A 113,760-nucleotide genomic window follows, 5' to 3' on the forward strand; every position below is an offset into this window, starting at 1 on the left:
CCTGGGTTTGCAAGTCGAACACCAGGCGGTCCTCCCGGCGGCCGGCGATCAGGTGCAGGCGAATGCGGATGTCCTTCAGTGCGCGTTCCTTTTGCGTCAGCTGCCGGGCTTCCGTGCTGGTAATCAGGCCGCGCTCGCCAAGCTTGCGCCAGGAATTGCCGAGTTCCGCCGCCTTCGACACCCACAGGATCACCTGCAGATCGCGCAGTCCGCCGGGGCTTTCCTTGCAGTTCGGCTCCAGGCTGTAGGGCGTATCCTCGTACTTGATGTGACGCTGGCGCAGCTCCAGAATCTTGGCCTGGAAGAAGGCGCGGGCATCCATGGCGGCCATGAAGCGCTTGCGCAGCTGGTTGAACAGGTCGCGGTTGCCGGCCAGCAGCCGGGCTTCGAGCAGACTGGTCTGAACGGTGATGTCGGCGGCGGATTCGGTCAGGCATTCATCGACGGTGCGTATGCTGTGGCCGATCTCCAGGCCGATGTCCCAGAACAGCTGGACCAGCTCTTCCAGCCTTTCCTTGCTCTCGCCCTCCGGCGCGCCGGGGAGCAGGATCAGAACGTCGACATCGGAGTAGGGGAACAGCTCCCCGCGGCCGTAGCCGCCCACCGCCACCAGTGCCGCTTCGGCCGGCAGGCCGATTTGCTCGGAAGCTTGCAGCAGGATGCCATCCACCGCATGGCACAGGCCGGAAAGCAGCTTTTCGGGACGGTTGTCCTCGCGGTAGGCATCGATGATCGCCTGACGCTCGGACTTCAGCTTTTCCTTGAGCGCGAGCGCAAGCGTTGCCATGCGGTGAAAGGCGCTCAGGCGGCGGCAGCCGGCGTAGCGGCGGTCTGCTGGATGAAGGCGGGCGGCGGCGGCATCTTCGGCGACACGGTGAGCACTTCGAAGCCGGTTTCGGTGACGAGAACGGTGTGCTCCCATTGCGCGGACAGGCTGCGATCCTTGGTCTTGATGGTCCAACCATCGCCCATTTCGCGGATTTCGCGGCGGCCGGCATTGATCATCGGCTCGACGGTGAAGATCATGCCGGCAGCCAGTTTGTCGAGCGTGCCGGGACGGCCGTAGTGCAGCACTTGGGGTTCTTCGTGGAACACCTTGCCGATGCCGTGGCCGCAAAACTCCCTCACCACGCTGTAGCCGGCCTTTTCCGCATGCTGCTGGATCACATAGCCGATATCGCCGAGGTGGGCGCCCGGCTTGATCTTGGCAATGCCGAGCCACATGCATTCATAAGTGATCTCGGAAAGGCGCTTGGCAAGGATCGAGGGCTCGCCGACGAAGAACATGCGGCTGGTGTCGCCGTGGTAGCCATTCTTGATGATGGTGATGTCGATGTTCACCACGTCGCCGTTCTTGAGCACCTTGTCGCCCGGGATGCCATGGCAGACCACGTCGTTGACCGACGTGCAGATGGCTTTCGGGAAAGGCGTGTATCCGGGCGGGCAGTAGTTCAGCGGCGCCGGAATCGAATCCTGTACTTTCACCATGTACTCATGGCAGAGACGATCCAGTTCGCCGGTGGTGACGCCAGGCTTGACGAAGGGCTCGATGTAGTCCAGCACCTCGGCCGCGAGGCGGCCGGCGATGCGCATGCCCTTGATGTCTTCTTCGGTTTTGATGGAAATGTTTGCCATGATGCAAGCCTGAACGCGTGATGGATTGATAACGGCAACGCTTTTCACAGAGCTTGCCGTAAAGGTTCAATTATAGTCGAGCCCGGCAAAGCGCGCCGCCGGAGGGGCCGCGCCGGCTTGATCAAATTGTCCGGAATCGAGTAGAATCATGGGTTAGCTTGAAACCGATTCAAGTGACTATTTTGTAAATCGCGAATCCGCTCGCCAAGGGTGCCGAAGCCGAGAGCTCGGTAGCCGAACGGATTCAAGACCTAACCCTGGAGAGAAACATGTCCGTAACCATGCGCGAAATGCTGGAAGCCGGTGTCCATTTCGGCCACCAGACCCGCTTCTGGAACCCCAAGATGGCCCCCTTCATTTTCGGCCATCGCAACAAGATCCATATCGTCAACCTGGAAAAGACGCTGTCGATGTACCAGGAGGCGATGAAGTATATCCGCCAACTGGCCGCCAACCGCGGCACCATCCTCTTCGTTGGCACCAAGCGCCAGGCTCGCGATCTGATCGCGGCTGAAGCCCAGCGCGCCGGCATGCCTTTCGTCGACCAGCGCTGGCTCGGCGGCATGCTCACAAACTTCAAGACCATCAAGACCTCGATCAAGCGCCTGAAGGATATGGAAGCCGCAATCGAGGAAGGCTCTCTGGAAAAGATGAGCAAAAAGGAAGCGCTGATGTTCCAGCGCGAGATCGAGAAGCTGCAGAAGTCCATCGGCGGCATCAAGGACATGGGCGGCATTCCGGACGCCATCTTCGTCATCGACGTCGGCTACCACAAGGGCGCCATCACCGAAGCCGCTAAGCTGGGCATCCCGGTCATCGGCGTGGTCGATACCAACCACTCCCCGGACGGCGTCACCTACGTCATCCCGGGCAATGACGACTCCTCCAAGGCCATCGCGCTGTACGCCCGCGGCGTCGCCGACGCGATCCTGGAAGGCCGCGCCAACGCCACTAACGACCTGGTCGAAGCCGTCAAGGGCGGTTCCGACGAGTTCGTCGAAGTCAGCGAGCAGGCTTAATCGCCGAGGCGCCTGATATTGAAGTCAGGCATCAAAAAGGGGCAACGTGTGTGGCCCCTTTTTTTTGACAGGCAAATACCGTTACCTTGATTTCCCCGTGGGGAAACTACTGAATTAGGAGAATGACATGGCGGCAATTACCGCAGCGATGGTAGGCGAACTGCGCGCGAAGACCGACGCGCCGATGATGGAGTGCAAGAAAGCCCTGACCGAGGCTGAAGGCGATATGGCTCGCGCTGAGGAGATCCTCCGTGTCAAGCTGGGCAGCAAGGCTTCCAAGGCCGCGTCCCGAATCGCGGCTGAAGGCGTGGTCGCGGCTTGCATTTCCGGCAATGTCGGCGCCCTGATCGAAGTCAACTGCGAAACCGACTTCGTCACCAAGAACGACGACTTCATCGGCTTGGCCAACACCTGCGCCCGTCTGGTCGCCGAGAACAACCCGGCTGACGTGGCTGCCCTGTCGGCCCTGCCGCTCGAAGACAAGACCGTGGATGAAGTTCGCTCCGCCCTGGTCGGCAAGATCGGCGAAAACATGTCGATCCGCCGCTTCAAGCGCTATGAAACCGCCGGCAAGCTGACTTCCTACGTGCACGGTTCCCGCATCGGCGTCATCGTCGAATACGAAGGCGCCGACGAGCAGGTCGCCAAGGACGTGGCGATGCACATCGCCGCGATGAAGCCGGTGGCATTGTCCGCCGCCGAAGTGCCGGCCGACCTCATCGAGAAGGAGCGTTCCATCGCTTCCCAGAAGGCTGCCGAATCCGGCAAGCCGGCCGACATCGTTGCCAAGATGGTCGAAGGCACCGTGCAGAAATACCTGAAAGAGGTATCGCTGTTCAACCAGCCTTTCGTCAAGAACGACAAGCAGACCGTGGAACAGATGCTCAAGGCTGCCAATACGACGGTGAAGTCCTTCACCATGTTCGTGGTGGGCGAAGGCATCGAGAAGAAGCAGGACGACTTCGCGGCCGAAGTAGCGGCGCAGGTCGCTGCCGCCAAGAAGCAGGCATAAGGCAGAAGCAAACAACGGGCCGCAAGGCCCGTTTCTTTACCCGCCGGCGTTTCGGCGGCGGCGAAGCGCAGCAAGCATGTCGCCTGCGCCTGGCGTTGCTGCCTACGCTTGTGCGTGTTCCGGGCCTTACGCTCCGTCAAGCGCAAAGCTCACCGCTCCTGTCCAAATTCATCTAATCTTCAGGCTGTATGAAAGCCTGCGACGATGAAGCTGGAATAGAATGTTCCTGTCTTGATACTTTAAGGATTTCAGCCTCATGACAAAACCGGCTTACAAGCGGGTTCTTCTGAAACTCTCCGGCGAAGCCCTGATGGGAGAAGACGCCTACGGCATCAACCGTTCGACCATCGAACGCATGGTGGCCGACGTGGCCGAAGTCGCCAATCTCGGCGTCGAACTGGCGATCGTCATCGGCGGCGGCAACATCTTCCGCGGCGTCGCCCCCGGCGCCCAGGGGATGGACCGGGCCACCGCCGACTACATGGGAATGCTGGCTACCGTCATGAATTCCCTCGCGTTGGCCGATGCCATGCGCCAGGTCGGCATCACCGCCCGGGTCATGTCCGCCATCGCCATCGAGCAGGTGGTGGAGCCCTACGTGCGGCCGAAGGCGCTGCAGTACCTGGAGGAGGGCAAGGTCGTGGTGTTCGCAGCCGGCACCGGCAACCCGTTCTTCACCACCGATACCGCCGCCGCGCTGCGCGGGGCAGAGATCGGCGCCGAAGTCGTGCTGAAGGCGACGAAGGTGGACGGCGTCTACAGCGCCGATCCGAACAAGGAACGCAATGCCGTGCGCTACTCCACCATTTCCTTCGATGAGGCCATTGCGAAGCATCTGCAGGTCATGGATGCGACCGCGTTCGCGCTGTGCCGCGACCAGAAACTCCCGATCAAGGTGTTCTCCATCGTCAAGCCAGGGGCCTTCAAGCGCCTGATCATGGGCGAGGACGAAGGCACCCTGGTACACGTCTGATTCATCCGAGACGAATTGAAGAAGAGAGGAAAACATGGCAGTTGGTGACGTCAAAAAGAATGCCGATCAAAAAATGGGCAAGTCGATCGAGACCCTGAAGGCCGATCTGGCCAAGGTCCGGACTGGTCGGGCCCATACCGGCATCCTGGATCACATCCAGGTCGACTATTACGGTACTCCGACCCACATCAACCAGGTGGCGAACGTCACTCTGATTGATGCCCGCACCATCGGCGTCCAGCCCTGGGAAAAGAAAATGGTGTCGGTGATCGAAAAGGCGATCCGCGAGTCGGACCTCGGCCTGAACCCGTCCACCCAGGGCGACATCATCCGCGTGCCGACCCCGCCGCTGACGGAAGAGCGCCGCCGCGAATTCGTCAAGCTGGTGAAGGGCGAGGGCGAGGATGCCAAGATCGCCGTGCGCAACATTCGCCGCGACGCGAACGAAGCCTTGAAGAAAATGCTCAAGGACAAGGAGTGCTCCGAGGATGACGAGCGCCGCGCCCAGGACGATGTGCAGAAGCTGACCGATCGCTATGTCGCCGAGATCGACAAGCTGATCGCGGAGAAGGAAAAAGAACTCCTCACCGTCTGACGTGCCTTTTCAACCTCACAAGCGGGCTTACATGACCCATCCGAGTTCTACCCTGACCATTCCCAGCGCCTCGGCCATGCCGCGGCATGTCGCCATCATCATGGATGGCAACGGCCGCTGGGCGACCAAGCGTTTCCTGCCGCGCGTGGCCGGGCATGGCAAGGGCGTCGAGTCGGTGCGCGACATCGTGGAAGCCTGCGTCGAGCGCGGCATCGAATATCTGACGCTGTTCGCCTTCAGTTCCGAAAACTGGCGGCGTCCGGCGGAAGAGGTATCGCTGCTGATGCGCCTGTTCATGACGGCGCTGGAGCGCGAAGTCTCCAAGATGCATGCCAACGGCATCCGGCTGCGGGTGGTGGGGGACCTCAGTCGCTTCGATGAGAAGCTGCGGCGCATGATCGCCACGGCTGAGCGCCGGACTGCCGGCAATACCGGCCTGACGCTGACGATCTGCGCCAATTACGGCGGACGCTGGGACATCATGCAGGCGGTCAACCGGCTCGTTCAGGAAAAGCCTGGCGCTGCTTCCTACACCGAGGAAGAGCTGGGGCCATATCTCGCCATGGCCTACGCCCCCGAGCCGGACCTGTTCATTCGAACTGGCGGCGAAGAGCGGATTTCCAACTTCCTGCTTTGGCAGCTTGCTTATACCGAGCTGTACTTCACCGATACCTTTTGGCCCGACTTCGACGCCACCGCCCTGGATCAGGCCATTCTTTCCTACCAGCAGCGCGAACGCCGCTTCGGCCGCACCAGCGAACAGATCGTCGAACAGAAGAAAGCATCGTAATGCTCAAGACGCGTATCATCACCGCGCTCATCCTGCTCGTCGTTTTAGTCTCAGTATTATCGTTAGGTAACTATCTGCTTTTCGCCCTGGTGGCCGCCGTGTTCTTCATGGCAGCCGCCTGGGAGAGTTTCCGCCTGTTCGGCAGCGTCCGGCCTCTCCTGGGGGCCGCCGTATGGACGGCGGCGTTTGCATTCTTGCTGTTTTCCGGCAGCCAGCAGGGCGGCACGCTCCTGTTTGGCGTATGCGCCGCGATATGGATCCTCCGCCTTGCGCCGTCGCTTGCGACCGGCTTGCCCGCCCGCGAGGGCTTGCCCAACCGGCTGCTCAACGCGATCTACGGCGTGGCGCTGCTCGGCTGCTTCATGGCCATCGTGGTCCTTTTCCGGCATTCGGCGGTCTATCTGTTGTCGGTCATGGCCATTGTCTGGGTCGCCGACATTGGCGCCTATTTCGCCGGCAAGGCATTCGGTAGGCACAAGCTGGCACCCTCCATTTCTCCCGGAAAGTCGTGGGAAGGCGCCATCGGCGGGCTGGTCGCGGTACTGGTCCTGAGTGGCGCCTCGGTCCTCCATCCTGCTTTTTCCGACACTTTTTCCGTGGCGCTGCAGCGCAAGTGGGGCTGGGCCGGACTCGTCGGCGTGATGATCCTGCTTACCGCCTTCAGCATCGTCGGCGATTTGTTCGAATCCCAGCTCAAGCGACGCGCCGGCATGAAGGACAGCAGCAATCTCCTGCCGGGCCATGGGGGCGTGTTGGATCGGATCGACGCCCTCATTCCCGTACTGCCGATTGCCGTATTATTCGATTCTTGGCTCTGATTTCCTAGCGGGATGCAAACAATCACAATTCTGGGTGCGACCGGCTCCATCGGCGCATCGACCCTCGACGTGGTGGCGCGCCACCCCGACCGATTCCGTGTTTACGCGCTCACCGCGCATTCCCAGGTCCGCAAGCTGGCAGAGCAGTGCCTGCGCTTTACGCCGCAGGTTGCGGTGGTAGGAAGCGCCGAGGCAGCAAAGGAACTGGAATCGCTGCTGCAGCAGGCGGGCAGCCGGACCGAGGTGCTGCATGGCGAGCAGGCGCTTTGCGCCGTCGCCAGCGCCCGGGACTGCGACACCGTGATGGCCGCCATCGTCGGCGCCGCAGGCCTGGCGCCAAGCCTGGCCGCGGCACGCGCCGGCAAGCGCGTCCTGCTTGCCAACAAGGAGGCGCTGGTGATGTCCGGCCAGCTGTTCATGGACGCAGTCGAGCAGAGTGGCGCCATCCTGCTGCCCATCGACAGCGAGCACAACGCGATCTTCCAGTGCCTGCCGCACACCTATGGCCGACGGCCCGACGGCCATGGCGTTTCCAAGATCCTGCTGACCGCCTCCGGCGGCCCTTTCCGTACCCGACCGCTCGACACCCTTGCATCCGTCACGCCGGAAGAGGCGGTGGCGCATCCGAATTGGGTAATGGGGCGGAAGATCTCGGTGGATTCCGCCACCATGATGAACAAGGGGCTGGAAGTCATCGAAGCCCATTGGCTGTTCGGTGCGCCGGCCGATCGCATCGAAGTGGTGATTCATCCGCAAAGCGTGATCCACTCGATGGTGTCCTACGACGACGGCTCGGTGCTGGCGCAACTCGGCAATCCCGACATGCGCACGCCCATCGCCCATGCCCTGGCTTTTCCGGAACGGATCGAATCGGGGGTCGGTCCGCTCGACCTGGCACGCATCGGCCGCCTGGACTTCGAAGCGCCCGACATGGCGCGCTTCCCCTGCCTCAGGCTGGCCTATGACGCCTTGTTGGCGGGGGGTACGGCGCCCGCTATACTGAATGCCGCCAATGAAATCGCGGTCGAAGCCTTTCTCGAGCGCAGGCTTGCGTTCCATTCCATACCGGCCGTGATCGAAGGCGTGCTGCAAAAGCTGCCCGCGCCTGACGTCGGCTCCATCGACGCGCTGCTCGAGCAGGACCGGACCGCGCGCCGTGTTGCGCTTTCCCTGATTTCCTGAAAGGGGCAATGCCATGATGCTGATCCAAACCCTGATCGCTTTTGCTGTGTGCCTGGGCGTGCTGATCATCGTGCACGAGCTGGGGCACTACTGGGTCGCGCGCTGGTGCGGCGTCAAAGTGCTGCGGTTCTCGGTCGGCATGGGCAAGATCGTGTTTTCACGCCGCTTGGGTCCGGACCAGACCGAATGGGCGATTTCGGCGCTTCCCTTCGGCGGTTACGTCAAGATGCTGGACGCGCGGGAGCAGGACGTGCGCAGCATTCCGCCGCAGGACTTGGCGCGGGAGTTTACCCGCCAGTCGGTCTGGAAGCGGATCGCCATCGTGGCCGCCGGCCCGCTCGCCAACTTCATTCTCGCCATTGCCGTCTTCGCCGGCCTCTATATGCATGGCATTCCGGAGCCGGCCGCTCGTCTAAGGGCCGTGCCGGAAAAATCCGCTGCCCATGCCGCCGGGCTTCGCGGCGGCGACCTGATTGCCGCGGTCAATGGCGAAGCGATCCAGGGCTGGACCGATCTGCGCTGGAAGATCCTGCAACTCGCCGTGGACCATGCGCCGGCCCGCCTCGAGGTGGAACGCCGGGTGGACGACCGGCGCGAACCGGTGCATGAACAGCTTGTGCTCAGCCTGTCTTCACTGTCCGCCTCCGAACTCGAAGGCGAGTTCCTGCAGAAGCTGGGACTCGACCTCGCTCGTCCGCAGGCGGTAATCGGCAAGGTGCTGCCCGACGGCGCGGCTGCCCGGGCCGGCCTGCAGGAAGGGGACCGTGTGCTCGAAGTGGACCGCAAGCCGATGATGGATGGCCTGGCTTTCGTTGAACTGGTGCGCTCCTCGCCGGGCAAAACCATGGAAGTGGTGGTCGAGCGCCAGGGCAGAGAAGTGCCGCTCAGCCTGATGCCGGAAGCGGTGCTCAAGAGCGAGCGGGTGTTCGGCCGCATCAAGGCGGAGGTTCCGCTGGCGCCGGAAATGATCAACGTCAGTCAGGCGCCATTGGCGGCGCTGGGCAAGGCGGTGCAGAGAACCTGGGACACGAGCGTGCTGTCGCTGCGCATGCTTGGTAAAATGCTAATCGGCGAGGTCTCGTGGAAGAACATCACCGGACCCATCACCATCGCCGATTACGCTGGCCAGACAGCCCGCATCGGCATGGTCAGCTACCTGACCTTCATCGCATTCATCAGCATCAGCCTCGGTGTTATGAATCTGCTTCCAATCCCGGTGTTGGATGGGGGGCTTTTACTGTATTATGCGCTGGAAGTTTTGACTGGGCGCGCCATTCCCGAACGGGTCGGCGAGATCGCGCAGCGCGCGGGCGTGGGCATATTGATGATGCTGATGGCTGTCGCGGTCTTCAACGACATATTACGGCTGGTATCGTAATGGTCCTTGGCGGCCCGGCGGTCCTTGTCCGCGTCCGACAAGGATATAGACAATAATTCGATCAATGAAATTACATTCCCAGCGTTTTTTCCCGACATCCTTCCCCCGCCGCCTCATCGCCATCGCCGTCTTCGCCGCCTGCGCCGGCCAGGCACTCGCCGTTGATCCCTTCACCGTCAAGGACATTCGGGTAGAAGGCATCCAGCGCACCGAAGCCGGAACCGTTTTCAGTTATCTTCCCGTTCGCGTCGGCGAGACTTACACCGATGAAAAGGGCGCGGCCGCCATCAAGGCGCTGTATGCGACCGGCTTCTTCAAGGATGTGCGCATCGAGGTGGAAGGCGACGTGCTGGTGGTGATGGTGGAAGAGCGCCCGGCCATCGCCGCAGTCGACTTTTCCGGCGTGAAGGAATTCGACAAGGACCAGTTGGTCAAGTCGCTGAAGGAAATCGGCCTGGGCGAATCGCGCATCTTCGACCGCGCGCTGGTGGACCGCGCCGAGCAGGAGCTCAAGCGGCAGTATCTGTCGCGCGGCCTGTATGGCGTGCAGGTGACGACGACCGTGACGCCGATCGAGCGCAACCGGGTGAACGTGAATTTTGCGGTGGACGAGGGCGATGTCGCCCGCATCCGTCAGATCAACATCGTCGGCAACAAAGCCTTCAGCGATTCGGATCTGCGCGGCGTGCTCAACCTGCGCACGCCGGGCTGGTTCACCTGGTACACCAAGGCCGACCAGTATTCGAAGCAGAAGCTCACTGGCGACATCGAGGCGCTGCGCTCCTTCTACCTGAACCGAGGCTATCTCGAGATGCAGGTGGAATCGACCCAAGTGTCGATCACGCCCGACAAAAAAGACATCTACATCACCATCAACATCAACGAGGGCGAGAAATTCACCGTCGGCGACGTGAAGCTCGAAGGCGAAATGTTCGGCCGCGAAGCCGAGTTGCGTTCGCTGCTTCAGTTGAAGCCGGGTGACGTGTATTCCGGCGAGAAGCTGGCCGATAGCGTCAAGAAGATTACCGAGCGCATGGGCAACTTCGGCTACGCCTTCGCCAACGTCAACGCCAACCCGGAGATCAACCGGGAGAAGCGCGAGGTCGGCTTCACCGTGCTGGTCGACCCTGGCAAGCGCGTCTATGTCCGCCGCATCAATATCGGCGGCAATACCAAGACCCGAGATGAAGTGATCCGCCGAGAATTCCGGCAGTTCGAGGATTCTTGGTACGACGGCGAGAAGATCCGCCTGTCGCGCGACCGCGTCGACCGCCTCGGCTATTTCAAGGAAGTGTCGATCGACACGCCCGAAGTTACCGGCACCACCGACCAGGTCGACGTCAACATGACGGTGGCGGAAAAGCCGACAGGCAATATCCTGCTCGGTGCCGGCTTCTCCAGCAGCGAGAAGGTGACCCTGACCGGCTCCATTCAGCAGGCCAATGCCTTCGGCAGCGGCAACACGGTCGGCGTCGATGTCAACACCAGCCGCCGCAACCGTACCATCGCCTTCAGCCAGGTAAACCCGTACTTCACCGACGACGGCATCAGCCGCAGCTTCGAACTGTTCCTGCGTACCTCGCGTCCGCCTATCGTCAACACCGGCGATTATGTGGTTCGAACCACCGGCGGCAATGTGAAGTTCGGCGTGCCGTTCTCCGAAGTCGATACCGTGTTCTTCGGCGTCGGCGTGGAGCGCACCCAGGTGGAAACCTATTTCGGCGTGCCCGGCTACAACGACAGTCCCGAGCTTTACCGCCGCTACGTCGCCCAGTTCGGCGACGGCAGCACCGCGACCACCACCAGCTTCCCGCTCACCACCGCCTGGCAGCGCGACAGTCGCGACAGCGCGCTGGTGCCGACCCGCGGCCGCTATCAGCGCGCCAACCTGGAGGTGGCGCCATTCAGCGACCTGAAGTACTACCGCGCCATCTACCAGCACCAGTACTTCCTGCCGATCGGCCGCACCGTTACCCTGGCGCTCAACGGCGAGTTCGACTACGGCAAGGGCCTCGGCGGCCGGCCTTACCCGATCTTCAAGAACTTCTACGCTGGCGGCATCGGCTCGGTGCGCGGCTTTGAGGGTTCCTCGCTCGGCCCGCGCGCCGCCAATGGCGACCCGCTCGGCGGCAGCACCCGTCTCATCTTCAATGCCGAATTGCAGTTCCCGTTCCCCGGCTCGGGCAACGACCGTACCCTGCGCTGGTTTACCTTCCTGGACGGCGGCAATGTCTTCGCCGAAGGCCAGAAACTCGAGACATCGGCCCTGCGCTACGGCGCAGGCCTCGGCATCAGCTGGGTATCGCCTATCGGCCCGCTCAAGCTGAGCGTCGGCAGCCCGCTCAACGCCAAGACGGGCGACCGGACGCAGCGCTTCCAGTTCCAGCTGGGAACAGGCTTTTGACCGGTAGTGGCATAATCCCTCTTTTGTATGTATTGCGGAGAACGACTTTGAAGTCCCTATCGAAATCCCTGATGGCCTGCAGCAGCGCGCTCGCGCTGGGTACGCTTATGCTCGCGTCGGGCGGCGTGCAGGCTCAGGAATCCAAGATCGGTTTCGTCAGCACCGAGCGGATCTTCCGCGAAGCTGCGCCCGCCAAGACCGCTCAGACCAAGATCGAGCAGGAATTCTCTCGCCGCGACAAGGAGCTGCAGGACATGGCAGCCCGCATCAAATCCATGTCCGACAAGCTGGACAAGGACGCCGCCGTTCTCTCCGAGTCGGATCGCGCCAAGCGCCAGCGCGAACTGGCCGAGCTCGACAAGGATTTCCAGCGCAAGCAGCGCGAGTTCCGCGAAGACCTGAATCAACGCCGCAACGAGGAACTGGCGATCGTGCTGGAGCGGACCAACAAGGTGATCAAGCAGATCGCGGAAACCGAAAAGTACGACATCGTGTTCCAGGAAGCCGTCTACGCCAGTCCGCGCATAGACATCACCGACAAAGTGCTCAAAGCGCTGAACAAGTAAGTCCAAGGCCATCATGAGCACTCGGCTGGGAAAATTGGTCGAACGCTTGGGAGGCCAGCTTGGCGGCGATGCGGAGGTCGAAGTCACCGGCATCGCGCCCATCGACAGCGCCGGCGCGTCGGAGGTCACCTTCCTCTCCAACCCTAAGCTGCGCGCCAAGGCGGCGGAATCTGGCGCCGCCGCGCTGATCCTGTCGCCCGCGGACGATGCCGCCATCGGCGCCCAGTTTCGCGGCGCCCGCATCGTCACCGACAATCCCTACGTTTATTTCGCCCGCGCGGCGCAATTCTTTGCCGACCTGAACGCCATTCCTCCCACGCTAGGCATTCATCCGTCGGCCTGGGTGGATCCGGCGGCCACCGTCGCACCCGGCGCCAGCGTCGGTCCCCATGCCACCATCGAGGCTGGCGCGGTCATCGGCGAAGGTGCCGTCATCGGCGCCAACTGCTTCGTGGGGCGCGATGCCCGCGTTGGCGCCCATACTCGCTTGAACGCCAATGTCAGCTTTCATGCCGGTTGCATCATCGGCGAGCGCGGCATCATCCACTCCGGCGCAGTTATCGGTGCCGACGGCTTCGGCTTCGCCCAGGAAAACCGTCAGTGGGTCAAAATTCCGCAGACGGGCAGGGTGGTGATTGCCGACGACGTGGAGATCGGCGCCAACACCACCGTCGATCGCGGCGCGCTGGCGGACACCGTGATCGAGGAAGGCGTCAAGCTCGACAACCAGATCCAAATCGGCCATAACTGCCGCATCGGCGCCCATACTGCCATGGCCGGCTGCGTCGGCGTGGCCGGCAGCGCCATCATCGGCAAGTACTGCACCTTCGGCGGCGCCGCCATGGTACTCGGCCACCTGACCATCGCCGACAACGTGCATATTTCCTCCGGCAGCATGGTGTCGCGCTCCATCCATGAATCGGGCCACTACACCGGCTTCTATCCGCTGGCCAAGAACAGCGACTGGGAAAAGTCCGCCGTCATCGTGCGCAACCTCGCCGGCATGCGGGAAAAGCTCCGCGAACTTGAAAAAACCATCAAACAGCTGACCGAAAGCAAGAATGAAGAGCCTGGACATTAACCAAATCAAACAGTACCTGCCGCATCGCTATCCCTTGCTGCTGGTCGACCGCGTCCTCGACTGGGAATCGGGCAAATCGATTACCGCCATCAAGAACGTCACCGTGAATGAAGAATTCTTCAACGGCCATTTTCCGCACAAGCCGGTGATGCCGGGTGTGCTGATGATCGAAGCGCTCGCCCAGACTGCTGCGCTGCTGTCCTTCCTCACCATGGGCACCAAGCCGGACGACAGCAGCGTGGTGTATTTCGTCGGTATCGACGGCGCCCGCTTCAAGCGCCCGGTTGAACCGGGCGACCAGCTGCGCATGGAGGTGGAAATCCTGCGCACCGCGCGCGGCATCTGGAAATACAAGGCGCAGGCAACGGTGGACGGCCAGCTGGCCGTGGAAGCCGAGCTGATGTGCACCATGCGCAGCGCACACGACGCAAGCCAGCCGGCGGGGCAGTAATGACGAAGATTCACCCGACGGCGATTGTCGATCCGAAGGCCCAGATCGATGCGTCGGTCGAGATCGGCGCCTATTCGGTGATCGGCCCGAACGTGGTCATCGGCGCCCGCACGGTGATCGGCCCGCACGTGGTGATCGACGGCCATACTACCATCGGCTGCGACAACCGATTTTTCCAGTTCTCGTCCATCGGCGGCGCACCGCAGGACAAGAAGTACGCCGGGGAACCAACCCGGCTGGAAATCGGCGATCGCAACCTGGTTCGCGAATTTTGCACGTTCAACGTCGGCACGGTGCAGGACGTCGGCGTGACTCGCCTCGGCAACGACAATTGGATCATGGCCTATGTCCATCTGGCGCACGACTGCCAGGTCGGCAACCACACCATCTTCGCCAACAACGCGCAGCTGGCGGGCCATGTGGAAGTCGGTGACTGGGTTATCCTCGGCGGCTTCTCCAACGTGCATCAGTTCTGCAAGATCGGCCCGCACGCCATGCTCGGCATGAGCACCAGCCTGACCCAGGACGTTCCTCCCTTCGTCATCCTGAACGGCAATCCGGCGGCGGCCCACGGCGTGAATACCGAGGGCTTGAAGCGCCGCGGCTTCAGCCGCGAGCACATCGGGACGATCCGCAATGCCTACAAGCTGATCTACAAATCCGGCCTGACGCTGGAAGAGGCGAAGCAGGCGCTGGCAGCGGAGGAGGGCAAGGTCGCTGACGGCGCAGACAGCTTGAAGCTGATGCGGGAATTCCTGGAAACCACCACTCGTGGCATCGTCCGCTGACCTGAAGATCGCCATGGTTGCCGGCGAATCGTCAGGCGACCTGCTGGCCAGCCGTCTGCTCTCCGGGCTGCGTCCACGGCTGCCGGAAGCCGAGTTCTATGGCATCGGCGGCGCGCGCATGGCGCAGTACGGGTTCAACAGCTTGTGGCCGATGGAAAAGCTGTCTGTGCGCGGCCTGTTCGAGGTACTCGCCCATTACCGGGAAATCAAGGGCATCCAGAACAGCCTGCGCGACCGCCTGCTGGCCGACCGTCCCGCTGCGTTTATCGGCGTGGATGCGCCGGACTTCAACTTCGGACTCGAAGCGCAACTGCGTCCGGCCGGCATTCCGACCATGCACTTCATCAGCCCCTCGATCTGGGCTTGGCGCGGCGGCCGCATCAAGAAGATTGCGAAAGCCGTTTCCCACATGCTGGTGGTGTTTCCCTTCGAGGAAGATATCTATCGCCAAGCAGGCATTCCGGTGACCTATGTCGGCTATCCGCTGGCCGAGGTGATTCCGATGGCGCCGGACGTGGCGGCGGCGCGGCAATCGCTCGGCCTTTCCGCCGAGGCCAAAATCCTGACGGTGATGCCGGGCAGCCGCATGTCGGAGTTGAAGTACAACAGCGTTGCCTTCGTTCAGGCGGCGCAGCTGCTTTTGCAGCGCGAGCCGGATCTGCATGTCATCATTGCGATGGCAGGCAGCCGCCAGCGTGCCTATTTCGAATCGCTGCTGAATGAGGCCGGCTTGAAGGATGTCCGCATCCAGATCATCGACGGCAATTCCCATACGGCTATCGCCGCCGCCGACGCGGTGCTGGTGGCGTCAGGCACGGCGACGCTGGAGGTGGCGCTGTTCAAGAAGCCGATGGTCATCGGCTACAAGATGATGCGGGCATCCTGGGCGGTGCTGCGCCACATGGGCTACCAGCCCTGGGTCGGCCTGCCGAATATACTTGCCCGGGAATTCCTGGTTCCGGAACTGTTGCAGGACGCCGCCACGCCGCAACGCCTGGCCCATGCCGTCTGGACGCAGCTGACGGATGAAAATCTGCGCCGCACGCTGCAACAACGCTTCACCGAGATGCATCAAAGCCTGTTGCGGGACACCGCCCGCGCCAGCGCCGAGGCGGTCCTGAAGCTGATAGGAAGAACATGAGCCGGAACCAGTCCCCGCTAATCTTCGCCGACCTGTCGCAGGAAACCGTCTGCGGCGTGGACGAAGCCGGGCGCGGTCCGCTGGCCGGTCCGGTGTTCGCCGCCGCGGTGATCCTCGATCCGAGCCGGCCGATAGAAGGGTTGCGGGACTCGAAGAAGCTGAGCGAGGCCAAGCGGGATTCGCTGGCCGGGCTGATCAAGGAGCGGGCCCTGGCCTGGGCCATCGCCCATGCAACGGAAAGCGAAATCGACGAACTCAACATCCTGCATGCCAGCATGCTGGCCATGCGCCGGGCGGTCGAAGGACTGCGCCTGCAGCCGACCCTGGCGCTGATCGACGGCAACCGCTGTCCCGTGATGTCGGTTCGGGCCGAAGCCATCGTCAAGGGGGACGATCTGGTGCCCGCCATTTCAGCGGCATCCATCCTGGCCAAGACCGCACGCGACGCGGTGCTGAAGCAGTTGCATACCGCCTATCCGCATTACGGCTTTGACCAGCACAAGGGCTATCCCACCGCGCTGCACCTGGAGCGGCTGCGCCTTCACGGCGTGTCGCCGGCGCATCGGCGCTCTTACGCACCGGTGCGAGCCGCGCTCGAGGCGGCCGGAGGGGCATTCGAACCGATTCACACCATCACCCCATGAAGCAGATCACCTCGCGCGACAATCCGCTCTACAAGGAGTTGAAGCAGCTCGCCGCCAGCTCGCAGGCCCGCCGCCGCGCCGGACGCACGCTGCTCGAAGGCATCCATTTATGCGAGGTGTACCTTCGCAACGCGGGCAAGCCGGTGGTGGCGGTGGCGAGCGAAAGCACGCTCGCTCATCCGGAAGCGGCGCCCTTGATCGCCGAATGCGAAGCGACCAACGCCCGCTGCGTGACCCTGCCGGATGCGCTGTTTGGCGCCCTCAGCCAAGTGGAAAACGGCATTGGCCTGATCTTCGTGATCGATACACCGCGCGAGACCGCGCCGGGCGTGCTGAACGAAAGCACGGTGCTACTGGATAACCTGCAGGATCCGGGCAACCTAGGCTCCATCCTGAGAAGCGCTGCGGCAGCGGGTATTCGTCGCGTCTGCTGCGGAAAGGGGACGGTGTTCGCCTGGTCGCCCAAGGTGCTGCGCTCCGCGATGGGGGCGCACTTCCTGCTGCACATCCACGAAAACCTCGATTTGCGAGAGATGGTACGGGAGGCCAAGGTGCCTGTTCTAGCCACCAGTTCCCATGCGGATGCGTCTATTTACGACGCCGACCTTGCTCAGCCGGTGGCTTGGCTGTTCGGCAATGAAGGCCAGGGAGTTTCGCCAGGCTTGCTGGAACTGGCCACCATGAAGGTGGCAATCCCTCAGGCAGGCGACATCGAATCGCTCAACGTGGCTGCCAGCGCTGCGGTCTGCTTTTTCGAGCAGAGCCGGCAATTATTGCAAAAAGCCTAGGCGGAAACCGGCTGCCGCTCGTACCGGACGTATACCAAACCCGGCGCGATGCAACGCTGATCGGCACGCAGGACGGCGCTTGGGCGGGCGGGGAGCACATGGTCGAACTGGTAACACTCGCCATTGATCACCGCGTATCGGTAGATCGGCGCGTCACCCAGAATGCCGATCTGCTCCTCCAGATCCGTCGCCTGAACGAAAGCAGGCGCTTCCGCCCAATTACTTCGCAGGTTTCTGCCAGCAGGGCCGGAAGCCTGTATCTCGGATTCTATCCTTCCCAAGCCATCCTTCATTGCCCACAGCAGCACCAGCATGGCTGCCCATAAAATCAGCTCGATCCACAACAAGTCCATGTCAACACTCCAGAATTGCCTTCTGACACCATGTCGGTGAAAGAATTCTCGGCGTAAGAATTCTGTAAGGTTGTAGCAAAATTTTTGCCACCGCATGCTGCATCTGCATGAGCGGGGCGGACTTGTGATCAGTACAGGATGATCAAGCAGTCATGAGCCTGCGGGAATGCGACTTTGTCAGCTGATGCGCGAGTTCAACCGGATTTCCTGGAGGATCATGGCTGCAATTTCTTCAATCGACTTTGTAGTCGAGGACAGCCAGCGGATGCCTTCGCGGCGCATCATCTTCTCCGCCTCGTTCACCTCATAGCGGCAATTCTCGATGGCGGCGTATTTGCTGCCGGGGCGGCGCTCGTTGCGAACTTCCGCCAGCCGGTCAGGCGCGATGGACAGGCCGAAGATCTTGCGGCGGAAGGGCAGCAGGCCGCTGGGCAGCTTGCCGCGCTCGAAATCCTCCGGAATCAGCGGATAGTTGGCGGCCTTGATGCCGTACTGCATTGCGAGATACAGGCTGGTCGGCGTCTTGCCGGAGCGGGATACGCCGACCAGGATGACATCTGCCGCTTCCAGATTCTGGTGCGACTGGCCATCGTCATGGGCCAGAGAGAAATTGATCGCCTCGATTCGGTTCTTGTAATCCTCGGAATCAGCGATGTTGTGGCTTCGGCCGATGGTATGGGTCGACTTCACGCCTAGTTCCTGTTCCAGCGGTTCGACGAAGGTCTGGATCAGGTCCATGTGCAGGCCGTCGGCCTGGCGGATGATCTGCGACAGCTCGCTCTTGACCAGGGTGGAGAACACGATCGGGCGATTGCCATCCTTGCGGCAGGCTTCGTTGATCTCCATCACCGCGTCGTGCGCTTTTTCCACGGTGTCGATGAAGGGCATCCGGATCTGCTTGAAACGCAGTTCGAATTGGCTCAGCAAGGAGTGGCCGAAGGTTTCCGCAGTTATGCCAGTGCCGTCCGAGACGAAGAAGACGGTGCGTTGAGCCACGGGAAAAGAATGCAGGGATAGGTCTGGCATAATGTGGATTAAATATAATGCAAGAAATTCACGGATGTTCAGCGCAAAGCCATTTTGCGCACTGTAAAATGCTTGGCAACAGATTACCAGACAAGATGCTGCCTGGACCCGCCTTCCCGGAGTCGCCGGCGCTCGTGGCCGATGCCATCATCGGTTTGAGCTCATGCAAGCTCGCGCGGCGCGATTCGTTAAAAATGGCTTGAGTCGACTCCGATTCGCCTGCCGGAAGCATAGCACCGACGGCGTCCTTGTCCGCGACAGATTTCTCATCATCAAACCAGGGGTAGTTATGTCCAACGAAGTAATCAATGCAGGATTCGACGGCACGACGTACGTCGCGTCCTTCGAAAAACTGCGCATGACGGATGTGGAGCTGGTAGGCGGCAAGAATGCGTCCCTCGGCGAAATGATCAGCCAGCTCGCCGGCGCCGGGGTGCGCGTGCCGGGCGGCTTCGCCACCACCGCCAAGGCCTTCCGCGATTTCCTTGAATATGCGCCTCCGGGCCATGCCACGCTGGCCCAGCGCATCCACGAGCGCCTGGAGTCGCTCAACGTGGATGACGTGCGCGCCCTCGCCGAAGCCGGCGCCGAAATCCGCAAATGGATCGTCGAAACGCCGTTCCAGCCGCGCCTGGAAGAGGAGATCCGCCAGTTCTACGATCACCTTGTGGCCGGCTCCGCCGCTGAAATGTCCTTCGCCGTCCGCTCCTCCGCAACCGCCGAAGACCTGCCGGACGCTTCCTTCGCCGGCCAGCAGGAAACCTTCCTCAACGTGGTCGGCATCGACAACGTGTTGGAAGCCATCAAACACGTGTTCGCTTCGCTCTACAACGACCGCGCTATCTCCTACCGCGTGCACAAGGGCTTCACCCACAGCGAAGTGGCGCTGTCGGCCGGCGTGCAGCGCATGGTGCGCTCCGACATCGGCGCCGCCGGCGTCATGTTCACGCTCGACACCGAATCGGGCTTCCAGGACGTGGTCTTCATCACCTCCAGCTACGGCCTCGGCGAGACGGTGGTGCAGGGCGCAGTCAACCCGGACGAGTTCTACGTTCACAAGCCGATGCTGGAGCAGGGCAAGCTGCCCATCATCCGCCGCAACATCGGTTCCAAGCTGATCAAGATGGAATTCACCGGCGAAGCGAAAGCCGGACGCTCGGTCAAGACCGTCGACGTGCCCATCGAACTGCGCAATCGCTATTCGCTCAACGACCAGGAAATCGTCGAACTCGCCCGCTACGCGATGATCATCGAAAAGCACTATGCGCGCCCGATGGACATCGAGTGGGGCAAGGATGGCCGTGACGGCCAGCTCTACATACTGCAGGCGCGTCCGGAAACGGTAAAGTCGCAGCAGAAGGGCACCGACGCCCAGCAGCGTTTCCGCCTGAAGGGCAGCGGCAATGTGCTGGCCTCCGGCCGCGCGATCGGCCAGAAGATCGGCGCCGGCCCGGTGCGGGTGATCCGCGATCCGGCCGAAATGGAGCGCGTGCAGCCCGGCGACGTGCTGGTGGCCGACATGACCGACCCCAACTGGGAGCCGGTGATGAAGCGCGCCGCCGCCATCGTCACCAACCGCGGCGGCCGCACCTGCCACGCGGCGATCATCGCGCGCGAACTCGGCGTGCCGGCGGTGGTCGGCTGCGGCAACGCCACCGACATGCTGAAGGACGGCACCCTGGTGACGGTCTCCTGCGCCGAGGGCGACGAAGGCAAGATCTACGACGGCCTGCTCGAAACCGAAGTGACCGAAGTGGCCAGCGGCGAACTGCCGAAGCTGCCGCTGAAGATCATGATGAACGTCGGCAATCCGCAGCTCGCCTTCGACTTCCAGTCGATCCCGAATGGCGGCGTCGGGCTGGCCCGCCTCGAGTTCATCATCAACAACAACATCGGGGTGCATCCCAAGGCCATCCTGGAGTACCCGAACATCGATCCGGACCTGAAGAAGGCGGTCGAGTCGGTGGCCCGCGGCCATGCCTCGCCGCGCGCTTTCTACGTCGACAAGCTGGCTGAAGGCGTTGCCACCATCGGCGCCGCCTTCTGGCCCAAGCCGGTGATCGTTCGCCTGTCCGACTTCAAGTCCAACGAGTACAAGAAGCTGATCGGCGGTTCCCGCTATGAGCCGGACGAAGAAAATCCGATGCTCGGCTTCCGCGGCGCCGCGCGCTACCTGGCGCCGGACTTCGCCGAGTCCTTTGAAATGGAGTGCCGCGCGATGAAGCGCGTGCGCGACGAGATGGGCCTCACCAACGTCGAAATCATGGTGCCGTTCGTCCGCACCCTGGGCCAGGCGAAGAAGGTGGTCGAGCTGCTGGCGAAATACGGCCTCAAGCGCGGCGAGAACGGCCTGCGCCTGATCATGATGTGCGAAGTGCCGTCCAACGCCATCTTGGCCGAGCAGTTCCTCGATTACTTCGACGGTTTCTCGATCGGCTCGAACGACCTGACCCAGCTAACGCTCGGACTGGATCGCGACTCCGGCATGGAGCTCCTGGCGGCAGACTTCGATGAGCGCGACGAGGCGGTGAGGGCACTGCTGTCGCGCGCCATCAAGGCTTGCGTCGGCAAGGGCAAGTACGTCGGCATCTGCGGCCAGGGGCCGTCCGACCATCCCGACTTCGCCGAGTGGCTGATGAAGGAGGGCATCGGTTCGATCTCCCTGAATCCCGACACGGTGATCGATACCTGGCAGAAGCTCGCTTCGGCCCAGTAAATCTGCTTGACGTTTGATGACATTCGGCTGCAGCGCCGGATGTCATCCGAATGGAAGCGTGAAGCGCTATAAGCGGTGTTGTAATGAGACACAAGCCACACGATACGCATTGATCAAGAGAAATTTTTCACTTAGACTTCAGGGCAGCTTGTAAGCACCCGACAATAAACAAAAACAGCAGTAAATTTTGCTTATTGAACCCCTGCTGCCTCCGGTAGCAGGGGTTTTTTCTTTTCCGGGCAGCTGGTCCGATACACGGCCCGCATGGGAGGCGTTATGGATGCATGGATGGTCTGGATCATCATGGCAGGCACCCTGATCCTCTTCGAACTTTTCACAGGCACCTTCTACCTGCTGATGATCGGGTTGGCTGCCGCTGCGGGCGGCATCGCAGCCTTTGCGGGCCTTTCTCCCAACATTCAATTCGGCATCGCCGCCGTGGTCGGCGTGATGGCCACCTACGCCTTGCGGCGAAGCCGATTCGGCCATCAACGCCGCATGGAGGCCAGCCGCAATCGCGACGTCAACCTCGACATCGGGCAGCCGCTCACCGTCCATCAATGGCAGGTGGAGGGCGGCCTGCATACCGCCCGCGCCATGTACCGCGGCGCCATGTGGGATGTGGAATTGCGGCATGGCGTCGCGCCGCGCGATGGCTCCTTCACTATCTGCGAAGTCAAGGGTAACCGTCTGGTCGTCGAATAATCGGAAAGGAGCTGCAATGGAACTGAACTTCGGAAGCGTCAGCCTCGTCATCTTCATCATTGCGGTCGCCTTCGTGGTGAAGTCGTTCGCGGTGGTGCCGCAGCAGCATGCATGGGTGGTCGAACGTCTCGGCCGCTATCACGGCACGCTGTCGCCAGGGCTTAATTTCGTGCTGCCCTTCATTGACCGCGTCGCCTACAAACATTCGTTGAAGGAGATCCCGCTCGACGTGCCGAGCCAGATATGCATCACCAAGGACAACACCCAGCTGCAGGTGGACGGCATTTTGTATTTCCAGGTGACCGACGCGATGCGCGCCTCCTATGGCTCTTCCAACTATATTGCCGCCATCACCCAACTGGCCCAGACCACGCTTAGATCGGTAATCGGCCGGATGGAACTGGACCGCACCTTCGAAGAACGCGACCACATCAACAAGACCATCGTCGCCGCCATCGACGAATCCGCCACCAACTGGGGCGTAAAGGTGCTGCGCTACGAGATCAAGGACTTGACGCCGCCGAAGGAAATCCTGCACGCGATGCAGGCGCAGATCACCGCCGAACGGGAGAAGCGGGCGCTGATCGCCGCTTCCGAAGGCCGCCGCCAGGAGCAAATCAATATCGCCAGCGGCGAGCGGGAAGCCTCCATCGCACGATCCGAAGGCGAGAAGCAGGCCGCCATCAACCGCGCCCAGGGCCAGGCGGCTGCCATCGTGGCCATCGCCGATGCGAGCGCCGAGGCGCTGCGCAAGACAGGCGCCGCCATCCGGGAGCCGGGCGGCAGCGATGCGGTCAATCTGAAGGTGGCGGAACAGTATGTGAATGCGTTTGCTCAACTCGCCCGGACCAACAATTCCATCATCGTGCCGGCCAATCTGAGCGACATCAGCGGCTTGATCGCCGGCGCCATGCAGGTCGTGAAAAGCCAGCGGCCAGGCTAAGCCGGCAAGCGCAGCGTTTGCTCGCCGCTGTCGACTTCCGAATGACGGCCGGGACCATCCGGCCTTCGGAAGGATATGGCATCTCAATCAAACGGACCGGTCGTCCGCGCGGAACACCGCCTTAACGGCGGTTCTGCTTCATGATGGATTGCTTCTCGCGCTGCCAGTCGCGCTGCTTCTCGGTCTCGCGCTTGTCATGCTGCTTCTTGCCCTTGGCAAGGCCGATCTCGCACTTGATCCGCCCTTTGGTGTAGTGGAGGTTGAGCGGCACCAGGGTATAGCCGGCGCGTTCCACCTTGCCGATCAGCTTGCTGATTTCGTCGCCATTAAGTAGCAGCTTGCGGGTGCGCACCGGATCCGGATGAATATGGGTGGAAGCCGTCGGCAGGGGGCTGATATGGGCGCCGAACAGGAACACTTCGCCCTTGCGCACGATGACGTAAGCCTCTTTAAGTTGCACCCGTCCGGCGCGAACCGATTTCACCTCCCAGCCCTCGAGCACCATGCCTGCTTCGAAGCGCTCCTCGATGAAGTAATCGAAGAAGGCCTTTTTATTGTCGACTATGCTCATGAGCTATATGAAGAATTCCGGGTCGGTTAGAATGCGGGGTTCACATTTTAACAAACGGTGTCTCTTCGATGGCGGTGGTGCACAAGACAGTTCTCCTGGGATACAGCGCAGAGCAGATGTTCACGCTGGTCGATCGGGTCGAGGATTATCCCAAGTTCCTGCCTTGGTGCGGCGGCGTCGATGTAAAGACCCGGGAAGCGAACCGCCTGGTGGCCACGCTGGCGATCAACTATCACGGCATCAAGCAAAGCTTCACCACCGAGAACACCAACACGCCACCGACGCAGATGAAGATGCGCTTGCTGGAGGGGCCGTTCAAGCACCTGGACGGCACCTGGAACTTCAAGCCGCTGCGCGAAGACGCCTGCAAGATCGAGTTCAATCTCCACTATGAATTTTCCAGCCGGCTCCTCGAAGGCATCATTGGTCCGGTCTTCAACATGATCGCCAACAGCTTTGTCGATTCCTTCTGCAAGCGTGCGGACGCGGTCTATGGCAAATCCGCCTGAGATCACCGTCGAGGTTTGCTACGCCCGGCCGGATGGCGTCTTCCTGAAGGAACTCCGCCTGCCGGAGGCGGGCACCCTGCAGCAGGCCATCATCGCCAGCGGTGTTCTGGGTGCACATCCGGAAATCGACCTGGAAAGTGCGAGGGTCGGCGTCTTCGGCAAGCTCAAGACGCTTGATGCGGTGCTGCGGGACCGGGATAGGGTAGAGATATACCGCCCGCTGCTGGCCGACCCCAAGGAGTCGCGACGGCAGCGTGCCGCCAAGCGGCATGCGGAGAAATGAGGCGTCGTCGGCGGCTTGGCGCCAGGGACGATTCGACAGCCGCTAGTTGGCGCAGCGTGCTGCCATGTCGCGGGTTTCACGCAGCTCCTGCTGCACCTGTTCCTCGCTGAGGTAATTCCTTTCGCCGTTCTTGTCCAGCCTGGCCACCCGGCCTCCAGCCTCCAAGGTTTTCTGATAGCCGCGAATGCGCTCGCAATTGCGGGCGCGGCTGGCGGCATCCGCTTCCTGCTCGCTCCGTTTCTTTTCCTGCTCCGCTGCCTCGATGCGCCGCTTCTGGAATTCGGCATTGCGCTCGGCGATGGTCTGTGGCTGCTTTTTCTTGTCTGCACCCTCGGCTGCAGCGTCGGTACCCGGCTTGACAGCATCCGCACTTGCCGTTTCGACGCCCGTCCGTGTCTCGTGCTGTTTCGCGCCGCCCGGCGCCTTGTGGATGCGCGAAGCCGACACATCGGGCGGGGGCGGACGGTCGGAATACTGACGCACCCCGCGTTCGTCGGTCCAGGCGTATTGCGCTGACGCGGAAAGGGAAGCGCTGAGCGCGAGCAGGGCGGTGCCTGAAAGCGCGATTTTCTGCAGAAGATTTTTCATAAAAAATTGCCCATGAGGAACGAAACGATTTCGCCATGCTTCGTCGCCCCTGTCAACGAAAGACGCTGTCAAAACCAGCCATATTGCCAAATTTCCGCGTGAAAACCACGAGCAACTAGCCTTTTCTGTATAATTCGCTTTTGCGCCAATAGGAATTGCTATGCGTCTTCTTCAAAAAGCACTCACATTCGATGACGTGCTGCTCGTGCCGGCACATTCGGACATCCTCCCCAAGGACACCTCCCTCAAGACCCGCCTGACCCGCAACATCACGCTGAACATTCCGCTGCTGTCGGCGGCAATGGACACCGTGACCGAGGCCCGGCTGGCGATCGCCATGGCACAAGAAGGCGGCATCGGCATTGTCCACAAGAACCTCACGCCAAAGGACCAGGCGCGGGAAGTGGCGAAGGTCAAGCGATTCGAGTCGGGCGTGGTGCGCGATCCGATCACGATTCCGCCGACGATGAAGGTGCGCGACGTCATCGCGCTTTCCCAGCAGCACGGCATCAGCGGCTTCCCGGTGGTGGAAGGACGCACCGTGGTTGGCATCATCACCAATCGCGACCTGCGCTTCGAGGAAGAGCTGGATGCGGAAGTGCGCGTGAAGATGACGCCGCGTGAGAAGCTGGTCGTCGTCAAGGACGGCGCCGAGCTGAACGACGCCAAGCGCCTGATGAACAAGCACCGCCTGGAGCGCGTCATCGTGGTCAACGACGACTTCGAGCTGCGCGGCCTGATCACGGTGAAGGACATTCAAAAATCCACCGAGCATCCGAACGCCTCGAAGGACGAGCATGGCAAGCTGCGCGTCGGCGCGGCGGTCGGCGTCGGCCCCGACAACGATGAGCGCATCGACCTGCTGGTAAAGGCCGGCGTCGACGTCGTCGTGGTCGATACCGCGCACGGCCACTCCAGGGGTGTGCTGGAGCGCGTGAAGTGGGTGAAGAAAAACTATCCTCAGGTGGAAGTCATCGGCGGCAACATCGCCACGGCGGCGGCCGCCAGGGCCTTGCTGGAGCATGGCGCGGACGGCGTCAAGGTCGGCATCGGCCCCGGCTCCATCTGCACTACCCGCATCGTCGCCGGCGTCGGCGTGCCTCAGATCACGGCCATCTCCAACGTTTCCGAAGCCCTAAAGGGCACCGGCGTTCCCTGCATCGCCGACGGCGGCATCCGCTTTTCCGGCGATATTTCCAAGGCGCTCGCCGCCGGCGCATCGAGCGTGATGATGGGTTCCATGTTCGCCGGCACCGAGGAAGCGCCGGGCGAAGTGATCCTGTTCCAGGGCCGCAGCTACAAGTCCTACCGCGGCATGGGCAGCCTGGGCGCGATGTCGGAAGGCTCCGCCGACCGCTACTTCCAGGATGCGGCCAACAATGCCGACAAGCTGGTGCCGGAAGGCATCGAAGGCCGGGTCCCCTACAAGGGCAGCGTGCTGGCCATCATCTACCAGCTGGTGGGCGGCGTCCGCTCCTCCATGGGCTACTGCGGCTGCGCCACCATCGATGAACTGCGCGAGAAGGCGGAGTTCGTCGAGATCACGTCGGCCGGCATGCGCGAATCGCACGTGCACGACGTGCAGATCACCAAGGAAGCGCCGAACTACCGCGCCGACTAAGCGTTCCCGCCGCGTCTCGCGTGCCCGATTGGTTCTCGTGGCCAATCGGGCATTTGCATTGATGCCGGCCTGCTTCTTTGGAAGGCCGGCGGCGAATTTTCAGCCTGCTGACAGCATGTCGGCAGGCGACCAAGATCTCAACATCATCCTAGCAATCCATGTCCAGCCATTCGAAAATCCTCATCCTCGATTTCGGTTCCCAGGTCACGCAGCTGATCGCGCGCCGCGTGCGCGAAGCCGGCGTCTTTTCCGAAGTCTTTCCCTATGACGTCAGCAACGAATTCGTGCGCGACTACGGCGCCGCCGGCATCATCCTGTCAGGCGGGCCGAATTCGGTGACCGAGGGCGACACGCCGCGCGCGCCGCAAGCGGTGTTCGAGCTGGGCGTGCCGGTGCTGGGCATCTGCTACGGCATGCAAACCATGGCGGCGCAGCTCGGCGGCAAGGTCGAGAACGGCAAGGTGCGCGAGTTCGGCTACGCGGAAGTGCGCGCCCGCGGCCATACCGCGCTGCTCAACGGCATTAGCGACTTCGTCACCGACGAGGGCCACGGCATGCTCAAGGTCTGGATGAGCCATGGCGACAAGGTCAACGAAATGCCGCCCGGCTTCAAGCTGATGGCCTCCACCGAGAGCTGCCCGATCGCCGGCATGGCAGACGAGGAGCGCCGCCTGTATGCGGTGCAGTTCCATCCGGAAGTCACCCATACCCAGCAGGGCAAGGCCATGATCAGCCGCTTCGTGCACGAGATCTGCGGCTGCAAGTCGGACTGGAACATGCCCGACTACATCGCCGAAGCGATGGAAGCCATCCGCGCCCAGGTGGGCGACGATGAAGTCATCCTCGGCCTGTCCGGCGGCGTCGACAGCAGCGTGGCGGCGGCGCTGATCCATCGCGCCATCGGCGACCAGCTGACCTGTGTCTTCGTCGACCACGGCCTGCTGCGCCTGGATGAAGGCACCATGGTGATGAACATGTTCGGCAAGAATCTCGGCGTGAAGGTCATCCACGTCGACGCCACCGAGCAGTTCATGGGCCATCTCGCCGGCGTGACCGATCCTGAAGCCAAGCGCAAGATCATCGGCCGCGAATTCGTCGAGGTGTTCCAGGCCCAGGCCGGCAAGCTCAAGAGCGCCAAGTGGCTGGCCCAGGGCACCATCTATCCCGACGTGATCGAGAGTGCCGGCAAGGGCAAGAAGACCGCCCACACCATCAAGAGCCACCACAATGTCGGCGGCCTGCCGGAAACCCTGAACCTGAAGCTGCTGGAACCGCTGCGCGAACTGTTCAAGGACGAGGTGCGGGAGCTCGGCGTGGCGCTCGGCCTGCCGCACGACATGGTGTACCGTCATCCCTTCCCGGGTCCGGGCCTGGGCGTGCGCATCCTCGGCGAAGTGAAGAAGGAGTATGCCGACCTGCTGCGCCGCGCCGACGCCATCTTCATCGAAGAGCTGCGCGCGGCGAAGGACGAGGAAGGCAAGTCCTGGTACGACAAGACCAGCCAGGCCTTCACCGTGTTCCTGCCGGTGAAGTCGGTCGGCGTGATGGGCGACGGCCGCACCTACGAATACGTGGTGGCGCTGCGCGCGGTGCAGACCCAAGATTTCATGACGGCGCATTGGGCGCACCTGCCGCACGAGCTGCTCGGCCGCGTCTCGAACCGCATCATCAACGAAGTGCGCGGCATCAACCGCGTGGTCTACGATATCTCCGGCAAGCCGCCGGCGACCATCGAGTGGGAATAACTTTTTAAGCAGGGCAATGCGTTGACTTACAGCGTCAAGGAAATGTTTTACACCCTGCAGGGCGAGGGCACGCATGCCGGGCGCCCCGCGGTGTTCTGCCGGTTTTCCGGCTGCAATCTGTGGAGCGGAAGGGAAGCCGACCGCGCCACGGCGGTGTGCCGCTTTTGCGATACCGATTTCGTCGGCACCGATGGCGAGGGCGGCGGGAAGTTCGCGGCGGCGGCGGATCTCGCCGAGCGCATCGATTCATTCTGGCCGGCCGCCTACCCGCAGCGCAAATTCGTCGTCTTCACCGGCGGCGAGCCACTGCTGCAACTCGATGCGCCGCTGCTGGAACAGGTGCATGCGCGCGGCTTCGAGGTGGCGATCGAATCCAACGGCACGCTGCCGGTGCCTGCCGGCGTTGACTGGGTATGCATCAGTCCCAAGATCGGCTCCGAGCTCGTGGTGACAAAGGGCGACGAGCTGAAGGTGGTGATCCCGCAGCTCGGCCAGGACATCAGCCGTTACGAGAACCTCGATTTCACCCATTTCTATCTGCAGGCCATGGATGGCCCCAAGGTCGAGGCCAACACCCGCCTCGCCATCGAAACCTGCAAGCAGCGCCCGCGCTGGAAGCTGAGCCTGCAAACCCATAAGCTGTTGCACATCCCCTGAACGCCGGCATGCTGACCATTACCCGAAAACTCGAATTCGATGCCGGCCATCGCATCCCCGACCACAAGAGCCAATGCCGCAATCTCCACGGCCATCGCTACGTGCTGGAAATCACACTGACGGGCGAGGTCGTTGACCAGGATGGCGAGTCCGACAACGGCATGATCATGGACTTTTCCGACGTCAAGACGCTGGCCAAGCAGCATCTGGTGGACGTCTGGGACCATGCCTTCCTGGTCTACGAAAAGGATGCCCCGGTGCGCGAGTTCCTTGCCAGCATGCCGGACCACAAGACGGTGGTGGTGCCGCGCGTGCCGACGGTGGAAAACCTCGCCGTGACTGCCTTCGACATTCTCAAGCCCGCCTTCGAGCAGCGCTTCGGCCGCGCGCTGCGCCTGAAGCGCGTCAAGCTCTACGAAACCCCGAACTGCTGGGCCGAGGCCACCGATGACTGACGAGCTGTTCATGCGGCAGGCGCTGGACCAGGCGCACAACGCATGGGCGCTCGGCGAAGTGCCGGTCGGCGCGGTGGTGGTAAAGGACGGGCAGGTGATCGCCACCGGCTTCAATCAGCCGATCGGCAACCATGATCCCACCGCCCACGCCGAAATCATGGCGCTGCGCGCGGCGGCGTCCATTCTCGGCAATTACCGGCTGCCGGGATGCGAGCTGTACGTCACCCTCGAGCCCTGCGCGATGTGCTCCGGGGCAATGATGCATGCCCGCCTGAACCGCGTCGTGTTCGGCGCCTCCGATCCCAAGACGGGCGTTTGCGGTTCGGTGCTGAACCTGTTCGAGCAATCGAAACTCAATCACCATACCGGGGTGGTAGGCGGCGTGCTCGGCGAAGAATGCGGTGCCTTGCTGAGGGAGTTCTTTGCCGAAAGGCGCCGGGCCGCGATGCTGCGCGGCAGGGTGGTTGACAGCGAGCACGGCGGCGAATGATGGCATGCCTATTGCCTTCAAATGGCAGGCGCGCGGCGAGCACCATTTTGCACCATGACACCGCATGCACAGCGGCATCCGCATTTCGCGCTGACTGACGAGGAAAACTTGCCAACTGTCCAAGCCAACGGCATCACCATCGCCTACGACACCATGGGCGATCCGCGCAACGAGACCATGCTCCTGATCGCCGGGCTCGGACTGCAGCTTATCTCCTGGCCGGATGCGTTTTGCCAGGCGCTGGTGGCCCAGGGTTATCATCTGGTCCGCTTCGATAATCGCGACAGCGGCCTGTCATCGAAGATGCGCGAAATGGGCAGGCCCAATCTCGCCATGGCCTTCGTCAGCTCCATGTTCCACATGCCGGTCAAGACGCCTTACACGCTCGACGACATGGCCGACGACGCGCTCGGCCTGCTCGACGCGCTCGGCATCGACAAGGCGCACATCATCGGCGTTTCCATGGGCGGCATGATCGGCCAGACCATCGCCGTCAAGGCGCCGCAGCGGGTGATTTCGCTGACTTCCATCATGTCCACCAGCGGCCGCCCGGGGCTCCCGGGGCCCACACTGGCAGCGAATGCAGCGCTGATGTCGCAGCCGAATAATCCACGCGATATCGACAGCGTCATCGACCACATGGTGCGCACCTATCAGGTGCTTTCCAGCCCCGGCTATCCCACGCCGCCGGCTAGGCTGCGCGAGCAGGTGGCGGCCGAGATCAGACGAAGCCTCTATCCCAGCGGCACCGGGCGGCAACTGATGGCGATCGCCGCCGCCGGGGACCGCTGGCGGCAACTGCGCCATATCCAGGCGCCCACTCTGGTGATACACGGCAGCGACGATCCGCTGGTTCCCCTCGTTGCCGGACGGGATGCGGCCTTGCTCATACCCGGCGCCAAGTTCCATGAAGTCAAGGGCATGGGCCATGACCTGCCGCCCGGTCTCGACGTGATTCTCGCCGGCCTGATCGCCGCGCACTGCCGCGCGGCCGGCGACCCGGAGAGGCGCAGGGCCTGAATGGCGGCGGACGGTTTCGACATCGCGCGCTGGCGCGGCGGACTGGATGGCCATGCCATAGGCATCGTGGCGCCGGGCGGCTACGCACCCGATCCGACGGCAGTAGCGGTAGCCGTGGATCGTCTGCGAGCGCTTGGCGCTCGCGTGAAACTCTTCTGCGCGCCCCACGAAAGAAATGAACGCTTCAGCGCGCCCGACGGAGCCCGGGCAAGGGCGCTCCACGATGCCTTCGCCGATCCGGATGTCAGCCTGGTGCTGGCCCTGCGCGGCGGCTATGGCGCCACCCGCCTGCTGCCGCTGCTCAATTTCGAACGGCTGCAGCAAAACCGGAAACTGTTGATCGGCCACAGCGACATCACCGCACTCCAACTGGCGTTGCTGGCCAAAGCCGGCATGCCCTCGCTTTCCGGTCCCATGATCTGCGACGACTTCACCCGCGACATGCCAAGCCGCTTCATGCTCGATCATTTTCTCGGCTTGCTGCGTGGCGGGCATGCGGTCGAATTCGCCGCGGCGGGCAGCGCGCCGATGGAAGCGGAAGGCATGCTCTGGGGAGGCAACCTCGCCATGCTGACCCATCTCGCCGGCACGCCATACTTCCCGCAGGTCGAGGGCGGCATCTTGTTCGTCGAAGATGTGAACGAGCATCCGTACCGGGTGGAACGCATGCTGCTGCAGCTGATGCATGCCGGTGTGCTGCAACGGCAGAAGGCGCTGCTGCTGGGCGACTTCTCGCTCTATCGCCTCAGCGATTACGACAATGGCTACGACTTCGACGCCATGCTGCGCCATCTGCGATCAAGCCTCGCCATCCCGGTGCTCACCGGCCTGCCTTTCGGCCACATCCGCGACAAAGCCAGCCTGCCGGTGGGTGTGAAGGCCCGCCTGGTCAGCGACCGTTCGAAGACGCGCCTGTCGTTTCCCGGATTCTCCGTGCCGGCCGCCTCAGCCGAGCGCTGATACGGCGAAGCGCGATTTCAATACAAACGTGTCGCCCTCGTTCAGGATGGCGAGGCCGGGCTGGCCCGGCATGTGAAAGGCATCGATAGGCTGGGTGATGGGTTCCAGGCAGAAGAAGGGCAGGTCGGGCGGGCGGTACATCAGGCTGTATCCGTTGCAGTCATCCATCGTCATGGTGATGCTGATGCCGCGGTCGGGATAGGAAATCACCGATTCCCCGATCCAGCCGGTGAAGCAGTTGTCGATCAGCGGGCCTTGCAGCGGCGCCGGCTGGTTGTAATCCCAAGTCGGCGGAAACTCGGTAGTGTGACTGACCGGGATCGGATCGTCGCCCGCCAGCCAGACGCCGTCGCAGGGGGATTGCAGCAGGGTGCGTTCATTGCGCACGAAGTAGGGATGCAGGCCGAGTCCATAAGGCAGCGGCTTCTCGCCATGATGGGTGACCGACAGCTCGATGCGCAGGGCATGCGGTTCCAGGATGAAGCGCTGGGTGCTGCGATAGTCGTAGGGATCGCCATCGAAGCGGTGCGATTCCAGCGCCAGGGTGATCGCACCATCGCCCTGGTCCTGCACCTGCCACGGCTGCATCCAGCCGTCGCCATGGATGGGATAGGCCTCGCCCGGCTTGTTCAGCTTCACCGGATGAAACACGCCGTCATGTTCGAAGCCGCCGCCGGTGATGCGGTTGGACCAGGGGACCAGCGGAAAGCAGGCGAACGAATAACGCTCCTCGGATTGTCCATCCCAGGGTCGGAAGAGCGGCGCCCATGCATCTCCGGCTTTCCAGTCCCATGCGGCGACGCTGCCGCCGAGCGAGGGAATCAGGCGCAGGCGCTGCTTGCCCGCTTCGAGCGTGATGATGTCGGCGGTCATGATGCTCCGGTGTCCGATGCGGTTGGCGGCCTCAGCCGCGGAAGGGATGGGGCGGCACGCCGGCGACGTCGAGCCCGATCGCGAACAGCCCGCCTGCCTGCGGCTCCTTCGCCAGCTGTTCCGGCGACAGGCCGACGGCGGCGGAGGTGATGTACAGCGTCTTCAAATCCGGGCCGCCGAAGGCGCAGCTGGTGATCTGGCTGCAGGGCAGCGCAATCGTCTGCAGCACCTTGCCCTGCGGATCGTGGCGCGTGATCCTGCTCGCGCCCCAGTGCGCGATCCAGAGGCCGCCCTCGGCGTCGGTGGTCATGCCGTCGGGCGAGCCGTCTTCCGGACCGAACTGCAGGAACAGGCGCTTGTTGCCGGCTTCGCCGGTGTCGGGATCGAAGTCGAAGGCGTAGACACGGCCGTTCACGCTGTCGTTGTGGTACATGGTGCGGCCGTCGCCTGACCAGGCCGGCCCGTTGGTGACCACATAGCCGCTGTCCACCTGCACATGGCCGTGCTCCTGCGTGTATCGGTAGAGGGAGCCGGTCGGTTCCTTGCCGTCGAAATGCATGGTGCCGGCCCAGAAGCGGCCGCGGCTGTCGCACTTGCCGTCGTTGAAGCGGTTGCCCGGCTGGTCGTGCTCCACTTGATGCAGCGGCGTCAGTTCGCCGCTGGCGGGATCGAAGCGGGCAAAGCCATGGCGCAGGGTCACCATCAGGCCGTTGCCGTCGGCGCGCTCGGCCAGCGTAGAAATGTTTTGCTCGAATTGCCAGGTGCGCCGCCCGTCGCGCGGGGAGAAGCGGTGCAGGCGATGGCCGAGGATGTCGACCCAGTACAGCGCCTGCTCGCGCACCGACCACATCGGCCCTTCGCCCAGCTGGGCATGGGCATCCCATACGCACTCCAGGCGGTTCATGTCGATCATGACGAACTCCTTGGGTCCGGATAATGCATGAACATGTCCCCGCGCTAGTGCGATTCGCGCGGCACGGGCGCGCCGCTGCTGCCGACCAGGAAATCGAGATCGGCGCCGAGATCAGCCCCGAGCACATGGTCGCAATAGAGCCGGGCGTAGCCGCGTTCCGGCTTCGGCGGTGGGACCCACTCGGCCTTGCGCCGCTGCAGTTCTTCGTCGCTCACTTCCAGGTTCAGGCGGCGCGTTTCAACGTCGAGTTCGATCATGTCGCCGTCCCGCACCAGCGCCAGGGGGCCGCCTGCCGCCGCCTCCGGCGAGGTATGCAGCACGACGGTGCCGTAGGCGGTGCCGCTCATGCGCGCGTCGGAAATCCGCACCATGTCGGTGATGCCCTTCTGCAGCACCTTGCGCGGCAGCGGCATGTTGCCGACCTCCGCCATGCCCGGATAGCCGCGGGGGCCGCAATTCTTCAGCACCATCACGCAGTTCTCGTCCACGTCCAGCGCCGGGTCGTCCACCCGCTCGCGGAAATGCTCGATGTTCTCGAACACCACCGCGCGGCCGCGGTGCTTGAGCAGGTGCGGCGAAGCGGCGGACGGCTTGATCACCGCGCCGTTCGGCGCCAGGTTGCCCTTGAGGATGGCGATGCCGGCCTTGTCCTTGAACGGCTGCTCAAGCGGCATGATGACGTCGCGGTTGTAGCAGGGCGCATCGGCGATGTTCTCGGCGATGGTCCTGCCGTTCACGGTGAGGGCATCGCCATGCAGCAGGTGCTGGATCTCGCGCATTACCGCCGGCACGCCGCCGGCATAGAAGAAGTCTTCCATCAGAAATTCGCCCGACGGCTGTAGGTTGACGAGGCAGGGCAGGTGGCTGCCGATGCGGTCGAAGTCTTCCAGCTTCAGGTCCACGCCGATGCGGCCGGCGATCGCCAGCAGGTGCACCACCGCATTGGTGGAGCCGCCGATGGCCGCGTTCACCCGGATCGCGTTCTCGAAGGCTTCGCGCGTCAGAATGCGGTCCATGGTGAGGTTTTCCTTCACCATTTCCACAATGCGGCGGCCGCTCAACTGAGCGATGCGGTTGCGGCGCGTATCCGGCGCTGGAATCGCGGCATTGCCGGGCAGCGACATCCCGAGCGCTTCCACCATGCTGGCCATGGTCGATGCCGTTCCCATGGTCATGCAGGTGCCGGCAGAGCGGTTCATGCATGCCTCGGCTTCGGTGAATTCCGCCTGCGTCATGGTGCCGGCCCGTACCATCTCCGACATCTGCCATACGCCGGTGCCGGAACCGATGTCCTTGCCGCGGAATTTGCCGTTGAGCATGGGCCCGCCGGAGACGCCGATGGTCGGCAGGCCGCAGCTGGCGGCGCCCATCATGAGCGACGGCGTGGTCTTGTCGCAGCCCATCAGCAGCACCACGCCATCGATCGGGTTGCCGCGGATCGACTCTTCCACGTCCATGCTGGCGAGATTGCGAAACAGCATGGCGGTCGGCCGCAGCTGGGTTTCGCCGAGCGACATCACCGGGAACTCGAGCGGGAAGCCGCCCGCCTCAAGCACTCCGCGCTTGACGAACTCGGCCAGCTCGCGGAAATGACTGTTGCAAGGCGTGAGTTCCGACCAGGTATTGCAGATGCCGATCACCGGCCGGCCATCGAATTCATCCTGCGGGTGTCCCGCCTTGGCGGTCCAGCTTCGGTGCACGAAGCCATCGCGGTCCTGGTGGCCGAACCAGGCGGTACTGCGGCGCTTGGGATTTTGATTGCTCATGGAAGGGAGTGGGTTCTTGTCGTGAAGAAGCGCGGTTACGATCCGGCATCAATAGTGGAGTGGCCGGAAGAATGAAAGTTCAGGCAAGCCTGCCAGCAGCCGTTACGGCTCATTCGGATACTAGGCGTTGAGCATCGTCCGGGTTTGAGCCATCGCAAGGCGCGGCCGCTGCAGCCGAAAGGCGGGAACGGGAAGAGGGCAATGCCATCCAAGCTGCAGGGAAATTCTTGCCTCCGCTTACGGAGTCCGCCATGACATCAGCCAACCGCCCCCTGCTCGGCATCGACTGGGGCACCAGCAACCGCCGCGCCTATCTGCTCGATGCGCAAGGCGGCATCGCCGCCGAGCATGCGGACCATGCCGGCATCCTGCAGGTCAACGGCGACTTCGAGGCGTCGCTGCAGCAGCTGCTGCAAGCCATGAAGCTGGAGCAGGGCGCCGACATCGTGATGTCGGGCATGGTGGGCAGCCGAAACGGCTGGGTGCAGGTTCCCTATCTGCCGGTGACGCAGCCGCTGTCCGCCCTGGCACAGGCCATGACGCCGGTGCCGACCGCGCTGCCGGGCGTGCGTTGCCGCATCGTGCCCGGCTATACCTATATCGACCCGCAGGGCGTGCCGGACGTGATGCGCGGCGAGGAAGCGCAGATCTTCGGCGCCATGCGCATGGGCGCGCCGGATGGCTGGTACCTGCTGCCAGGGACCCACAGCAAATGGGCCGAGTTGCGCGGCGGCCGGCTGCTGCGCTTCCTCACCTTCATGACCGGCGAGCTGTACGCGCTGCTGTGCGAGCACGGCACGCTGTCCAAGGTCATCAACAGCCGGGAGCCGGTTCCGCTGGCCTTCGAAGCGGGCCTGAAGGCCAGCGCCCATGGCGAGTTCACCCATGCCGCGTTCGGCTGCCGGGCGCTGGTGGTCACCGACATGATGCCGCCCGAGCACGCGGCCTCCTACCTCTCCGGCCTGCTCATCGGCAGCGAGATCCACGACATCCTGCGCCGCGCCGGCAGCATGGACGCGCCGGTGCAGATCGTCGGCAGCCCCAGCCTTGCCGCCCGCTACGGACGGGCTTTGGACATCCTCGGCATGACCAGCCGCGCCTGGGACCCGGATCAGGTCTACCTCGCCGCCCTGCATGCCTTCTTCAAGGAAAGCGATCAGTCATGAACTACAATCTTCCTTCGCCTTATCCGCTGGTCGCCATCCTGCGCGGCCTGACGCCGGCGGAAGCGCCGGAATTCGGCCGCATCCTGTTCGATGCCGGCTTCCGCCTGCTGGAGGTACCGCTGAACCGGCCCGGCGCGATCGAAGCGATGCGCGAACTGATCAGGATCGCGCCGGCCGACGCCATCATCGGCGGCGGCACCATGCTGACCCTGCAGCATGTGGAACAGGTGCATGAGGCCGGCGGCCGCCTGATGGTCTCGCCCAACTGCGAGCCGGAAGTGATCGCCTATGCGGTCGGCAAGGGCATGCTGGCGCTGCCCGGGGTGGCCACGCCGACCGAAGCCTACCGCGCCCTGCAGGCGGGAGCGCACGGCTTGAAGCTGTTCCCCGCCGAGATGCTGCCGCCCTCGGTGGTGAAGGCGATGGTGTCCATCCTGCCGCCGGACACGCCGGTCATGCCAGTGGGCGGCGTCAGCCCGGAAAACATGGCGGCCTTCGCCGCCGCCGGCGCCACCGGCTTCGGCATCGGCAGCGCCCTCTACAAGCCGGGTATCGATGCCGCCGGCCTGAAGAAGTCGGCGGAAGCGTTCATGCGCGCCCGGGCCGCCTTGCCGGCTCGATAAGCCAGCCTGGCAACTCGGCCTGCGCCGGCGGGGAGGTCGGCTGGAGCCGCATGGAATGCTAGAATAGCGGGTTAATCCGAATTCCACCGCAAAAGGCATTTCCGTGCTATCAACAGCCAACATCACCATGCAGTTCGGCGCCAAGCCGCTGTTCGAAAACATCTCCGTCAAGTTCGGCGAAGGCAACCGCTACGGCCTGATCGGCGCCAACGGCTGCGGCAAGTCGACCTTCATGAAGATCCTCGGCGGCGACCTGGAGCCGTCCTCCGGCACCGTCATGCTCGACCAGAACGAGCGTCTCGGCAAGCTGCGCCAGGACCAGTTCGCCTACGAGGAAATGCGGGTGCTGGACGTGGTGATGATGGGCCACACCGAGATGTGGGCGGCGATGAGCGAGCGCGACGCCATCTACGCCAACCCCGAGGCCACTGACGATGACTACATGCGCGCCGCCGACCTGGAAGCGAAGTTCGCCGAGTACGACGGCTACACCGCCGAAGCCCGCGCCGGCGAACTGCTGCTCGGCGTCGGCGTGCCGCTGGACCAGCACCAGGGCCCGATGAGCAACGTCGCTCCCGGCTGGAAGCTGCGGGTGCTGCTGGCGCAGGCGCTGTTCTCCAACCCGGACATCCTGCTGCTCGACGAGCCGACCAACAACCTCGACATCAACACCATCCGCTGGCTGGAAAACGTGCTCAACGAGCGCAATTCCACCATGATCATCATTTCCCACGACCGCCACTTCCTGAACCAGGTCTGCACCCACATGGCGGACATGGACTACGGCACGCTGAAGATCTACCCCGGAAACTACGACGACTACATGCTGGCCTCGTCGCAGGCGCGGGCCCAGGTCATGGCGGCCAATGCCAAGGCCAAGGAGCGGGTGGCGGAACTGCAGGAATTCGTGCGCCGCTTCTCGGCCAACAAGTCCAAGGCGCGCCAGGCCACGTCGCGCGCCAAGCAGATCGAGAAGATCAAGGTCGAAGACCTCAAGCCGTCCAGCCGGCAGAATCCCTTCGTACGCTTCGAAGGCGAAAAGAAGCTGCATCGCCAGGCGGTGGAAGTGGAAGGCCTGTCCAAGGCTTACGACCGCACGCTGTTCGCCAACTTCAACATGCTGGTGGAAGCCGGCGAGAAGATAGCCATTATCGGCGCCAACGGCGCCGGCAAGACCACGCTGCTGCGCTGCATTGGCGGGAACGTCTGCGGCATGGAGCCGGACCGCGGCGTATCGAAGTGGGCCGAGCATGCCAACATCGGCTACATGCCGCAGGACCCGACCGATGAATTCGCCGAGGACACCAACCTGACCGACTGGATGGGCCGCTGGACCAAGGAAGGCGACGACGACCAGGCGGTGCGCTCCATCCTCGGCCGGCTGCTGTTCTCCGGCGACGACGTGAGGAAGTCGGTCAAGGTGCTGTCTGGCGGCGAGAAGGGCCGCATGATGTACGGCAAGCTCATGCTCGGCCGCCACAACGTGCTGCTGCTCGACGAGCCGACCAACCACATGGACATGGAATCCATCGAGTCGCTCAACATCGCGCTGGAAAAATATGCCGGCACGCTGATCTTCGTCTCCCACGACCGGGAGTTCGTGTCCTCGCTCGCCACCCGCATCCTGGAGGTGAAGGATGGCCAGGTGATCGACTTCCAGGGCGGCTACGAAGACTATCTGAGCAGCCAGGGCATCGAATAAGCCCGTTGTCGTTTTTCCATTGAAATCCGCTGTTTCCCACGCACATAGCAGGTGCCGGCAAGCTGCCGGTGCCCAGGGGTGATGCCCGATTACTTCCGGATACCAGACCATGCAAATTCAACCGATCAAGACCGTCGAATTTGAACGCCCGCAGATGGAACAGGGCATCAGCTGCGTCGCCAACGCCTGGGCGCGCGTGCCGGCCGATGTGTCGCCCGCCGAAAGAGGGGCGATGAAGGACCGCATTCGCCACCTGCTGAAGGAAAAGCAGGCGGTGCTGGTGGCGCACTACTACGTCGATGCCGACCTGCAGGACCTGGCGGAGGAAACCGGCGGCTGCGTCTCCGACTCGCTGGAGATGGCCCGCTTCGGCCGCGACCATCCGGCCAAGACCCTGGTGGTGGCGGGCGTGCGCTTCATGGGCGAGACCGCCAAGATCCTGAGCCCGGAAAAGCGCATCCTGATGCCTGACCTGGACGCCACCTGCTCGCTCGATCTCGGCTGCCCGGCGGACGAGTTCAACGCCTTCTGCGATGCCCACCCGGACCGCACCGTGGTGGTCTACGCCAATACCAGCGCGGCGGTGAAGGCCCGCGCCGACTGGATGGTGACCTCGTCCATCGGACTGGAGATCGTGCAGCACCTGCATGCGCAGGGCAAGAAGATCCTGTGGGCGCCGGACAAGCACCTCGGCAGCTATATCCAGAAGAAGACCGGCGCCGACATGCTGCTGTGGCAGGGTTCCTGCCTGGTGCATGACGAGTTCAAGGGCGTGGAACTGGAACTGCTGAAGCGCGAGCATCCGAAGGCGAAGATCCTGGTGCATCCCGAGTCGCCGGAAGCGGTGGTGGCGCAGGCCGACGTGGTCGGCTCCACCTCGCAGCTGATCGCCGCGGCCCAGAATCTGGACGCGAAGGAGTTCATCGTCGCCACCGACAACGGCATCCTGCACAAGATGCGCATGGCCGCCCCGGGCAAGATCTTCATCGACGCGCCCACCGCCGGCAACAGCGCCACATGCAAGAGCTGCGCCCATTGCCCCTGGATGGCGATGAACGGCCTGCAGAACCTCATCGACGTGCTGGAAACCGGCCGCAACGAGATTCATGTCGATCCGGCCGTCGGCCGCCAGGCGAAGGTGTGCATCGACCGCATGCTGGACTTTGCGGCTGCGCGCAAGGCGAATGTGCGGCCGGGCAGCGATCTGGCGAAGGAGCAGAAGCTGTTTGCCGGGGTGGGGCCGGCTTGATTTAGCTTTGCACTCTCAAATTACAGAATAGCTACAACATGCAATGCCGTTCAGTGAAAAGCTGAACGGCATTCTTATTTTGTGAATTTTGAGCGGTGTTATCGTCGGTGAAGATACAAGCGTAAAAGTGCGATGGTTGGCGCCGATCTACCTCATCCGCTTCAACCACAACTTCGCCCACGAAGCGTTTGTCTATTTGACCCTGTAAATCGGTTCTGCAAATTCAATTGGTACAATTTGTGCAGTTGCGTCAGTGGCCGAGTTTCCAGTGAACGCCAATACCTTGAGCTCGCCATTCGCTAATCTGATGACTGTCCCAGAGTGTCCGCCACCAGAAAGAATCGCAATATCGCCAGGTTGAGCTTCTGAGGCCTTGACCACCGTACCATTCTTTTTGACATCGGCAACCATGGCGGGAATGTAGGAAGGCGGTGTTCCAACGGTCCTTAGTCCCGCGCGGACCCGAAGGTAATTCACCATGGCGGCACAGATTTGAGTGGCAGGAAGTGTGTACGGTAGCTTCAGTGCTTTCGAAATTGCTTGTAGTCGAGCCGCATCAAGATACACACTCTCGTACGTCCAACTATAGTGATTACTTTGCTGTGCTTTCTTTAACACCGAAAAAACTCCAAATTCATTTAGTAGTTTCTCTGCTTCTTGCTGAACTCGGGCCGTCTTACTTGATGTAGCTATTTGGTAGGGGATAATTGTTCCATCATTACCTGCTAAGTTACCGGCAACAAGTACAGGATTATTTGGTGAGGATTGAAGATTTTGATTCACATTCCTACTCTCGATGACTCTAAGTCCCATGGTTTCTCCTTTGTTGACAAGCTACGGCATCTATCAAGATCAATTAAAGGCTTGCACGCAGCAAGCCAGTGAATCAATCAATAAATCGAGCGTCACAACTTAAAAATCAAAAAATATTCGTTGACTATTTACTGAATCGAAAGATGCGCTTCACGCTCTCGATCCGTATGATTTGAACCACCACTTCATGTGTTAATTCGCCAGTGAATGCCAAGACCTTCAATTGTCCGTTCGGCAATCTGATCACTGTTCCCGAGTGAGTGTCATTTAAAAGTACTGCAATATCACCGGGCCGCGCTTGCGCTTTTCCCACTTCTATTGCGTCTTTCCTTGCTGCTTTAATCATGTCAGGGACATAGGAGGGGGTAATCCCAACAGGGTGCAAGCCCCCACTGACACGAATGAAATTTGTCATGGTTGCGCAAATCTGATTGGCTGGAACAGGACCAGGCAGTCCAATCGCCTTTGAAATTTGTGCTAAGCGAGCCGGAGTGATTTGTACCGTGACTTCGGTCCAATCTCTGGGATCGGACGATTTGTCGTCTTGGGCTTTATTCAGTATAGAAGAAGCGCCAAGTTGCTGTAGAAAACTTACCGCTGCTTGCTGGATTTTTGTCTCGGAATTCGCCGTGCCAAGTCGGTAAGGCAGCATTGTGCCGTCTGCACCCGGCATGCCCGCAACAAGTACAGGACTTGAGCTTGAAGTTATTGGATTTCGAATGATAGACGCGCTTTCGATCGCTCTTGTACTCATGTCTTATCCCGAATTAAGCAGAAAAAGTTTCTACCGAAGTCGAACCGGGACGAGCAAATTGCATGCCAGTTTATTTCTCGCAAGGAATGGATGCAGCTGCCGAATCCGCATTGATTGGCTGGGAGAGGAAGAGATTCTTGATCCCTTCACCAAGCATCTAATAAGGATGTAGTTGCTACGCCGGCAAATTAAACTTGAAAGTTAAAGGAGGCGCTGAGCCGATTGTGGATGCAAATGTTGCTGGCAGTTGTGCAAAGCAGCTTCAGCTTGGCAGACCTGCTCGATCAAAATGATTCGCTTCTCGATTTCGAAGTGATGCGAGGACTATAGTTTCGAAGAGGCGGCCACCTTACCCAGAAATGGAAATGGAATGATGTGGCGGCCGATGGACGCGGTAGTCGGACGACCAGCGAGCTAATCTGAAGCCAACTGGCCGAGCACCTGTTCGTTATATCCCGATGCTCTCCCGACTCGCCCGCCGCGCAGGCGTCAGCACCGTCGGCAGCGCCTTCGGCAAGGTATTAGGAAAATCCCGGCTGTAATGCAGCCCGCGGCTCTCCCGCCGCTGCAGCGCGCTGTCCACCATCAGCGTCGCCACGTCCACCAGATTGCGCAGTTCCAGCAGGTCGCGGGTGATGCGGAACTTGTCGTAGTACTCGTAGATTTCGTCGCGCAGCAGGCGCAGGCGGTGGTGCGCCCGTTCCAGTCGCTTGTTGGTGCGCACGATGCCGACGTAATTCCACATGAAGCGGCGCAGCTCGTCCCAGTTCTGGGTGATGACGACTTCCTCGTCCGCGTCGGTGACGCGGCTTTCGTCCCAGGCCGGCAGATCGGGCAGCGCGGAAACAGCATCAGCCTCGATATGCTGGGCAGCAGAACGACCGAGCACCACGCACTCCAGCAGCGAGTTGCTGGCGAGGCGGTTGGCGCCATGCAGTCCGGTATAGGCGGTTTCGCCGACGGCGTAGAGGCCGGGCAGGTCGGTGCGGCCGCTCATGTCGGTCACCACGCCGCCGCAGGTGTAGTGCGCCGCCGGCACCACCGGGATCGGCTGGCGGGTGATGTCGATGCCGAACTCCAGGCAGCGCGCATGGATGGTCGGGAAGTGCTCCTTGATGAATGCCGACGGCTGGTGGCTGATGTCGAGCTCGACGTAATCCAGGCCGCGCTTCTTCATCTCGTAATCGATGGTGCGGGCGACGATGTCGCGCGGCGCCAGTTCGGCGCGCTCGTCATGTTCCGGCATGAAGCGCTTGCCTGCAGCGGCGCCCGCCTGCGGCGGCAGCTTCAGGATGCCGCCTTCGCCGCGCACCGCCTCGCTGATGAGGAAGGACTTGGCGAAGGGATGGTAGAGGCAGGTCGGATGGAACTGCACGAACTCCATGTTCGCCACGCGGCAGCCGGCGCGCCAGGCCATAGCGATGCCGTCGCCGGTGGCGGTGTCCGGATTGGTGGTGTAGAGATAGACCTTGCCGGCGCCGCCGGTGGCCAGCACGGTATGCGGCGCGGCCAAGGTCTTCACCTCGCCGCTGTTGACGTCCTGCACGTAGAGGCCGACGCAGCGCGGCGTGCCGTCCGCGCCGGGCAGGCGGTCGGAACGGATCACGTCGATGGCGCAATGGTCTTCCAGCACGGTGATGTTCGGATGCTGGCGCACCTTCTGCTCCAGCGTCACCTGAACCGCATGGCCGGTGGCGTCGGCGGCATGGATGATGCGCCGCTGGCTGTGACCGCCTTCGCGGGTGAGGTGGTAGCCGAGCTCGGCGGCCGGATCGGGCGTGAAGGGCACGCCTTGCTCGATCAGCCAGTCGATCGCCTCGCGCCCATGCTCGACGATGTAGCGGGTGGCCGCCTCGTCGCACAGGCCGGCGCCGGCGATCAGCGTGTCCTGCACATGCTGCTCATGGCTGTCGCCGGAATCGAGCACCGCCGCGATGCCGCCCTGGGCCCAGTCGCTCGCGCCGTCCAGCATCTTGCGCTTCGAAATCACCACCACCTTGCGCGACTTCGCGAGGTGCAGCGCCACCGAGAGACCGGCCAGACCGGTGCCGATAATTGCCACGTCGAATTTCATAGAGTAGGGTACGAGCTTCGTTGCCATCGATTGAACAAGGGCGCCATCTTATCATCGGGAAAAAATGCCTGCGGCAGCCCCTACCAGAGAAGAGGACATGAGGAGAATACTGAAAAAGATCGGCCTTGGCGCGCTGCTGCTGGCGCTGATCGTCGTGGCATCCTCGGCGCTGGTGCTGGGCTGGTATGCCCGCGCCAGTCAGCCGCGCATCGACGGCACGCTGAAGCTCGACGGCCTGACCGCGCCGGTGGACATCGTGCGCGATGCACACGGCATCCCGCACATCTACGCCGCCGCCAGCGCCGACGCCTATTTCGCCCTCGGCTTCGTGCATGCCCAGGACCGGCTGTGGCAGATGGAAATGAACCGGCGCATTGCCGCCGGCCGGGTGGCCGAAATCCTCGGGCCGAACGCGCTCGACGCCGACCGCTTTCTGCGCACCCTGGGCGTGCGCCGCAATGCCGAGCAGATCTATGCCCGCCTCGCGCCGGATGCCCGCGCCGCCCTCGATGCCTATGCCCGCGGCGTCAATGCCTTCATCGACGGCCAGCAAAGGCCGCGTCCGCCGGAGTTCATCCTCACCGGCGCGCTGCCGCCGGAGCCGTGGCACCCGGCCGACTCCATCGCCTGGCAAACCATGATGGCCTGGGACCTGAGCGCGAACTGGGGGCAGGAAGTGCTGCGCATGCGCCTGGCGCAGCGGTTGACGCAGGAGCAGATCAACGCCTTCCTGCCGCCGTATCCCGGCGATGTGCCGCTGCAGACGCGCGATCTGCCCAGCCTTTACCGCCAGCTGGCGGCGCTGACGGATCAGATGGAAAAAGTGGTCGCGGCGGCGCCTGTCGGACTGCGCGAAGGCATGGGGTCGAACAACTGGGTAGTGTCGGGCGCACACACGGCTTCCGGCAAGCCGCTGCTCGCCAACGACCCGCATCTCGGCCTGTCGGCGCCGGCGCTCTGGTATTTCGCGCATCTGTCGGCGCCGGGCATGAACGTGATCGGCGCCACGCTGCCGGGCCTGCCGGCGGTGGTCCTCGGGCGCAATGACCGCATCGCCTGGGGCTTCACCAATACCGCGTCCGACGTGCAGGACCTCTACCTGGAGCGCATCAATCCGGACAACCCGAACCAGTACCGCACGCCCGACGGCTGGGCGGAATTCGCCACCCGCCAGGAAACGCTGCGCGTAAAGGGCGCTCCCGACGAAATCCTTACCGTGCGCGAGACCCGCCACGGTCCGGTGGTGAGTGGCGCGCTGCCCGTCATCGGCCGCGCAGGCCTTGATGTAAAAACCCATGCCGTGTCCTTTGCCTGGTCCGCGCTGCGGCCGGACGACCTCACCGTGCAGGCGGGCATACGCGTCGGCCTGGCGCGCAACTGGCAGGACTTCACGTCGGCGCTGAAAGCGTTCTCCTCGCCGCAGCAAAACATGGTGTATGCCGATGTCGACGGCAAAATCGGCTTCATTGCGCCCGGACGGGTGCCGCTGCGCAAGGCGGAGAACGACCTCATGGGGCTGGCGCCGGCGCCCGGTTGGGACGCCCGCTACGACTGGGATGGCTTCATTCCGTTCGAGGCGCTGCCGATAAGCGTCAACCCCGCCTCCGGCATGCGGGCGACCGCCAATGAAAAAATCGTTGCCGACGACTATCCGTATTACCTAACCAGTGAATGGGCGCTGCCGTATCGTGCCGAACGAATACATTCCTTGCTGGCCGCCAGAGGCAAGCATGACCTGGAAAGCTTCATCGCCATGCAGGCAGACGTGGTCTCGCTCGCTGCCCGGCAATTGCTTCCCTTCATGCGCAAGGCGCAGCCGCAGTCCGAGCGCGGGCGGCGCGCGCTGGAAATGCTTCGTGATTGGGATGGCACGATGGGAGCGGAACGCGCCGAGCCGCTGATTTTCAACGCCTGGCTGCGCGCTGCGACGCGCGACATGTTTGCCGACGTCCTGGGCGATGCGCTGATGCGGGACTATTGGGACCTGCGCAATGTCCATCAGCCCCTGCTGAATGCGCTCGCCGACCCGGCCGGCAAGGGACAATGGTGCCGCAAGCCGGAAAGGGCGGCGGCCACGCCGGAGCAGGCATGCCTGGATCTGGTGTCGCGCGCGCTGGAGACGGCACTGGAGGAAATGGAGAAGCGCCACGGCAAGGACATGGCGTCCTGGCGCTGGGGCGAGGCGCACCAGGCGCGTTCGGAGCATCGGCCCTTCGGCCGCGTGCCGCCGCTGGACCGGCTGTTCGATATCCGGGTGGCGTCGCCGGGCGATGCCTATACCGTCAACGTCGGCCGTTTCAGCATGCGCGACGACAAGGCGCCTTTCGTCAACCGGCATGCCGCCAGCCTGCGCGCAATTTATGACCTGTCGGACCCGGAGCGCTCGCTGTTCATGCATTCCACCGGCCAGTCCGGCAATGTGTTCTCGCCGCTGTACCGCAATTTCGTCCAGCCCTGGGCGGCGGTGCAGTATGTTCCGATGCAGACGCGGCGCGAGCAGGTGGAAAGGAACCGGCTCGGCCTGCTGCGCTTGACGCCCTGATCAATGGCCTTCTGGTTTCGCCCCGGTCAGGCCTTGACCGGGCGCACCAGCGAAGCCGCCTGCTTGGCCCGCTGGCGGGCGGTCTCGACATTCTCCGCCGCGGCCAGCGCCACGCCCATGCGGCGCCTTTCGAAGGATTCCGGCTTGCCGAACAGGCGGATGTCGGCGCCCGGCACGGCCAGCGCCTCGGCCACGCCTTCGAAGGCGATGCCCTTGGCTTCATGGCCGCCGTAGATGACGGCGGAGGCGCCCGGCGCGCGCAGGGCGGTGTTCACCGGCAGGCCGAGGATGGCCTTGGCATGCAATTCGAATTCGCTCTGCACCTGGCTGGCCATGGTGACCATGCCGGTGTCGTGCGGGCGCGGGCTGACTTCAGAGAACCAGACCATCTCGCCCTTGACGAAGAGCTCCACGCCGAAGATGCCGAGGCCGCCGAGATTGTCGGTGACCTTCTTCGCGATCTCCCGCGACTTGCGCAGCGCTTCCGGATGCATCGGATGCGGCTGCCACGACTCCACATAGTCGCCCTTGACCTGCACGTGGCCGATCGGCTCGCAGAAATGCGTCACCGGCAAGCCGCCCTCCAGGGCGCGCACCGTCAGCTGGGTGATTTCGTAATCGAAGTCGATGAAGCCCTCGACGATGACCCGGCCGGCATCGACGCGCCCGCCTGCAGCGGCGTAGTCCCAGGCGGCGTCAACCTCGTCCGGACCGTCCACCTTCGACTGCCCCTTGCCGGAGGAAGACATCACCGGCTTCACCACGCAGGGAAAGCCAACCTCGGCGCAGGCCGCCTTGAGCTCATCGAGGCTGTCGGCGAAGCGGTAGGGCGAGGTCGGCAGGCCGAGTTCCTCGGCGGCGAGGCGGCGTATGCCTTCGCGGTTCATGGTCAGCCAGGCGGCGCGGGCGGTGGGAATGACGGTGGCCTTGCCGGCCGTCTCCAGCTCCACCAGGGTCGGGGTGGCGATGGCTTCGATCTCCGGCACGATCAGGTCGGGCCGTTCCTGCTCGATCAGCGCAGCCAGCGCCTTGCCGTCGGTCATGTCGATCACATGGTAGCGGTGCGCGACCTGGTGTCCGGGCGCATTCGGATACCGGTCCACCGCGATGACTTCCACGCCCAGCCGCTGCAGCGAAATGATGACCTCCTTGCCGAGTTCGCCCGAGCCGAGCAGCATGACCTTGGTGGCGGAGGATGAAAGCGGAGTGCCGAGGCGGGAAGGAGTTTTCATGGGTCGTCGAAAGGAAAGAAGGGTGGAGAGGCACTTTGCCGTTTTGAAAGCGCGACGATAGCAAATTGCGGCGGATTTGGACAGCAAGGCTGCCGATCAGGGAAGAGCCGGTTCCGCAAAGAAAAAAGCCGCCGGCGAACCGGCGGCTTCGAGGGAAAGCCAGCGCTGCTTAGTCGTTGGCGTAGATGTTGCGGTCCTTGGTTTCGCGGATGAACAGCATGCCGATGACGAAGGTCGCCAGGGCGATGATGATCGGATACCACAGGCCGTAGTAGATGTCGCCCTTGTAGGCTACCAGCGCGAAGGCGGTGGTCGGCAGCAGACCGCCGAACCAGCCGTTGCCGATGTGGTAGGGCAGGGACATGGAGGTGTAGCGGATGCGGGTCGGGAACATCTCCACCAGCATCGCCGCGATCGGGCCGTACACCATGGTGACGTAGAGCACCAGGATCGTCAGCAGCAGCAGGACCATCGGCTTGTTCATCTGGGCCGGGTCGGCCTTGGACGGATAGCCGGCCGCCTTGATGGCGTCGCCGAGGTCCTTCTTGAAGGCCTTGTCCTTGGCAGCGGCTTCGTCCTTCGACAGGCCGGTGGCGTCGTAGCCCTGGATCACCTTGTCGCCGATCTTGATGGAGGCGATGGAGCCGGCCGGCGCGTCGACGGTGGTGTAGCTCACCGAGGATTGCGCCAGGACGGTGCGGGAAATGTCGCAGGAGGAGGTGAAGGTCTTGGTGCCGGTCGGGTTGAACAGGAACTGGCACTTGGCCGGGTCGGCGGTGACGACGACCGGGGAGTTCTTGATCGCGGTTTCCAGGGCCGGGTTGGCGTAGTGGGTCAGCGCGCTGAAGATCGGGAAATAGGTCAGCGCGGCCAGCAGGCAGCCGCCGAGGATGATGAGCTTGCGGCCGATGCGGTCGGACAGGGAACCGAAGACGATGAAGAACGGCGTGCCGATCACCAGAGAGGCGGCGATCAGCAGGTTGGCGGTGGAGCCGTCGACCTTCAGTGTCTGGGTCAGGAAGAACAGCGCGTAGAACTGGCCGGTGTACCAGACCACGGCCTGGCCGGCGGTCAGGCCGATGAGGGCCAGGATGACGATCTTCAGGTTGCCCCACTGGCCGAAGGCTTCGGAGAGCGGCGCCTTGGAGGTCCTGCCTTCAGCCTTCATCTTGGCGAAGGCGGGGGATTCGTTCATCGCCAGGCGAATCCAGACGGAAATCGCCAGCAGGAAGACCGAGATCAGGAACGGGACGCGCCAGCCCCATTCGGCGAAGGCGGTCTCGCCGACGGCGGTGCGGGTGCCGAGGATCACCATCAGCGACAGGAACAGGCCGAGGGTCGCGGTGGTCTGGATCCAGGCGGTGTAGGCGCCGCGCTTGCCGTCCGGCGCATGCTCGGCCACATACGTAGCCGCGCCGCCGTACTCGCCGCCGAGCGCCAGGCCCTGCAGGATGCGCAGCGAAATCAGGATGATCGGCGCGGCGATGCCGATCGAAGCGTAGGTGGGCAGCAGGCCGACGATGAAGGTCGACAGGCCCATGATCAGGATGGTGACCAGGAAGGTGTACTTCCGGCCAATCATGTCGCCCAGTCGGCCGAACACCAGGGCGCCGAAGGGACGGACGATGAAGCCCGCGGCGAAGGCCAGCAGGGCGAAAATGAAGGCGGTATTGGGATCGGTGCCGGCGAAGAACTGCTTCGCGATGATCGCGGCGAGCGAGCCGTAAAGATAGAAGTCGTACCATTCGAAAACGGTACCGAGCGAAGAAGCGAAAATTACTTTCCGTTCTTCGGCGGTCATTCCACGCGCAGCGGTAACTGTCGCCATGTGCATCTCCTCGTTGATTGAATTGGTGTGCGAAAGCGTGTCGGTCTACTTTGCCACCCATGCAGTCTGCGACGCGAAACTTACACGATGCTTTCTTCAAACTTACAGAAACTTACAAGGCGCGAGCGGGATCCGGGGTCACGAAAGCGCCTGCCGACACACCCGCCAAACCGGCTTCATGACCGTACCGCCTTGCTATACAATCTTTGCGAACGATCGTGCTAAAACTATGCTATTCTCGATTTCATCTTGCCCCTGCGGGCGGAGACAACCCCAGCAATAACAAAAGAAAGCGCAAGCCCGAACCGAGATTCGGCGGCAACGCTTCACCACCCAACATCCACAATTCAAGGAGCAAGCAATGACCGACGCCGTCATCGTATCCACCGCCCGCACGGGGCTGGCCAAGTCCTGGAAGGGCGCCTTCAACATGACCCACGGCGCCACGCTGGGCGGCCATGTCCTCAAGGCCGCCATCGAGCGCGCGAAGATCGACCCGGCCGAGGTGGAAGACGTGCTGATGGGCTGCGCCACGCCGGAAGGCGCCACCGGCAGCAACATCGCGCGCCAGATCGCGCTGCGGGCCGGCTGCCCGGTGAGCGTGCCCGGCATGACCATCAACCGCTTCTGTTCCTCCGGCCTGCAGACCATCGCGACCGCTGCCCAGCGCATCATCGCCGGCGAGGGCGACATCTACGCCGCCGGCGGGGTCGAATCCATTTCCTGCGTGCAGAACGAAGCCAACCGCCACATGATCGTGGACACCTGGCTCAAGCAGAACAAGCCGGAGGTCTACTGGCCGATGCTGCAGACCGCCGAAATGGTCGCCAAGCGCTACAACATCAGCAAGGAAGTGCAGGACGAATACGGCGTGCAAAGCCAGCAGCGGGCCGCCGCCGCCCAGGCCGCCGGCAAGTTCAACGACGAGATCGTGCCGATGACCACCATCATGGGCGTGGCCGACAAGGAATCCGGCATGCTGCTCACGCGTGAAGTCACTATCTCCGCGGACGAAGGCATCCGCGCCGACACCACTCTGGAAGGCGTATCCAAGATCCGCACCGCGCTGCCGGGCGGCGTCATTTCCGCCGGCAACGCAAGCCAGTTCTCGGATGGCGCCTCGGTCGCGATCGTAATGAACAGCAAGGTCGCCGAAGCCCGTGGCCTGCAGCCGCTCGGCATCTTCCGCGGCTTCGCCGTGGCCGGCTGCGAGCCGGACGAAATGGGCATCGGCCCGGTGTTCGCCATTCCCAAGCTGCTGAAGAAAACCGGCCTGACGGTCAACGACATCGATCTGTGGGAACTGAACGAAGCCTTCGCCGTGCAGGTGCTGTACTGCCGCGACAAGCTCGGCATCCCGGCCGACCGCCTCAACGTCAACGGCGGCGCCATCGCCGTCGGCCATCCCTATGGCGTCTCCGGCGCCCGACTGACCGGCCATGCGCTGATCGAAGGCAAGCGGCGCGGCGCCAAGTACGTCGTCGTCACCATGTGCATCGGCGGCGGCCAGGGCGCGGCCGGCCTGTTCGAAGTGGTCTGATCCGCTACACGTCGCCTTCCATCCGTCAAAGCGCCGTCCGCCGCCGTGCGGACGGCGGCAGCAGAGGCTTTCCATGCAATCCAAGATATTGTCCCGGCGCGACCTCGAATTCCTGTTGTATGAGTGGCTGGACGCCGAATCCCTGACCCGGCGCGAACGCTACGCCGACCACACCCTCGAAACCTTCAACGCCGCGCTCGACACCTGCGAGCGCATCGCCACCGACCTGTTCGCGCCGCACAACAAGAAGAGCGATCAGCAGGAGCCGCATTTCGACGGCGAGAAAGTGCACATCATTCCGGAAGTCAAGACGGCGCTGAAAGCCTTCTGCGAAGCCGGCCTGATGGCCGCCGGCCAGGATTACGACTTCGGCGGCATGCAGCTGCCGGTGCTGCTGGAGAAGGCCGGCTTCGCCTACTTCAAGGCGGCCAATGTCGGCACCTCGTCCTATCCCTTCCTCACCATCGGCAATGCCAACACGCTGCTCAAGTGCGGCACGCCGGAGCAGATCGAGACTTTCGTCAAGCCGATGCTGGAAGGCCGCTTCTTCGGCACCATGTGCCTGTCGGAGCCGCAGGCCGGCTCCTCCCTGTCGGACATCACCACCCGCGCCGAGCCGCAGCCGGACGGCACCTACCGCCTGCGCGGCAACAAGATGTGGATCTCCGCCGGGGAGCATGAGCTGTCGGAGAACATCGTGCATCTGGTGCTGGCGAAGGTGCCGGACGAGAACGGCAAGCTGATTCCCGGCGTGAAGGGCATCTCCCTGTTCATCGTGCCGAAGAAGCTGGTGAATGCGGACGGCACCCTGGGCGAGCGCAACGACGTGGTGCTGGCCGGACTGAATCACAAGATGGGTTACCGCGGCACGACGAACTGCCTGCTCAACTTCGGCGAAGGCAAGTACAAGCCGGGCGGACAGCCTGGCGCCGTCGGCTATCTTGTCGGAGAGGTCCACAAGGGCCTGGCCAACATGTTCCACATGATGAACGAGGCGCGCATCGGCGTCGGCCTCGGCGCGGTGGCGCTCGGCTACACCGGCTACCTGCATGCGCTGGAGTATGCGCGCGAACGGCCTCAGGGCCGGCATCCGCTGAACAAGGATGCGGCGCAGCCGCAGGTCCGCATCATCGAGCATACCGACGTCAAGCGCATGCTGCTGGCGCAGAAGGCCTATGTCGAGGGCGGCATGGCGCTGAACCTGTACTGCGCCCGGCTGGTGGACGAGGAGCGCACCGGCGAATCGGAAGAGGGCAGGCGGCAGGCATCGCTGCTGCTGGACATTCTCACGCCGATCGCCAAGTCCTGGCCCTCGCAGTGGTGCCTGGAAGCCAATGCCCTGGCCATCCAGGTCCACGGCGGCTACGGCTATACCCGCGAATACAACGTCGAGCAGTTCTATCGCGACAACCGCCTCAACCCCATCCACGAGGGCACGCACGGCATCCAGGGCCTGGATCTGCTCGGCCGCAAGGTGGTGATGCGCGACGGCGAGGCGTTCAAGGCGCTCGCCGCCGTGATGGAAAAGTCCATCACCCGCGCGCAGCAATCGCCAGAACTGGCCGCCCATGGCCGCGAACTCGGCGCCACCCTGCAGCGCGTCGCCAAGGTGACGCGGGCGCTGTACGCCGTCGGCGACCTGAACAAGACCCTGGCCAATGCCTCGGTTTACCTGGAAGCATTCGGCCACATGGTGGTGGCCTGGATCTGGCTAGAGCAGGCGCTTGCCGCCGAGGGCAAAGGCGGTCATGATGCCGACTTTTATCGCGGCAAGCTGCAGGCCTGCGCCTTCTTCTTCAAGTGGGAACTGCCGAAGGTGCATGCCCAGCTCGACCTGCTGCAATCCATCGACACCACCGCGCTCGACATGCGCGACGAATGGTTCTAACCGGAAAAGAAAGAAGCAAGATGCTGAAGCATATCGTGATGTGGAAACTGAAGGACGAAGCCGAGGGCGGCAACCGGGCGCGGAATGCGCAGCGCATGAAGGAGATGCTGGACGCCTGCGCGAACATCGTGCCGGGCATTCTGAAGTTCGAGGTGGCCCTGGCCCAGGAAGGGCTGGAAGCCACTTACGACGTGGTGCTGTATTCGGAGTTCGCTTCCCGGGCGGCGCTCGACGCTTACCAGGAGCATCCGCAGCATGTGGCGCTCAAGCCCTTCATTGGCGCGGTGCGCGAAGCGCGCCAGTGCATGGATTACGAAGTCTGACCAACACCAAGATCAATAACAGGAGACACGATGCGTACCATTCAACAATTGTTCGACCTCAGGGGCAAGACCGCGCTGGTGACCGGCGGTTCGCGCGGCCTCGGCCTGCAGATCGCCGAAGCGCTGGGCGAGCAGGGCGCGAAGATCGTGCTGTCGTCGCGCAAGCAGACCGACCTCGATGAAGCCGTGGCCCATCTTAAGGAGCGCGGCATCATCGCCGAAGCGATCGCCGCCGACGTGTCGCAGGAAAGCGCGATCCAGCCGCTGGTGGAAGAAGCCATGAAGCGGCTCGGCCGCATCGACATCCTGGTGAACAATGCCGGGGCCACCTGGGGAGCGCCGGCGGAAGACCATCCGACCGAGGCCTGGGACAAGGTGATGAACCTGAATATCCGCAGCATCTTCCTGTTGTCGCAGGCGGTGGGCAAGGCATCGATGATTCCGAACAAGTACGGCCGCATCATCAATGTCGCCTCCATCGCCGGCCTTGCCGGCAATGGCCCGGACTCGATGCAGACCATCGCCTACAACACTTCCAAGGGCGCAGTGGTGAACTTCACCCGCACCCTGGCCGGCGAATGGGGCAAGCATGGCATCACCGTCAACGCGCTGGCGCCGGGCTTCTTTCCGTCGAAGATGACCAAGGGCGTGCTGCAGAACTTGGGCGTCGACAATCTCTCCCGGCGCGCGCCGCTGCAGCGCATCGGCGACGATGAGGACCTGAAGGGCGCGGCGCTGCTGTTCGCCTCCGATGCCGGCAAGCACATCACCGGCCAGATCCTCGCGGTGGACGGCGGCGTGTCGGCGGTTCATTGATGGATTTCTCGCATTCCCAGCCTTTTCCGGTCGAGATACCTTTTCTCCATGACCTCGGGGTGGAATTCCTCGGCATGGGCGACGGCGAGGCCAGCGTGGCCCTGACGCTGCAGCCGCGCCACATGAACAGCTGGCACGTCACCCACGGCGGCGTTTCGATGACGCTGCTCGACGTGGTGATGTCCATGGCCGGCCGCTCGCTCGATCCGGACGCCCGCGGCGGCGTCACGGTGGAGATGAAGACCAGCTTTCTGCATCCGGCCGGCAAGCCCGGTGGACGCATCGTCGCCAAGGGCCGTGCCATCCACCGCTCCAGCTCCATCTGCTTTTGCGAGGGTGAGATCTGGAACGGCGACAAGCTGGTGGCGAAAGCCAGCGGCACCTTCAAGTACCTGAAGCGGCTGGATGCGGGCAAGCGCATGGAGAAGGAATAGTCCGAAAAGCACCGCCGCCGGATCAGAACAACACCTTACCGGAGACTTACCATGAATACCTACAAGCGCATCGTCCTGGCATCCCGCCCGCATGGCGAGGTGACGCCTGATAACTTCCGGCTGGAAGAGCAGCCCATGCCGCAGCTGCAGGAAGGCCAGCTCCTGGTCCGCAATCACTTCCTCTCGCTCGATCCCTACATGCGCGGCCGCATGGAGGAAACCAAGAGCTATGCCGCGCCGCAGCCGCTGAACGAAACCATGATCGGCGGCACGGTGGGCGAGGTGATCGAATCGCGCCATCCGAAGTTCGCCGTCGGCGACAAGGTGCAGGGCATGTTCGGCTGGTCCGAGATCGGCGTGTCGGACGGCGCGCTGCTGCGCAAGCTCGATACCAGCCGCATCCCGCTGTCGGCCTATCTCGGCGCGGTCGGCATGCCGGGCATGACCGCCTGGTACGGCCTGACCCAGATCATGAAGCCGAAGGCGGGCGAGACCATCGTCGTGTCCGCCGCCAGCGGGGCGGTCGGCAGCGTGGTCGGCCAGCTGGCGAAGGAGCGTGGCTGCCGCGCGGTCGGCATCGCCGGCGGCGCCGAGAAGTGCCGCTATGTGGTGGAAGAACTGGGTTTCGACGCCTGCGTCGACTACAAGGCGGGCAACCTGCAGGATGATCTCGCCAAGGCAACGCCGGACGGCATCGACGCGGTGTTCGAGAATGTCGGCGGCGGGGGATTCGATGCTTGCCTCGCGCGCATGAACCCGTTCGGCCGCATCGCGCTGTGCGGCCTGATCGCCGGCTACAACGGCGAGCCGATGGCGCTGCACAACGTGCGCGCATTCCTCACCATGCGCCTGACGCTGCAGGGCTTCATCGTTTCCGAGCACATGGACCTCTGGCCCCAGGGCTTGCAGGAGCTGGGCGGCCTGGTCGCAAGCGGCAAGCTGAAATTCCGCGAATCCGTCGCGCAGGGACTGGAGTCGGCGCCGGACGCCTTCATGGGCCTGCTCAAGGGCCGCAACTTCGGCAAGCAGCTGGTCAAGCTGGTCTGATCCCGGCCGCTGCTTTCACCGTCACGCCACCACCAGGAGACGACATGGCCGACCTCATCCTGCACCATTACCCGACGTCCCCGTTCGCCGAGAAGATCCGCACCATCCTCGGCTTCAAGCGCCTGGCATGGAAATCAGTGTTCATCCCACCCATCATGCCCAAGCCGGACCTGGTGGCGCTGACCGGCGGCTACCGCCGCACGCCGGTGCTGCAGATCGGCGCCGACATCTATTGCGACACTTCACTCATTTCCGATGTGCTGGAGCGCCTGCAGCCGTCGCCGTCGCTCTATCCGCCGGCGGTGGAGGGCGCCTCCCGCCTGCTGGCGCAATGGGCCGACACGGCGCTTTTCTGGACGGTGATTCCCTGCGCCTTCCAGCCGTCGACGGCCGGGGAGATTCTGGCCGGCATGACGCCGGAGCAGATGAAGGCCTTCGGCGCCGACCGGGCCGCCTTCCGCGGCAACGCGCCGCGCCTGTCGTCGGCGGATGCGATGGGCATGCTGCCGCTCTATCTCGACCGGCTGGCCGGCATGCTGGCGGGCGGCCAGCCATTCCTGTTCGGTGATGAAGCCAGCATCGCCGATTTTTCCGTCTATCACTGCCTCTGGTTCCTGCAGCGTGTGAAATCGCTCGCACCGCTGGTCGAGCAAAAGCCGGCGCTGGCAGGCTGGTACAAGCGCGTCGTCGCCTTCGGCCATCACGAATCCAGCGCCATGTCCTCCACCGAGGCGCTGGCGGTGGCGCGCGGCAGCCGCCCGGCGCCCGCCGGAGAGGGAGACTTCGTCGACCACCATGGGGTGTCGCTCGGCGACGAAGTGGCGGTGATGCCGACCGACTACGGCATCGACCCGGTGCAGGGCCGGCTGGTCGCGGCCACCGCCAGCGAGTTCGCCGTCGAGCGGAAATTCGAGACAGGAACCCTGGTGGTGCATTTTCCACGCATCGGTTTCCAGCTGAAAAAGGCGTAACGGGTCCGACGACACGAATAAGACATTACGAGGAGACAGCATGAAGGAATTCAAGGACAAGGTCGCCGTCATCACCGGCGGCGCCAGCGGCTTCGGCCGGGAATTCGCCAACATCGGGGCCAGGCTCGGCATGAAGCTGGTGCTGGCCGACGTGCAGCAGGATGCGCTGGACAAGGCGCGGCGCGAGCTGGAAGAGCAGGGCGCGCAGGTGCTGGCCCAGATCTGCGACGTGCGCAAGGCGGAGGCGGTGCAGGCGCTGGCGGAGGCCGCGATGCAGCGCTTCGGCGCGGTGCACCTGGTGTTCAACAATGCCGGCGTCGGCGCCGGCGGCCTGGTCTGGGAAAACTCGCTCGCCGACTGGGAGTGGGTGCTGGGCGTGAACCTGTGGGGCGTGATCCACGGCGTGCGCGCCTTCACCCCGCTGATGCTGGAATGCGCCAGGCGCGACCCGAGCTATGAAGGCCATATCGTCAATACCGCGTCCATGGCCGGCCTGCTGAATGCGCCCAACATGGGCATCTACAATGTCTCCAAGCATGCGGTGGTGTCGCTGTCCGAGACGCTGTACCACGACCTGAACCTGATCGGCGCGCCCATCGGCGCTTCGGTGCTCTGCCCTTACTTCGTGCCGACCGGCATCAGCCAGTCGCATCGCAACCGGCCCGACGAGCTGAAGGATGACGGCAAGGCGACGGTCAGCCAGATGGTGGCCCAGGCAGTGTCGGACAAGGCGGTTTCCTCGGGCAAGGTAACGGCGGCCGAGGTGTCGCAACGGACCTTCGACGCCATTCGCGACGGCGGCTTCTACATCTATTCCCATCCGCAGGCGCTGGGCAACGTGCAGACACGCATGGAAGACATCGTTAACCAGCGCAATCCGAGCGATCCCTTCGAGGCCGCGCCGCATATCCGCGAACTGCTGCAGTCCAAGCTCAAGGGCGGCTGATCAACCTACTGCGGAGTTTTCATGACGGCAACCATCACCACCGACCAGTATGCCGTGCTGCCCAATGGCACGCGGCTGCATTACGCCAGCGCCGGCAAGCCGGGGGCGCCGCTGCTGCTGTTCGTCCATGGCTTTCCTGAGTTCTGGTACGAGTGGGAAGCGGCGCTGCAGGAATTCGGCGGCGACTATTACGCCGTCGCGCCGGACCTGCGCGGCTTCAACCTGTCGGACATGCCGGCCGAGCCGACGGCCTACAAGCCGAAGCACATCGTCGACGACCTGCGCCTGCTCATCGCCCATCTCGGCTACCCGCGCTGCGCCATGGTGGCGCACGACTGGGGCGGCGCCATCGCCTGGAATCTCGCCATCGCGCTGCCGCAGCTCCTGGAGCGGCTGATCATCGTCAACTCCCCGCATCCCTATCTTTTCATGAAGGCCCTGGCGGAAGATCCGGCCCAGCAGGAAGCCAGCGCCTACATGAACTGGCTGCGCTCGCCGCATTCGGAAGAGGTGCTGGCCAAGCACGATTTCGCCATCCTGGAACGACTGCTGAGCGGCATGGGGCAATCGCCGACGCCCTGGTTCGCCGGCGAGGTGAGGCGGAAGTACCATGAATGCTGGTCGCGCGGCCTGGTGGGCGGCGTGAATTACTACCGGGCCACGCCGCTGCATCCGCCGACCGCCGAGAATCCCGGCCCGCAAGGTCTGGTGCTGAACCCCGACGATTTCCGGGTGAAGGTGCCAACCCGCGTGATCTGGGGCGAGCGCGACGTGGCGCTGCTGCCTTCGCTGCTGGATGGCCTGGGCGACTTCGTGCCCGATTTAAAAGTGGAGCGCATTCCCGAGGGCAGCCACTGGGTAGTGCATGAGCAGCCGGAGCGGGTGAACGCGCTGATCCGCCGCTTCCTGCAGGAATGAGCCTCCACCGCTAACGCATTCGATAGGACATTCGAACCATGGCAAGAGAGGATTTCAGCTTTTTCCATCAGCTGCGGGTCCGCTGGGCCGAAGTGGACATGCAGGCCATCGTCTTCAACGGCCACTACCTGACCTATTTCGACGTCGCCTTCACCGAATACTGGCGCGCCACCGGCCTGCCCGACGTCATGCAGCAGGCGCGCGAGGGCAGGGAGCTGTTCGCCCGCAAGGCAACCATCGAGTATCAGGGCCCGGCCCGCTTCGACGACCTGCTCGACATCGGCGTGCGCTGCGCGGCGCTCGGCCGCTCATCGGCCCGCTTCGTGCTCGAAATCTTCCGCGGCGAAGAACACCTGATCAGCGGCGAACTGGTCTATGTGTATGCCGACACGACGGCGCGCAAGGGCGTGCCGTTGCCGGACGCCTGGCGCGACACCATCAGCCGGCTGGAAACGCGCAAGCCCGAGGCGGCATGAGCATCCGCATCATCACCGGCGACTGGGAAGCGATGAAGGAGCGCGCCCGGCCCATCCGCCATGACGTGTTCGTCCGGGAGCAGCAGGTGCCGGTGGAGCTTGAGTGGGATGAGATGGATGCGCCTTCCCTGCATGCGCTGGCGCTGGATGCGGAGGGCAAGGCCATCGGCACGGCGCGCCTTCTGCCCGACGGGCATATCGGCCGAATGGCAGTGCTGAAGGAGGCACGCGGCCGTGGCGTGGGCAGCGCCTTGCTGGCGGCGCTGATGCAGGCGGCACGCCAGCAAGGCGTGAATGAAGTGGTGCTGAGCGCCCAGCGCCATGCGGAATCGTTTTACCGGCGCCATGGATTCGAACCGTACGGCGCAGAATACGCCGAGGCCGGCATACCGCACATCGAGATGCGCTGCCGGCTGGGCTGAAGTCGCCGCTGCGGTCAGCGCACCGGCTTCTCCACCAGCATGCCGCTGCCATCCCCGTGCAGGCAGACCAGGGTCGATACCCGGGTGCCGTAGGCGGGCGACTCGATGCAGACGGCGGACAGCATGCGTTCCCGCTCGAGTCCGACGCCGGTATGCGGCAGGTCATCGTCCGGCGCGAGCGATGTGTCTGCCAGCATCTCGAAATACGCCTCCTCGGGCGCGCCCTGGCAGATCAGGCTGGAGAACTGCGCCCGGCTCTTCATCACTTTCGGCCAGGCGGTGTCCAGCGCCGCGTTCGACAGGCCATAGACGCCCGGCGTCAGCGGCTGGCCATTGCGCGGATCATCGCTGCGCCCGTTGGTGAGCCAGATCAGCTCCTTGCCGTTGCCCACCACCAGATTGAAGCCGTTGTAGGCGCCGGCCTGCGAGCGCAAGCTCTCGACGTAGTCGCGCGGTTCAACTTCACCCGACAGGAAGTCGCTCACCAGCCGACCTCGGCTCGGCGCATCGCCGCGCCGTTCCGACGGCGCGCGGATATTGGTGATGGCGGCGAAGCGCCCGTCGCGGGTGATACCCATCCAGGTGCCGCCCGCTTCCAGGTCGCGGCCGGCATAGACCTGCGGTGAGTCCTCCCACCAGTGGGCGGCGGCGGCGGGACGGTCATAGAACTCGTCGCGGTTGGCGGCCGCCACCAGCGGCGTTCCCGGCACGACTTGCCAGGCGAAGACGATGAGGCACATCAGGCGATTTCCAGAAAGGTTTCGGTATGGCGCGGACCGGCGATCAGGCGACGCAAAGCATCGTCGGCGGCTGCTTCCTCGAGGATGGCATCGAATCCGGCGGGCACCGAGAGATAGACCTCCATCCAGGTATGCATGCCATCCTTGGCTTCCGGCCGCCGCTTCAGGCTGCAGGCAACGCCGTGCTCGCGTTGCAATGCCGCCTGCATGCCGCGGGCGGCATCGCGCAGGGCCTGGGCATCGTCCGCCTTGACGCGATAGTAGACATACAGGTCGATGCCGGCCGCGCCTCGTTCGATGGTCGCCATGGTTCAGGCCGGTTCGGTGACGGGATAGGGCACGGCCGCCAGGCGCACCTCGGGACCGGAAGCGGTGCCGAGACGGATGCCGGCTTCGGCCAGCGCCAGCTTGATCTCCACCAGGCAGTCGGCGCCGCCGCGGTCGTTGGGTTCGGCATTCACCACCATGCCGCAGGGCTGGTCCGGATCGGAGGCGGCAAAGATTTCCATGCCCGCCCGGACCTCGGCCGCGTCCACCTCCGCCCGCATCATGCGCCGCTTGAGCTTGCCGAGATACTGGCTGCGCGCCACGATTTCCTGCCCCGGATAGCAGCCTTTGCGGAAATTCACGCCGCCGACCAGCTCGAAATTGACCATCTGCGGCACGAACTGGTCCTGGGTGGCGGGCGTGATCTGCGGAATGCCGGCGGCGATCTGGCTGCGCCGCCAGAGGGACGGGGCGGCCGGTGGCACGGAAGCGCTGAGCGTCGGCCAGGCCTGCTGCGCCGTCTCCGGGCGGGTGATCCACAGGTAGCGCGGCACGTTGAATGCATCCGGCATGCGGATCAGGCTGCCGGCCGGCGCATCGACCTTCGCATAGTCGGCGGCGGGCAACTGGGGGAACAGATTGCCGAGCGCATCCTGCGCCTGCTGGCCGGCGAGTCCGATGGCAACGGCCTCGTCGACGGCGTCGGCGAGCTTGGCCTTGGCGCGCAGCACGAACATCTGCAGCCGTTTCTGGATCGCCGGCTGCAATGCCTTCGGCAGCTGCAGCATGATGCCGGCTTCGGCCTTCCACATCAGCAAGGTGGCCAGCAGCCGGCCCTTGGGCGAACAATAGCCGGCGAGACGCGCTTCGCCGGAGCCCAGATGCTCGACGTCGTTGGTCAACTGATTGTGCAGGAATTGCGCGCCTTCCTCGCCGCTGACGGCGATCAGGCCGAGATCGGTCAGCGGCGCCATGAAGGACGAGGGCGCCGCTGCCGCGCCGAACCCGGTCAGCTCGCCGCCGGCGGCTTCATCGAAGCCGGCGCCTTGGTCGGCCAGAAATTGCAACCATGTAGTCATAGAATCAGTCCTAGAACAGGAAAGCCAGCCGAACGCCCGGTACAATACCCGACGGCTGGCACGCAAGGTCATGCGGCGGCCCGCCCGAGCCGGTCGCCACTCGGGGTCGATTATAGAGGCCCCGCCGAAACCGCGTCTGGCGCGCGACAACCCTCATGGATTCATCTTCTTGAAGAAATTTTTCGTCTTCCTGCTCACCCTTGCCGTCGTCGTCGCCGGCACCGGCTATTTCTGGGCCACGCAGCCGATCATCACGGTTGACGAGGAGCCGATCGAATTTACCGTGCTGCCGGGCGGCGGCGTGCGCGGCAGCGCTGAGCAGATCGCCAAGGCAGGCGTGCCGATCCAGCCGCTGCTGTTCGAGGTTCTCGCCCGGCTGACTGGCAAGGGATCGAAGCTCAAGGCTGGCAGCTATGAGCTGAAACCGGGCACCACGCCGCTCGGCCTGGTCGACCAGCTGGCGCGCGGCCAGTTTGCCCAGGAGTCGCTCGCCATCATCGAAGGCTGGACCTTCCGCCAGATGCGGCAGGCGGTCGCCCAGCATCCCGGCCTGAAGCACGATACCGCCCAGATGAGCGACAAGGAACTGCTGGCCAAGGTGGCGCCGGGCTACAAGGCGGCGGAAGGCCTGTTCTTCCCGGATACCTACCTCTTCGCCAAGGGGTCGAGCGACATCCAGGTCTACCGCCAGGCGCATGCCCTGATGCAGAAGCGGCTCAGCGATGAATGGGCCAGGCGCGATCCCGCCGTGCCGTACAAGTCGCCCTACGAGGCGCTGATCATGGCGTCGATCGTGGAAAAGGAAACTGGCCAGCGTTCCGAGCGCGGCCTGATCGCCGCCGTCTTCGTCAATCGTCTGAAGCAGGGCATGCTGCTGCAGACCGATCCCACGGTGATCTACGGCATGGGCGACAAATTCCAGGGCAATATCCGCAAGCGCGACCTGGAAACCGATACGCCTTACAACACCTATACCCGTCCGGGCCTGCCGCCGACGCCGATCGCGCTGCCGGGCGCCGAATCGCTTGCGGCGGCACTGCGTCCGGCCCAGAGCGATGCCTTGTATTTCGTCGCCCGGGGCAACGGCACCAGTGAATTCTCCCGAACCCTCGCCGACCACAACCGCGCGGTGAACAAATACCAGCGATAATGGCGTTTTTCCTGCGTGAACGGTGACATGGCTGGCGGCAAATTCATTACCTTCGAAGGCATAGACGGCGCTGGCAAATCCAGCCACATCGATTTCGTGGCCAGCCTCCTGCGCCGTGCCGGCAGGACGGTCGTGCATACCCGGGAGCCGGGCGGCACCCCGCTCGGCGAGAAACTGCGCGAACTGGTACTCCATGAAAAGATGCACCTCGAAACCGAGGCGCTGCTGATGTTCGCCTCGCGCCGCGAACATATCGCTCAAGTCATCGGGCCGGCGCTGGAACGCGGTGACTGGGTCATTTCCGATCGCTTCACCGATGCCACTTTTGCTTACCAGGGCGGGGGACGCCACCTCGACCTGAAAAAGCTGGAGGCGCTGGAGCAATGGGTGCATCCCAAATTGCAGCCGGATCTCACGCTGCTGTTCGACGTTCCGCTGGAAGTGGCGCGTGCCCGGCTGGATGCAACACGAACCCTCGACCGCTTCGAGCAGGAAAAGGCTGACTTCTTTGCCGCCACCCGCAACGAGTATCTGCGCCGCGCCGACCAGTTTCCAAACCGCTTTCGGGTCATCGACTCAACCCGAAGCATGGAGCAAGTTCAGCAACAGCTTCAGGAAATCGTTGCAAATCTCTGATTTAGAATTGAAATTGCGTTTCGTGTGACAGTTTGCGTGTGACAGTCCACATTAAGCAGCTTCCTTAAGCCTTTGAAGTAAAGCATATTCATGCCTTCCCACCTTTTTCCATGGCAGGTCAGTGACTGGCAAAAACTCCAGTCTCTACGAGAGCGCCTGCCGCACGCCATCCTGCTCCATGGGCCGGAAGGCATCGGCAAAACCAATTTCGCGGAACGCTTTGCCCAATCGCTCCTGTGCCAGGCGCCTTTGGCGGATGGCCAAGCGTGCGATGCTTGCGACTCCTGCGGCTGGTTCGTCCAATACAGCCACCCGGATTACCGCAGGGTGCGGCCCGAGGCGCTCGACGAGGAGGCGGAACAGGAGGGTGGCGACGCGGAGGAGGAAGGCGAGAAGAAATCCGGAAAAGCCGCCAAGGCGCCGTCCAAGGAAATCAAGATCGCCCAGATCCGGGCCTTGGCCGACTTCGTCAACATTTCCACCCATCGCCAAGGCTTGCGCATCATTCTGCTTTATCCGGCGGAGACCCTGAACAGCATGGCCGCCAACGCACTTCTGAAAACACTTGAGGAACCCCCGCCAAATACTCTGTTTTTACTGGTTTCTCATGGCATCGATCGCTTGCTGCCCACCATACTCTCACGTTGCCGGAAGATCGCCTTGTCCACGCCTGCGCGTGAGGCTGCGCTTGCATGGCTGGAACAGGCCGGCGTGCCAGACGCCGAATCCAGTTTGGCGGAGCAGGGAGGCGCGCCGTTGCTCGCGCAGGCGTTCGCCGCCCAAGGCGGGCCGGAAGTGTTGCAGGAACTGCTGCAAGCCTTGTCAAGGCCGAGTGCAGACCAGGCGCTGAAGACCGCCGACCGCATGCAAAAGATACCGGTCCCGGATGTTGTATCCTGGCTGCAACGCTGGACTTATGACCTCTTGGCGTCGAAATTATCTGGCAGAATTCGCTATTACCCCCGTTACCACAAAGAAATTTTCTCGCTGGCAACTATGGCAAGCACAGATGGCCTGCTGGAATTGACCCAGCGCTTCAAGGATAGGCGGGCGATTGCGGAACACCCGCTCTCGGCGAAGCTGTTTCTCGAGGATACGCTGCTGGAATATGCCAGCGCATTCTCAAGCAGATAGCAACGTCATTAATCAAGGGAATACATGGCCGAGAATTCTCTAGCAACGGCAGCACCGCCTGCCGGCGGGACGGTGGTCGCGCCGCGCCCTTCGGTGCTGTCGCTTCCGATCCGGGAAAAAGCCGCTCTCTACGCGGCCTACATGCCTTTTCTCGCCAACGGCGGCATCTTCGTGCCCACCAGCAAACCCTACAAGCTGGGCGAGGAAATCTACCTGATCCTGACACTGCTGAGCGATCCCACCAAATACCCGGTAGCTGGGCGCATCGCCTGGATCACGCCTTCCGGCGCCAACAATGGCAAGGCGCAAGGCATTGGCGTGCATTTCTCCGCCGACGAAAGCGGCCACCGGGTGAAAATGCGGATTGAGGAAATCCTTGGCGCGGCACTGCGTTCCTCCCGCGCCACCCACACGCTCTGACGCCGTTCATGGGTTTTGCACATCGAATTGCCCGGCTGGAAGATCTGCCGCAGATCGTTGCAATCTATAACAGCACCATACCCTCGCGCCAGGTCACGGCGGACATTGAGCCGGTCAGCACGTCATCCCGCCATCCCTGGTTTGCCCAGCATGACCCGGCCCGCCGCCCGCTGTGGGTGGCAGAGGAGGCAGGGCAGATCATCGGATGGCTGTCATTTTCGGATTTCTATGGACGTCCGGCCTATGCCGGCACCAGCGAGCTCTCGATCTACATCGCCGGCTCGCATCGCCGGCGCGGCCTCGGCGCCTATTTCCTTCAGCAGGCAATCACAGCCGCACCGCGCTTGCGGGTTCATACCTTGCTGGGGTTCATTTTCGGCCATAACGCGCCAAGCCTGCGCCTGTTCGAACGCTTCAGCTTCCAGCGCTGGGGCTTGCTGCCTCGCGTGGCGACACTGGATGGCGTCGAGCGCGACCTGGCCATCCTGGGCCGACGCCTGGACTGAGCATCGGCAGCTACAAGAGCCTGTTCAGTATCTTTGTGGCATGTGCGCAGCCACGCGAACCGGTCGAATGCTAGGCGCGGCGACGCGACGTAGCGGGGCTACGGCAAGGAGCCGCAACGACCCAGGCGATCGGTTCCCGTGGCTGCCCGAAGGGTTCAAGCAGGAAGGGCGCATTGCGGCGTTGCGGCGCTTGCACAGGGGCCCACCCTGAGCGGCGCGCCGTGCCTTGCACTGCATCCCTTCCTGCTTGAACGCACATGCCACAAAGATACTGAACAGGCTCTGAGCTCCGCGGCGTAAAATGCGGCCCATGTTCATCGATTCCCACTGCCATATCGATTTTCCGGAACTGGCCGAGCGCCTCCCGGAAATTCTCGACCGCATGGCCGACAACAAGGTCACGCACGCCCTGTGCGTTTGCGTCGATCTGCCCGACTTTCCCAAAGTGCTCGCCGTCGCCGAGAACCATGACAACGTTTTCGCCTCGGTCGGCGTTCATCCCGACTATGAGGAAACGCCGGAGCCGGACGTCGACCAGCTGGTTTCCCTGTCGCAGCATCCCAAGGTGGTCGCCATCGGCGAGACCGGGCTGGATTACTACCGGCTCAGCGGCGACCTGGAATGGCAGCGGCAGCGCTTCCGCACCCATATCCGCGCGTCCCGCGCCAGCGGCAAGCCGCTGATCATCCATACCCGCTCGGCGTCGGAAGACACCATCCGCATCATGCGCGAAGAGGGCGCCGGCACCGCCGACGGCGGCGCGGGTGGCGTCATGCATTGCTTCACCGAGTCGATGGAAGTCGCCCAGGCGGCGATGGAGCTCGGCTTCTACATTTCCTTTTCCGGCATCGTCACCTTCAAGAGCGCCAAGGCGCTGCAGGAAGTGGCGCGGGCGGTGCCGCTGGAGCGCATGCTGATCGAGACCGATTCGCCTTATCTCGCGCCGGTGCCTTACCGCGGCAAGACCAATGAGCCCGGCTTCGTGCGCCATGTCGGCGAGTTCCTGGCCGATCTGAAGGGCGTGCCGCTGGAGCAGCTGGCGCGCCAGACCAGCGAGAATTTTTTCCGCCTGTTCCCGGCGGCGCAGGCGGTGGTCCATGGCTGACCGGCCTCGCCCGGACAAGGCGCGGCGGCGCCTGATTGGCGCGATCGCGGCTGGCGGCGTGTGCGCGCTGGCGCCGGACATTGCAGTCGGCGGCGCTTACGAGGATTACTTTCGTGCCGTCGCCACCGATGGCGCATCCACGGTTCGCTCCCTCCTACAGCGCGGCTTCGACGTCAATGCCACCGAGCCCCAGCGCGGCGATACCGGGCTGATCCTGGCGCTGCGGGAAGACTGCATGAAGGTGTTCGACGTCCTGCTCAATGCGCCGAACGTCAATCTGGAAGCCCGTTCCGGCAATGGCGATACCGCCCTCATGATCGCCGCCTACAAGACCAACCTGCCGGCCGTCAAGGCCCTGCTCGACAAGGGTGCGGAAGTGAACCGGCCCGGCTGGGCCGCGCTGCATTATGCCGCGGCCGCCGGCAGCAACGACATCGTCGCGCTGCTGCTGGAGCGCTATGCCTACATCGATGCCGAATCGCCCAACAAGACCACGCCCATCATGATGGCGGCGCGCGGCGGGCATATCCTGACGGTGAAGCTGCTGCTCGACGAAGGAGCCGACGTCACCCTCAAGAATGATCAGGGCATGACGGCAATAGACTTCGCCGAGAAATTCAACCACAAAGATATCGCCGAAGGCTTGACCTACCGCCTGCGGAAGATGGGCAAGCTGCCCTGATCGGCTAGCAGGGCAGGGTGAGGATCGCTTCCAGGCCGCCGTCGGCGCGGTTGCGCAGTTCGATCTTTCCGCCATGCTGCTCGGCGATGTTGCGCGCGATCGCCAGGCCGAGACCGGTGCCCCCGGTATCGCGGGACCGCGAGGTCTCCAGCCTGTAGAACGGATCGAACACTTTTTCCAGCTGGTCTTCCGGAATACCCGGCCCGTGGTCGCGCACGCTGACCAGCACGACGCCTGGTCCGCGCTGCACCGTGACATCGGCGCGCCGGCCGTATTTTGCGGCATTGTCCACGAGATTGGTCAGGCAACGCCGCAGCGCCAGCGGCCGGCCGGGTAGCGACATGCCGGTGCTGCCGGAGAAACTGACCGCCTGACCGGCATCGCTGGCATCGGTGCAGACGCTGTCGACCAGCGAGTCCAGGTCCAGCCGCTGCACGGGTTCGCTCGCATCCAGGCTGCGCGCCAGGTCGAGCCCTTCGCGCACCATGCCCTGCATGGCCGATAGGTCGCCCAGCAGCTTGCCGCGCAGTTCCTCGTCGCCGACCTTTTCCAGCCGCAGCCGCATGCGTGTCAGCGGCGTCTGCAAGTCATGAGTGATCGCCGCCAGCATGTGGGTTTGCTGCCGGATGTGGCGGCGGATGCGGGATTGCATGGCATTGAAGGCGGCTGCGGCCTGGCGGATTTCCGTCGCCCCGGCCTCGGGCAGCGGCGGCCGTTCCATGTCGCCGCCGAGCGCGGTCGCTGCCTGAGCCAGCCGTTTGACCGGCGCCGTCGCCATGCGCGCAATGAAAGCCGCAAGCACCCCAATGCTGAGGATGAAAAGGATGGCCTGCACCGTGAAGTCGGGGCGTGCCCGGGGCCGCATGCGGCCGGCAGGACGGGGCGGACGGGAGACGAGCAAAAGGCGGTCGCCGTCCGGCAACTGCACCAGAAGCGGCTCGCAGGGCAGTCGGCCGTCGCCGCGCCGTCCCTCGTCGAACGGCGGCGGGCAAAGCCCGGGACCGGGCTCCGCCGCCGCGACACGGAAACCGCCCGGCAGGCGCTGGTCGACCGCTGCGGCCAGCGATCCCTCGTCCGCCTCGCGTTCGCGCGCCTGCCCGGCAGGCCGGATATCGATGCCGACGCCGACCGCGGCCCGCGCCAGTTCGGGCCGCAATGCCGGCGAGACGCGCTCGAAGGAAAGCAGGAACTGGGATACCCGCTCGGCCGCTTGCGCGTAGCGGAAATCGCGAATCATTTCCTGGCGCTCGCTCATCGCGAAGCCGAGCGTCAGCGTTGCCGAGATGACGATGCCGCCCAGCAGGATCAGGAAGATCCGGCTGCTCATGCTTGAAAAAAGCCGCATCATTTCACGCGGCTCACCGTGGCGGCCAGCACATAGCCTTCGTTGCGCACCGTCTTGATGATCTGGGGCGAGCGCGCATCCTCGCCCAGCTTCTGGCGCAGGCGGCTGATCTGCAGATCGATGGAGCGGTCGAAGGGATCGGCATCGCGGCCCTGGGTGAGGTTGAGCAGCTGGTCGCGGCTCAGCACCCGGTTGGCGTGTTCGAGGAAGACCCGCAGCAGCCGGAACTCCGCCCCGGACAGGGCGATCACCACGCCATCGGGACTGACGAGGTGGCGTCCGGTGTAGTCCATGGTCCAGTCCTGGAAGCGGACCTGCTGGGCATCCGGCTGCTGCATCGCCGGCGGCAGCGCCTGGGTGCGGCGCAGCACGCTGCGGATGCGGGCGAAGAGTTCGCGCGGCTCGAAAGGTTTGGGGAGGTAATCGTCCGCCCCCATTTCAAGGCCGAGGATGCGATCCAGCGGCTCGCCGCGGGCGGTCAGCATGATGACCGGGATGGCGGAAACGGCGCGCAAGTTCCGGCATAGCGTCAAGCCATCCTCGCCGGGCAGGTTCAGGTCCAGCACGATGAGGTCGATGCGGGCGTCATCCAGCGCCTTCCACATGCCCTTGCCATCGGCGGCAGTGGCGGTGCGGTAGCCGTTTTTTTCCAGGTATTCGGCCAGCAGCGAGCTGATGTCCGAGTCGTCATCGACGATGAGAATGCGGGCGGAATTTTCCATGGCACGATTATCGCAAGCCGCAACGAGACCGGGCAGCAGATTTGTATCATGTTTTTTCGGTCCGATAACTTGATACAGGGCGCTACAAATCTCCCTGCCGACGACACGACTCGATACATGACGCTGCCGGGAAGACATTGAACCGATACATCGGCAAAGCAAACTTGATTCCGTCGCTCAAGCGGCTCGCATCCGCAACCGGGCCATCCATCCGGTAAGGCTGCGGCACTGCTGGCCGCATCGGCGAGGCTTGGGCAAGCCGAACCGGGCGACTGGTTCGAGGGAGCGAAACAACGCGGCCCGGCCTGCATTGGTACATCAACCCACGTTAGGACAGGAGCATGAAAATGGAAAAAAACATGATAAGGATCTTGACCGCCGGAGCCGTCGCCATGAGCGTTGCAGCCTGCGCCGGCGCGCAGTCGCAACAGAGCCAGATGGGCGGCCCCGGCATGCGGATGCAGCACCACATGGGCGAAGAACATGAGCAGCATCATGCCGAACACATGCGTGAAATGATGACGCGCCGACTGCAGCAATTACACGACAAGCTGCAGCTCAACGCGAGTCAGGAGACTGCCTGGAACAATTACGTTGCCCGGCTGCGCCAAGTGCCTGCGCAAAGGCCCGACCGCGCGGACATGGCAAAGCTCTCGGTGCCGGATCGCATGGAACGTCATCTCGCGATGATGCGGGAGGCTGAAAAGCGGATGACAGATCACCTCGCCGCGACCAGGGAGTTTTATGCGGTGCTGAGTCCGGAGCAGCAGAAAATTTTCAATGAGCAGTTTCCGGCGGGGCGCGGAAACATGCGTTCCGGAAGAATGCAGCGGGGAGAGGATGCCGGCAAGGATACGGGTTCAAGGCCTTAAACAAAGCCGAAACTTCCGGCCGAACCGATGTTGGCTGTTTTCCATGGACAACCGGATGAGCCCTCACTGATGTGCCGCCGGTTCGGCAATCGCGGCACGCCCAAGCGATCTGAAGCCGAATCGGAGCCGGTTTTCCTGATCTCAAGGCACCAGCATGCGCCCGGTCGGCGAATGGTGCTGCGAGCGACGCCTACTCTGGCGCTTCGCGGTGCCTATCCCGCTTCGGCAACGCCGACGCATGCGTCGACAACGCTAGGCGCGGCAGCGCCCTGGAAAATGATGTCTGAATCGCCGACCGGAGCCGGTCTTGTTTGCAGCGCCTCTGGCTGCCCTGCATCCCGCCCGGGTTGAGCAATTCCGAGCGCGGCGAAAGTCTGCTCATCGAGCTCTATCCAGCAGGCAAACACCGGTTTGCCGTCGATCATCGACGGCGGTCCGGCGCGGTGCGAATGCACGCCCATTCGATACAGCAGTCTCTCAACACCGAGCGGCGAAACGGTGATCAGCCGTTTGGCGCCGCGCGCGAAAGCGGCGCGTACGGCCGCCGCCAGCAAGCCGCGGGTGAGCTTCGCCTGATCCATGCCGCTGCCGCCCGATAGCGGCGCGGCGGCAAAGCGGGACAATTCCCATACCTCAGGACTGCGGGGGATCGGCATGCCCCACAGCAGGCCGGGGAACACCTCGCCAAGGAGGTAGGGACGGGTGGTGGGCAGCAAGCGGGCACAGCCGCTCAACGATCCATCCTTTTCCTGCGCCACGACATAAACCGTGTCCGGTCGATCGAACTGGTCTTCCTCTTCGCCTTCCTTCACCGGCAGCGACCAGCCGAGCCGTTCGATGAAGATGCGATAGCGGTATGCCGCAAGCGCCTTGTGCATGTCCGCGGAAAGGTCAGCGCTGGTACCAGAAAATGTCATGGTCATAATCTTGTCAGAGCGTTATTTGTCTGACACGATTACACCTGCTCGAAAGGGCCTTAGTAACTGCAAAAGTTGACAGTCGGAATTTCAGCGCTGGCCGCAACACCGCGAGTGCTCCAAGTGCTGCTCCTTACCTCCGACTGCCAGCTGAATATTCCAAGCCAGACACCGAACAGATTGGCAGTGCGCTCCGGCCCCAGGTCGTAGCCTTGTCGGTCGACCAGCATGACATTGGACCGGACGCCATCCGGCGCGAGCAGCATCTGGCCGGTGGGGCCGTGAATGAACCAGCCCCACGCGATGGAGACCGGCGGTGAGGTATCGCTGACCCATTCCGAATAGCCTGCAGAAGCGGCAGGGATGGCGAGCCTGTGGAGCTCGTCAAGGAAGTCCGCATCCTCGCTCGAATAAAGGTGGATGAACGGAAGCAGATGAAAGTGCGAAAGCGAAAGACGGATATAGCCGTCGAAGGAATGGGAAAGAAGCGGAAAGTCTGCCTGCCTGGTTTGAGCGCTGCCTTCGATTGACTTATTCAAGATCGGTTTCTCGCAGAGAATGAGTGTGATTCGCTCCATCGCGAACCGGCATCAGTCTACGTGCTGTCACTGAGTTGTGCGACTGTCAATTCTGACACTTGAGACATGGGCTTACACCGCATCCCGACGGCACGCAGCCACAGTTTCTCTACCCGTTGCAGGAGCAAGGATGGACCCGAACAGCTTCAACAGCTTCACCAGCTTCGAAAATCTGCTTCAGACCGCCTCGGAGGAAGAGCTCTTCGACCGCATCAAATCGATCGCCGCCAGCCTCGGCTTCGAATACTGCGCCTATGGCATAAAGATGCCCGTGCCGGTATCCCGTCCCCGGCTCGCTCTGTTCAGCAACTATCCGCGCCAGTGGCAGGAATGCTACGCGCAGCGCAACTACATCAGCGTTGATCCGACGGTGCACCATGGACTGAAGTCCAATTTGCCCATCGTGTGGTCTCCCGAAACGTTCCAGTCAGCGGAAGAGCTCTGGTCGGAAGCCCGGGCGTATGGCTTGCGTTTCGGGTGGGCGCAGGCATCGCGCGATCCTTCCGGCGCGGTGGGCATGCTGACCTTGGCGCGCGGCACCGAACAAATCGCTGATGCGGAGCTGATGCACAAGCAAAGCATGATGAGCTGGCTCACCCAAATCGCGCATGCCTCCATGACCCGGGTTCTGATGCCCAAGCTGGCGCCCGAGACCCAGGTGTCGATTACGCCGCGTGAAAGGGAAGTACTGCGCTGGACGGCGGAGGGCAAGACGGCCTCCGAGATAGCGCAAATCATTTCGGTGTCCGAGCGTACCGTCAATTTCCATGTTAACAACGTGGTCCTGAAGCTCGGCGCCTCAAACAAGACCCAAGCAGCCGTAAAGGCCGCTGCGCTCGGCATGCTCGCTTGATTGCGGCAGAGCCGGCAATCTTCAATCCACCGATTCACTTCCCATCCGCGGCAACGCCTCTTGCGGCCGCCATGCTGTTTGGGCGCGGGGCGCCTGCAGGCCTTCCTCGTGGCTTCCTCACAATCTATTATGGCGTGATGCGCACCGAACGCAGGATTTGTCCCGCTCGCGCGGGGAACGTTTGGTACGAGCCGTGCTCTGCGATGTAATGGATTCGCATCAAGAAATCATTACGGCGGAGCTTACCCCATGAGCATCAGAAACCTGAAGTTCCTGTTCCAGCCGCGGTCGGTTGCCATCATCGGCGCGACGGTGCAAGGCCAGCGCATCGGCGAAGTGCTGCAGCACAATCTCAGCCAAAGCGAATTCACGGGCAGCATCTGGCTGGTCAATCCCAACCACCAACAGCTCGGCGGCCAGCCGATGTACCCGGACGTCCCGGCGCTGCCCCAGGCGCCGGAGCTGGCGTTGATCTGCACGCCGGCGCATGCCATCCCCGCCATCGTGTCGGACCTCGGCAGGCTGGGAACCCGGGCGGCCATTGTGCTGACGCCGGATGTGGCCAGCGCCAGGATGCCGGATGGAAGGCCGGTTCGACAGGCCATGCTGGAAGCCGCCAAGCCGTGGCTGCTGCGGCTGCTTGGCCCGGATTCCGTTGGTCTGCTCATCCCGAGGCTGCACCTGAACGCCAGCTACGCGCATGCCGATGCACTGCCGGGCACAATCGCTTTCGTGTCGCAATCGGGCGCCATGGTGACGGCCGTACTGGACTGGGCCAAGTCGCGCGGCATCGGCTTTTCGAAGTTCGTATCGCTCGGCGAATGCGCCGACATCGACATCGGCGACGTGCTGGATTATCTCGCCACCGACGGCGAGACCCGCGCCATCCTGCTGTACGCCGAATCGATCGCCGATGCGCGCAAATTCATGTCCGCCGCGCGGGCGGCGGCCCGCAGCAAGCCGACCCTGATCATCAAGGCAGGCAGGGAAGCGCAATCCGCGCAGGCGGCGGCATCGCATACGGGCGCGCTGGCGGGCGCCGACTACGTATTCGATGCCGCCATTCGCCGCGCCGGCATGCTGCGCGTGGCGTCGACCGAAGACCTCTTCGACGCGGTGGAAACGCTGGCGCGCGGCAAGCCGGTGCGGGGCGGCCGTCTCGCCATCATCACCAATGGCGGCGGACCGGGCGTGATGGCGCTCGACAGCCTGCTGGCGGAAAAGGGACAGCTGGCACAACTGTCCAAGGAAACCGTCGCCGGCTTGAAAGCCATGCTGCCTGCGAACTGGAAGCCGGGCCACAGCATCGACCTGCAACGCGATGCCGACGCGGAACGCTACCTGAAAGCGATCGAAATCGTCCTCGCCGATGGCGGCGTGGATGCCGTGCTGGTGATCCATGCTCCGAATGCCATCGTGTCCAACGCCGAGATCGCCCGTGCCGTCGCGCCGGCGGCCCAGCGCGCCGCGCGCCAGGTGCTGGCCTGTTGGATGGGGCGGGATTCGGTGAGCGAAGCGAGGACCTGTTTTGCCGCCGCCGGCATTCCATCGTTCGACACGCCGGAGAAGGCGGTGCGCGGCTTCATGCAGATGGTTCAATACCAGCGCAACCAGCGGCTGCTGATGGAAGTGCCGACGATGCCGGAAAAGGCCGGCCGCGAGGACCGCCGGCGCGCCCGGGCCATGGTGCAGCAGGCGCTGGCGGACGGGCGCAGCATCCTGTCCGAACCCGAGGCCAAGCGGGTGCTGGCCGCCTACGGCATTCCGGTGGTGCAGACGCGCACTGCCGCCAGTGCCGAGGAAGCCGCTCGCCTGGCGCAGGAAATCGGCTTTCCGGTCGCGCTCAAGATCGTCTCGCCCGATGTCCCGCACAAATCCGATGTCGGCGGCGTCGCGCTCGATCTCGCCAGTCCGGCCGCCTTGCTCGAAGCAGCAGGCCAGATGCAGCGGCGGCTGCATGCCATCCGGCCGGAAGCGAGGCTGAACGGCTGGTCGGTGCAGGCCATGGCCCGCAAGCCGGAGGGCGTGGAGATCATCATCGGCATCAGCACCGATCCGGTATTCGGCCCGGTCGTGCTGTTCGGCCAGGGCGGCATCGCGGTGGAAGTGACCCACGACCATGCCATCGGCCTGCCGCCGCTCAACACCATCCTGGCGCGCGAAATGATTTCCCGCACCCGCGTGGCGGCCCTGCTGGCCGGCTACCGCCATCGACGGCCGGCCGATATCGACGCCATCTGCGCCACGCTAATACAGGTGAGCGACATGGTCATCGGCATCCCGGAGATTGCGGAGATGGACATCAATCCGCTGCTGGTGGATGCGGACGGCCTCGTCGCGCTCGATGCCCGCATCCAGCTGCGCCGGGTCAGCGCCGATGGCGTCAGCAGGCTGGCCATCCGGCCTTATCCCGTCGAGCTCGAGGAGCATCACCAGTGGCAAGGCGGGGATCTGCTGCTGCGGCCGATCCGACCGGAGGACGGCGCGGAACATGTCCGCTTTTTCAATCAGCTGCACCCCGACGACGTCCGCTACCGCATCTTCAGCCGCATGCGCGAGCTGCAGCCGCACCATGTGGCGCGGCTGACGCAGATCGACTATGACCGGGAGATGGCTTTCATCGCCAGCTGGCAGGGCGCCGGCGGCCGGCCGGAAACGGTCGGCGTGGTGCGGGCGATCTCCGATCCGGAAAAGGTGAGCGCCGAATTCGCCATCATCGTCCGCTCCGACATGAAGGGCAGGGGATTGGGCAGCCTGCTCATGGCCAAGCTGGTGGCTTACTGCCGCGCCATCGGGCTCAAGGAAATCATCGGCGAGACCCTGTCCGACAACAAGGGATTGATCCACCTGGCGCGCCGCTTCGGCTTCAGCACGCGGCCAGGGGAAGAGGGCGTCACCGCGCTGCGGCTGGTCCTGGCGTCGCCGGCCTGACCTTGCCCGCTTCTGGTACAGTCGCGCCATGGCAAAAATCACCCTTGACCGCATGCTGCAATCCCAGGGCTTCGGTTCGCGCAAATGGTGCCGCGAGCTGGTGGCGGACGGCGAAGTCAGCATAGGCGGCGAAACCCCGACCGATTACAAGCAGGCAGTGGAAACCGATGGACTCGTGTTCACCGTCTTCGGCGAAGACTGGACCTATCGCGAGCATGTCTACATCGTGCTCAACAAGCCGGCCGGCTATGAATGTTCGCGCAAGCCGAGCAACCATCCCGGCGTGCTGACGCTCCTGCCGGAACAGTTCACCTGGCGCGAGGTGCAGCCGGTGGGCCGGCTCGATCACGACACCACAGGACTGCTGCTGCTGTCCGACGATGGCGCCTTCATCCACGCCCAATCCTCGCCGCGCCGTCACGTGCCCAAGCGCTACGTCGCCACCACGCATGAACCGGTGACCGATGCGCTGGTGGCCCAGCTGCTCGGCGGCGTCCAGCTGCACGACGAGCCGGCGCCGCTGCATGCCGTTTCCTGCCAGCGGCTGGGCGAGCATCAAATCGAAATCGTGCTGGAGCAGGGCAAGTACCACCAGGTCAAGCGCATGCTGGCGGCCGCAGGCAACCACTGCGATGCCTTGCGCCGCATCGCCATCGGCGGATTGACGCTGGATGCGCTGGCGCTGGACGAGGGCGAATGGCTCTATCTGGAAGCGGCAGACCTGACGCTGCTCGCCGGCGGCACGGACAAGGGATAGCGCGTCCTCACGCCGGTTCGTCTCTCAGCCGACGCTGCTTTCTCCGTGCCAACACCGTTGCACTGGGATGATGCAAAAAATATAAAGCCAGGGTGAACCTGTTTCTCCACGCCAGTCTAATGGTGTAACTCTGTCATTTCGCCAGAGTAAAGACCCATATTCCCATTCAATATCTGGATACTGGAGGCAGCATGAAAAAACTCACTCTTGCAGTGCTTCTCTCGATGCTGGGACTCGCCGGCGCCGCGTATGCCCAAACCGGCAGCGCAACCAGCAGCACCGACGCAACCAGCAGCGGCACGACCTCGGCTGCGCCGAGCACCACCACGACCACCAAGAAGAAGCGGACCAAGCGCATGAAGCATGCGCGCAAGTCCCATGACCCTTCCGGTGGCCGCGCCGATGCCGCCGCCATGGGCAGCAATCCCGGACCCGGCGGCGCCGGCACGCAGATGGGCTCGCGTCCCGGTTACGACATGAACAGCTCGTCGAGCGGCGCCGGGACCACCCGCGGCACGGGCGCCGCCGGCAGCTCCGGCAGCATGGGATCGGGCGCCGGCGCGACCGGATCCACCAGCGGCACTTCCGGCATGGGGAGCTCCAGCGGCACCGGCTCAAGTAGCGGATCTTCCGCCGCAACGGTGGACAAGTCGGGTACGAATAGCGGCATCCCGGGCACTGGCGGCCCGACCGGCACCACCAGCGGTCCGGCCGGCGTCGGCACCGGCACCAGCACCAACAATGGGGCCGGCTCCCGCTAAAAGCCCGAATCGCGCCGCCTCGACGGCGCGTTGATCATCGGCGTTCTGTTCATCGGCATCCGCCGGCTTCCAATCAGCCGGCGGATGCCTTTTCTCGCCGTCTCCTTGTGACGCAGCCGGCCTTCGATACGCCGTACGCAACGAACCTTCCTATACGCAATTTCCCTGCGCTTCATCAAGCGAAGATGCACTGACGGAACCCTGTTTTGCCGGCACAATCAGACAAGAATGAAAACAAGTTGAACGGAGTATGTATGCAGGAGCTTGATTGCAGGGTAGGGCCATGGCACGCGCATGCTCAAGTGCGGGAAGTCGACCATGGGAAGATGATGGCCGTGATTTCGGTCACCGGAGAATATGACGTCGCCGAGCAGCGGCATACCGTCGTCTACGATCACGACGACAGCATCGATGCGATCGAAGAGACGCGCGATCTGGTCGAGCAGCTGCTTCAATCCAAATACGGCATGTGATGCCTCCACGCGGCGGCCGGCGTTGCCCGCCGGTGCCGCATTTCACGCACACCGTCACTCCTCATCCGCGCGACACGAACGACTCGCGACGCAGTCGATTTCGCACAACACGATCGCCGTCGGCCATGGTTCAATGATGCGATTCCAAGAGTCGCTGATGAAGCAGAACCCACCGAAGTCTCCTATCGACCGCATTTACGCCGGTGCCTGCAAGCGCATGGCGCTGCGCTGTCTCCTCAGCCTGGCGGCCTGCCTGCCGCTTACGGCGATGGCCGAGTCCGACAACCGTTTCGACGTACAGATCGAAGGCGCCGGGGACTACCGGAAGCTGCTGGAAGATTACCTCGAGATCCGCCGCCATCAGACCGATGATGCGCTCAGCGAGGAGGAGTTGCAGCGCCTGGTGAACATCACGCCGGCGCAGATTCGCGAACTGCTGGCGACGGAAGGGTTCTTCAGCCCGACGATACGCCATGAGCTGCTGCGGGATGGCGGTCGTCCGGTGGCTCGCTTCATCGTCGAGCCCGGCGAGCCGACGCGGGTCGGGAACGTCGACATCCGCTTCAGCGGCGACATCGCCGGCGGACGCCACGCGCAGCGCATGGCGGCGCTGCGGCGGCAATGGAGCCTCGATGCCGGCGACGTGTTCAAGCAGTCGGCGTGGTCCGGCGCGAAGGGCAATCTGCTGAAGAATCTGCTCAACCGCGACTATCCGTCGGCCGCCATCAAGGAGAGCGAGGCGCGAGTCGATCCGGAAAGGCGCATCGCCGACCTCAGCGTCGAAGTCGACTCCGGACCGGCCTTCACTTTCGGCACCTTGCAGGTGCAGGGCTTGCAGCGCTATTCGCGCGAGATGATCGATGAACTCAACCCGATCCGTCCCGGCGAGCCTTATTCCCAGGACAAGCTGAACGAATTGCAGGCCCGCCTGCAGGACAGCGGCTATTTCAAGTCGGCCTTCGCCAGCACCGAGGTCGATCCCGATCATCCGAACGACGTCCCGGTGCGGGTCGACGTGAGCGAGAACGAACGGCGCCGGCTGGCGCTCGGCCTCGGCTTTTCCACCGATGCCGGCGCCCGCGTGGAAGCGCGCTGGCTGGACCGCCGCTTCCTCGACCGGAACTGGCGCCTGGAATCGCAGCTGCTGTTCGACCGCGATACCCGGCGCCTCGCCGGCACCGTGTTCTTTCCCACTTGGCGCAATGGCTGGCACCCGAATCTGGATGCCCGCTACGAACGCACCAACATCTCCGGCGAGCTGAACGACAAGATCCGCGTCGGAGGCCGCCTCACCAAGCCGATCCAGACCGACGAGCGCATCCTCGGCGTGACGTATTACGCCGACCGCCAGCGCGTGGGCGACACCTTCATCAACAACCGCCAGGCGCTGCTCGCCAATGCCGGCTATACCTGGCGCCGGGTCGACAACCTGCTGTCGCCGCGCCGAGGCTATCTCGCGTCGGTCGACGTGGGCGCCGGTCCGGCGGGCGTGATCAATCAAGCCAACATCGGCCGCGTCCTCGCCAGCGGCGTGTGGATGACCATGCTCAACCGGACATGGCAACCCATCCTGCGCGCCCAGGTCGGGCAGGTTTTCGGCGCCAGCCGTTTCGACGTGCCGGCGGACCTGCTGTTCCGCGCCGGCGGCGACCAGAGCGTCCGCGGCTATGCGCTCAACACATTAGGCGTACCGCAGGATGGCGCCATCGTCGGTGGCCGGGTGCTTGCCGTGGCCAGCGCCGAACTGGTCTACTGGTTCAAGCCGGACTGGGGCGCCGCCGTATTCACCGATGTCGGCGGCGCCGCCGACTCCTGGCGCGACTTCTCCGCAGGACACGGCACCGGCATTGGCGGCCGCTGGCGCAGCCCGATCGGCCCGGTCAGCGTCGATGTGGCTTACAACCACGAGACGCGCCAGCCGCGCCTGCATTTCACGGTGGGCTATGGCTTCTGAGGCCCAAGCGCCCGCTCCCAAGCCGCCGTCGCGCCGGCATGGATGGCGAACGATCGGTCTGCTGCTGCTCGGTTTGTTGCTGGCGATCGCGATTGCCGTCGCCTGGATGCTTGGCACCGAGCATGGCGCCGGCACGGCGCTCGGCTTGGCGCAGCGCCTCTCGAACGGTGCGGTGCGCGCTGAAGGCGTGCATGGCGCCCTGACCAGTCCGCTGCGCATCGACCGCATCACCATCGACACCCAGGCCCAAACCCTGGTGCTGCAGGACGTGCGGCTCGACTGGTTTCCGCGCGCGCTGCTGCAGCGCGAGCTTCATGTGCAGTCCCTGCATGCCGGCCGGCTGGACGTGACCGCCAAGGCGGAGGCGCCGAAGGAAGAGACTAAGCTGCCGGATGCCATCGGATTGCCATTCGATCTGAAGCTGGACGAGGCGCGCATCGACAGCGGCAGCATGAAACCGACGGAAGGCGAGCCGCTGCTGTTCGGTCCGGCCGTTCTCGGCCTGACTTACACGGATCGGGCTTACCGGCTGCAGCTTCGTCAGCTGGCGCTGAAGGGGGATGCCGGCGGCAATGCGTTCGGCGCGTCGCTCCAGGGCGATCTGAGGCTTGCCGCCATCAAGCCCTATGCGCTGCAGGGCGCGTTCAACGGCAATGGCACCCTTGCCTTGTCGGAGCAGGACTTTGCCGGCAACGGCCGCGTGACCCTCGGCGGCTCGCTGGAAGATACCCGCATTGATGCCGACCTCGCCGCGGCAGGCGCCATCGTGAAAGGCGAGGCGACGCTGCATCCCTTTGCGGAGAGCAAGCTCGGCGCCGCGCGTCTGGCGGCAAGCGGCATCGATCTGTCGCGCTTCAAGCCGGACCTGCCGGGCAGCGACATCGCGCTGCGCCTGGAGAGCAATGCCGCAGGCAGCGGCACGCTTTCATTGGACAACCCGGCCGCCGGCCCCTATGACCGCAAGCGGCTTCCGCTGTCGCGCCTGGAACTTGCCTTCACCCAGCAGCAAGATGGTTTTCTGTTCGACCGCATCGATGCCCTCATGGGGGCGCCGGCCCAGCCGGCGGGATCGCTGCGCGGCTCGGGCAGCTACCGCCAGGGAAAACTGGCGCTCAAGCTAGCCACCGAGGCGCTGGATCTGAAGCGGCTCGACAGTCGCATGCAAACGACCCGCCTCGCCGGCAACGCCAGCCTGAGCAGCGGCAAGGATGGCCAGGAGTTCGCGCTTGACCTGTCCGAACCTCTGGATCGGCAGCGGATCGGCTTGAGCGCGCATGGCGTTCTGGCCGCCAAGCGCCTCGACCTCGACCGGGTGCGCATCCAGGCCGGCAGCGGCACGCTGGAAGCCCGGGCCCGAGCGGATCTCGAGGGCAAGGGCAGCTTCGCCGCCAGCGGCCGCCTGAACCGTTTCCGGCCCCGGGACCTGGGACGTTTGGCGCAATTGCCGGAGATGCTGCTCAACGGCGAATTTTCCGTCGAAGGCGAGCGCCAGCCCGCGCTGCTGGCCGATGCGAATTTCAGCCTGAAGGACAGCCAGCTCGCCGGCCAGCCGCTGCGCGGCCAGGGCCGAGTGCGGCTGCAGGCGGACAGCCTGCGCATCGACGATCTGGCGCTGCTGGCCGGCGCCAACCGGCTGCAGGCAAAGGGCGCGCTCGATGCCGAAGGCGGCAAGATCGATTTCAACCTGGATGCGCCGCGCCTGGAGCAGTTCGGCCGCGACTTCGCCGGCAGCCTGCGCCTGGACGGGCAAGCCGCCGGCAGCTTCCGGCGGCCCCAGGTGCAAGCCCGCTTCGGCGCCGGCCAGCTGCGCCTGCCGGGCGGCGTGCGCATCGACAGCGCCGACGGCAGCGGCAGCGCCAGCATCGACCGCGCCAACCCGCTGCTGCTGAGCGCCGCCGATGTCAGCGTGGCGGCGCGGGGCCTGCTGCAAGGCGCCAACCGGCTGCAGCAGGTCGATCTTCAGGCGCGCTTCGCGCCGCAACCCGAAGCGCCGCTGCACATCGCGCTCGCCGGACGCCAGGCCAGCGTCGGCGGCGTGCGTCTCGACAGCCTCAACCTGCAGGCCGACGGCACCACCGGCAATCACCAGATCAACGCCATCGTCAACGAACCCGGCCAGGTCTGGCGTCTGGCCGCGCATGGCGGGTTGAGCGGGCTCGCCGCCAAGCCGAAGCCGCAGCCTGCCTGGCAGGGGACGATAGAGCGCTTCGAGGCCGACGGCCGCCTCGTCGCCCGCTCGACCGGACCGGCGCCGCTGCTGCTGTCGGCCGATTCCGCGCGGCTGGAAAATCTGGCGCTGGACGGCAACACCGGCCGCATCACCATCGAACGGTTCCAGCGGGACGCTGCGGGCATCGCCACCCGCGGCAGCATCCGGCAACTGCGGACCGGCCAGATTCTCAAGCTCATCGGCTCGCCGTCCATCCTCGGCAGCGACCTGATGCTCAGCGGCGACTGGAACATCGACCTCGGCAAGAATCCTTCCGGAAGCGCTAGCCTGCGCCGGGACGGCGGCGACGTGGTGGTCCAGGGCAGCGTGCCGGTCGCCCTCGGACTGCGCCAGCTGGAGGCCGCCGCCAATCTCGAAGGCGGGCGGATTGCCGTGCAATTGCGTGCGGAGGGAGAGCGCCTCGGCCGCATCGCCGCCAGCGGCAGCAGCCTCATGGAGTCCGGCACGCCGCCGCATCTGGCGCCGAACGCGCCGCTGTCAGGCAAGGTCGAACTGGATCTGCCGTCGATAGGCTGGGCGGCGGCACTGCTGTCGCCCACCATGCTGACCGAGGGCCGGCTGCAGGGCCGGATCGACATCGGCGGCACCCTGGACAAGCCGCTGCTGGCGGGCAAGCTGACCGGCAACGGCTTGCACTTCCTGATGGCCGATACCGGCATCGATTTCCGCGGCGGCACCCTCGATGCCGACTTTGACGATTCCCGCCTGCGCCTGAACTCGCTGCGATTTGCCGGACCCGCCGGCAAGGGCGGGCCGCTGGTGGCAAGCGGCACGGTGGATTTCGCCAGCGGCGCGCCGGCGGCACGCATCGATCTGCGCGCGGAGCGCTTCGCCTTGCTCGACCGCTCCGACCGGCGCCTGAGCATCAGCGGTTCGAGCCAGCTCGGCTGGAGTGGCGGCGCAGGCAATATCACTGGCGCCTTCACCGTGGATTCCGGCTACTTCGACATCGGCAACATCAGCATGCCGAAACTGTCGGACGACGTGGTCATCGTCGGCCGCGACCAGGACAAGGGCAAGACCGGGGAGCGGCGCGGCCTGCCGGCTGCCATCGACGTCAGCGTCGGCATCGGCTCCTTCATCCAGCTGAAGGGCAGGGGGCTGGACGGCCAGCTGGCGGGCGACCTGCGCTTCGCCAGCCAGCCGGGCGAGCCGCTGACGGCGCGGGGCATCCTGCGCATCGTCAAGGGCACCTTCTCCGCTTACGGGCGGGAACTGGCGATCGAGCGCGGACTTCTGCGCTTCTCCGGTCCGCTCGACAATCCCGGCCTCGACATCCTGGCCATGCGGCGCGGGCAGCAGGTGGAAGCCGGGGTGTCGGTCGGCGGCACGGTGCTGTCGCCGCGCGTCACCCTGGTATCGGAGCCCACCGTCCCGGATGCGGAGAAGCTGTCCTGGCTGGTGCTGGGACGCGGACTGGCAAGCGCGGGACAGGGCGACGTCGGCGCGCTGCAGAGCGCCGCCGGGGCGCTGCTGTCGCAGGGCGCGGCCGCCGGGGTCGGCTCCCAACTCGCCAATGCCTTCGGCCTGGATGAGGTGAACATCGGCCGCAGCGCCGACAGCGCCACCGTTCAGGAGCGCATCGTCACCCTCGGCAAGCAGCTTTCATCGCGTCTGTTCGTCAGCTTCCGCCGCGGACTGGAAACCGCCAATACGGTGCTCCATCTGCGCTATGTGCTGAGTCCGCGGCTGACCCTGGAAGGCGAGACCGGCTCGCGCAGCGCGCTTTCCCTGTTCTACAACTTCGCCTTTGACTGAAGCATTGCGGTCGTCGCATCTGACTGTCCGCAAATGGCAAGTGATTAAGCTTGCCCGCGTGTGCCGCGGGCACTATGCTTTCTTGCAGGAACTTACCCTGTCGCACCCAGTCAGACCCGAACCCATCATTTACCGGCGCCGGCATGAACCGCGTGGCGCTCGACTGACAACGAGGCAACATGATCCAAAGCGCAATCCACACGCTACCCGTCGAATGGCAAGCCTGGATACAGGAAAACCTGGCGCGCGGCTGCACGCCGGACAGCATGGCCATGGTCATGGTCCGGGATGGCAAGTTCGATCCGGCGCTGGCCGAGGCGGCCATCCGCGAGGCCGGCGGCGTGCAACGCGTCACCAAGCCCCGCCCCGACATCGACACCAGCAGCAATACCATCCAGACGCCGGACCGCATGGTGCATGTGCTGCTGTCGCTGGCCGCGCCGCGCATCGTCCTGCTCGGCAACGTGCTGAGCGACGAGGAGTGCGACCAGCTCTGCGATTATGTTTCCGGCAAGCTGAGCCGTTCCACCGTGGTGACCGACGATGGCGCGCAAGTGCAGGCCCATGCCGGGCGCACCAGCCGCGGCGCCATGCTGATGCGCGGCGAGACCGACCTTATCGCGCGCGTCGACGCCCGTCTCGCGGCATTGGCGAAGTGGCCGGTGGAAAACGGCGAGGGCTTGCAGGTGCAGTGGTACGACATCGGCAACGAATACCGCGCGCACTTCGACTGGTTCGATCCCACGCAGGCGGGACCGCGCAAGCATATGGAGCACGGCGGCCAGCGCGTCGGCACCTTCGTGCTCTATCTGAACGATGTGCCGCAGGGCGGCGGCACCGGCTTTCCTGGCCTCGGCCTGGAAGTCCAGCCGCGTAAGGGCAACGCGGTCTTCTTCGCCAATACCGACATGTTCGGCACGCCGGACCGCAACACGCTGCACTCCGGCATGCCGGTGGTGAGCGGCGTGAAGGTGATTGCCAACAAGTGGCTGCGCGAACGGCCTTATTGATCCGGCCCGGAGCCGGTTGAGCTCGCCGGCGAGACCGATTCCCTGAAGAAAGGCGATGCATTCCGTATGCATCGCCTTTTTTATTGACTCTTTCTTACTCCTGTTCCACATCATGGCCGGGTTGCCAAGCGTGGCTAAGATGGTGACGCCGGAGGCAAGACCGCTCCCGCTTGTGCCGCAATGCCGTGCACCGGCATTTCGGGTCGGCAAGGTCGTTCCCCGCGCGGGAGGCGGCCTGCCTGCGTGCCGAATCCTTCTCATGAAATGAACCTTCGTGCTTGCCATGCTGACAAATGAACAAGCGGACGATCTCTGAAAGCGGCACATCCGCCCACGGCGGATGCCGTGCCGCCCGCGAGGACATCCCATGCCACTCAGATCGATAGGTCTTTCGCTCCGGTTCGTGCTGCCGCTGGCCCTGGTGCTGGCGCTGTTCGCCTATGCGATCGTGCCGGTGATCGACGGCCTCACCATGCGCTGGTTCGTGCGCGAACTGGACACGCGCTCGCAGCTGCTGTCGAACGCTCTGCAGGATCCGCTGATCGACTACGTGCCGCAGAACGCCGACCGCAAGATCAACCAGCTGTTCGACCGGGCCATCAAGGATGACCGGCTGTACGCGCTTGCCTTCTGCGACAACGCCGGCAAGCTGCTCTACCGCACCGTCACCTTTCCGGAAGCGCTGGGCTGCCGCAGCCCGGAAGCGCCGAATGGCATCCGCCACACCGTCGTCAATCTCGCCAACGCCAATCTGCACGTGACCGAAAGCCCGGTCAACACGGATGCCGGGCCGCTGGGCAAGCTCATCCTGGTGCAGGACATGAGCTTCATCGAGCGCCGCAGCGCCGATACCCGCAAGTACGTCATCGTGCTGTTCGCGGCGCTGGCCATCATCATTTCCCTCATCGCAGCCCTGGTGGCCCATCTCAGCTGGCGCGGCTGGATGTCATCCGTCAAGAACCTGCTGCGCGGTGCCCTGGTGCCCGCCGGCCATGCGAACATGGTCCCGGCGAACAGGCGCCGGGAGGAGCCGCCGCCGGAGATGAAGCCGCTGGAGGGCGACCTGCGCAACCTCCTGTACGAAATCAACCGGGAGCGGCGCAGCCAGGACGATACCGCCTATCTCTGGACGCCGGAAAAGCTGCGGGCGCTGCTGCATGAGGAGCTGGCCGGCGATGAGGTGCTGGTGATTTCGAATCGCGAACCCTACAGCCATGTGCACGGCAGGCAGGGCATCGATGTCAAGCGCCCGGCGAGCGGGCTGGTGACGGCGGTGGAGCCGGTGATGCGGGCCTGCTCCGGCACCTGGATCGCCCATGGCAGCGGCGATGCCGATCGGGAGACGGTGGACCGCGACGACCGCGTTCCGGTCCCGCCGGCCAACCCGAGCTATACCCTGCGCCGGGTCTGGATGACGCAGGAAGAAGAGCAGGGGTACTACTACGGCTTCGCCAACGAAGGCCTGTGGCCGCTGTGCCATATCGCCCACGTGCGGCCGGTGTTCCGCTCTTCCGACTGGGATGCCTACGTCGCCATCAACCAGCGCTTCGCCGATGCCGTCGTCAAGGAAGCCCGCACCGACGACCCGGTGGTGCTGGTGCAGGACTATCATTTCGCGCTGCTGCCGCGCATGGTGCGCGACGCGCTGCCAAAGGCGACCATCATCACCTTCTGGCACATTCCCTGGCCCAACCCCGAATCCTTCGGCATCTGCCCGTGGCGCGAGGAATTGCTGGAAGGCCTGCTCGGCAGCACCATCCTCGGCTTCCACACGCAGTTCCACTGCAAGAATTTCCTCGAGACGGTGGACCGCTATCTCGAGTCGCGCATCGAGCATGAGGTATCTACCATCTCCTATGGCGGCCAGCTGACCAAGGTGGAGGACTATCCGATTTCAATCGCCTGGCCCGACAATGCCAGCCTGCCGCCGGTGGCTGAATGCCGTGCCTCGGTGCGCGCCGAACTCGGCCTGCCGCCCAACCAGCTGATCGGCATCGGCGTCGACCGCCTCGACTACACCAAGGGCATCATCGAGCGCTTCCAGGCGGTGGAAAAAATGCTGGAACTGCATCCCGACGTGATCGGCCGCTTCACCATGGTCCAGATCGCTGCGCCGACCCGTTCAACGCTGGATGAATACCAGAACTTCGAGACACGGGTGAAGGCGCTGGTGGAGCGCATCAACAAGCGCTTCGGCAAGCCAGGCTACCAGCCCATCCTGCTCAAGGCGGAGCACCATGGCAGCGACGAGGTGAATCGCTATTACCGCGCTGCCGACGTCTGCCTCGTGACCAGCCTGCACGACGGCATGAACCTGGTGGCGAAGGAATTCATCGCCGCCCGGGACGACGACCGCGGCGTGCTCATCCTGAGCCAGTTCACCGGCGCCGCGCGCGAGCTGCACGAGGCGCTGATCGTCAACCCCTACCACATCGAGCAGGCGGCGGAAGCCGTCCACCGCGCCGTCACCATGCCGGAGATCGAGCAATGCGAACGCATGCGCAGCATGCGGGACCGGGTGAAGGACCGCAACATCTACCGCTGGGCCGGCCACATGCTGCTGGATGCGGCGCGGCTGCGCCAGCGCGAACGGACCATGTCGAAGATTCGTTCACATAGCCGCAAGTCGCTGCGCAGGGTGGTGTGACATGACCGATTTCTTCACCGAGGCCGGCCTCGCGCGGCTGGCGCATAGCGTGCCACGGCGCCTGCTGTGCGCTTTCGATTTCGACGGCACGCTCGCGCCCATCGTCAGCGAACCGGATGCGGCGGCCTTGCCGCCGGCGGTGCAGGCATTGCTGCAGCGCCTGCTCGAACTGGCGCCGGTGGCGGTGATCACCGGCCGCTCGCTGCAGGATATCGATGCCAGGCTCGGCTTCGATCCGGATTTCGTCATCGGCAACCACGGCATCGAAGGCACGCCCAACTGGCAGGAAAGCGCCGCCATGTTCCGGCGCGCCGCGCAGAACTGGCGCGAGCAGCTGTCCACGCTGCTCGAACAAGGGCCGCTGCCAGGCTGCCGCCTGGAAGACAAGGCGTACTCGCTCTCGGTGCATTACCGCGAGGCGCCGGATGCCGTGGCCGCCGAGCGGACCCTGCGCGCGCTGTTCGCTCGGCTGGACCCGCCGCCGCGGGTGGTGGCCGGCAAGTTCGTCTTCAACCTGGTGCATGACGACGCCCCGCACAAGGGCGACGCGCTGGAAAGGCTGATCGAATTGACCGGCGCCGAAGCCGCGCTGTATGTGGGCGATGACGTCACCGACGAGGATGTGTTCCGGCTGCAGCGGCCAGACATCCTTTCCATTCGCGTCGAGCCGCATGCGGACACTGCCGCCCATGCCTGGATCGCCAGCCAGCGCGACATCGCACGCCTGCTGGCGCAGGTGATCTCGCTGCTGGAGCGGCAGGGCGCGCGAAACTGGCTGCGCCATGCCGGCAAACACCCCGAATAGCGATGGCAGCCATCCGGCATACCCGGGATAATCGAAGTCATCAAGACTGAATACGGAGTCGTCATGCAATCCGAATATCTGGGCGCGCTCGACATTGGCGGCACCAAGATCGTCGCCAGCATCGCCGGCCGCGACGGGCCGCTGGCGCGGGTGACGGCGCCCACGCCCAAGAGCGGGCCGCGGCGGGCGCTGGGGGATCAGTGCCTCGCGCTGCTGGAGCAGGCTTGCAGGCAATGCGGCATTCAGCCGGGCGATCTCGCCCGAGTCGGCGTCGCTTCCTGCGGTCCGTTCCTGCATGTGGACGGCGACATCGAGCTGGTGGCGCCCAATATCTGCGGCGGGCAGGGCGGCGCGGCCGATCTCCCGAACGATTGGACCAGCGTGCCGCTGCAGTCGGTGCTGCGCGAGCGGCATGCCGACGCGGTCATCGAGAACGATTGCGTTTCTGCCCTGATTGCGGAGAGGGCGCTGGGCGCGGTGCAGGATGAGCCCAACTGCGTCTATGTCACCTGGAGCACCGGCGTCGGCTTCGGCCTGTGCGTGGACGGGCGCGTCCTGCACGGCAAAAACGGCAATGCCGGCCATGCCGGTCATCTGCTGATGAGCGAATCCTCCGACGCGCTATGCGGCTGCGGCAACCGCGGCGACCTGGAAGGCCTGATCTCCGGCCGCAACATCGCCGCCATCGGTGGCCGTCCGGCGCCGGAACTCTTCGATGCGGCCCGCCGCGGCGAGGAACCGGCGCGTTCGATCGCCGCCGGCGCCGCGCGCTGGTTCGGCCGGGCGCTGTACAACCTCACCGCCGCGCTCGATGTTTCCGTTTTCGTTGCCGGCGGCAGCGTCTGGGCCAATCATGGCGACTGGCTCGGCCCGCTGGCGCAGCGGGAAATCGCCTCCCGCTTTCCGGCGCTCACCGAAGGCGTCACCATCGTTCCGGCGGGTCTGGAGAAATGGGTGGCCGACATCGGCGCCTTCTGCCTGGTGATGCCGGACGACTGGATCGCCCACTGGCGTGAAACCCAGCCCTGGCTCAAAGCGTGACCGGGATCCCGCAATTACGAACGACCGTTCTAAAAAGTTCTGCGCCGGCGGGGAATCTGCCTTAGTATTGAGGTCATCCGCTCCATAGAAAGCGGCATGCCCTCAACCAGACACCAAGCACGCCATGCAAGACCAATCGCCCCGCCTGGACGACCTGCTCGACCGGGATTTCCTGCCGCTGCCCGAACTCATCCGCTTCCACGCCACCATTGATGGCCGACACACCGCCTTGATCCAGGACGAAAAGCGCCTGGACTACGCCGCGCTCGACGCCCTGATGGACCGGATCGCCGCCTCCCTGCAGCGCGACGGCCTGGGTTCGGGCGACGCCATCGCCATCTGCGGCCTGAATTCGATTCCCTATGCCGCCGTCTTCCTCGGCGCGCTGCGCGCCGGCGTGGCGGTGGCGCCGCTGGCGCCATCCTCCTCGCCCGAGAGCCTGGCCGGCATGCTGAAAGATGCATCGGCGCGCCTCCTGTTCGCCGATGCCGCGACCCGCTCAGCCCTGGCAGCTGCAGGCGTCGAACCGGGCATCCCGGTAGTGGCCATCGACGGCAGCGGCAACCTGCCGTTCGAGCGCTGGCTGGCGGCGGAAGGGGCCAAGCCGGCGCCTGTCGACATCTCGCCCGACCAGGCCTTCAACATCATCTATTCTTCCGGCACCACCGGCGCGCCCAAGGGCATCGTGCAGCCGTTCTCGATGCGCTGGACCCATGTGCAGCGCGGCCGCATCAACGGCTACGGCGCCGACGCGGTGACCCTGATCTCGACGCCGCTGTACTCCAACACCACGCTGGTCAGCTTCTTTCCCACCATCGGCCTCGGCGGCACGTTGGTGCTGATGGCGAAGTTCGATGCCGGCGCCTATCTGCAGCTGGCGCAGCGCCACCGCGTCACCCACACCATGCTGGTGCCGGTGCAGTACCAGCGCATCATGGACCGGCCCGATTTCGCCGACCACGACCTGTCCGCCTTCCGCATGAAGTTCTGCACCAGCGCGCCGTTTTCCGCCGCACTGAAAGCGGATATCCTGCGGCGCTGGCCGGGCGGCCTGATCGAGTACTACGGCATGACGGAAGGCGGCGGCACCTGCGTGCTGGCAGCGCACGAGCATCCGCACAAGCTGCATACCGTCGGCCTGCCGGCGCCCGGCCACGACATCCGTCTGATCGACGATGCCGGCCGCGAAGTCGGGCCGGGCGAGGCAGGGGAGGTGGTCGGCCATTCGCCGGCCATGATGAAGGGCTACCACAACCAGCCGGAGAAGAGCGCCGAGGCCGAATGGCACGATCCGAGCGGCAAGCGCTTCATCCGCACCGGCGACGTCGGCCGCTTCGACGCCGACGGCTTCCTGATCCTGCTGGACCGCAAGAAGGACATGATCATTTCCGGCGGCTTCAACATTTACCCGAGCGACCTGGAGGCGGTGCTGCGCCAGCATCCGGCGGTGCATGAAGCGGCGGTGGTCGGCGTGCCATCCGTGCGCTGGGGTGAAACGCCGGTCGCCTTCGTCGTGGCGAGGGAAGACGCAACGGACGGCGCCGACGCCATCCGCGACTGGGCCAATGCCCGCCTCGGCAAGACCCAGCGCCTGGCCGACCTGGTGCTGACCGACAGCCTGCCGCGCAGCCCGATCGGGAAGGTGCTGAAGCGGGAACTGCGGGATGCTTACGTCCCGCGCGGCCCAATCTGAACCCGAACTTTTTATCCATTCGAACAAGCGCGACCATGAGCGACGACTCCCTCTACAACACCGAAGAGATCCTGAAGCTGCTGCGGCTGGAGCAGACCGGCGAGGACCGCTACCGCGGCCTGAGCCACTTCATGGGCAGCCCGAACGTGTTCGGCGGCCAGGTGCTTGGCCAATCCCTGTATGCCGCCTCGGTCACGGTGGACGGCCGGCGGCCGCATTCCCTGCATTCGCTGTTCATCCTGCCAGGCAACCTGAAGCTGCCGATCGATTTCGAAGTGGAACGCGTGCGCGACGGCGGCAGCTTCAGCACCCGGCGCGTGGTAGCCTTGCAGGAGGGACGGCGCATCTTCGTCATGTCCGCCTCCTTCCAGACGCCGGAAGAAGGCCTGTCGCACCAGGACCCGGCGCCGGCATGCGCGGATCCGGAGACGCTCGAATCCAGCCTGCCGCGCTGGAAGCAGAGCGCCGGCTCGGTCCGCCCCTACCAGCCGGTGCCGGTGGACTTCCGCTTCAATCATGACGGCGACATCCTCGCGGCGCCGGGCGGCGAGCCGCGCAAGCAGGTCTGGACCCGCACGCCGATTGCCCTGGGCGACGACCCGGTGGTGCACGAAACGCTGTTCGCCTACGTCTCCGACTACGGCCTGCTGTCGACCTCACTGCAGCCGCACGGCGTAAAGCTCGGCGACAAGCGCCTGCAGATCGCCAGCCTCGATCACACCATCTGGTTCCACCGGCCGTTCCGCATGGACGAGTGGCTGCTGTTCTCGATGGAAAGCCCGAATGCATCAGGCGGGCGCGGCCTGTGCTTCGGCCATGTCTACAACCGGGAAGGCCTGATGGTGGCCTCCATGGCCCAGGAGGGCCTGATCCGGATCAGGCAATAAGGCTGGCCAAGTCGCGTCAGCGCCGTTGCCCGCAGGGGCACTCCCGCCCTGGCCGTTCGGATCGATCGACCGGCCAGGAGCCGGCATTTACCTTTCACCGCGTCGTTGACCGGTATCTTGATCTCCCTGGCTGCACCGCCACGGGCTGCGGCAGCCTGCGCTGCGCAGACGCCAACGCGGCGACCCCGGTATCGCTCCCAAACCGGCACTGCCCCTCGGGATCTGGCAATTCGCAAGTCGCGGCGCCCGGCCGCCAAAAATGCATCTTGTTAAGAAACCAACCAGCGCCGGAGGCGTCGAAAGGAAAACCTGCTTTCTTCCACGGCAACCCATGCAGCAATCGTCAATACCAGCCAACCGCAAAGAAATCCTGCAGCCCGGCCGCAATTGCTGGCGCATCGCCCGCGCCGAACGGTTCAGCATGCTGGTGGATGCCGAGGCCTACTTCAAGGCGGTGCGGGAAGCGATACGCAATGCCCGCCGCAGCATCTTCATCCTGAGCTGGGATATCGACAGCCGCACCTGGCTGGTGCCTGGCGGGGCCAACGACGGCTTTCCGGAACCCCTCGGCGAATTCCTGCATGAAGTCGTGGCTTCCCGGCCCGGGCTACACGCCTACGTGCTGAACTGGGATTTCGCCATGCTGTATGCGCTGGAGCGCGAATGGCTGCCGGCCTACAAACTGGGCTGGACTACCCACCAGCGCCTGAACTTCCACATGGATGGCCGCCATCCGGTCGGCGCCTCGCATCATCAGAAAGTGGTGGTGATCGACGATTGCCTCGCCTTCGTCGGCGGCCTCGACCTCACCCGTTGCCGCTGGGACACGCCGGACCATGCCTGCGGCGATCCGCTTCGCTGCGACCCCGAAGGCAAGCCGCACGATCCCTTCCATGACGTGCAGGCGATGGTGGACGGAGAATGCGCGCAGGCGCTCGGCGAACTGGCGCGGGAGCGCTGGCGCCGCGCCACCGGCCACCAGGCGCTGCGCCACGACCCCTTGCCGTCCGATATCTGGCCGGCAGGCGTGGAAGCCGACATCGCTGGCATCGACGTCGGCATCTCCCGCACCGAACCCGCCTATGACGGCGATCCTGGCGTGTATGAAATCAGGCAATTGCACCTCGACGCCATCGCCTGCGCCCGCGAGCGGCTGTTCTTCGAGAACCAGTACTTCACCTCGGACCTGATCTGCAACGCGCTCTCAGCCCGCCTGGCGGACGAGGACGCCCCCGAGATCATGATCATCTCCCCCGCAAGCCAGAGCGGCTGGCTGGAGCAATCGACCATGGGCGTGCTGCGCGCCCGGGTGCACAGGCGCCTGCAGCATGCGGACCGCCATGGCCGCTACCGCCTGTACTCGCCGCACATCGCCGCGCTGCAGGACAAATGCCTGAACGTGCACAGCAAGGTGCTGGCCGCGGATGAGCGCCTGTTTTCCATCGGCTCGGCCAATCTCAGCAACCGCTCCATGGCCTTCGATACCGAATGCAACCTGGTGATCGAGGCCGGCGATAACGAAGAAGGCCGCCGCATCGCTGGCGCCATCGCCGCCATGCGCAACCGCCTGCTGGCGGAGCACCTCGACTGCGCGCCGGAGCAGATAGATAGATCGCTGGCGGTGGATGGCAGCCTGCACCGCACCGTCGACCGGCTGTACAAATCCGAGCGGACGCTGCGAAGGCTGGACCCTGAAACCACGCCGGAGCTGGATGCCCTGATTCCCGACCGCGCGGTATTCGATCCCGAACGGCCGATCGATCCGGATGAACTGGTGGCGCAGCTGGTTCCCAAGGATGCGCGCAAGCCGGTGCCGCGCCGCCTGGTCGGCATCGGCGCGCTGGCGATCGCGCTGGCGCTGCTGGCCATCGCCTGGCGCGCCACGCCGCTGCGCGAGTACGTCAACCTCGCCTCGATGGTGAATGTGGCGCAGCACCTGGACGACCTGCCGTTCACGCCGCTGGCCATCATGGGCTGCTATGTGCTGGCCGGGATGGCGATGGTGCCGGTGATGCTGCTGATCGCGGTAACCGGCATCGTCTTCGGTCCGCTGGCAGGCGCCGGCTATGCCATCGGCGGCACCATGCTCAGCGCGGTAGCCGCCTACGGCATCGGCGCCTGGCTCGGGCGCGAGACGGTGCGCAATCTGCTCGGGCCGCGCATCAACCGCCTCAGCCGGCGCATCGCCAAGCGCGGCATCCTGGCGATGATGGTGATCCGCATGCTGCCGGTGGCGCCGTTCACCGTCGTCAATGTCGTCGCCGGCGCGAGCCACATCCGCTTCCGCGACTACCTGGTCGGCACGCTGCTCGGCATGACGCCGGGCATTCTGCTCACCGTCACCTTCGTGCACCACCTGGCCGAAGCGATACGCAATCCCACGCCCGGCACGGTGATGGTGCTGGTGCTGGTCGCGGCATTGCTGATCGGCTCCGCGCTGGGGCTGCAACGCCTGCTCGACCGCAAGGAGAATCCATCGACACGATGAATTTCACCGCCGATCCTTCCGCCGGCCTGACGCTGGAGCCGGCCGACCTGAATCCCTGGCCGCTCACCATCTGCACCTACAACATCCATGGCGCGGTCGGCACCGACGGCCGTTTCGCGCCGCGCCGCATTGCCGACGTACTGCTCGAAATACGCGCCGACATCGTGGCCTTGCAGGAAGTGCCGCTCGGCGGCGGCGGCATGGCCAATGTGCTCGACCTGCTGGCCGAAGCCACCGGCTTTCACGCAGTGGAAGGGCCGACCCGGGCCAAGGATGGCCGCCGCTACGGCAACGCGGTGCTGAGCCGCTATCCGATCATGGCCACCCGCACCGTCGACCTCAGCTTCGGCAGCCATGAGCCGCGCGGCGCGCTGGATGCCGACGTCGATTGCCATGGCCATCCGCTGCGCGTGATCGCCACCCACCTCGGCCTGCGCTTCGCCGAGCGGCGCGACCAGATCAGGCGCCTGCTGCAGGTGTTCGATACCGACCGCATGCCGGTGATCCTGCTGGGCGACGTCAATGAATGGTTCGTCTGGGGGCGCTCGCTGAAATGGCTGGTGTCCCATTTTGAAGCGGTGCCGGCGCCGCGCACCTTTCCCTCACGCTGGCCGATCTTCGCACTGGACCGGATCTGGATCAGCCCGCGCCGGCGCCTGGTGCATGTCGAAGCGCATTCGACGCCGCTGTCCCGCGTGGCTTCCGACCACCTGCCACTGATCGCCCACATCGATGGCTGAGGCGGGCTCCGAAGCGGCAGGAGAGGGCTTGCGCTATAGTGGTGCCGCACTTGCAAGAGAGACCATGCGAACAACAACCAAATCTTCACTGCTCGCCGCGCTGGCGCTGCTTTGCGCCTCAGCCTTCGGCGCGGGTGGCGCGACGGCCGACGGCAGCAATCCCTTCGCCGCCAAGGTGGCGCCCTGCATGTCCTGCCATGGCAAGGAGGGCAGGGCGGCGGCCGACGGCTACTATCCGCGCATCGCCGGCAAGCCGGCCGGCTATCTCTACAACCAGCTGATCAATTTCCGCGAAGGCCGGCGCCAGCAGTATCCGCTCATGACCTACATGGTGCAGCATCTGTCGGACGACTACCTGAAAGCGATGGCCCAGCATTTCGCCGACCAGCATGTGCCTTATCCGCCGCCGCAGCCCTCCGATGTTACGGCCGCCGTGCTGGAACGCGGCCGGCAGCTGGTGGTGGCGGGAGACCCGTCGCGCAAGATTCCCGCCTGCGCCGCCTGCCATGGCGAAGCGCTCACCGGCGTCAATCCCGGCATCCCGGGCCTGCTCGGCCTGCCGCGCGATTACATCAACGGCCAGTTCGGCGCCTGGCGCGAAAATGCCCGCAAGGCCGCCATGCCCGACTGCATGGGCGAGATCGCTCGCCACCTGAGCGTGGAAGACATCAGCGCCGCCTCCGCGTGGCTGTCGTCCCGCCCGGTGCCCGCCGACGCTTCGCCGGCGGCGCCCACCAAGGTGAAGCTGCCGCTGGCTTGCGGCAGCTATCCGCAAAATCCATGAGGCGGCGATGAAGCGCATTCTGATTCTGTTGGCCGCCATCCTGGTGATCGGCGTTGGCGTGCTGTTCTACCTCGGGCATCGGGAAGACGACACCGGTTCGACCGCTTCCTCGGCCCCGATACAGGGCGACGCCTTCGCCCGCGGCGCCTATCTGGTCCGCGCCGGCAATTGCATGGGCTGCCATACCGCGCGCGGCGGGGGCAGCTATGCCGGCGGCCGGGCGGTCCAGACGCCGTTCGGCGCGGTGTACTCGACCAACCTGACGCCCGATGCCCAGACCGGCCTCGGCAACTGGACGCCCGACGACTTCTGGCGCGCCCTGCACAACGGCAAATCCAGGGACGGCCGGCTGCTGTATCCCGCCTTTCCCTATCCGAACTACACCCGCGTCAGCCGCGAGGATGCGGATGCGATGTTCGCCTTCCTGCGCTCGATTGAGCCGGTGAAGCAGGAGAACCGCCAGCCCGACCTGCGCTTTCCCTACAATCAGCGGCCGCTGCTGGCGGTTTGGCGGGCGCTGTATTTCCAGCCCGGCGTCTACCAGCCGGACACCGCGCAGAATGCGGAATGGAACCGCGGCGCCTACCTGGTCCAGGGGCTGGGCCATTGCAATGCCTGTCATTCGCCGCGCAGCGCGCTCGGCGGCACGCGCCAGAAAACCGACCTCGCCGGCGCGCTGCTGCCGGCCCAGGACTGGTATGCGCCGTCGCTGCTGTCGCCTGCGGAGGCGGGCATGGCGGACTGGCCGGTGCAGGAGATCGCGTCGCTGCTGCACAGCGGCATCGCGCCGCGCGCCGTCACCTCGGGACCGATGGCGGACGTGGTACGCGGCAGCCTGCAATACCTGGATGACAAGGACATCCGGGCGATGAGCGTCTATCTGAAGGCGCTGCCGCAGGCAGCATCGGCGCCGTCTCGCAAGGCCGATACCGGCGGACCGGAAAACGCGGCCATCCTCGCCAATGGCGCCGCGTTGTATGAAAAGCATTGCGCCGAATGCCATGGCGCCAATGGCGCCGGCAAGCCGCCCGGCATCCCGGCGCTGGCCGGCAACCGTTCGGTGGTGCAGGAACCGGCGGTCAACGCCATCCGCGCCGTGCTGCATGGCGGCTACCCGCCCAGCACCAAGGACAACCCCCAGCCCTTCGGCATGCCGCCGTTCGGCAACTTCCTCAGCGACATCGAAGTGGCGGCGGCGGTGTCCTACATCCGCACGTCGTGGGGCAATAGCGGCGATCTGGTTTCGGCGCCGGAGGTGGCGAGGCATCGGGCGGTGAATCTGGACTAATGCTTGAATATACGGTCTCCTGCGTTGCGCTATACAACGTGATCTAGGTCATATGTGCGCGCCGCTGGGTGCTGATTATCCTGCCAGTGATTGCTAAATCCTGGACAGGAGCCGCCTTGCTTCAACTCGTCATCCGTACTTCCATCGTGCTCGCCGCCGCTGGCCTAGCCCAGTTCGATACCTCCGGTAAAGGCTTATTCATGGTCATGTGGGCCGGCACGATCGGATATGTTGTCGGGCATCGTGCTTACGAAAGCTTGAAGAGCATGTTTAAGTCAACGACGAACTCCCGGAGTCGTATCACCGGGGCGCTATCCAAGCCATCCATACGCCATCGCCTTATGGTGATACTTCTCCGGACCGCTTTACTCACCGGAGCGAATCTGTTCGTAAGGTTTCAGCTCGATAGCGTTTCATTCACATATGGGCAGGTCATAATCAGTTTTACCATCGTCATGCTGGTGTTGCTTGCTGCAGAAGATTGGAATTTTTTCAAGCAGGAAGCGGAAGCGAACCCTTCGCGGTAGATGATGAGAACCTTGATTGACTGATTTCCTGTAAATGCGCCCGCTGCGTCCTGAACAGGGTGACTTAAATCATGTTCATTCGCTGCACGATGGTGTTTATCCTGCCAGTGACATGCCCCGGTCTGGACAGGAGTCACCATGCTGCAGCTCATCATCCGTGTTTCCATCATGCTCGTCGTTGGCGGCCTTGCCCTGACCGATGGATCAGGCAATGGACTGTTCATGGGCATGTGGGCCAGCGCAATCTGTTATGTGATTGGGCTTCAGGCCTGCCGATGCTCCAGGAGTCTGTTCAGTGCATCCGCAACTTCCGAGTGGCGAACCGCCATGGAATCGACCAGGCTGCCCCTGTTCTGGCATTTGACGACAATAGCCACTCGGGCTGTTTTACTGACCATAACGGGCTTGGTTGTACGGTTTCAGACCGAAGGCGTTTCATTTACCCTGAGCGAGGTGCTGACCAGCCTGGCCATCGTCATGCTAGCCATTCTTGCCATGGAAAATCTGCCCCCGGCGAGGGATTACGCAACGGCAGATTCGGCCCATTAAGTTGCGGGAACCTAAGCGTGTTCGATATGTCGAAGCGGGAATTGTCTGTTGGAAATCCCTACCGATCCGCTTCAACTATCTCGCCATTTCATGTCATCCCGCGTCACCTCGGTCGGCCTGGTCACCGCGCCGCGCCTCTCGACCGGCTATTGCTATCCCGATCACATCGATAGCGACAGCATCGCCGCCTTGCCTTCCAAGCCGGGCATCTACATCTTCCGCGACGCGCTGGAGCGGCCTCTCTACATCGGCAAGAGCGTCAACATCCGCACCCGGGTGCTGTCGCACCTGCGCACGCCGGCGGAAGCCCGCATGCTGGAGCAGACGCGCCGCGTCGACTTCCAGCGCACGGCCGGCGACATCGGCGCGCTGCTGCTGGAGTCGCGGCTGATCAAGGAAATGCAGCCGCTCTACAACGTCAAGCTGCGCAATACCCGCGAGATGTGCGCGCTGCGCTTCGATCCGGACAGCGGCACGCCGGCGCCGCAGGTGGTGTACGAGCGCGACCATGACTTCGCCCGAACCCAGGGCCTCTATGGGCTGTTCGCCAGCAAGCGGGCGGCACAGGACAAGCTGCGAGAGATCGTCGAGAACCACCGCCTGTGCCATGCCCGCACCGGGCTGGAGAGCGCCATCCGCGGCCGCGCCTGCTTCGCCCGCCAGCTGCGCCATTGCCTGGGCGCCTGCACCGGCGATGAAGCCTCGGAAGCCCATGACGCCCGCCTGCTGGCCGCGCTGGAAGAGCTGCGGGTGGTGGTGTGGCCCTATCCCGGGCCCATGGGCATCGTGGAAGAGTGCGACGGCTGGCGCCAGACCCATATCGTCGACCACTGGTTCTATCTCGGCTCCATCGAACGGCGCAAGGGACGGCGGCCAGTGCGGCGGCCGGCGCGGCGGCGCTTCGACGTCGACACCTACAAGATCCTGGTCAAGCCGATGCTGCGCGGCGACCTGCTGCTGACGCCGATCGAGGTCTGAGCCTTCACGAAGAGCGCTCAGGCCTGCTTGCCCGGATGTCGATAGAAGTGGATCGTGCCGCGGCCGCTGTGCTTGGCCTGGTACATCGCATCGTCGGCATAGCGGATGAGGATCTTCTCATCCACCGCGTCGTCCGGGAAAAAAGCCACGCCGATGCTGGCCGAGATATGAAATTCATGTCCCGCAATCAGAAACGGCCGGTTCAGTTCCTGCAGCACCTTGTGCGCCACCACCGCCACGCCCTGATTGCTTTCCGCCCGCGGCAACAGCAGCACGAATTCATCGCCACCGAGCCGGGCCGCCGTATCCGATTCGCGCATGCTGTGCTGCAGGCGGCTGGCGACTTCCTTGAGCAGCAGGTCGCCGATCGCATGGCCGTAATTGTCGTTGACCGGCTTGAAGCGGTCGAGGTCGATGAACATCAGCGCAACGCGGCCGCGCTCGCGCCGCGCCGCGGCGATCGACTGCCCGAGCCGTTCCATCATCAGCTTGCGGTTGGGCAGGCCGGTCAGCACGTCGTACAGCGCCAGGCGCATTGCCTGCTCGCTGGCGCGCAGCGCGCGGGTGCGGTCGTCGAGCAGCAGCCAGGTCAGCAGCGCCAGCAGCAACGCGATGCTGATGCCGCCCCGCAGAATCAGCTCCGCCTTGCCGGTATCGGCGCTGGCGGCAAAGCCGGGCAGGGCGGCGTTGACGACGATCCAGGAATGGCCGGCGATCTCCAGTCGCTGGATGCTGGTGAGCGGATTGCTGAATACCGCCGCCCGCGATTCCTGGAGCGTGTCGAACATGCGCGACTGATCGGACATTTGATTGCCGTCGTAGACCTCCACGTCCAGCTCGACCGGGCGGTCGCCCTGCAGTTCGTTCATCAGGTCTGTCATGCGGAAGGCGGCATAAACCCAGCCGCTCAGGCTGTCCCGTCTTGCGTCGGCAGAGTCCGGCGAAGCGCCGTCGCGGTAGATGGGCATGTACATCAGAAAGCCGATCTGCATGTCCCTATCGGTTTCCTGGACCAGGGTGACCTTGCCCGACACCGCCGCCTTGCCAGTATCGCGGGCTTGTTCCATCGCCGCTCGCCGCACCGGATCGGTCAGCATGTCGAAGCCGAAGGCCCGCAGGTTCCGGCCTTCGAACGGCTCGATGTACTGGACCGGACCGTACCACTCGCGGCTGCCGGCGGGCCAGGCCTGATAATCCGGGAAGCCTTCGGCCCGCATGGCATCGACGAAACGCGCGATTTCCGACGCCGGCACCTGGGCGGAAAAGCCTAACGCCTGAATGCCGGGATAGTTCTCCTTCAGGCGCAGGGTGGATGCGTATCGGTGGAACTCCTGGCGCGTCACTTGCGAAGACGCCGCGAACAACCCGGCCACGCCGCGCAGCACCTGTTCATAGGTCAGCATGCGCTGTTCGATGCGCCGGTTGGATTCGCGAACCCGGAAATCGAAACGGGTTTGCAATTCCTGCCGCGCGCTGTCGCGCGCATCCTGCCAGAGCTGACGGGTGACCCCCAGGCACAGCAGCAGCACCAGGGCCGGGAGGATGACGCCATGCCGCGTCCAGTTCGACAGTCGCTCAGACCGGGGCGCCTCGCCATGACCTGTGCCGCCGGAGTCGGGATCGAGGGGGTTGGGCGGGTGGGTGGCCATCTGGCGGTTGAACGGCGGCAATGTCTGCTTGAAGAAAGGAAACGCAAAATCGCGCGGCGCGGATGCGGCTCATGGACTGCGTGCTGCCGGTCCGTTCATTTTTGCATTGGAATAAGAAAGCGAACTCAAGTTCGCGCTTTCCGCCGCGGCCTTGATGCAGCTGCCGTGCGCCGGCCTGCGTGCCTGCCCCTCGATGCAGCGCCGAACCCGTTGCGGACAGCTCGGCTAAAATAGGCAATCGATCAACAGGCAAGGCCGGACGGGCAGACGCTCCGGACGCACCTGCCTTCATCTCTTTCCCGGACCGGTCATGAATTCACGCTCACTGTTCTCTTCATCCTTTTCTGCAGCGAGGCTGGATGCGCTTACCCACAAACTCTCCGACGACATCAAGGCCGGCCGCATACCGGGCGCGGTCATGCTGCTGGAGCGGCACGGCGAAATCGCCTACGAGGTAGCGCTGGGCGCCCAGGATCCCGCGAGCGGCGCGCCGATGACCACCGACAGCATTTTCCGCATCTATTCGATGACCAAGCCCATCGTGTCGGTGGCGGCCATGATGCTGGTGGAAGAGGGCAGGCTGCTGCTGACCGACCCGATCTCGGACTACCTGCCGGAATTCGTCCGGCCCAGGGTGGGCGTGGAGTCGCGCGATGCCTCCGGTGCGCCGAAGCTGGATCTGGTCGAAGTGGAGCGCCCGATCACCGTGCATGACCTGCTGCGCCATACTTCCGGCCTGACCTACGGGCTGTTCGGCAGCTCGATGGTGAAGTCCGCCTACCAGAAGGCCGGCATCGGCGTCACCCGGATGCCGAGCGACGAATACATCCGCACGCTGGCCTCGCTGCCGCTGTTCTGCCAGCCGGGCACCATCTGGGAGTACAGCCACTCCACCGACGTGCTCGGCGTGCTGCTCGAGCGGATCACCGGCCAATCGCTCGAGGCGCTGCTGAAGGAAAGAATCCTGGACCCGCTCGGCATGCGCGACAGCGGCTTCTGGGTCGAGGAAGAGCAGCTGCACCGGCTGGCGCAGGCCTTCGACAAGGACCCGGTCACCGGCGCCGACGTGAAGCTGAACTATGTCGGCAAGCGGCCGGTGTTCTTTTCCGGCGGCGGCGGCATGGTCTCCACCGCCCGCGACTACCTGCAGTTCGCGCGCATGCTGCTCAACGGCGGCGAGCTGGACGGCGAGCGCCTCCTGTCGCGCTCCACCCTGAACTTCATGACCAGCGACCATCTCGGCGATTTGCCGCTGGCGCGGACCGGCCCGAGCTATCTGCCGGGACCGGGCTATGGCTTCGGACTCGGCTTCGCGGTGCGGACCTCGGCAGGCAATGCCGTCATTCCCGGATCCGTCGGCGACTACACCTGGAGCGGGCTGGCCGGCACCTACTTCTGGATCGACCCGCTGGAAGACATCGCCGCCATCTTCCTGATGCAGGCGCCGGAACAGCGCCAGCACTACCGCCAGCTGTTCCGCAACATGGTCTACGCCGCCCTGGAGTAGGACGGCCCGGCATGCCGGTGGCGTCGCGATCCACCGGCCATCCGCCATGCGGCAGGTGAAGAAACCGTACCGGCGGTGATTCACCGCGGAAGGCTCTTCCGCTCCACCATCTTCAACAGTGCATACAGCGACGCCAACCTCGGCGCCGGCACGCCTTCGCGCTGCGCAGCCCGCACCACATTGCCGATGATGGCTTCGGTTTCCATCGGCCGGCCGTTCTCGTAATCCAGCGCCATGCTGGTCTTGTAGGCCGGCCCCTTGCGGGTGGCGTCGATGAATTGCTCAGCCAGTTCCGGCGCCAGCGGATGGCCGGTCGCCGCCGCGATCGCTTCCACTTCCCGCATCGCTTCCAGCACGAAGGCGGAGCCTTCCGCCGTGGCCAGGATCTGCGCCGTATCCAGCGCGCCGCCCAGTACCGATATCGGATTGAACACCGTGTTCCACAGCGCCTTCTGCCAGCGCGCGGCGGCCACCTTGTCTGTCAGCGGACAGCGTATGCCGCCCGCTTCCAGCAGCGCAGCCAGCCGGCGCGCCCGCTCGGACACCCCGGAAGGATAATTGCCGAAATTGAGGTCGCCGAAGGCGAAATGGCGAATCCGCCCGGGCCCGGTACGGCTGACCTGGACGAAGGCGAGGGCGCTGATCACTTCGTTGTCCGGGAAGGCGGCGGCGATTTCGGCCTCGATCTCGACGCCGTTCTCGATCAGCACGATCACGGTATGCGGCCCTACGGCCGGGCGCATCAACGCCACCCGATCCAGGCCTTCCACCACCTTCAGCGTGACGATCAGGTAATCCGGCGCGCCGCCCTGATAGTCGCCAGCGCTGCGAAGCACCTGTGCCGGCCGGAAGCTGCGGTTCCCCAGCCGGTCGCTTGCCAGTTCATAGCCGCGCTCCCGGACCGCGTCGAATTCGCCTCGGCATACCACCGACACCTCCGCGCCCGCGCCATGCAGCAGCGCGCCATAGAAGCCGCCGATCGCGCCAGCGCCCACCACCAGCGCCCGGATCGGGGCCTGTTCCGCTTCCTTCATGTCTCCTCCTGGTCGTTTTCATCCGGCATGCGGCGCCGGCGTGCCGCCGATTATGCGCGAAACCGGCTTACCCGGCAGGACACGGCTTCTCCAAATTGCTACCCCTTCAAGACGTGTCCGCAACATTCCAAAAATAATTTCTTCTTCGACTTAAAAATCTGAAACCTTGCACCAGGGTTACGCGTTATGATTATTTCTCGTCATAAACATTTCCTATTGGTGCCATATGTTCAAAAAAGCGCTGCTTGCGGCCATGTTGAGCTGCTCGCTGACAGCATGGGCGGTACCATTCAGTTCGCAGCATGCGCTGGTTTTCGACGAGGAAACCGGGCAGGTGCTGCTTGAGAAAGATGCCCACGCTGTCGTTCCCATCGCTTCCCTGACCAAACTGATGACCGCCATGGTCGTGCTTGATGCCAAGCAGGACATGGACGAGCTCATTGCGATCGACGAAAGCGATGTCGACACCCTGAAAAACAGCTCTTCCCGCGTACCGGTCGGCGCCGTGCTGCCGCGCCACACGGTACTGCAGTTGGCGCTGATGTCTTCCGACAACCGCGCCGCCGCGGCGCTCGGCCGCACCTACCCGGGCGGCCATATCGCCTTTCTCGACGCAGTCCGGAGCAAGCTGCAGGCGCTCGGCATGACTGACACCTCGATCCAGGAGCCCACCGGCCTGTCGCCGCACAACCGATCCACCGCAGCAGACCTGCTGAAGATGGCCACCGCTGCTTCCTACTATCCCGAGATCTCGCGCCTCACCACCGAAACGGCGGAACTGGTCGATATCAACGGCAAGCCGGTCCAGTACCGCAATACCAACGGGCTGGTCGGGAAGAAGGGATGGGACATCCTGCTCTCCAAGACCGGATTCACCCGCGAGGCCGGACGCTGCCTGATCATGCGCATGCAGGCGGCGGGGCGCCATGTCATCCTGGTGCTGCTCAACGCCAAGGAAACCGCCTACCGGGTGCTGGATGCCGAGAACGTTCAGCGCTACCTGTCGGGCCAACCGCCGCTCGAGGCCAGGGCCTTGTTCGCCCATCACGGCGTGAAGCAGGTCGCGGCACGCAAGCATGGCAAGTCGAAGTCGGGCGTCGTGCTGGTAAAAGCCAAGGCTGCGGTAAAGGCCTCGCGCAAGGGCCGCACCGTCTAACCTTCCGATTCCGCCAATCAACTCCCAGTTCAACATCCCGCGTTGCCCTTTATCAAAGGACAACGCGGGATTTTCAATTACTTTACCCACTAGATCGACTACAATTGCGAAGCATGGTTTGCACGTCTCACAGGTCCTGAATACCGTCGGTTGTCATATCCATATCCGATGGGTTTGAGGGATGCACAGGGGTGAAAGACGACGGTGAACAGGCCACCGGCATGCAGCAGCGCGGTTCAGGCTTGAAATACGAGGGATTTGCGTCGGATGCCGCCATTCGACTTTCTGGAGCAAGAGTGAATAACACTACCAACAACAATAAAGACGTGGTTCTGCCGGAGTTCAAGATGCGCGTGCTCGTCATCGAAGACAACCAGGACCTGGCACGCTTGTTCTGCGACCTGCTCGAAGTCATGGGCTGCGAAACGGAAGTCGCCTTCAATGTGCGCGCCGGTCTGCAGAGCACCCTCAAGAATTCCCCTGACATCATCTTTTGCGACCTGCGCCTGCCGGGCGAGAAGAACGGTTTCGATTTCGCCCGCGAACTCCGCGCCAATGCAGACTACGCCGACCTGCCGCTGATCGCGGTGACCGGCTATGGCGACGTCGAGGCGCAGCAGCGCGCGCTGGAAGCGGGTTTCAACCGTGTGTTCGCCAAGCCGATCAAGTTCGCCGAAATCCAGGACGTCCTCAAACAGTATCAGAAGCGGGCCTGACGCCGCCGGCGTGGACGGCCTCGTTACGCCTTCAAAGGGATAGCAGGATGTCGCATCCGCCGGTTTCCCGCCTGTCGAATGCCCCCTTCGGACTGAATTTCGTTTTGCTGCGCCGCCCATGGGCGGCGTTGCTGTTTGTGCTGGCCCTTTTCGCAGCGGGCCATCCCGTCGAGGGCCGCTGCGCGGACAACGACGCATTGTGGACGGCGCTGCGTCAGGGCGGCCATGCCATCTTCATCCGCCATGCGTCCACCACGCCGGGCATAGGCGATCCCCCCGGCTTCATCCTCGACCGCTGCGATACCCAACGCAATCTATCGCCGCAGGGACGCGCTGAGGCTGCCCGTATCGGCGAGACCCTGCGCCGTCGGCAGGTGCCCATCGCCGAGGTCTACAGCAGCCGCTGGTGCCGCTGCCTCGATACCGCAAAGCTCGCGCTCGGCAAAGTGACGCCGGCTCCGATGCTGGACTCGATGTTCAACGATCCGGGCAAGCGCAGCGACGAAGAAAAGACGCGCGAAGTGCTTGCCACAGTTGCCCGCATTCCCGCCGCCGCCAACGTGGTGTTCGTTACCCATGCGCAGAACATCCAGCACATGCTCGATGTATCGCCGGCTCCGGGCGAGATGGTGCTGGCCAAACCCGTGGCGGGCACACTGCGCGTCGTCGGGCGCATCGCGCTCGAATAGGCCCGCCATAATGGTTGGCAACCCCGTGCCGGCTTTCCGAGTAAAATGGCCGCTTCGGCTCGGCCGCGTCATTCCTGACTGTGGCTGATTCCGGGACGGGAACGTCTGCGGCCGCATTCCCGGCTCAACCTTCAGGCCCAAGTGCCATTCACGATGCCAGCAAGACCCGCCCTGGAAGCGCTGCGCGCGGCCACCCGCCAAGCGCATGATGATCTCGAAACTCACCTCGCGATAGCGCGTCCGGGTGCCGGCGCAGCCGAATATCATGCCTACCTGAAAGCCCTGTGGGGATGGATGGCGCCATTCGAGGAGCGTCTCTGGACGGCGCCGTGGCCGGCGACGATCGAGGCGCCGGCGCGCAACGGCAAGCGGCACTGGATCGCCGAAGACCTGCGGCGTTTCGATATCGACGAACGCGAGCTGACAGCGCTGCCAGGCGGCGCCTTCACGCCCGATCTCACGTCAGCCGCGGCCCGTTTCGGCCTGGCCTACGTAATCGAGGGTTCGCAGCTCGGCACCCAGGTGATACGCAAGAACCTGGAGCCGGCACTGGCGCCCTGGAACCCCCGGTGGCTGCAGGGATATGGACCGGAAACCGGACGCCGCTGGCGCGACTTCACCGACGCGATCGAGATGCACCTCGATGATGACGAAGCGCGCCGCATTGCCGCCGAGGCGGCGAAGGCGGCCTTCCGCTCGCTGGCAGAGTGGTTCAGAACCTGACAGCTTTCATGACTTCGACCCGAACCAACAGTATGGAAAGCCAACACGAAGCGATTGACCTGACCGTATGCGAACAGGAAGCGATCCGCATTCCCGGCAGCGTTCAGCCGCACGGTTTTCTCGCCGCGGTGCGCGAGGAAGACATGGCGATCGTCCAGGTCAGCGACAACACGGCTTCCTTCACCGGGCTGGCTGCATCGGCGCTGCTCGGACAGCCGGCAACCGTTCTCATCGGCGCAGCCCCCTGCCTGCGGCTCCGGGATGTGCTGAGGGAAGAGGGCAACATCGCCAAACCCATCCATTTCGATGCGGTGACCCTGCCGGGCGGCGGCGTGATGAATCTGCTGGTTCACCAGGCCGACGGCTTGCTCATGCTGGAGTTCGAGCCGACCGCTTCGACCCTGCCGGGCCGCTCGCGCCATCTGGCCTCGCTGATCTCCGACTTCCTGTCACACTTGACCGATACCGATTCGGTGGAAGCGATGAGCGCTCTGGCGGCGCGCGAAATCAAGACGCTGACCGGCTTCGGCCGCGTGCTGGTCTACCGCTTCGACCACGAGGGCCACGGCCATGTCATCGCCGAGGCCAGGAATCCGGCTTATCACTCTTATCTGCACCAGCGCTTTCCGGCGTCCGACGTGCCGCGGCAGGCGCGCGATCTTTATCTCGCCAACCGGGTCCGGCTGATTCCCGATGCCGGCTATGAGCCGGCAAGCCTGCTGCCGCCCCGCAATCCAGTCACCGGCGAGCCGACCGACCTCTCCTTTGCCACGCTGCGCAGCGTCTCGCCAGTGCACAAGCGCTACATGCAGAACATGGGCACGCTGGCCTCGATGTCGGTGTCTCTCGTGGTCCAGGGCAAGCTCTGGGGTTTGATCTCCTGCCACAACGCGGAACCCGCCTTCGTCGATTTCGACGCCCGCGCCGTATGCGAGCAGCTCGGACAGATTCTTGCGCTGCGCATCGAATCCCGCGAAGAGCGGGACGAGTACACCTACCGGCTGGAGCTGCGGCGCATCCTGGTATCGATGCTGTCGGCGCTCAGCCAGAGCACCGACTTCGTCACCAACATGGCGTCGGTCTCGCATGAGCTGCTGCGCTTTGCCAACGCGTCCGGCGCAGCGATTTGCTTCGAAGGCAAATTGTCCTGCTTCGGCCTGACGCCGGACGCGCCCCAGATCCTCGACTTGGTTGAGTGGCTCAGCGCCCGTTCCCACAACGACCTGTTCCACACCGACGACCTGAGCGGCGCCTATGCGCCGGCCAGTGAATTCAAGGACTGCGCCAGCGGCATCATGGCATTGCCGATCTCGCAAATCCACCGGCATTACCTGGTCTGGTTCCGTCCGGAAGTCATCCGCACCATCGACTGGGCCGGCAACCCCCATCTCAAGGAAAACGTCGGCGACGGCATCGCCGCGGCGCTTACGCCGCGCAGCAGCTTCGCCACGTGGCGCGAAACCGTCCACGGCCGCTCCCTCCCTTGGCGCAAGAGCGAGATCGAAACGGCGCTCGAGTTTCGCACCGCGCTGCTCGGCATCGTCCTCGAGCGGGCGGAGCAGATGGCGGAACTCGCGGAAGGCTTGGGCCGCGCCAACAAGGAACTGGAATCGTTTTCCTATTCGGTTTCCCACGACCTGCGGGCGCCCTTGCGCCATATTGCGGGCTTCACCGACCTGCTGATGGAATTCGAGGGCAGCCAATTGAGCGAACGCGGGCTGCGCTTCCTTCGCAACATCAAGGATTCGGCCCGTTTCGCCGGCAAGCTGGTTGACGATTTGCTCAGTTTTTCCCAGATGGGCCGCGCCGCGCTGCGCATCGACAAGGTCGACATGAACGAATTGGTCACGAATGCGCTGACCAAGATTGCCAATGACGACGAGGGCAGGGTGGTCAACTGGAAAATCGCCAGCCTGCCGATGATCGAAGGCGATCCGGCCTTCCTGCAATTGGCCCTTTACAACCTGTTGGCGAATGCGGTGAAATACACCCGCACGCGCGAAGTGGCAGAAATCGAGGTCAGCTCGGAGAGCACCAACGACGAAATCATCTTCCATGTGCGCGACAATGGCGTCGGCTTCAGCATGGAGTATGTCCACAAGCTGTTCGGCGTTTTCCAGCGCCTGCATCGCATGGAAGACTTCGAGGGTACCGGCATCGGCCTGGCCAACGTCCGCCGCATCGTGGAGCGCCACGGCGGGCGGGTCTGGGCCGAGGGCAGGCCGGACGAAGGCGCCATGTTCTCCTTTTCAATCCCCGTGCACCTGAGCGTGCCTGAACAATCCAGCACTACCCATGTTAAAGCCAATTCTTCTCGTTGAAGACAATCCCAACGACCTCGAACTTACCCTGATCGCACTGGAGAAGAGCCAGCTGGCCAATGATGTCGTGGTGGTGCGCGACGGCGCCGAGGCCATGGATTATCTGAATGCGGAAGGCGATTTCGCCGGACGCGCCACCGGCAACCCCGCTGTCATCCTGCTGGACCTCAAGCTGCCCAAGATCGACGGGCTGGAAGTGCTGCGCATGATCCGCACCAATGCGGGATTGAAGAGCATTCCGGTCGTGATGCTGACTTCGTCGCGCGAAGAGCAGGATCTGCTGCGCAGCTATGAACTCGGCGTCAACGCCTATGTCGTCAAGCCGGTCGATTTCAAGGAATTCATCCGCGCCATCGCCGACCTCGGCATTTTCTGGGCGGTGCTGAACGAGCCGCCGCCCGGCTCCATGCGCTACGTGCGCCGCAGCTGACGGCGCAGGCGGGAAGCGTCAGGCATCTAGCATATGCCGGATCTGGCGCGCCAGCGTCAGGCCTGAATAGGGCTTGCTGAGCAGGCAAAAGCCTGGCTCCAGCTTGCCGTCGTGGACCAGCGTGCCTTCGGCATAGCCGGAGGCGAAGAGGATGCGCGCCGCCGGCGCCAGCTTCCTGATTTCCCGCGCCAGCTCGACGCCGCGCAATTTGCCCGGCATGACCACGTCGCTGAACACCAGGTCCACCTCGGTTCCGTCCGTCAGCAGCCGCAACGCGGCCGCGCCATCTTCCGCCTGCAGGATGCGGTAGCCGTAGCGGCCGAGCAGCTCGCAGGTGGTGCGCCTTACCTGTTCCTCGTCCTCGATCACCAGCACCGTCTCGGTTCCGCCGGCGATCGCCGGTTCCACATCAGCTGCCCCGACCGGCAGCAGTTGCCGCGTGCGCGGAAGAACGATGCGCAGGGTGGTGCCGTGACCGAACCGGCTGTCGATGTCGATATGGCCGCCGCTCTGTTTCACGAAGCCGTAGGCCATGCTGAGTCCCAGGCCGGTGCCCTGGCCGTCCGGCTTGGTGGTGAAAAAAGGCTCGAAGGCGCGGTCCAGCACATCCGGCGGCATGCCCATGCCGGTGTCGGACACGGTGATTCGCACATATTCGCCGCTATCCAAGCCGGGCTGCGCAGTTTCCACCCGAAGATTGTCGGTTGCTATCAGCAGCCTGCCGCGGCTGCCCATGGCGTCGCGCGCGTTCAGGACGAGATTGAGGATCACGCTTTCCAGCTGGTTCGGATCGACCAGGGTGTTCCACTGATCATCGGCGACCCGGATATCCAATTCCGGCCCATCGCCGAGCGCCCGTTTCAGCAGTTCCGTCATGCCATGGAGCAGATCGCCGGGATGGATCACCGCAGGCTGCAGCGGATGGCGACGGGCAAAGGCCAGCAACTGGGAAGCCAGCTTGGCGCCGCGGCCGACGCCATCGAGCGCGGCGGTGATGCGGTCCCGCATGACGGGGCTATCCGCCGCATCCAGCATGAGCAGCTGCAGGTGTCCGCTGATGATCTGCAACACGTTGTTGAAGTCATGGGCCACGCCGCCGGTGAGCTTGCCGACTGCTTCCATCTTCTGCGCATGGTGCAGCGCTGCATGGCTCTGCGCCAGTTCCCGCGTCCGGGCCAGCAGTTCCTGCTGGCTGCGATGCAGGGACAGATAGGCATCGTCGCGCTCGCGGTGGGCGATATGGGCGCTGGAGTGGTAGCGCAAGCGGGCCACCAATTCCAGCTTGTTTGGCCACTTCACCAGGTAATCGTTGGCGCCGACGGAAAATCCCTGCACCTTGTTCTCGGGGCTTTCCTCGGAGGAGAGCAGAATGATCGGCAGCTGGCGGGTTTCCGGATGATTCCGAAACAGCCGGATCAGGCCGAAGCCGTCGATGGCCGGCATCTTGAGGTCGACGAGGACGACCGTGGGCTTGAAGAGCAGGGCATTGTCGAGCGCCTGCTTGGCATCGGGAACGTAATCGAGGCTGAAGTCGGGCTGGCCGTGCAGCATGTCGCTGATCATCTCGGCGACGATGACCTGGTCGTCGATCAGAAGGACTTTGGTTTGCTGCTGCCCCAGGACGCAGTGCATGTTCGATTCGTTTCCCAACCCGTTCTCCGAAATGGCCGCCTTGAGGTCATCTGACCGCACCCAATACAGCGATGGATCGGCGGAATCGAACCAAAGCATGGCTGTCGCAAAATTGTATGAAAATACAGCTTTCCTTTCCAGAACTTTTGAGCAAGCTCAACCAAGCAGGATTAATCACAGTTCAGGCATCGGTTAAGCTTGGCCAGGCAGAACGCTGGCACGTACAAGCCGAAAACGCCGGGCATAACACGGAGGAGACGATACCCATGACGGAAAACCCGAAGGCGCTATGGACGCCGGATGAAGCGCGCCTGAACCATAGCCGGCTCGCCGACTACCAGCACTGGCTGGAAATGAATCACGGCTTGCGCTTCGCCGATTATCCGGCGCTGTGGACCTGGTCGGTGGACCGGCTCGCCGACTTCTGGGAGAGCATCTGGCGCTACTTCGACATCCGCCATAGCATGCCGTACACGGCGGTGCTGGACGCCGAGCGCATGCCCGGCGCCCGCTGGTTCGAAGGCGCCCGGCTGAACTATGCAGAACAAGTGTTCCGCCATCACCTCGACGAGCCGGATCGTCCTGCCATCATTTCGCGCTCCGAACTGCGGCCGACGGCAGAACTGTCCTGGTCCGAATTCCGGCGCCAGGTGGCCGCCATGGCCGCCAGTCTCAAGCGCATGGGTGTGATGCCGGGAGACCGCGTCGCCGCGTATCTGCCCAACCTGCCGGAAACCGCCGTCGCCTTTCATGCCTGCGCCGCCATCGGCGCCGTCTGGTCCAGCTGTTCGCCCGACATGGGCAGTGCCAGCGTGGTCGACCGATTCAGCCAGATCGAGCCCACGGTGCTGCTCGCCGTCGACGGCTACCGTTACGGCGGCAAGGATTTCGACCGGCTCGACGTAGTGCGCTCGCTGCGGCGATCGCTGCCCTCGGTGCGCCATCTGGTGCTGCTGCCTTATCTCGATGCGCAGGCAAGCCTGGAAGACGCCGCCGAATGGAAAGCGCTGATTGCCAACGACGCCGAGCCGGCATTCGAGCAGCTTCCCTTCGACCATCCGCTCTGGATCGTCTACTCCTCCGGCACCACCGGCATGCCCAAGCCCATCGTTCACGGCCACGGCGGCGTCCTGATCGAAAGCCTGAAGGCGCATGGACTGCACGGCAACCTGCAGGCGGACGATCGCTTCATGTGGTACTCCACCACAGGCTGGATCATGTGGAATTCGCAGATGATGGGCCTGCTGCTCGGCGCCACCCTTTGCATCTATGACGGCAACCCCGGCCATCCCGATCTGGGCGTGCTGTGGCGCTTTGCCGAGGAAGCCGGCATCACCTTTTTCGGCGCCGGCGCCGCCTATTACGCCGGCTGCATGAAGGCCGGGCTGAAGCCGCGCGAACTGGCCGACCTGAGCCGGGTGCATAGCCTCGGCACCACCGGCTCGCCGCTGCCGCCGGAAGCCTATGACTGGATCTACCGCGAATTCGGCCCCGGCGTGCTGCTGGTCGGGATCAGCGGCGGCACCGATGTCGCCGCTTCCTTTGTCTGCGGCTGCCCGACGCTGCCGCTGTACGCCGGCGAAATGCAATGCCGCGCGCTCGGCGTGGCGGTGTACGCCATGGATGAGCAGGGCAGGCCGCTGGAGGATGAAGTCGGGGAGCTGGTGGTGACCAAGCCGATGCCATCGATGCCGCTCTATTTCTGGAACGACCCGGGCGGCAAGCGCTACCACGACAGTTACTTCGACACCTATCCCGGCTGGTGGCGGCACGGCGACTGGCTGCGCATCACGCCGCGCGGCGGCGCCATCATCTACGGCCGTTCCGACACCACCATCAATCGCCACGGCATCCGCATGGGCACCAGCGAGATCTACCGCGTGGTGGAAGCGCTGGACGAGGTGCAGGACAGCCTGGTGGTGGATCTCGAGTACCTCGGCCGCGAATCCTGGATGCCGCTGTTCGTGGTGCTGGCGCCGGGCGCGGTGCTCGACGACGCGCTGAAGCAGCGCATCAACCGCCATATCCGGGAAGCGCTTTCGGCCCGTCATGTGCCCAACGAGATCATCGCCATCGGCGCGGTCCCGCGCACGCTGAGCGGGAAGAAGATGGAATTGCCGGTGAAGAAAATCCTGCTCGGCATGCAGGCGGATCAGGCCGCCAGCCGGGACGCCATGGCCAATCCGGAGAGCCTCGACGTCTTCATCGACCTGGCACGGCAACGGCAGGCAGCGGCCGCCTGATCAGTCGGAACGGCGCTGCGCCGCCCAGATGCTGCGCAGCGCCACGCCGGCTCCGAACGCCACATAGGCCAGTCCGACCGACGGGGCGGTCAGGCGGCGGTCGTATCCCGGCTCCAGACGGTCGGGCGTGAGGCGGTAATCGGTGAAGCAGGCCATGCCGGCGACCGCCATCCCGGCAGCCAGCGCCGGCCCCGGCCCGCTGCGGCGGGCCACCTCCCCGAACCAGCGCTCGTAGACTACCGCCCAGAGGGTCGATGAGGCATGGTGGATGCCATAGCCGAGCAGGGTATGGCGCAGGCTCGGCTCGTCATGCGCCACGGCCCGTTCGCCCCAGACCCAACGGCTGATGGCATTCACCGGCGCGCACAGCGATCCGCTCTCCATCGCGCCCCGGACGCTCAGCGCCGCGGTCGAGGTCAAACTGGAAATCGCGCCGGAAACGAGTCCATCGCGCAAGGTTTGCGCCCAGCTGTGGCTGCGTCTTTTCATGGGGATCATCCGTGTGCCGATATCGATGCGGGTTTGTCTGAACGGTAAATGAACTCAGCTTGGCGCTGCCCGGTCGTAAGATGGTCGATCGTTAACATTGTTGCAATGCCACTTATAGATTTCGCCGCGCAGCAACGGTTCCCTTCCAGGAAAGGATGAGAAATTGCAGGTATTGCTCACCGGTGCCAGCGGCTTCATCGGCCGGCAGATCGCCGAGGCGCTGCTGCAGGCGCGCCATGAAGTCACGTGTGCCGTGCGTGATCCGGCCCGGCAAGCCGATCCCCGCATGCGCTACGTCGCAGCCGACTTCACCCGCGACCTCGACCGCGCCGCCTGGGCGCCGCGTCTGCAGAGCGTCGAGGCGGTGATCAATGCGGTCGGCATCATCCGGGAGCAGGGCGCCCAGACCTTTTCCGCCATCCATGAAAGCGCGCCCAAGGCGCTCTTCGCCGCCTGCGCCGAAGCCGGCGTGCCCCTGGTGATCCAGATCTCCGCCCTCGGCGCGGACGAACACGCCGCCAGCCGCTACCACCTGAGCAAGCGCGCCGCCGACGATTACCTCGCCAGCCTGCCGCTGCATTCGCTCATCGTCCAGCCCTCGCTGGTCTACGGCCCCGGCGGCGCCAGCGCCCGCCTGTTCG

The 113,760-nt window shown here is 64.1% G+C and carries 105 protein-coding genes and 1 pseudogene (2 of these 106 running past the window's edge); 80 read left to right on the forward strand and 26 right to left on the reverse strand.

What is annotated here, in order from left to right; all coding sequences use genetic code 11:
* Both CHB88_RS11565 and map read right to left on the reverse strand, forming a co-directional pair.
* Nucleotides 1-787: the start of a [protein-PII] uridylyltransferase gene (locus tag CHB88_RS11565; protein ID WP_089399480.1), read on the reverse strand. 1,766 nt of this gene lie to the left of the window's left edge; the window shows 787 of its 2,553 coding nt (coding positions 1-787); it begins with the start codon at nucleotides 785-787; the stop codon falls past the left edge of the window.
* Between the two features lie 14 nt (nucleotides 788-801).
* Nucleotides 802-1,635 carry a type I methionyl aminopeptidase gene (gene map / locus CHB88_RS11570; RefSeq protein WP_089399481.1) on the reverse strand — a complete coding sequence of 278 codons (834 nt, stop codon included), beginning with the start codon at nucleotides 1,633-1,635 and terminating at the stop codon, nucleotides 802-804.
* A 269-nt stretch (nucleotides 1,636-1,904) separates the two neighbouring features.
* Here map and rpsB point away from each other — a divergent pair, with 269 nt between their 5' ends.
* The 16 genes from rpsB (at nucleotide 1,905) to CHB88_RS11650 (ending at nucleotide 17,265) form a co-directional block, all read left to right on the forward strand.
* A complete protein-coding gene (rpsB, locus tag CHB88_RS11575; RefSeq protein WP_089399482.1) occupies nucleotides 1,905-2,654 on the forward strand; it encodes a 30S ribosomal protein S2 in 750 nt (249 codons plus the stop codon).
* Between the two features lie 127 nt (nucleotides 2,655-2,781).
* Entirely contained in the window at nucleotides 2,782-3,666 is an 885-nt protein-coding gene (gene tsf / locus CHB88_RS11580) for a translation elongation factor Ts (RefSeq protein ID WP_089399483.1), read from the forward strand.
* A 256-nt stretch (nucleotides 3,667-3,922) separates the two neighbouring features.
* Nucleotides 3,923-4,639: a UMP kinase gene (gene pyrH / locus CHB88_RS11585; protein WP_089399484.1), complete on the forward strand. Its 717-nt coding sequence runs from the start codon at nucleotides 3,923-3,925 to the stop codon at nucleotides 4,637-4,639.
* A 34-nt stretch (nucleotides 4,640-4,673) separates the two neighbouring features.
* Nucleotides 4,674-5,234, forward strand: coding sequence for a ribosome recycling factor (gene frr, locus CHB88_RS11590; RefSeq protein WP_089399485.1), 561 nt, complete (start codon nucleotides 4,674-4,676; stop codon nucleotides 5,232-5,234).
* Nucleotides 5,235-5,265: 31 nt separating this feature from the next.
* Nucleotides 5,266-6,024, forward strand: a complete 759-nt coding sequence (gene uppS, locus CHB88_RS11595) for a polyprenyl diphosphate synthase (RefSeq protein WP_089399486.1) — start codon at nucleotides 5,266-5,268, stop codon at nucleotides 6,022-6,024.
* Nucleotides 6,024-6,842 (forward strand): phosphatidate cytidylyltransferase, encoded by an 819-nt coding sequence (locus tag CHB88_RS11600; protein WP_089399487.1) that lies wholly within the window; start codon nucleotides 6,024-6,026, stop codon nucleotides 6,840-6,842. The genes uppS and CHB88_RS11600 overlap by 1 nt, the downstream gene beginning before the upstream one ends.
* A gap of 12 nt (nucleotides 6,843-6,854) precedes the next feature.
* Nucleotides 6,855-8,024 (forward strand): 1-deoxy-D-xylulose-5-phosphate reductoisomerase, encoded by a 1,170-nt coding sequence (ispC, locus tag CHB88_RS11605; RefSeq protein WP_089399488.1) that lies wholly within the window; start codon nucleotides 6,855-6,857, stop codon nucleotides 8,022-8,024.
* Nucleotides 8,025-8,037: 13 nt separating this feature from the next.
* On the forward strand, nucleotides 8,038-9,402 hold the full coding sequence (gene rseP / locus CHB88_RS11610) for an RIP metalloprotease RseP (RefSeq protein WP_089399489.1): 1,365 nt from the start codon (nucleotides 8,038-8,040) through the stop codon (nucleotides 9,400-9,402).
* A gap of 64 nt (nucleotides 9,403-9,466) precedes the next feature.
* Nucleotides 9,467-11,806 (forward strand): outer membrane protein assembly factor BamA, encoded by a 2,340-nt coding sequence (gene bamA / locus CHB88_RS11615; protein WP_089399490.1) that lies wholly within the window; start codon nucleotides 9,467-9,469, stop codon nucleotides 11,804-11,806.
* A 71-nt stretch (nucleotides 11,807-11,877) separates the two neighbouring features.
* Nucleotides 11,878-12,372 (forward strand): OmpH/Skp family outer membrane protein, encoded by a 495-nt coding sequence (locus CHB88_RS11620; protein ID WP_176442431.1) that lies wholly within the window; start codon nucleotides 11,878-11,880, stop codon nucleotides 12,370-12,372.
* Nucleotides 12,373-12,385: 13 nt separating this feature from the next.
* Nucleotides 12,386-13,453, forward strand: coding sequence for a UDP-3-O-(3-hydroxymyristoyl)glucosamine N-acyltransferase (gene lpxD, locus CHB88_RS11625; RefSeq protein WP_089399492.1), 1,068 nt, complete (start codon nucleotides 12,386-12,388; stop codon nucleotides 13,451-13,453).
* Nucleotides 13,434-13,904, forward strand: coding sequence for a 3-hydroxyacyl-ACP dehydratase FabZ (gene fabZ / locus CHB88_RS11630; protein WP_089399493.1), 471 nt, complete (start codon nucleotides 13,434-13,436; stop codon nucleotides 13,902-13,904). Before lpxD ends, fabZ begins: the two co-directional genes overlap by 20 nt.
* Nucleotides 13,904-14,692: an acyl-ACP--UDP-N-acetylglucosamine O-acyltransferase gene (lpxA, locus tag CHB88_RS11635; RefSeq protein WP_089399494.1), complete on the forward strand. Its 789-nt coding sequence runs from the start codon at nucleotides 13,904-13,906 to the stop codon at nucleotides 14,690-14,692. The genes fabZ and lpxA overlap by 1 nt, the downstream gene beginning before the upstream one ends.
* Nucleotides 14,693-14,705: 13 nt before the next feature.
* Nucleotides 14,706-15,833 carry a lipid-A-disaccharide synthase gene (gene lpxB / locus CHB88_RS11640; RefSeq protein WP_089399591.1) on the forward strand — a complete coding sequence of 376 codons (1,128 nt, stop codon included), beginning with the start codon at nucleotides 14,706-14,708 and terminating at the stop codon, nucleotides 15,831-15,833.
* Nucleotides 15,830-16,477: a ribonuclease HII gene (gene rnhB / locus CHB88_RS11645; RefSeq protein ID WP_089399495.1), complete on the forward strand. Its 648-nt coding sequence runs from the start codon at nucleotides 15,830-15,832 to the stop codon at nucleotides 16,475-16,477. Before lpxB ends, rnhB begins: the two co-directional genes overlap by 4 nt.
* Nucleotides 16,474-17,265, forward strand: a complete 792-nt coding sequence (locus CHB88_RS11650; RefSeq protein ID WP_089399496.1) for a TrmH family RNA methyltransferase — start codon at nucleotides 16,474-16,476, stop codon at nucleotides 17,263-17,265. Before rnhB ends, CHB88_RS11650 begins: the two co-directional genes overlap by 4 nt.
* Here CHB88_RS11650 and CHB88_RS11655 read toward each other — a convergent pair.
* Nucleotides 17,262-17,618, reverse strand: a complete 357-nt coding sequence (locus tag CHB88_RS11655) for a hypothetical protein (RefSeq protein WP_089399497.1) — start codon at nucleotides 17,616-17,618, stop codon at nucleotides 17,262-17,264. The genes CHB88_RS11650 and CHB88_RS11655 overlap by 4 nt on opposite strands.
* 177 nt (nucleotides 17,619-17,795) lie before the next feature.
* Nucleotides 17,796-18,644: a posphoenolpyruvate synthetase regulatory kinase/phosphorylase PpsR gene (gene ppsR / locus CHB88_RS11660; RefSeq protein ID WP_089399498.1), complete on the reverse strand. Its 849-nt coding sequence runs from the start codon at nucleotides 18,642-18,644 to the stop codon at nucleotides 17,796-17,798.
* A 289-nt stretch (nucleotides 18,645-18,933) separates the two neighbouring features.
* Here ppsR and ppsA point away from each other — a divergent pair, with 289 nt between their 5' ends.
* The 3 genes from ppsA (at nucleotide 18,934) to CHB88_RS11675 (ending at nucleotide 23,008) form a co-directional block, all read left to right on the forward strand.
* Complete coding sequence (ppsA, locus tag CHB88_RS11665) at nucleotides 18,934-21,360, forward strand: phosphoenolpyruvate synthase (protein WP_089399499.1); 2,427 nt, start codon at nucleotides 18,934-18,936, stop codon at nucleotides 21,358-21,360.
* A 276-nt stretch (nucleotides 21,361-21,636) separates the two neighbouring features.
* Complete coding sequence (locus CHB88_RS11670) at nucleotides 21,637-22,065, forward strand: NfeD family protein (protein ID WP_089399500.1); 429 nt, start codon at nucleotides 21,637-21,639, stop codon at nucleotides 22,063-22,065.
* A gap of 16 nt (nucleotides 22,066-22,081) precedes the next feature.
* On the forward strand, nucleotides 22,082-23,008 hold the full coding sequence (locus CHB88_RS11675; RefSeq protein WP_089399501.1) for an SPFH domain-containing protein: 927 nt from the start codon (nucleotides 22,082-22,084) through the stop codon (nucleotides 23,006-23,008).
* Between the two features lie 121 nt (nucleotides 23,009-23,129).
* Here the strand turns inward: CHB88_RS11675 and smpB are convergent, their stop codons facing one another.
* Complete coding sequence (smpB, locus tag CHB88_RS11680; protein ID WP_089399502.1) at nucleotides 23,130-23,579, reverse strand: SsrA-binding protein SmpB; 450 nt, start codon at nucleotides 23,577-23,579, stop codon at nucleotides 23,130-23,132.
* Nucleotides 23,580-23,647: 68 nt separating this feature from the next.
* Between smpB and CHB88_RS11685 the strand changes: the two genes are divergently transcribed.
* Both CHB88_RS11685 and CHB88_RS11690 read left to right on the forward strand, forming a co-directional pair.
* Nucleotides 23,648-24,088, forward strand: coding sequence for a type II toxin-antitoxin system RatA family toxin (locus CHB88_RS11685; RefSeq protein WP_089399503.1), 441 nt, complete (start codon nucleotides 23,648-23,650; stop codon nucleotides 24,086-24,088).
* Entirely contained in the window at nucleotides 24,072-24,371 is a 300-nt protein-coding gene (locus CHB88_RS11690) for an RnfH family protein (protein ID WP_089399504.1), read from the forward strand. Before CHB88_RS11685 ends, CHB88_RS11690 begins: the two co-directional genes overlap by 17 nt.
* Before the next feature lie 42 nt (nucleotides 24,372-24,413).
* On the opposite strand, the gene CHB88_RS11695 is transcribed toward CHB88_RS11690, so the two are convergent.
* On the reverse strand, nucleotides 24,414-25,049 hold the full coding sequence (locus CHB88_RS11695; RefSeq protein WP_245844926.1) for a DUF4124 domain-containing protein: 636 nt from the start codon (nucleotides 25,047-25,049) through the stop codon (nucleotides 24,414-24,416).
* A 70-nt stretch (nucleotides 25,050-25,119) separates the two neighbouring features.
* Between CHB88_RS11695 and guaB the strand changes: the two genes are divergently transcribed.
* The 7 genes from guaB (at nucleotide 25,120) to CHB88_RS11730 (ending at nucleotide 31,907) form a co-directional block, all read left to right on the forward strand.
* A complete protein-coding gene (gene guaB / locus CHB88_RS11700) occupies nucleotides 25,120-26,580 on the forward strand; it encodes an IMP dehydrogenase (protein ID WP_089399506.1) in 1,461 nt (486 codons plus the stop codon).
* A 158-nt stretch (nucleotides 26,581-26,738) separates the two neighbouring features.
* Nucleotides 26,739-28,325 (forward strand): glutamine-hydrolyzing GMP synthase, encoded by a 1,587-nt coding sequence (guaA, locus tag CHB88_RS11705; RefSeq protein WP_089399507.1) that lies wholly within the window; start codon nucleotides 26,739-26,741, stop codon nucleotides 28,323-28,325.
* A gap of 21 nt (nucleotides 28,326-28,346) precedes the next feature.
* Nucleotides 28,347-28,982 carry a 7-carboxy-7-deazaguanine synthase gene (gene queE / locus CHB88_RS11710; protein ID WP_089399508.1) on the forward strand — a complete coding sequence of 212 codons (636 nt, stop codon included), beginning with the start codon at nucleotides 28,347-28,349 and terminating at the stop codon, nucleotides 28,980-28,982.
* A gap of 8 nt (nucleotides 28,983-28,990) precedes the next feature.
* Nucleotides 28,991-29,437 (forward strand): 6-carboxytetrahydropterin synthase QueD, encoded by a 447-nt coding sequence (gene queD / locus CHB88_RS11715; RefSeq protein ID WP_089399509.1) that lies wholly within the window; start codon nucleotides 28,991-28,993, stop codon nucleotides 29,435-29,437.
* Nucleotides 29,430-29,927, forward strand: coding sequence for a tRNA adenosine(34) deaminase TadA (tadA, locus tag CHB88_RS11720; RefSeq protein ID WP_089399510.1), 498 nt, complete (start codon nucleotides 29,430-29,432; stop codon nucleotides 29,925-29,927). Before queD ends, tadA begins: the two co-directional genes overlap by 8 nt.
* 108 nt (nucleotides 29,928-30,035) lie before the next feature.
* The gene (locus CHB88_RS11725) at nucleotides 30,036-30,947 is read left to right on the forward strand and encodes an alpha/beta fold hydrolase (RefSeq protein ID WP_089399592.1); all 912 of its coding nucleotides are present in this window, start codon (nucleotides 30,036-30,038) and stop codon (nucleotides 30,945-30,947) included.
* A complete protein-coding gene (locus tag CHB88_RS11730) occupies nucleotides 30,948-31,907 on the forward strand; it encodes an LD-carboxypeptidase (protein WP_089399511.1) in 960 nt (319 codons plus the stop codon).
* Here the strand turns inward: CHB88_RS11730 and CHB88_RS11735 are convergent.
* From CHB88_RS11735 to araD, 3 genes are read right to left on the reverse strand one after another with little or no spacing between them, the layout of a single operon-like run.
* Complete coding sequence (locus CHB88_RS11735; RefSeq protein WP_089399512.1) at nucleotides 31,893-32,780, reverse strand: aldose 1-epimerase; 888 nt, start codon at nucleotides 32,778-32,780, stop codon at nucleotides 31,893-31,895. The two genes, CHB88_RS11730 and CHB88_RS11735, sit on opposite strands and share 15 nt — an antisense overlap.
* A gap of 31 nt (nucleotides 32,781-32,811) precedes the next feature.
* Complete coding sequence (locus CHB88_RS11740; RefSeq protein ID WP_089399513.1) at nucleotides 32,812-33,693, reverse strand: SMP-30/gluconolactonase/LRE family protein; 882 nt, start codon at nucleotides 33,691-33,693, stop codon at nucleotides 32,812-32,814.
* Nucleotides 33,694-33,737: 44 nt separating this feature from the next.
* The gene (araD, locus tag CHB88_RS11745) at nucleotides 33,738-35,459 is read right to left on the reverse strand and encodes an L-arabinonate dehydratase (protein ID WP_089399514.1); all 1,722 of its coding nucleotides are present in this window, start codon (nucleotides 35,457-35,459) and stop codon (nucleotides 33,738-33,740) included.
* A 251-nt stretch (nucleotides 35,460-35,710) separates the two neighbouring features.
* Between araD and CHB88_RS11750 the strand changes: the two genes are divergently transcribed.
* The 4 genes from CHB88_RS11750 to nadA all read left to right on the forward strand — a co-directional run bounded on the left by CHB88_RS11750 (nucleotide 35,711) and on the right by nadA (nucleotide 40,199).
* Nucleotides 35,711-36,625 (forward strand): 2-dehydro-3-deoxygalactonokinase, encoded by a 915-nt coding sequence (locus tag CHB88_RS11750; protein ID WP_089399515.1) that lies wholly within the window; start codon nucleotides 35,711-35,713, stop codon nucleotides 36,623-36,625.
* The gene (locus CHB88_RS11755; protein WP_089399516.1) at nucleotides 36,622-37,248 is read left to right on the forward strand and encodes a 2-dehydro-3-deoxy-6-phosphogalactonate aldolase; all 627 of its coding nucleotides are present in this window, start codon (nucleotides 36,622-36,624) and stop codon (nucleotides 37,246-37,248) included. The genes CHB88_RS11750 and CHB88_RS11755 overlap by 4 nt, the downstream gene beginning before the upstream one ends.
* A 103-nt stretch (nucleotides 37,249-37,351) precedes the next feature.
* Nucleotides 37,352-38,950 (forward strand): ABC-F family ATPase, encoded by a 1,599-nt coding sequence (locus tag CHB88_RS11760; RefSeq protein ID WP_089399517.1) that lies wholly within the window; start codon nucleotides 37,352-37,354, stop codon nucleotides 38,948-38,950.
* A 109-nt stretch (nucleotides 38,951-39,059) separates the two neighbouring features.
* Nucleotides 39,060-40,199, forward strand: a complete 1,140-nt coding sequence (nadA, locus tag CHB88_RS11765; protein WP_089399518.1) for a quinolinate synthase NadA — start codon at nucleotides 39,060-39,062, stop codon at nucleotides 40,197-40,199.
* A 192-nt stretch (nucleotides 40,200-40,391) separates the two neighbouring features.
* Here the strand turns inward: nadA and CHB88_RS24425 are convergent, their stop codons facing one another.
* The 3 genes from CHB88_RS24425 to nadB form a co-directional block, all read right to left on the reverse strand.
* Nucleotides 40,392-41,012, reverse strand: a complete 621-nt coding sequence (locus tag CHB88_RS24425) for a hypothetical protein (RefSeq protein WP_143131223.1) — start codon at nucleotides 41,010-41,012, stop codon at nucleotides 40,392-40,394.
* A gap of 124 nt (nucleotides 41,013-41,136) precedes the next feature.
* The gene (locus tag CHB88_RS24430; protein WP_143131224.1) at nucleotides 41,137-41,766 is read right to left on the reverse strand and encodes a hypothetical protein; all 630 of its coding nucleotides are present in this window, start codon (nucleotides 41,764-41,766) and stop codon (nucleotides 41,137-41,139) included.
* 448 nt (nucleotides 41,767-42,214) lie between these two features.
* The gene (gene nadB / locus CHB88_RS11770; protein WP_089399519.1) at nucleotides 42,215-43,840 is read right to left on the reverse strand and encodes an L-aspartate oxidase; all 1,626 of its coding nucleotides are present in this window, start codon (nucleotides 43,838-43,840) and stop codon (nucleotides 42,215-42,217) included.
* A gap of 97 nt (nucleotides 43,841-43,937) precedes the next feature.
* Here nadB and CHB88_RS11775 point away from each other — a divergent pair, with 97 nt between their 5' ends.
* Nucleotides 43,938-46,382, forward strand: a complete 2,445-nt coding sequence (locus CHB88_RS11775) for a penicillin acylase family protein (protein WP_089399520.1) — start codon at nucleotides 43,938-43,940, stop codon at nucleotides 46,380-46,382.
* 26 nt (nucleotides 46,383-46,408) lie between these two features.
* Here the strand turns inward: CHB88_RS11775 and purT are convergent, their stop codons facing one another.
* Entirely contained in the window at nucleotides 46,409-47,614 is a 1,206-nt protein-coding gene (gene purT / locus CHB88_RS11780) for a formate-dependent phosphoribosylglycinamide formyltransferase (RefSeq protein WP_089399521.1), read from the reverse strand.
* Nucleotides 47,615-47,783: 169 nt separating this feature from the next.
* A complete protein-coding gene (locus tag CHB88_RS11785) occupies nucleotides 47,784-49,442 on the reverse strand; it encodes an MFS transporter (protein WP_425436099.1) in 1,659 nt (552 codons plus the stop codon).
* Nucleotides 49,443-49,803: 361 nt separating this feature from the next.
* Between CHB88_RS11785 and CHB88_RS11790 the strand changes: the two genes are divergently transcribed.
* The 11 genes from CHB88_RS11790 to CHB88_RS11840 all read left to right on the forward strand — a co-directional run bounded on the left by CHB88_RS11790 (nucleotide 49,804) and on the right by CHB88_RS11840 (nucleotide 59,223).
* A complete protein-coding gene (locus tag CHB88_RS11790) occupies nucleotides 49,804-50,982 on the forward strand; it encodes an acetyl-CoA C-acyltransferase (protein ID WP_089399523.1) in 1,179 nt (392 codons plus the stop codon).
* Nucleotides 50,983-51,055: 73 nt separating this feature from the next.
* Nucleotides 51,056-52,870 carry an acyl-CoA dehydrogenase gene (locus CHB88_RS11795; protein ID WP_089399524.1) on the forward strand — a complete coding sequence of 605 codons (1,815 nt, stop codon included), beginning with the start codon at nucleotides 51,056-51,058 and terminating at the stop codon, nucleotides 52,868-52,870.
* Between the two features lie 20 nt (nucleotides 52,871-52,890).
* Entirely contained in the window at nucleotides 52,891-53,193 is a 303-nt protein-coding gene (locus CHB88_RS11800) for a Dabb family protein (RefSeq protein ID WP_089399525.1), read from the forward strand.
* A 30-nt stretch (nucleotides 53,194-53,223) separates the two neighbouring features.
* The gene (locus tag CHB88_RS11805) at nucleotides 53,224-54,009 is read left to right on the forward strand and encodes an SDR family oxidoreductase (RefSeq protein ID WP_089399526.1); all 786 of its coding nucleotides are present in this window, start codon (nucleotides 53,224-53,226) and stop codon (nucleotides 54,007-54,009) included.
* Entirely contained in the window at nucleotides 54,009-54,443 is a 435-nt protein-coding gene (locus CHB88_RS11810) for a PaaI family thioesterase (RefSeq protein WP_089399527.1), read from the forward strand. Before CHB88_RS11805 ends, CHB88_RS11810 begins: the two co-directional genes overlap by 1 nt.
* Nucleotides 54,444-54,494: 51 nt before the next feature.
* The gene (locus tag CHB88_RS11815; RefSeq protein WP_089399528.1) at nucleotides 54,495-55,490 is read left to right on the forward strand and encodes an NADP-dependent oxidoreductase; all 996 of its coding nucleotides are present in this window, start codon (nucleotides 54,495-54,497) and stop codon (nucleotides 55,488-55,490) included.
* Nucleotides 55,491-55,534: 44 nt separating this feature from the next.
* Complete coding sequence (locus CHB88_RS11820; protein ID WP_089399529.1) at nucleotides 55,535-56,461, forward strand: glutathione S-transferase family protein; 927 nt, start codon at nucleotides 55,535-55,537, stop codon at nucleotides 56,459-56,461.
* A 40-nt stretch (nucleotides 56,462-56,501) separates the two neighbouring features.
* Nucleotides 56,502-57,407 (forward strand): SDR family oxidoreductase, encoded by a 906-nt coding sequence (locus CHB88_RS11825; protein WP_089399530.1) that lies wholly within the window; start codon nucleotides 56,502-56,504, stop codon nucleotides 57,405-57,407.
* A gap of 21 nt (nucleotides 57,408-57,428) precedes the next feature.
* Nucleotides 57,429-58,325 (forward strand): alpha/beta fold hydrolase, encoded by an 897-nt coding sequence (locus CHB88_RS11830; protein WP_089399531.1) that lies wholly within the window; start codon nucleotides 57,429-57,431, stop codon nucleotides 58,323-58,325.
* Between the two features lie 38 nt (nucleotides 58,326-58,363).
* Entirely contained in the window at nucleotides 58,364-58,801 is a 438-nt protein-coding gene (locus CHB88_RS11835; protein ID WP_089399532.1) for an acyl-CoA thioesterase, read from the forward strand.
* On the forward strand, nucleotides 58,798-59,223 hold the full coding sequence (locus CHB88_RS11840; RefSeq protein ID WP_089399533.1) for a GNAT family N-acetyltransferase: 426 nt from the start codon (nucleotides 58,798-58,800) through the stop codon (nucleotides 59,221-59,223). Before CHB88_RS11835 ends, CHB88_RS11840 begins: the two co-directional genes overlap by 4 nt.
* Nucleotides 59,224-59,237: 14 nt before the next feature.
* Here the strand turns inward: CHB88_RS11840 and CHB88_RS11845 are convergent, their stop codons facing one another.
* Genes CHB88_RS11845 through ygfZ form a run of 3 tightly spaced genes read right to left on the reverse strand, consistent with a single transcriptional unit; the run spans nucleotide 59,238 to nucleotide 61,309 of the window.
* Entirely contained in the window at nucleotides 59,238-59,963 is a 726-nt protein-coding gene (locus CHB88_RS11845; RefSeq protein WP_089399534.1) for an NRDE family protein, read from the reverse strand.
* Entirely contained in the window at nucleotides 59,963-60,271 is a 309-nt protein-coding gene (locus tag CHB88_RS11850; protein WP_245844927.1) for a DUF4936 family protein, read from the reverse strand. The genes CHB88_RS11845 and CHB88_RS11850 overlap by 1 nt, the downstream gene beginning before the upstream one ends.
* 3 nt (nucleotides 60,272-60,274) lie before the next feature.
* The gene (gene ygfZ, locus CHB88_RS11855) at nucleotides 60,275-61,309 is read right to left on the reverse strand and encodes a CAF17-like 4Fe-4S cluster assembly/insertion protein YgfZ (RefSeq protein ID WP_089399535.1); all 1,035 of its coding nucleotides are present in this window, start codon (nucleotides 61,307-61,309) and stop codon (nucleotides 60,275-60,277) included.
* 169 nt (nucleotides 61,310-61,478) lie between these two features.
* Here ygfZ and mltG point away from each other — a divergent pair, with 169 nt between their 5' ends.
* From mltG to CHB88_RS11890, 7 genes are all read left to right on the forward strand, one after another.
* Nucleotides 61,479-62,459 (forward strand): endolytic transglycosylase MltG, encoded by a 981-nt coding sequence (mltG, locus tag CHB88_RS11860; RefSeq protein WP_089399536.1) that lies wholly within the window; start codon nucleotides 61,479-61,481, stop codon nucleotides 62,457-62,459.
* Between the two features lie 27 nt (nucleotides 62,460-62,486).
* Nucleotides 62,487-63,095, forward strand: coding sequence for a dTMP kinase (gene tmk / locus CHB88_RS11865; protein ID WP_089399537.1), 609 nt, complete (start codon nucleotides 62,487-62,489; stop codon nucleotides 63,093-63,095).
* Nucleotides 63,096-63,185: 90 nt separating this feature from the next.
* Nucleotides 63,186-64,229, forward strand: a complete 1,044-nt coding sequence (locus CHB88_RS11870) for a DNA polymerase III subunit delta' (protein ID WP_089399538.1) — start codon at nucleotides 63,186-63,188, stop codon at nucleotides 64,227-64,229.
* A 24-nt stretch (nucleotides 64,230-64,253) separates the two neighbouring features.
* Complete coding sequence (locus tag CHB88_RS11875) at nucleotides 64,254-64,649, forward strand: PilZ domain-containing protein (protein ID WP_089399539.1); 396 nt, start codon at nucleotides 64,254-64,256, stop codon at nucleotides 64,647-64,649.
* 8 nt (nucleotides 64,650-64,657) lie between these two features.
* The gene (locus tag CHB88_RS11880; protein ID WP_089399540.1) at nucleotides 64,658-65,155 is read left to right on the forward strand and encodes a GNAT family N-acetyltransferase; all 498 of its coding nucleotides are present in this window, start codon (nucleotides 64,658-64,660) and stop codon (nucleotides 65,153-65,155) included.
* Nucleotides 65,156-65,465: 310 nt separating this feature from the next.
* Nucleotides 65,466-66,260 (forward strand): TatD family hydrolase, encoded by a 795-nt coding sequence (locus CHB88_RS11885; RefSeq protein WP_089399541.1) that lies wholly within the window; start codon nucleotides 65,466-65,468, stop codon nucleotides 66,258-66,260.
* Nucleotides 66,253-66,942, forward strand: a complete 690-nt coding sequence (locus tag CHB88_RS11890; protein ID WP_089399542.1) for an ankyrin repeat domain-containing protein — start codon at nucleotides 66,253-66,255, stop codon at nucleotides 66,940-66,942. The genes CHB88_RS11885 and CHB88_RS11890 overlap by 8 nt, the downstream gene beginning before the upstream one ends.
* A gap of 4 nt (nucleotides 66,943-66,946) precedes the next feature.
* Here CHB88_RS11890 and CHB88_RS11895 read toward each other — a convergent pair whose 3' ends face one another.
* Both CHB88_RS11895 and CHB88_RS11900 read right to left on the reverse strand, forming a co-directional pair.
* On the reverse strand, nucleotides 66,947-68,269 hold the full coding sequence (locus CHB88_RS11895) for an ATP-binding protein (protein WP_245844928.1): 1,323 nt from the start codon (nucleotides 68,267-68,269) through the stop codon (nucleotides 66,947-66,949).
* Nucleotides 68,270-68,286: 17 nt separating this feature from the next.
* Nucleotides 68,287-69,009 (reverse strand): response regulator, encoded by a 723-nt coding sequence (locus CHB88_RS11900; RefSeq protein ID WP_089399544.1) that lies wholly within the window; start codon nucleotides 69,007-69,009, stop codon nucleotides 68,287-68,289.
* A gap of 341 nt (nucleotides 69,010-69,350) precedes the next feature.
* Here CHB88_RS11900 and CHB88_RS11905 point away from each other — a divergent pair, with 341 nt between their 5' ends.
* Complete coding sequence (locus CHB88_RS11905) at nucleotides 69,351-69,881, forward strand: Spy/CpxP family protein refolding chaperone (RefSeq protein ID WP_089399545.1); 531 nt, start codon at nucleotides 69,351-69,353, stop codon at nucleotides 69,879-69,881.
* A gap of 323 nt (nucleotides 69,882-70,204) precedes the next feature.
* On the opposite strand, the pseudogene CHB88_RS11910 reads toward CHB88_RS11905, so the two are convergent.
* Both CHB88_RS11910 and CHB88_RS11915 read right to left on the reverse strand, forming a co-directional pair.
* Nucleotides 70,205-70,804 (reverse strand): annotated as a pseudogene (locus CHB88_RS11910) (acyl-homoserine-lactone synthase); the annotation flags it as partial.
* Between the two features lie 53 nt (nucleotides 70,805-70,857).
* Complete coding sequence (locus tag CHB88_RS11915) at nucleotides 70,858-71,337, reverse strand: DUF4902 domain-containing protein (protein WP_176442424.1); 480 nt, start codon at nucleotides 71,335-71,337, stop codon at nucleotides 70,858-70,860.
* 169 nt (nucleotides 71,338-71,506) lie between these two features.
* On the opposite strand from CHB88_RS11915, the gene CHB88_RS11920 reads away from it, so the two are divergent.
* The 17 genes from CHB88_RS11920 (at nucleotide 71,507) to CHB88_RS11995 (ending at nucleotide 96,476) form a co-directional block, all read left to right on the forward strand.
* Nucleotides 71,507-72,229, forward strand: a complete 723-nt coding sequence (locus CHB88_RS11920) for an autoinducer binding domain-containing protein (protein WP_089399548.1) — start codon at nucleotides 71,507-71,509, stop codon at nucleotides 72,227-72,229.
* A gap of 249 nt (nucleotides 72,230-72,478) precedes the next feature.
* Nucleotides 72,479-75,160, forward strand: a complete 2,682-nt coding sequence (locus CHB88_RS11925; protein ID WP_089399549.1) for a bifunctional acetate--CoA ligase family protein/GNAT family N-acetyltransferase — start codon at nucleotides 72,479-72,481, stop codon at nucleotides 75,158-75,160.
* 28 nt (nucleotides 75,161-75,188) lie between these two features.
* Nucleotides 75,189-75,917 carry a pseudouridine synthase gene (locus tag CHB88_RS11930; protein ID WP_089399550.1) on the forward strand — a complete coding sequence of 243 codons (729 nt, stop codon included), beginning with the start codon at nucleotides 75,189-75,191 and terminating at the stop codon, nucleotides 75,915-75,917.
* 191 nt (nucleotides 75,918-76,108) lie between these two features.
* Nucleotides 76,109-76,678, forward strand: a complete 570-nt coding sequence (locus CHB88_RS11935) for a hypothetical protein (RefSeq protein ID WP_143131225.1) — start codon at nucleotides 76,109-76,111, stop codon at nucleotides 76,676-76,678.
* 254 nt (nucleotides 76,679-76,932) lie between these two features.
* A complete protein-coding gene (locus CHB88_RS25145; RefSeq protein ID WP_176442425.1) occupies nucleotides 76,933-77,151 on the forward strand; it encodes a hypothetical protein in 219 nt (72 codons plus the stop codon).
* Nucleotides 77,152-77,308: 157 nt separating this feature from the next.
* Nucleotides 77,309-79,105: an autotransporter assembly complex protein TamA gene (locus CHB88_RS11940; protein WP_176442426.1), complete on the forward strand. Its 1,797-nt coding sequence runs from the start codon at nucleotides 77,309-77,311 to the stop codon at nucleotides 79,103-79,105.
* Nucleotides 79,095-83,093, forward strand: a complete 3,999-nt coding sequence (locus CHB88_RS11945; protein WP_143131226.1) for a translocation/assembly module TamB domain-containing protein — start codon at nucleotides 79,095-79,097, stop codon at nucleotides 83,091-83,093. The genes CHB88_RS11940 and CHB88_RS11945 overlap by 11 nt, the downstream gene beginning before the upstream one ends.
* Nucleotides 83,094-83,272: 179 nt before the next feature.
* Nucleotides 83,273-84,103: a 2OG-Fe(II) oxygenase gene (locus CHB88_RS11950; protein WP_089399554.1), complete on the forward strand. Its 831-nt coding sequence runs from the start codon at nucleotides 83,273-83,275 to the stop codon at nucleotides 84,101-84,103.
* A gap of 367 nt (nucleotides 84,104-84,470) precedes the next feature.
* On the forward strand, nucleotides 84,471-86,750 hold the full coding sequence (locus CHB88_RS11955) for an alpha,alpha-trehalose-phosphate synthase (UDP-forming) (protein WP_089399555.1): 2,280 nt from the start codon (nucleotides 84,471-84,473) through the stop codon (nucleotides 86,748-86,750).
* A gap of 1 nt (nucleotide 86,751) precedes the next feature.
* Nucleotides 86,752-87,555 (forward strand): trehalose-phosphatase, encoded by an 804-nt coding sequence (otsB, locus tag CHB88_RS11960; protein ID WP_176442427.1) that lies wholly within the window; start codon nucleotides 86,752-86,754, stop codon nucleotides 87,553-87,555.
* 63 nt (nucleotides 87,556-87,618) lie between these two features.
* A complete protein-coding gene (locus CHB88_RS11965) occupies nucleotides 87,619-88,596 on the forward strand; it encodes an ROK family protein (protein ID WP_089399556.1) in 978 nt (325 codons plus the stop codon).
* Nucleotides 88,597-88,720: 124 nt separating this feature from the next.
* Complete coding sequence (locus tag CHB88_RS11970) at nucleotides 88,721-90,289, forward strand: class I adenylate-forming enzyme family protein (protein WP_089399557.1); 1,569 nt, start codon at nucleotides 88,721-88,723, stop codon at nucleotides 90,287-90,289.
* 35 nt (nucleotides 90,290-90,324) lie between these two features.
* On the forward strand, nucleotides 90,325-91,176 hold the full coding sequence (locus tag CHB88_RS11975) for an acyl-CoA thioesterase (protein ID WP_089399558.1): 852 nt from the start codon (nucleotides 90,325-90,327) through the stop codon (nucleotides 91,174-91,176).
* Between the two features lie 331 nt (nucleotides 91,177-91,507).
* Nucleotides 91,508-93,664, forward strand: coding sequence for a VTT domain-containing protein (locus tag CHB88_RS11980; protein WP_089399559.1), 2,157 nt, complete (start codon nucleotides 91,508-91,510; stop codon nucleotides 93,662-93,664).
* Nucleotides 93,661-94,404 (forward strand): endonuclease/exonuclease/phosphatase family protein, encoded by a 744-nt coding sequence (locus CHB88_RS11985; RefSeq protein WP_089399560.1) that lies wholly within the window; start codon nucleotides 93,661-93,663, stop codon nucleotides 94,402-94,404. The genes CHB88_RS11980 and CHB88_RS11985 overlap by 4 nt, the downstream gene beginning before the upstream one ends.
* A gap of 64 nt (nucleotides 94,405-94,468) precedes the next feature.
* Entirely contained in the window at nucleotides 94,469-95,188 is a 720-nt protein-coding gene (locus CHB88_RS11990; RefSeq protein WP_143131227.1) for a c-type cytochrome, read from the forward strand.
* 7 nt (nucleotides 95,189-95,195) lie between these two features.
* Nucleotides 95,196-96,476: a cytochrome c gene (locus CHB88_RS11995; RefSeq protein WP_089399561.1), complete on the forward strand. Its 1,281-nt coding sequence runs from the start codon at nucleotides 95,196-95,198 to the stop codon at nucleotides 96,474-96,476.
* A 397-nt stretch (nucleotides 96,477-96,873) separates the two neighbouring features.
* On the opposite strand, the gene CHB88_RS24435 is transcribed toward CHB88_RS11995, so the two are convergent.
* Nucleotides 96,874-97,143, reverse strand: coding sequence for a hypothetical protein (locus CHB88_RS24435; RefSeq protein ID WP_143131228.1), 270 nt, complete (start codon nucleotides 97,141-97,143; stop codon nucleotides 96,874-96,876).
* On the opposite strand from CHB88_RS24435, the gene CHB88_RS12005 reads away from it, so the two are divergent.
* Both CHB88_RS12005 and CHB88_RS12010 read left to right on the forward strand, forming a co-directional pair.
* Entirely contained in the window at nucleotides 97,142-97,552 is a 411-nt protein-coding gene (locus CHB88_RS12005; RefSeq protein ID WP_089399563.1) for a hypothetical protein, read from the forward strand. The genes CHB88_RS24435 and CHB88_RS12005 overlap by 2 nt on opposite strands.
* A gap of 90 nt (nucleotides 97,553-97,642) precedes the next feature.
* Complete coding sequence (locus tag CHB88_RS12010) at nucleotides 97,643-98,530, forward strand: endonuclease (RefSeq protein WP_089399564.1); 888 nt, start codon at nucleotides 97,643-97,645, stop codon at nucleotides 98,528-98,530.
* A 17-nt stretch (nucleotides 98,531-98,547) separates the two neighbouring features.
* Here CHB88_RS12010 and CHB88_RS12015 read toward each other — a convergent pair whose 3' ends face one another.
* A complete protein-coding gene (locus tag CHB88_RS12015) occupies nucleotides 98,548-100,200 on the reverse strand; it encodes a CHASE domain-containing protein (RefSeq protein ID WP_245844929.1) in 1,653 nt (550 codons plus the stop codon).
* A 289-nt stretch (nucleotides 100,201-100,489) separates the two neighbouring features.
* Between CHB88_RS12015 and CHB88_RS12020 the strand changes: the two genes are divergently transcribed.
* Nucleotides 100,490-101,686 carry a serine hydrolase domain-containing protein gene (locus CHB88_RS12020; RefSeq protein WP_089399565.1) on the forward strand — a complete coding sequence of 399 codons (1,197 nt, stop codon included), beginning with the start codon at nucleotides 100,490-100,492 and terminating at the stop codon, nucleotides 101,684-101,686.
* Between the two features lie 80 nt (nucleotides 101,687-101,766).
* On the opposite strand, the gene CHB88_RS12025 is transcribed toward CHB88_RS12020, so the two are convergent.
* Nucleotides 101,767-102,720, reverse strand: a complete 954-nt coding sequence (locus CHB88_RS12025; RefSeq protein WP_176442428.1) for a ketopantoate reductase family protein — start codon at nucleotides 102,718-102,720, stop codon at nucleotides 101,767-101,769.
* 226 nt (nucleotides 102,721-102,946) lie between these two features.
* Between CHB88_RS12025 and CHB88_RS12030 the strand changes: the two genes are divergently transcribed.
* The 6 genes from CHB88_RS12030 to CHB88_RS12055 all read left to right on the forward strand — a co-directional run bounded on the left by CHB88_RS12030 (nucleotide 102,947) and on the right by CHB88_RS12055 (nucleotide 108,755).
* Entirely contained in the window at nucleotides 102,947-103,876 is a 930-nt protein-coding gene (locus CHB88_RS12030) for a serine hydrolase (RefSeq protein WP_089399566.1), read from the forward strand.
* A 296-nt stretch (nucleotides 103,877-104,172) separates the two neighbouring features.
* Complete coding sequence (locus CHB88_RS12035) at nucleotides 104,173-104,592, forward strand: response regulator (RefSeq protein WP_176442429.1); 420 nt, start codon at nucleotides 104,173-104,175, stop codon at nucleotides 104,590-104,592.
* 47 nt (nucleotides 104,593-104,639) lie between these two features.
* A complete protein-coding gene (locus tag CHB88_RS12040) occupies nucleotides 104,640-105,281 on the forward strand; it encodes a histidine phosphatase family protein (RefSeq protein WP_089399568.1) in 642 nt (213 codons plus the stop codon).
* A 153-nt stretch (nucleotides 105,282-105,434) separates the two neighbouring features.
* Complete coding sequence (locus CHB88_RS12045) at nucleotides 105,435-106,004, forward strand: biliverdin-producing heme oxygenase (RefSeq protein ID WP_089399569.1); 570 nt, start codon at nucleotides 105,435-105,437, stop codon at nucleotides 106,002-106,004.
* A gap of 32 nt (nucleotides 106,005-106,036) precedes the next feature.
* Nucleotides 106,037-108,325 carry an ATP-binding protein gene (locus tag CHB88_RS12050; protein WP_217900156.1) on the forward strand — a complete coding sequence of 763 codons (2,289 nt, stop codon included), beginning with the start codon at nucleotides 106,037-106,039 and terminating at the stop codon, nucleotides 108,323-108,325.
* Nucleotides 108,300-108,755, forward strand: coding sequence for a response regulator (locus CHB88_RS12055; RefSeq protein ID WP_089399571.1), 456 nt, complete (start codon nucleotides 108,300-108,302; stop codon nucleotides 108,753-108,755). Before CHB88_RS12050 ends, CHB88_RS12055 begins: the two co-directional genes overlap by 26 nt.
* 18 nt (nucleotides 108,756-108,773) lie before the next feature.
* On the opposite strand, the gene CHB88_RS12060 is transcribed toward CHB88_RS12055, so the two are convergent.
* Complete coding sequence (locus CHB88_RS12060; protein ID WP_245844931.1) at nucleotides 108,774-110,405, reverse strand: response regulator; 1,632 nt, start codon at nucleotides 110,403-110,405, stop codon at nucleotides 108,774-108,776.
* 248 nt (nucleotides 110,406-110,653) lie between these two features.
* On the opposite strand from CHB88_RS12060, the gene CHB88_RS12065 reads away from it, so the two are divergent.
* The gene (locus CHB88_RS12065; RefSeq protein WP_089399572.1) at nucleotides 110,654-112,630 is read left to right on the forward strand and encodes an acetoacetate--CoA ligase; all 1,977 of its coding nucleotides are present in this window, start codon (nucleotides 110,654-110,656) and stop codon (nucleotides 112,628-112,630) included.
* Here CHB88_RS12065 and CHB88_RS12070 read toward each other — a convergent pair whose 3' ends face one another.
* Complete coding sequence (locus CHB88_RS12070) at nucleotides 112,631-113,119, reverse strand: hypothetical protein (RefSeq protein WP_089399599.1); 489 nt, start codon at nucleotides 113,117-113,119, stop codon at nucleotides 112,631-112,633.
* A 163-nt stretch (nucleotides 113,120-113,282) separates the two neighbouring features.
* On the opposite strand from CHB88_RS12070, the gene CHB88_RS12075 reads away from it, so the two are divergent.
* On the forward strand, nucleotides 113,283-113,760 hold the 5' end (the start) of the coding sequence (locus tag CHB88_RS12075) for an SDR family oxidoreductase (protein WP_089399573.1). It continues 815 nt past the right edge of the window; only the first 478 of its 1,293 coding nucleotides appear in the window; the start codon lies at nucleotides 113,283-113,285; its stop codon lies beyond the right edge, outside the window.

The sequence above is a fragment of the Noviherbaspirillum humi genome, assembly GCF_900188095.1.
Lineage (GTDB): Bacteria > Pseudomonadota > Gammaproteobacteria > Burkholderiales > Burkholderiaceae_D > Noviherbaspirillum > Noviherbaspirillum humi.

Coding starts and splice junctions, on each gene's coding strand:
- CHB88_RS11870 (WP_089399538.1), top strand. CDS start 63,186: ATGCCTTCCCACCTTTTTCCATGGCAGGTCAGTGACTGGCAAAAACTC.
- CHB88_RS11650 (WP_089399496.1), top strand. CDS start 16,474: ATGAAGCAGATCACCTCGCGCGACAATCCGCTCTACAAGGAGTTGAAG.
- tmk (WP_089399537.1), top strand. CDS start 62,487: ATGGCTGGCGGCAAATTCATTACCTTCGAAGGCATAGACGGCGCTGGC.
- uppS (WP_089399486.1), top strand. CDS start 5,266: ATGACCCATCCGAGTTCTACCCTGACCATTCCCAGCGCCTCGGCCATG.
- ppsA (WP_089399499.1), top strand. CDS start 18,934: ATGTCCAACGAAGTAATCAATGCAGGATTCGACGGCACGACGTACGTC.
- rnhB (WP_089399495.1), top strand. CDS start 15,830: ATGAGCCGGAACCAGTCCCCGCTAATCTTCGCCGACCTGTCGCAGGAA.
- CHB88_RS11800 (WP_089399525.1), top strand. CDS start 52,891: ATGCTGAAGCATATCGTGATGTGGAAACTGAAGGACGAAGCCGAGGGC.
- CHB88_RS12045 (WP_089399569.1), top strand. CDS start 105,435: ATGCCAGCAAGACCCGCCCTGGAAGCGCTGCGCGCGGCCACCCGCCAA.
- CHB88_RS11805 (WP_089399526.1), top strand. CDS start 53,224: ATGCGTACCATTCAACAATTGTTCGACCTCAGGGGCAAGACCGCGCTG.
- rseP (WP_089399489.1), top strand. CDS start 8,038: ATGATGCTGATCCAAACCCTGATCGCTTTTGCTGTGTGCCTGGGCGTG.
- queD (WP_089399509.1), top strand. CDS start 28,991: ATGCTGACCATTACCCGAAAACTCGAATTCGATGCCGGCCATCGCATC.
- CHB88_RS11900 (WP_089399544.1), bottom strand. CDS start 69,009: ATGGAAAATTCCGCCCGCATTCTCATCGTCGATGACGACTCGGACATC.
- CHB88_RS11985 (WP_089399560.1), top strand. CDS start 93,661: ATGAATTTCACCGCCGATCCTTCCGCCGGCCTGACGCTGGAGCCGGCC.
- CHB88_RS11850 (WP_245844927.1), bottom strand. CDS start 60,271: ATGGCGACCATCGAACGAGGCGCGGCCGGCATCGACCTGTATGTCTAC.
- map (WP_089399481.1), bottom strand. CDS start 1,635: ATGGCAAACATTTCCATCAAAACCGAAGAAGACATCAAGGGCATGCGC.
- CHB88_RS11750 (WP_089399515.1), top strand. CDS start 35,711: ATGACATCAGCCAACCGCCCCCTGCTCGGCATCGACTGGGGCACCAGC.
- CHB88_RS11670 (WP_089399500.1), top strand. CDS start 21,637: ATGGATGCATGGATGGTCTGGATCATCATGGCAGGCACCCTGATCCTC.
- CHB88_RS11840 (WP_089399533.1), top strand. CDS start 58,798: ATGAGCATCCGCATCATCACCGGCGACTGGGAAGCGATGAAGGAGCGC.
- CHB88_RS11815 (WP_089399528.1), top strand. CDS start 54,495: ATGAATACCTACAAGCGCATCGTCCTGGCATCCCGCCCGCATGGCGAG.
- CHB88_RS24425 (WP_143131223.1), bottom strand. CDS start 41,012: ATGGGACTTAGAGTCATCGAGAGTAGGAATGTGAATCAAAATCTTCAA.
- CHB88_RS11690 (WP_089399504.1), top strand. CDS start 24,072: ATGGCAAATCCGCCTGAGATCACCGTCGAGGTTTGCTACGCCCGGCCG.
- CHB88_RS11895 (WP_245844928.1), bottom strand. CDS start 68,269: ATGAGCAGCCGGATCTTCCTGATCCTGCTGGGCGGCATCGTCATCTCG.
- CHB88_RS11620 (WP_176442431.1), top strand. CDS start 11,878: ATGGCCTGCAGCAGCGCGCTCGCGCTGGGTACGCTTATGCTCGCGTCG.
- CHB88_RS11880 (WP_089399540.1), top strand. CDS start 64,658: ATGGGTTTTGCACATCGAATTGCCCGGCTGGAAGATCTGCCGCAGATC.
- fabZ (WP_089399493.1), top strand. CDS start 13,434: ATGAAGAGCCTGGACATTAACCAAATCAAACAGTACCTGCCGCATCGC.
- CHB88_RS11970 (WP_089399557.1), top strand. CDS start 88,721: ATGCAAGACCAATCGCCCCGCCTGGACGACCTGCTCGACCGGGATTTC.
- nadB (WP_089399519.1), bottom strand. CDS start 43,840: ATGAAATTCGACGTGGCAATTATCGGCACCGGTCTGGCCGGTCTCTCG.
- CHB88_RS12025 (WP_176442428.1), bottom strand. CDS start 102,720: ATGAAGGAAGCGGAACAGGCCCCGATCCGGGCGCTGGTGGTGGGCGCT.
- CHB88_RS11775 (WP_089399520.1), top strand. CDS start 43,938: ATGAGGAGAATACTGAAAAAGATCGGCCTTGGCGCGCTGCTGCTGGCG.
- CHB88_RS11845 (WP_089399534.1), bottom strand. CDS start 59,963: ATGTGCCTCATCGTCTTCGCCTGGCAAGTCGTGCCGGGAACGCCGCTG.
- otsB (WP_176442427.1), top strand. CDS start 86,752: ATGACCGATTTCTTCACCGAGGCCGGCCTCGCGCGGCTGGCGCATAGC.
- araD (WP_089399514.1), bottom strand. CDS start 35,459: ATGAGCAATCAAAATCCCAAGCGCCGCAGTACCGCCTGGTTCGGCCAC.
- tsf (WP_089399483.1), top strand. CDS start 2,782: ATGGCGGCAATTACCGCAGCGATGGTAGGCGAACTGCGCGCGAAGACC.
- lpxA (WP_089399494.1), top strand. CDS start 13,904: ATGACGAAGATTCACCCGACGGCGATTGTCGATCCGAAGGCCCAGATC.
- CHB88_RS11980 (WP_089399559.1), top strand. CDS start 91,508: ATGCAGCAATCGTCAATACCAGCCAACCGCAAAGAAATCCTGCAGCCC.
- CHB88_RS12030 (WP_089399566.1), top strand. CDS start 102,947: ATGTTCAAAAAAGCGCTGCTTGCGGCCATGTTGAGCTGCTCGCTGACA.
- CHB88_RS12065 (WP_089399572.1), top strand. CDS start 110,654: ATGACGGAAAACCCGAAGGCGCTATGGACGCCGGATGAAGCGCGCCTG.
- guaA (WP_089399507.1), top strand. CDS start 26,739: ATGTCCAGCCATTCGAAAATCCTCATCCTCGATTTCGGTTCCCAGGTC.
- CHB88_RS12050 (WP_217900156.1), top strand. CDS start 106,037: ATGGAAAGCCAACACGAAGCGATTGACCTGACCGTATGCGAACAGGAA.
- CHB88_RS25145 (WP_176442425.1), top strand. CDS start 76,933: ATGCAGGAGCTTGATTGCAGGGTAGGGCCATGGCACGCGCATGCTCAA.
- CHB88_RS12040 (WP_089399568.1), top strand. CDS start 104,640: ATGTCGCATCCGCCGGTTTCCCGCCTGTCGAATGCCCCCTTCGGACTG.
- CHB88_RS11930 (WP_089399550.1), top strand. CDS start 75,189: ATGGCAAAAATCACCCTTGACCGCATGCTGCAATCCCAGGGCTTCGGT.
- CHB88_RS11820 (WP_089399529.1), top strand. CDS start 55,535: ATGGCCGACCTCATCCTGCACCATTACCCGACGTCCCCGTTCGCCGAG.
- CHB88_RS11600 (WP_089399487.1), top strand. CDS start 6,024: ATGCTCAAGACGCGTATCATCACCGCGCTCATCCTGCTCGTCGTTTTA.
- CHB88_RS12005 (WP_089399563.1), top strand. CDS start 97,142: ATGCTGCAGCTCATCATCCGTGTTTCCATCATGCTCGTCGTTGGCGGC.
- CHB88_RS11735 (WP_089399512.1), bottom strand. CDS start 32,780: ATGACCGCCGACATCATCACGCTCGAAGCGGGCAAGCAGCGCCTGCGC.
- frr (WP_089399485.1), top strand. CDS start 4,674: ATGGCAGTTGGTGACGTCAAAAAGAATGCCGATCAAAAAATGGGCAAG.
- pyrH (WP_089399484.1), top strand. CDS start 3,923: ATGACAAAACCGGCTTACAAGCGGGTTCTTCTGAAACTCTCCGGCGAA.
- purT (WP_089399521.1), bottom strand. CDS start 47,614: ATGAAAACTCCTTCCCGCCTCGGCACTCCGCTTTCATCCTCCGCCACC.
- CHB88_RS11955 (WP_089399555.1), top strand. CDS start 84,471: ATGCCACTCAGATCGATAGGTCTTTCGCTCCGGTTCGTGCTGCCGCTG.
- CHB88_RS24435 (WP_143131228.1), bottom strand. CDS start 97,143: ATGGTGACTCCTGTCCAGACCGGGGCATGTCACTGGCAGGATAAACAC.
- CHB88_RS11935 (WP_143131225.1), top strand. CDS start 76,109: ATGAAAAAACTCACTCTTGCAGTGCTTCTCTCGATGCTGGGACTCGCC.
- CHB88_RS12010 (WP_089399564.1), top strand. CDS start 97,643: ATGTCATCCCGCGTCACCTCGGTCGGCCTGGTCACCGCGCCGCGCCTC.
- CHB88_RS11890 (WP_089399542.1), top strand. CDS start 66,253: ATGGCTGACCGGCCTCGCCCGGACAAGGCGCGGCGGCGCCTGATTGGC.
- ygfZ (WP_089399535.1), bottom strand. CDS start 61,309: ATGACTACATGGTTGCAATTTCTGGCCGACCAAGGCGCCGGCTTCGAT.
- CHB88_RS11885 (WP_089399541.1), top strand. CDS start 65,466: ATGTTCATCGATTCCCACTGCCATATCGATTTTCCGGAACTGGCCGAG.
- rpsB (WP_089399482.1), top strand. CDS start 1,905: ATGTCCGTAACCATGCGCGAAATGCTGGAAGCCGGTGTCCATTTCGGC.
- CHB88_RS11755 (WP_089399516.1), top strand. CDS start 36,622: ATGAACTACAATCTTCCTTCGCCTTATCCGCTGGTCGCCATCCTGCGC.
- ispC (WP_089399488.1), top strand. CDS start 6,855: ATGCAAACAATCACAATTCTGGGTGCGACCGGCTCCATCGGCGCATCG.
- lpxD (WP_089399492.1), top strand. CDS start 12,386: ATGAGCACTCGGCTGGGAAAATTGGTCGAACGCTTGGGAGGCCAGCTT.
- CHB88_RS11810 (WP_089399527.1), top strand. CDS start 54,009: ATGGATTTCTCGCATTCCCAGCCTTTTCCGGTCGAGATACCTTTTCTC.
- CHB88_RS11975 (WP_089399558.1), top strand. CDS start 90,325: ATGAGCGACGACTCCCTCTACAACACCGAAGAGATCCTGAAGCTGCTG.
- nadA (WP_089399518.1), top strand. CDS start 39,060: ATGCAAATTCAACCGATCAAGACCGTCGAATTTGAACGCCCGCAGATG.
- CHB88_RS11925 (WP_089399549.1), top strand. CDS start 72,479: ATGAGCATCAGAAACCTGAAGTTCCTGTTCCAGCCGCGGTCGGTTGCC.
- CHB88_RS24430 (WP_143131224.1), bottom strand. CDS start 41,766: ATGAGTACAAGAGCGATCGAAAGCGCGTCTATCATTCGAAATCCAATA.
- CHB88_RS11965 (WP_089399556.1), top strand. CDS start 87,619: ATGCAATCCGAATATCTGGGCGCGCTCGACATTGGCGGCACCAAGATC.
- CHB88_RS11995 (WP_089399561.1), top strand. CDS start 95,196: ATGAAGCGCATTCTGATTCTGTTGGCCGCCATCCTGGTGATCGGCGTT.
- CHB88_RS11675 (WP_089399501.1), top strand. CDS start 22,082: ATGGAACTGAACTTCGGAAGCGTCAGCCTCGTCATCTTCATCATTGCG.
- CHB88_RS12070 (WP_089399599.1), bottom strand. CDS start 113,119: ATGAAAAGACGCAGCCACAGCTGGGCGCAAACCTTGCGCGATGGACTC.
- CHB88_RS11835 (WP_089399532.1), top strand. CDS start 58,364: ATGGCAAGAGAGGATTTCAGCTTTTTCCATCAGCTGCGGGTCCGCTGG.
- CHB88_RS11730 (WP_089399511.1), top strand. CDS start 30,948: ATGGCGGCGGACGGTTTCGACATCGCGCGCTGGCGCGGCGGACTGGAT.
- CHB88_RS11905 (WP_089399545.1), top strand. CDS start 69,351: ATGAAAATGGAAAAAAACATGATAAGGATCTTGACCGCCGGAGCCGTC.
- CHB88_RS12055 (WP_089399571.1), top strand. CDS start 108,300: ATGTTAAAGCCAATTCTTCTCGTTGAAGACAATCCCAACGACCTCGAA.
- smpB (WP_089399502.1), bottom strand. CDS start 23,579: ATGAGCATAGTCGACAATAAAAAGGCCTTCTTCGATTACTTCATCGAG.
- CHB88_RS11950 (WP_089399554.1), top strand. CDS start 83,273: ATGATCCAAAGCGCAATCCACACGCTACCCGTCGAATGGCAAGCCTGG.
- CHB88_RS11940 (WP_176442426.1), top strand. CDS start 77,309: ATGAAGCAGAACCCACCGAAGTCTCCTATCGACCGCATTTACGCCGGT.
- CHB88_RS11945 (WP_143131226.1), top strand. CDS start 79,095: ATGGCTTCTGAGGCCCAAGCGCCCGCTCCCAAGCCGCCGTCGCGCCGG.
- CHB88_RS11655 (WP_089399497.1), bottom strand. CDS start 17,618: ATGGACTTGTTGTGGATCGAGCTGATTTTATGGGCAGCCATGCTGGTG.
- CHB88_RS11825 (WP_089399530.1), top strand. CDS start 56,502: ATGAAGGAATTCAAGGACAAGGTCGCCGTCATCACCGGCGGCGCCAGC.
- lpxB (WP_089399591.1), top strand. CDS start 14,706: ATGGTTGCCGGCGAATCGTCAGGCGACCTGCTGGCCAGCCGTCTGCTC.
- CHB88_RS11795 (WP_089399524.1), top strand. CDS start 51,056: ATGCAATCCAAGATATTGTCCCGGCGCGACCTCGAATTCCTGTTGTAT.
- CHB88_RS12020 (WP_089399565.1), top strand. CDS start 100,490: ATGAATTCACGCTCACTGTTCTCTTCATCCTTTTCTGCAGCGAGGCTG.
- CHB88_RS11790 (WP_089399523.1), top strand. CDS start 49,804: ATGACCGACGCCGTCATCGTATCCACCGCCCGCACGGGGCTGGCCAAG.
- CHB88_RS11920 (WP_089399548.1), top strand. CDS start 71,507: ATGGACCCGAACAGCTTCAACAGCTTCACCAGCTTCGAAAATCTGCTT.
- guaB (WP_089399506.1), top strand. CDS start 25,120: ATGCGTCTTCTTCAAAAAGCACTCACATTCGATGACGTGCTGCTCGTG.
- tadA (WP_089399510.1), top strand. CDS start 29,430: ATGACTGACGAGCTGTTCATGCGGCAGGCGCTGGACCAGGCGCACAAC.
- CHB88_RS11990 (WP_143131227.1), top strand. CDS start 94,469: ATGCGAACAACAACCAAATCTTCACTGCTCGCCGCGCTGGCGCTGCTT.
- CHB88_RS11785 (WP_425436099.1), bottom strand. CDS start 49,442: ATGGCGACAGTTACCGCTGCGCGTGGAATGACCGCCGAAGAACGGAAA.
- CHB88_RS11830 (WP_089399531.1), top strand. CDS start 57,429: ATGACGGCAACCATCACCACCGACCAGTATGCCGTGCTGCCCAATGGC.
- CHB88_RS11740 (WP_089399513.1), bottom strand. CDS start 33,693: ATGATCGACATGAACCGCCTGGAGTGCGTATGGGATGCCCATGCCCAG.
- bamA (WP_089399490.1), top strand. CDS start 9,467: ATGAAATTACATTCCCAGCGTTTTTTCCCGACATCCTTCCCCCGCCGC.
- CHB88_RS11685 (WP_089399503.1), top strand. CDS start 23,648: ATGGCGGTGGTGCACAAGACAGTTCTCCTGGGATACAGCGCAGAGCAG.
- CHB88_RS11875 (WP_089399539.1), top strand. CDS start 64,254: ATGGCCGAGAATTCTCTAGCAACGGCAGCACCGCCTGCCGGCGGGACG.
- ppsR (WP_089399498.1), bottom strand. CDS start 18,644: ATGCCAGACCTATCCCTGCATTCTTTTCCCGTGGCTCAACGCACCGTC.